The sequence below is a fragment of the Arthrobacter sp. PM3 genome (assembly GCF_003352915.1).
Taxonomy (GTDB): domain Bacteria; phylum Actinomycetota; class Actinomycetes; order Actinomycetales; family Micrococcaceae; genus Arthrobacter.
The window spans coordinates 1,754,633-1,867,370 of sequence record NZ_CP022314.1; the positions used below are offsets into that span (position 1 = coordinate 1,754,633).

General features: G+C 69.2%; 106 protein-coding genes, 4 tRNA genes and 1 pseudogene (1 of these 111 only partly in view). 65 read left to right on the top strand and 46 right to left on the bottom strand.

What is annotated here, in order from left to right; all coding sequences use genetic code 11:
- Positions 1–533: the 5' portion of an aromatic acid exporter family protein gene (locus tag CFN17_RS08150; RefSeq protein ID WP_208750910.1), read on the bottom strand. It extends 595 nt beyond the left edge of the window; 533 of the gene's 1,128 nt are visible here — the first part of the coding sequence; the start codon lies at positions 531–533; the stop codon falls past the left edge of the window.
- A gap of 247 nt (positions 534–780) precedes the next feature.
- Here CFN17_RS08150 and pstS point away from each other — a divergent pair, with 247 nt between their 5' ends.
- The 4 genes from pstS to pstB all read left to right on the top strand — a co-directional run bounded on the left by pstS (position 781) and on the right by pstB (position 4,968).
- Positions 781–1,902, top strand: coding sequence for a phosphate ABC transporter substrate-binding protein PstS (pstS, locus tag CFN17_RS08155; protein ID WP_208750911.1), 1,122 nt, complete (start codon positions 781–783; stop codon positions 1,900–1,902).
- Between the two features lie 195 nt (positions 1,903–2,097).
- Positions 2,098–3,030, top strand: a complete 933-nt coding sequence (pstC, locus tag CFN17_RS08160; protein ID WP_208750912.1) for a phosphate ABC transporter permease subunit PstC — start codon at positions 2,098–2,100, stop codon at positions 3,028–3,030.
- Positions 3,031–4,140, top strand: coding sequence for a phosphate ABC transporter permease PstA (gene pstA, locus CFN17_RS08165; protein ID WP_208750913.1), 1,110 nt, complete (start codon positions 3,031–3,033; stop codon positions 4,138–4,140). It begins immediately after the preceding gene.
- A gap of 48 nt (positions 4,141–4,188) precedes the next feature.
- On the top strand, positions 4,189–4,968 hold the full coding sequence (gene pstB, locus CFN17_RS08170) for a phosphate ABC transporter ATP-binding protein PstB (RefSeq protein ID WP_208750914.1): 780 nt from the start codon (positions 4,189–4,191) through the stop codon (positions 4,966–4,968).
- Between the two features lie 8 nt (positions 4,969–4,976).
- On the opposite strand, the gene CFN17_RS08175 is transcribed toward pstB, so the two are convergent.
- The 3 genes from CFN17_RS08175 to CFN17_RS08185 form a co-directional block, all read right to left on the bottom strand.
- Positions 4,977–5,993: an inorganic phosphate transporter gene (locus CFN17_RS08175; protein WP_208750915.1), complete on the bottom strand. Its 1,017-nt coding sequence runs from the start codon at positions 5,991–5,993 to the stop codon at positions 4,977–4,979.
- Between the two features lies 1 nt (position 5,994).
- Complete coding sequence (locus CFN17_RS08180) at positions 5,995–6,612, bottom strand: DUF47 domain-containing protein (RefSeq protein ID WP_208750916.1); 618 nt, start codon at positions 6,610–6,612, stop codon at positions 5,995–5,997.
- Between the two features lie 398 nt (positions 6,613–7,010).
- On the bottom strand, positions 7,011–7,664 hold the full coding sequence (locus tag CFN17_RS08185) for a hypothetical protein (protein ID WP_208750917.1): 654 nt from the start codon (positions 7,662–7,664) through the stop codon (positions 7,011–7,013).
- Between the two features lie 205 nt (positions 7,665–7,869).
- Here CFN17_RS08185 and CFN17_RS08190 point away from each other — a divergent pair.
- From CFN17_RS08190 to CFN17_RS08200, 4 genes are all read left to right on the top strand, one after another.
- Positions 7,870–7,942 (top strand) — tRNA-Lys (locus CFN17_RS08190).
- A 167-nt stretch (positions 7,943–8,109) separates the two neighbouring features.
- Positions 8,110–8,613, top strand: coding sequence for a MarR family winged helix-turn-helix transcriptional regulator (locus tag CFN17_RS08195; RefSeq protein ID WP_208750918.1), 504 nt, complete (start codon positions 8,110–8,112; stop codon positions 8,611–8,613).
- Between the two features lie 120 nt (positions 8,614–8,733).
- Positions 8,734–9,072: a hypothetical protein gene (locus CFN17_RS19925; protein ID WP_261792415.1), complete on the top strand. Its 339-nt coding sequence runs from the start codon at positions 8,734–8,736 to the stop codon at positions 9,070–9,072.
- Positions 9,069–10,028 (top strand): serine/threonine-protein kinase, encoded by a 960-nt coding sequence (locus CFN17_RS08200; protein WP_261792416.1) that lies wholly within the window; start codon positions 9,069–9,071, stop codon positions 10,026–10,028. Before CFN17_RS19925 ends, CFN17_RS08200 begins: the two co-directional genes overlap by 4 nt.
- Here CFN17_RS08200 and CFN17_RS08205 read toward each other — a convergent pair.
- Complete coding sequence (locus CFN17_RS08205; RefSeq protein WP_208750920.1) at positions 10,012–11,091, bottom strand: beta-propeller fold lactonase family protein; 1,080 nt, start codon at positions 11,089–11,091, stop codon at positions 10,012–10,014. The two genes, CFN17_RS08200 and CFN17_RS08205, sit on opposite strands and share 17 nt — an antisense overlap.
- A 246-nt stretch (positions 11,092–11,337) precedes the next feature.
- Between CFN17_RS08205 and CFN17_RS08210 the strand changes: the two genes are divergently transcribed.
- The gene (locus tag CFN17_RS08210; RefSeq protein WP_208750921.1) at positions 11,338–12,222 is read left to right on the top strand and encodes a methyltransferase; all 885 of its coding nucleotides are present in this window, start codon (positions 11,338–11,340) and stop codon (positions 12,220–12,222) included.
- A 63-nt stretch (positions 12,223–12,285) separates the two neighbouring features.
- On the opposite strand, the gene CFN17_RS08215 is transcribed toward CFN17_RS08210, so the two are convergent.
- The 6 genes from CFN17_RS08215 to CFN17_RS08240 form a co-directional block, all read right to left on the bottom strand.
- Positions 12,286–14,163 (bottom strand): HNH endonuclease signature motif containing protein, encoded by a 1,878-nt coding sequence (locus tag CFN17_RS08215; protein WP_208750922.1) that lies wholly within the window; start codon positions 14,161–14,163, stop codon positions 12,286–12,288.
- Between the two features lie 429 nt (positions 14,164–14,592).
- A complete protein-coding gene (locus tag CFN17_RS08220) occupies positions 14,593–15,012 on the bottom strand; it encodes a hypothetical protein (RefSeq protein WP_208750923.1) in 420 nt (139 codons plus the stop codon).
- Positions 15,013–15,168: 156 nt separating this feature from the next.
- Positions 15,169–15,432: a GlsB/YeaQ/YmgE family stress response membrane protein gene (locus CFN17_RS08225; protein ID WP_208750924.1), complete on the bottom strand. Its 264-nt coding sequence runs from the start codon at positions 15,430–15,432 to the stop codon at positions 15,169–15,171.
- Positions 15,433–15,647: 215 nt separating this feature from the next.
- Positions 15,648–16,619: an aldo/keto reductase gene (locus CFN17_RS08230; RefSeq protein WP_208750925.1), complete on the bottom strand. Its 972-nt coding sequence runs from the start codon at positions 16,617–16,619 to the stop codon at positions 15,648–15,650.
- 100 nt (positions 16,620–16,719) lie between these two features.
- Entirely contained in the window at positions 16,720–16,929 is a 210-nt protein-coding gene (locus CFN17_RS08235; RefSeq protein WP_208750926.1) for a dodecin, read from the bottom strand.
- A 52-nt stretch (positions 16,930–16,981) separates the two neighbouring features.
- Positions 16,982–17,911, bottom strand: coding sequence for an SGNH/GDSL hydrolase family protein (locus tag CFN17_RS08240; protein ID WP_208750927.1), 930 nt, complete (start codon positions 17,909–17,911; stop codon positions 16,982–16,984).
- 155 nt (positions 17,912–18,066) lie between these two features.
- Here CFN17_RS08240 and CFN17_RS08245 point away from each other — a divergent pair, with 155 nt between their 5' ends.
- Positions 18,067–18,324, top strand: coding sequence for a metal-sensitive transcriptional regulator (locus CFN17_RS08245; RefSeq protein ID WP_018774886.1), 258 nt, complete (start codon positions 18,067–18,069; stop codon positions 18,322–18,324).
- Between the two features lie 57 nt (positions 18,325–18,381).
- Here the strand turns inward: CFN17_RS08245 and CFN17_RS08250 are convergent, their stop codons facing one another.
- Entirely contained in the window at positions 18,382–19,092 is a 711-nt protein-coding gene (locus CFN17_RS08250) for a FadR/GntR family transcriptional regulator (protein ID WP_208750928.1), read from the bottom strand.
- A gap of 183 nt (positions 19,093–19,275) precedes the next feature.
- Here CFN17_RS08250 and CFN17_RS08255 point away from each other — a divergent pair, with 183 nt between their 5' ends.
- From CFN17_RS08255 to CFN17_RS08295, 9 genes and pseudogenes are all read left to right on the top strand, one after another.
- Entirely contained in the window at positions 19,276–20,805 is a 1,530-nt protein-coding gene (locus CFN17_RS08255; RefSeq protein WP_208750929.1) for a four-carbon acid sugar kinase family protein, read from the top strand.
- A gap of 92 nt (positions 20,806–20,897) precedes the next feature.
- Positions 20,898–21,656 (top strand): annotated as a pseudogene (locus CFN17_RS08260) (NAD(P)-dependent oxidoreductase); the annotation flags it as partial.
- Positions 21,657–21,859: 203 nt separating this feature from the next.
- A complete protein-coding gene (locus CFN17_RS08265) occupies positions 21,860–23,326 on the top strand; it encodes a GntP family transporter (RefSeq protein ID WP_208750931.1) in 1,467 nt (488 codons plus the stop codon).
- Positions 23,326–24,210 carry a class II fructose-bisphosphate aldolase gene (locus CFN17_RS08270; protein WP_208750932.1) on the top strand — a complete coding sequence of 295 codons (885 nt, stop codon included), beginning with the start codon at positions 23,326–23,328 and terminating at the stop codon, positions 24,208–24,210. The genes CFN17_RS08265 and CFN17_RS08270 overlap by 1 nt, the downstream gene beginning before the upstream one ends.
- Positions 24,211–24,239: 29 nt before the next feature.
- Positions 24,240–24,632 carry a DUF1304 domain-containing protein gene (locus CFN17_RS08275; protein WP_208750933.1) on the top strand — a complete coding sequence of 131 codons (393 nt, stop codon included), beginning with the start codon at positions 24,240–24,242 and terminating at the stop codon, positions 24,630–24,632.
- Positions 24,633–24,758: 126 nt separating this feature from the next.
- Entirely contained in the window at positions 24,759–26,099 is a 1,341-nt protein-coding gene (locus CFN17_RS08280; RefSeq protein WP_208750934.1) for an acyltransferase, read from the top strand.
- The gene (locus tag CFN17_RS08285; protein WP_208750935.1) at positions 26,096–26,440 is read left to right on the top strand and encodes a GNAT family N-acetyltransferase; all 345 of its coding nucleotides are present in this window, start codon (positions 26,096–26,098) and stop codon (positions 26,438–26,440) included. Before CFN17_RS08280 ends, CFN17_RS08285 begins: the two co-directional genes overlap by 4 nt.
- Positions 26,441–26,535: 95 nt before the next feature.
- On the top strand, positions 26,536–27,300 hold the full coding sequence (locus CFN17_RS08290; protein WP_208750936.1) for a hypothetical protein: 765 nt from the start codon (positions 26,536–26,538) through the stop codon (positions 27,298–27,300).
- A gap of 25 nt (positions 27,301–27,325) precedes the next feature.
- Entirely contained in the window at positions 27,326–28,108 is a 783-nt protein-coding gene (locus CFN17_RS08295) for an SDR family oxidoreductase (RefSeq protein ID WP_208750937.1), read from the top strand.
- Between the two features lie 12 nt (positions 28,109–28,120).
- Here the strand turns inward: CFN17_RS08295 and CFN17_RS08300 are convergent, their stop codons facing one another.
- Positions 28,121–29,176, bottom strand: a complete 1,056-nt coding sequence (locus tag CFN17_RS08300; protein WP_208750938.1) for an FUSC family protein — start codon at positions 29,174–29,176, stop codon at positions 28,121–28,123.
- Positions 29,177–29,347: 171 nt separating this feature from the next.
- Complete coding sequence (locus tag CFN17_RS08305; RefSeq protein WP_208750939.1) at positions 29,348–30,949, bottom strand: MFS transporter; 1,602 nt, start codon at positions 30,947–30,949, stop codon at positions 29,348–29,350.
- 408 nt (positions 30,950–31,357) lie between these two features.
- Here CFN17_RS08305 and CFN17_RS08310 point away from each other — a divergent pair, with 408 nt between their 5' ends.
- Positions 31,358–31,612, top strand: a complete 255-nt coding sequence (locus tag CFN17_RS08310; protein ID WP_208750940.1) for a hypothetical protein — start codon at positions 31,358–31,360, stop codon at positions 31,610–31,612.
- On the opposite strand, the gene CFN17_RS08315 is transcribed toward CFN17_RS08310, so the two are convergent.
- The gene (locus tag CFN17_RS08315) at positions 31,609–34,059 is read right to left on the bottom strand and encodes an ATP-dependent DNA ligase (protein WP_395926874.1); all 2,451 of its coding nucleotides are present in this window, start codon (positions 34,057–34,059) and stop codon (positions 31,609–31,611) included. The genes CFN17_RS08310 and CFN17_RS08315 overlap by 4 nt on opposite strands.
- Positions 34,060–34,228: 169 nt before the next feature.
- Here CFN17_RS08315 and CFN17_RS08320 point away from each other — a divergent pair, with 169 nt between their 5' ends.
- Positions 34,229–35,314 carry a Ku protein gene (locus CFN17_RS08320; RefSeq protein ID WP_208750942.1) on the top strand — a complete coding sequence of 362 codons (1,086 nt, stop codon included), beginning with the start codon at positions 34,229–34,231 and terminating at the stop codon, positions 35,312–35,314.
- Between the two features lie 32 nt (positions 35,315–35,346).
- Here CFN17_RS08320 and CFN17_RS08325 read toward each other — a convergent pair whose 3' ends face one another.
- The 6 genes from CFN17_RS08325 to CFN17_RS08350 all read right to left on the bottom strand — a co-directional run bounded on the left by CFN17_RS08325 (position 35,347) and on the right by CFN17_RS08350 (position 41,626).
- Positions 35,347–35,634 carry a Rho termination factor N-terminal domain-containing protein gene (locus CFN17_RS08325; RefSeq protein ID WP_208750943.1) on the bottom strand — a complete coding sequence of 96 codons (288 nt, stop codon included), beginning with the start codon at positions 35,632–35,634 and terminating at the stop codon, positions 35,347–35,349.
- Positions 35,635–35,895: 261 nt separating this feature from the next.
- Complete coding sequence (locus tag CFN17_RS08330) at positions 35,896–36,177, bottom strand: HPr family phosphocarrier protein (protein ID WP_208750944.1); 282 nt, start codon at positions 36,175–36,177, stop codon at positions 35,896–35,898.
- Positions 36,178–36,243: 66 nt separating this feature from the next.
- Positions 36,244–38,331: a fructose-specific PTS transporter subunit EIIC gene (locus CFN17_RS08335; protein ID WP_208750945.1), complete on the bottom strand. Its 2,088-nt coding sequence runs from the start codon at positions 38,329–38,331 to the stop codon at positions 36,244–36,246.
- Positions 38,332–38,333: 2 nt separating this feature from the next.
- Positions 38,334–39,320, bottom strand: a complete 987-nt coding sequence (locus tag CFN17_RS08340; protein WP_208750946.1) for a 1-phosphofructokinase family hexose kinase — start codon at positions 39,318–39,320, stop codon at positions 38,334–38,336.
- Positions 39,317–40,129 carry a DeoR/GlpR family DNA-binding transcription regulator gene (locus CFN17_RS08345; protein WP_208750947.1) on the bottom strand — a complete coding sequence of 271 codons (813 nt, stop codon included), beginning with the start codon at positions 40,127–40,129 and terminating at the stop codon, positions 39,317–39,319. Before CFN17_RS08345 ends, CFN17_RS08340 begins: the two co-directional genes overlap by 4 nt.
- 1,233 nt (positions 40,130–41,362) lie before the next feature.
- Positions 41,363–41,626: a DUF6458 family protein gene (locus CFN17_RS08350; RefSeq protein ID WP_208750948.1), complete on the bottom strand. Its 264-nt coding sequence runs from the start codon at positions 41,624–41,626 to the stop codon at positions 41,363–41,365.
- 240 nt (positions 41,627–41,866) lie between these two features.
- On the opposite strand from CFN17_RS08350, the gene CFN17_RS08355 reads away from it, so the two are divergent.
- The 4 genes from CFN17_RS08355 to CFN17_RS08370 all read left to right on the top strand — a co-directional run bounded on the left by CFN17_RS08355 (position 41,867) and on the right by CFN17_RS08370 (position 47,029).
- On the top strand, positions 41,867–42,484 hold the full coding sequence (locus tag CFN17_RS08355) for an alpha/beta hydrolase (RefSeq protein ID WP_208750949.1): 618 nt from the start codon (positions 41,867–41,869) through the stop codon (positions 42,482–42,484).
- Positions 42,485–42,645: 161 nt separating this feature from the next.
- Positions 42,646–43,695, top strand: coding sequence for a LacI family DNA-binding transcriptional regulator (locus tag CFN17_RS08360; protein ID WP_208750950.1), 1,050 nt, complete (start codon positions 42,646–42,648; stop codon positions 43,693–43,695).
- 198 nt (positions 43,696–43,893) lie between these two features.
- Complete coding sequence (locus CFN17_RS08365; protein ID WP_208750951.1) at positions 43,894–44,637, top strand: HAD family phosphatase; 744 nt, start codon at positions 43,894–43,896, stop codon at positions 44,635–44,637.
- Positions 44,638–44,698: 61 nt separating this feature from the next.
- A complete protein-coding gene (locus CFN17_RS08370; protein ID WP_208750952.1) occupies positions 44,699–47,029 on the top strand; it encodes a glycoside hydrolase family 65 protein in 2,331 nt (776 codons plus the stop codon).
- A gap of 7 nt (positions 47,030–47,036) precedes the next feature.
- On the opposite strand, the gene CFN17_RS08375 is transcribed toward CFN17_RS08370, so the two are convergent.
- Positions 47,037–48,377 (bottom strand): MFS transporter, encoded by a 1,341-nt coding sequence (locus tag CFN17_RS08375; protein WP_208750953.1) that lies wholly within the window; start codon positions 48,375–48,377, stop codon positions 47,037–47,039.
- Positions 48,378–48,515: 138 nt separating this feature from the next.
- On the opposite strand from CFN17_RS08375, the gene CFN17_RS08380 reads away from it, so the two are divergent.
- A complete protein-coding gene (locus CFN17_RS08380; protein ID WP_261792417.1) occupies positions 48,516–49,421 on the top strand; it encodes a hypothetical protein in 906 nt (301 codons plus the stop codon).
- Positions 49,412–50,161, top strand: coding sequence for a 5-oxoprolinase subunit PxpA (locus CFN17_RS08385; protein ID WP_208750954.1), 750 nt, complete (start codon positions 49,412–49,414; stop codon positions 50,159–50,161). The genes CFN17_RS08380 and CFN17_RS08385 overlap by 10 nt, the downstream gene beginning before the upstream one ends.
- A 10-nt stretch (positions 50,162–50,171) precedes the next feature.
- Here CFN17_RS08385 and CFN17_RS08390 read toward each other — a convergent pair whose 3' ends face one another.
- Positions 50,172–51,500: a DUF445 domain-containing protein gene (locus CFN17_RS08390; protein WP_208750955.1), complete on the bottom strand. Its 1,329-nt coding sequence runs from the start codon at positions 51,498–51,500 to the stop codon at positions 50,172–50,174.
- 50 nt (positions 51,501–51,550) lie between these two features.
- Between CFN17_RS08390 and CFN17_RS08395 the strand changes: the two genes are divergently transcribed.
- The 6 genes from CFN17_RS08395 (at position 51,551) to CFN17_RS08420 (ending at position 55,023) form a co-directional block, all read left to right on the top strand.
- Entirely contained in the window at positions 51,551–52,450 is a 900-nt protein-coding gene (locus CFN17_RS08395) for a glycerophosphodiester phosphodiesterase family protein (RefSeq protein WP_208750956.1), read from the top strand.
- 48 nt (positions 52,451–52,498) lie between these two features.
- Positions 52,499–52,807: a hypothetical protein gene (locus CFN17_RS08400; protein ID WP_395926641.1), complete on the top strand. Its 309-nt coding sequence runs from the start codon at positions 52,499–52,501 to the stop codon at positions 52,805–52,807.
- Positions 52,804–53,577 carry an AzlC family ABC transporter permease gene (locus CFN17_RS08405; RefSeq protein ID WP_208750957.1) on the top strand — a complete coding sequence of 258 codons (774 nt, stop codon included), beginning with the start codon at positions 52,804–52,806 and terminating at the stop codon, positions 53,575–53,577. Before CFN17_RS08400 ends, CFN17_RS08405 begins: the two co-directional genes overlap by 4 nt.
- Complete coding sequence (locus tag CFN17_RS08410; protein WP_208750958.1) at positions 53,574–53,885, top strand: AzlD domain-containing protein; 312 nt, start codon at positions 53,574–53,576, stop codon at positions 53,883–53,885. Before CFN17_RS08405 ends, CFN17_RS08410 begins: the two co-directional genes overlap by 4 nt.
- Positions 53,886–54,010: 125 nt before the next feature.
- Complete coding sequence (locus CFN17_RS08415; protein ID WP_208751617.1) at positions 54,011–54,250, top strand: hypothetical protein; 240 nt, start codon at positions 54,011–54,013, stop codon at positions 54,248–54,250.
- Positions 54,250–55,023 carry an ANTAR domain-containing protein gene (locus CFN17_RS08420; RefSeq protein ID WP_208750959.1) on the top strand — a complete coding sequence of 258 codons (774 nt, stop codon included), beginning with the start codon at positions 54,250–54,252 and terminating at the stop codon, positions 55,021–55,023. Before CFN17_RS08415 ends, CFN17_RS08420 begins: the two co-directional genes overlap by 1 nt.
- Before the next feature lie 18 nt (positions 55,024–55,041).
- On the opposite strand, the gene CFN17_RS08425 is transcribed toward CFN17_RS08420, so the two are convergent.
- From CFN17_RS08425 to CFN17_RS08440, 4 genes are all read right to left on the bottom strand, one after another.
- Positions 55,042–55,968, bottom strand: coding sequence for an NADP-dependent oxidoreductase (locus tag CFN17_RS08425; protein WP_208750960.1), 927 nt, complete (start codon positions 55,966–55,968; stop codon positions 55,042–55,044).
- Between the two features lie 72 nt (positions 55,969–56,040).
- A complete protein-coding gene (locus CFN17_RS08430; protein WP_208750961.1) occupies positions 56,041–56,457 on the bottom strand; it encodes a YkvA family protein in 417 nt (138 codons plus the stop codon).
- Between the two features lie 17 nt (positions 56,458–56,474).
- Complete coding sequence (locus tag CFN17_RS08435; protein WP_208750962.1) at positions 56,475–57,107, bottom strand: TetR/AcrR family transcriptional regulator; 633 nt, start codon at positions 57,105–57,107, stop codon at positions 56,475–56,477.
- A gap of 110 nt (positions 57,108–57,217) precedes the next feature.
- On the bottom strand, positions 57,218–57,922 hold the full coding sequence (locus CFN17_RS08440) for a class I SAM-dependent methyltransferase (protein WP_208750963.1): 705 nt from the start codon (positions 57,920–57,922) through the stop codon (positions 57,218–57,220).
- A 136-nt stretch (positions 57,923–58,058) separates the two neighbouring features.
- On the opposite strand from CFN17_RS08440, the gene CFN17_RS08445 reads away from it, so the two are divergent.
- From CFN17_RS08445 to ppsA, 8 genes are all read left to right on the top strand, one after another.
- Positions 58,059–58,385, top strand: a complete 327-nt coding sequence (locus tag CFN17_RS08445; RefSeq protein WP_208750964.1) for a thiamine-binding protein — start codon at positions 58,059–58,061, stop codon at positions 58,383–58,385.
- A gap of 72 nt (positions 58,386–58,457) precedes the next feature.
- Positions 58,458–59,135 carry an O-methyltransferase gene (locus tag CFN17_RS08450; protein ID WP_208750965.1) on the top strand — a complete coding sequence of 226 codons (678 nt, stop codon included), beginning with the start codon at positions 58,458–58,460 and terminating at the stop codon, positions 59,133–59,135.
- A 523-nt stretch (positions 59,136–59,658) separates the two neighbouring features.
- The gene (locus CFN17_RS08455) at positions 59,659–60,780 is read left to right on the top strand and encodes an acyl-CoA dehydrogenase family protein (protein ID WP_208750966.1); all 1,122 of its coding nucleotides are present in this window, start codon (positions 59,659–59,661) and stop codon (positions 60,778–60,780) included.
- Complete coding sequence (locus CFN17_RS08460) at positions 60,774–62,342, top strand: bifunctional PIG-L family deacetylase/class I SAM-dependent methyltransferase (protein WP_208750967.1); 1,569 nt, start codon at positions 60,774–60,776, stop codon at positions 62,340–62,342. The genes CFN17_RS08455 and CFN17_RS08460 overlap by 7 nt, the downstream gene beginning before the upstream one ends.
- A 5-nt stretch (positions 62,343–62,347) precedes the next feature.
- Positions 62,348–63,175 carry a glycosyltransferase family 2 protein gene (locus CFN17_RS08465; RefSeq protein ID WP_208751403.1) on the top strand — a complete coding sequence of 276 codons (828 nt, stop codon included), beginning with the start codon at positions 62,348–62,350 and terminating at the stop codon, positions 63,173–63,175.
- An 83-nt stretch (positions 63,176–63,258) separates the two neighbouring features.
- On the top strand, positions 63,259–63,447 hold the full coding sequence (locus CFN17_RS08470; RefSeq protein WP_208750968.1) for a three-helix bundle dimerization domain-containing protein: 189 nt from the start codon (positions 63,259–63,261) through the stop codon (positions 63,445–63,447).
- A gap of 220 nt (positions 63,448–63,667) precedes the next feature.
- On the top strand, positions 63,668–66,352 hold the full coding sequence (locus tag CFN17_RS08475) for a cation-transporting P-type ATPase (protein WP_208750969.1): 2,685 nt from the start codon (positions 63,668–63,670) through the stop codon (positions 66,350–66,352).
- 58 nt (positions 66,353–66,410) lie between these two features.
- Positions 66,411–68,858: a phosphoenolpyruvate synthase gene (gene ppsA / locus CFN17_RS08480; RefSeq protein WP_208750970.1), complete on the top strand. Its 2,448-nt coding sequence runs from the start codon at positions 66,411–66,413 to the stop codon at positions 68,856–68,858.
- On the opposite strand, the gene CFN17_RS08485 is transcribed toward ppsA, so the two are convergent.
- Complete coding sequence (locus CFN17_RS08485) at positions 68,847–70,793, bottom strand: heavy metal translocating P-type ATPase (RefSeq protein WP_208750971.1); 1,947 nt, start codon at positions 70,791–70,793, stop codon at positions 68,847–68,849. The two genes, ppsA and CFN17_RS08485, sit on opposite strands and share 12 nt — an antisense overlap.
- A gap of 141 nt (positions 70,794–70,934) precedes the next feature.
- Here CFN17_RS08485 and CFN17_RS08490 point away from each other — a divergent pair, with 141 nt between their 5' ends.
- On the top strand, positions 70,935–74,201 hold the full coding sequence (locus tag CFN17_RS08490) for an HAD family hydrolase (RefSeq protein WP_208750972.1): 3,267 nt from the start codon (positions 70,935–70,937) through the stop codon (positions 74,199–74,201).
- On the opposite strand, the gene CFN17_RS08495 is transcribed toward CFN17_RS08490, so the two are convergent.
- The 6 genes from CFN17_RS08495 to CFN17_RS08520 form a co-directional block, all read right to left on the bottom strand.
- Positions 74,152–75,171, bottom strand: a complete 1,020-nt coding sequence (locus tag CFN17_RS08495) for a zinc-dependent alcohol dehydrogenase family protein (RefSeq protein ID WP_208750973.1) — start codon at positions 75,169–75,171, stop codon at positions 74,152–74,154. The two genes, CFN17_RS08490 and CFN17_RS08495, sit on opposite strands and share 50 nt — an antisense overlap.
- 58 nt (positions 75,172–75,229) lie before the next feature.
- On the bottom strand, positions 75,230–76,180 hold the full coding sequence (locus CFN17_RS08500; RefSeq protein WP_208750974.1) for a universal stress protein: 951 nt from the start codon (positions 76,178–76,180) through the stop codon (positions 75,230–75,232).
- A 79-nt stretch (positions 76,181–76,259) separates the two neighbouring features.
- Positions 76,260–77,375 carry a YihY/virulence factor BrkB family protein gene (locus tag CFN17_RS08505; RefSeq protein WP_208750975.1) on the bottom strand — a complete coding sequence of 372 codons (1,116 nt, stop codon included), beginning with the start codon at positions 77,373–77,375 and terminating at the stop codon, positions 76,260–76,262.
- A gap of 85 nt (positions 77,376–77,460) precedes the next feature.
- Positions 77,461–78,048 carry a DUF3618 domain-containing protein gene (locus CFN17_RS08510; RefSeq protein ID WP_208750976.1) on the bottom strand — a complete coding sequence of 196 codons (588 nt, stop codon included), beginning with the start codon at positions 78,046–78,048 and terminating at the stop codon, positions 77,461–77,463.
- 18 nt (positions 78,049–78,066) lie between these two features.
- Entirely contained in the window at positions 78,067–78,477 is a 411-nt protein-coding gene (locus tag CFN17_RS08515; RefSeq protein ID WP_208750977.1) for a phage holin family protein, read from the bottom strand.
- Complete coding sequence (locus CFN17_RS08520) at positions 78,474–79,337, bottom strand: hypothetical protein (RefSeq protein ID WP_208750978.1); 864 nt, start codon at positions 79,335–79,337, stop codon at positions 78,474–78,476. Before CFN17_RS08520 ends, CFN17_RS08515 begins: the two co-directional genes overlap by 4 nt.
- A 176-nt stretch (positions 79,338–79,513) precedes the next feature.
- Between CFN17_RS08520 and CFN17_RS08525 the strand changes: the two genes are divergently transcribed.
- The gene (locus CFN17_RS08525) at positions 79,514–80,482 is read left to right on the top strand and encodes a spermidine synthase (RefSeq protein WP_208750979.1); all 969 of its coding nucleotides are present in this window, start codon (positions 79,514–79,516) and stop codon (positions 80,480–80,482) included.
- 65 nt (positions 80,483–80,547) lie between these two features.
- On the opposite strand, the gene CFN17_RS08530 is transcribed toward CFN17_RS08525, so the two are convergent.
- Positions 80,548–81,468, bottom strand: coding sequence for a LysR family transcriptional regulator (locus CFN17_RS08530; protein ID WP_208750980.1), 921 nt, complete (start codon positions 81,466–81,468; stop codon positions 80,548–80,550).
- Positions 81,469–81,599: 131 nt separating this feature from the next.
- Between CFN17_RS08530 and CFN17_RS08535 the strand changes: the two genes are divergently transcribed.
- On the top strand, positions 81,600–82,982 hold the full coding sequence (locus CFN17_RS08535) for an MFS transporter (RefSeq protein ID WP_208750981.1): 1,383 nt from the start codon (positions 81,600–81,602) through the stop codon (positions 82,980–82,982).
- Between the two features lie 105 nt (positions 82,983–83,087).
- Positions 83,088–83,837, top strand: coding sequence for a 3-hydroxybutyrate dehydrogenase (locus tag CFN17_RS08540; protein WP_208750982.1), 750 nt, complete (start codon positions 83,088–83,090; stop codon positions 83,835–83,837).
- Between the two features lie 99 nt (positions 83,838–83,936).
- Here the strand turns inward: CFN17_RS08540 and CFN17_RS08545 are convergent, their stop codons facing one another.
- The 3 genes from CFN17_RS08545 to CFN17_RS08555 form a co-directional block, all read right to left on the bottom strand.
- On the bottom strand, positions 83,937–84,575 hold the full coding sequence (locus CFN17_RS08545; protein ID WP_208750983.1) for a LysE family translocator: 639 nt from the start codon (positions 84,573–84,575) through the stop codon (positions 83,937–83,939).
- 87 nt (positions 84,576–84,662) lie between these two features.
- On the bottom strand, positions 84,663–86,159 hold the full coding sequence (locus CFN17_RS08550) for an amino acid permease (protein WP_208750984.1): 1,497 nt from the start codon (positions 86,157–86,159) through the stop codon (positions 84,663–84,665).
- Positions 86,160–86,273: 114 nt separating this feature from the next.
- A complete protein-coding gene (locus CFN17_RS08555; RefSeq protein WP_208750985.1) occupies positions 86,274–86,741 on the bottom strand; it encodes a protein-tyrosine phosphatase family protein in 468 nt (155 codons plus the stop codon).
- A gap of 157 nt (positions 86,742–86,898) precedes the next feature.
- Between CFN17_RS08555 and CFN17_RS08560 the strand changes: the two genes are divergently transcribed.
- From CFN17_RS08560 to CFN17_RS08575, 4 genes are all read left to right on the top strand, one after another.
- On the top strand, positions 86,899–87,804 hold the full coding sequence (locus CFN17_RS08560; protein ID WP_261792418.1) for an IclR family transcriptional regulator: 906 nt from the start codon (positions 86,899–86,901) through the stop codon (positions 87,802–87,804).
- A gap of 181 nt (positions 87,805–87,985) precedes the next feature.
- Positions 87,986–89,683 carry a urocanate hydratase gene (locus tag CFN17_RS08565; RefSeq protein WP_208750986.1) on the top strand — a complete coding sequence of 566 codons (1,698 nt, stop codon included), beginning with the start codon at positions 87,986–87,988 and terminating at the stop codon, positions 89,681–89,683.
- A gap of 9 nt (positions 89,684–89,692) precedes the next feature.
- Positions 89,693–91,285, top strand: a complete 1,593-nt coding sequence (hutH, locus tag CFN17_RS08570; RefSeq protein ID WP_208750987.1) for a histidine ammonia-lyase — start codon at positions 89,693–89,695, stop codon at positions 91,283–91,285.
- A gap of 152 nt (positions 91,286–91,437) precedes the next feature.
- A complete protein-coding gene (locus CFN17_RS08575) occupies positions 91,438–91,674 on the top strand; it encodes a hypothetical protein (RefSeq protein WP_208750988.1) in 237 nt (78 codons plus the stop codon).
- A gap of 92 nt (positions 91,675–91,766) precedes the next feature.
- Here the strand turns inward: CFN17_RS08575 and hutG are convergent, their stop codons facing one another.
- Both hutG and CFN17_RS08585 read right to left on the bottom strand, forming a co-directional pair.
- A complete protein-coding gene (gene hutG / locus CFN17_RS08580) occupies positions 91,767–92,729 on the bottom strand; it encodes a formimidoylglutamase (RefSeq protein ID WP_208750989.1) in 963 nt (320 codons plus the stop codon).
- Positions 92,730–92,802: 73 nt separating this feature from the next.
- Complete coding sequence (locus tag CFN17_RS08585; protein ID WP_208750990.1) at positions 92,803–94,245, bottom strand: NCS2 family permease; 1,443 nt, start codon at positions 94,243–94,245, stop codon at positions 92,803–92,805.
- 117 nt (positions 94,246–94,362) lie between these two features.
- On the opposite strand from CFN17_RS08585, the gene CFN17_RS08590 reads away from it, so the two are divergent.
- Positions 94,363–94,974: a copper resistance CopC family protein gene (locus CFN17_RS08590; protein WP_208750991.1), complete on the top strand. Its 612-nt coding sequence runs from the start codon at positions 94,363–94,365 to the stop codon at positions 94,972–94,974.
- Here CFN17_RS08590 and CFN17_RS08595 read toward each other — a convergent pair.
- Positions 94,971–95,597: an FAD-binding protein gene (locus tag CFN17_RS08595; protein ID WP_208751405.1), complete on the bottom strand. Its 627-nt coding sequence runs from the start codon at positions 95,595–95,597 to the stop codon at positions 94,971–94,973. The two genes, CFN17_RS08590 and CFN17_RS08595, sit on opposite strands and share 4 nt — an antisense overlap.
- A gap of 479 nt (positions 95,598–96,076) precedes the next feature.
- Here CFN17_RS08595 and CFN17_RS08600 point away from each other — a divergent pair, with 479 nt between their 5' ends.
- From CFN17_RS08600 to CFN17_RS08625, 6 genes are all read left to right on the top strand, one after another.
- Positions 96,077–97,114: a universal stress protein gene (locus CFN17_RS08600; RefSeq protein WP_208750992.1), complete on the top strand. Its 1,038-nt coding sequence runs from the start codon at positions 96,077–96,079 to the stop codon at positions 97,112–97,114.
- A gap of 54 nt (positions 97,115–97,168) precedes the next feature.
- On the top strand, positions 97,169–99,865 hold the full coding sequence (locus CFN17_RS08605; RefSeq protein ID WP_208750993.1) for a PEP/pyruvate-binding domain-containing protein: 2,697 nt from the start codon (positions 97,169–97,171) through the stop codon (positions 99,863–99,865).
- The gene (locus CFN17_RS08610) at positions 99,862–100,626 is read left to right on the top strand and encodes a hypothetical protein (protein ID WP_261792419.1); all 765 of its coding nucleotides are present in this window, start codon (positions 99,862–99,864) and stop codon (positions 100,624–100,626) included. The genes CFN17_RS08605 and CFN17_RS08610 overlap by 4 nt, the downstream gene beginning before the upstream one ends.
- 126 nt (positions 100,627–100,752) lie before the next feature.
- Positions 100,753–101,853: a hypothetical protein gene (locus CFN17_RS08615; protein WP_208750994.1), complete on the top strand. Its 1,101-nt coding sequence runs from the start codon at positions 100,753–100,755 to the stop codon at positions 101,851–101,853.
- Positions 101,850–102,890 (top strand): ABC transporter ATP-binding protein, encoded by a 1,041-nt coding sequence (locus tag CFN17_RS08620; protein ID WP_208750995.1) that lies wholly within the window; start codon positions 101,850–101,852, stop codon positions 102,888–102,890. The genes CFN17_RS08615 and CFN17_RS08620 overlap by 4 nt, the downstream gene beginning before the upstream one ends.
- The gene (locus CFN17_RS08625) at positions 102,877–103,815 is read left to right on the top strand and encodes an ABC transporter permease (protein WP_208750996.1); all 939 of its coding nucleotides are present in this window, start codon (positions 102,877–102,879) and stop codon (positions 103,813–103,815) included. Before CFN17_RS08620 ends, CFN17_RS08625 begins: the two co-directional genes overlap by 14 nt.
- Positions 103,816–103,844: 29 nt before the next feature.
- Here the strand turns inward: CFN17_RS08625 and CFN17_RS08630 are convergent, their stop codons facing one another.
- The 5 genes from CFN17_RS08630 to CFN17_RS08650 all read right to left on the bottom strand — a co-directional run bounded on the left by CFN17_RS08630 (position 103,845) and on the right by CFN17_RS08650 (position 108,872).
- Positions 103,845–105,326: a C40 family peptidase gene (locus CFN17_RS08630; RefSeq protein ID WP_208750997.1), complete on the bottom strand. Its 1,482-nt coding sequence runs from the start codon at positions 105,324–105,326 to the stop codon at positions 103,845–103,847.
- 210 nt (positions 105,327–105,536) lie between these two features.
- Positions 105,537–106,457, bottom strand: coding sequence for a cation diffusion facilitator family transporter (locus tag CFN17_RS08635; RefSeq protein WP_208750998.1), 921 nt, complete (start codon positions 106,455–106,457; stop codon positions 105,537–105,539).
- 10 nt (positions 106,458–106,467) lie between these two features.
- A complete protein-coding gene (locus CFN17_RS08640; protein ID WP_208750999.1) occupies positions 106,468–106,914 on the bottom strand; it encodes a metallopeptidase family protein in 447 nt (148 codons plus the stop codon).
- Positions 106,915–106,923: 9 nt separating this feature from the next.
- The gene (locus CFN17_RS08645) at positions 106,924–107,904 is read right to left on the bottom strand and encodes a DMT family transporter (protein ID WP_208751000.1); all 981 of its coding nucleotides are present in this window, start codon (positions 107,902–107,904) and stop codon (positions 106,924–106,926) included.
- Positions 107,905–107,990: 86 nt separating this feature from the next.
- On the bottom strand, positions 107,991–108,872 hold the full coding sequence (locus tag CFN17_RS08650) for an ArgP/LysG family DNA-binding transcriptional regulator (protein ID WP_208751001.1): 882 nt from the start codon (positions 108,870–108,872) through the stop codon (positions 107,991–107,993).
- A gap of 68 nt (positions 108,873–108,940) precedes the next feature.
- Here CFN17_RS08650 and CFN17_RS08655 point away from each other — a divergent pair, with 68 nt between their 5' ends.
- The 9 genes from CFN17_RS08655 to CFN17_RS08695 all read left to right on the top strand — a co-directional run bounded on the left by CFN17_RS08655 (position 108,941) and on the right by CFN17_RS08695 (position 112,729).
- Positions 108,941–109,543 (top strand): LysE/ArgO family amino acid transporter, encoded by a 603-nt coding sequence (locus CFN17_RS08655; RefSeq protein WP_208751002.1) that lies wholly within the window; start codon positions 108,941–108,943, stop codon positions 109,541–109,543.
- A 158-nt stretch (positions 109,544–109,701) separates the two neighbouring features.
- Positions 109,702–109,774: transfer RNA gene (locus CFN17_RS08660), tRNA-Glu, on the top strand.
- Positions 109,775–109,878: 104 nt separating this feature from the next.
- A tRNA-Asp gene (locus tag CFN17_RS08665) sits at positions 109,879–109,952 on the top strand.
- Positions 109,953–110,000: 48 nt separating this feature from the next.
- Positions 110,001–110,076: transfer RNA gene (locus tag CFN17_RS08670), tRNA-Phe, on the top strand.
- Between the two features lie 332 nt (positions 110,077–110,408).
- Positions 110,409–110,864, top strand: a complete 456-nt coding sequence (locus CFN17_RS08675; protein WP_208751003.1) for a hypothetical protein — start codon at positions 110,409–110,411, stop codon at positions 110,862–110,864.
- 79 nt (positions 110,865–110,943) lie between these two features.
- Positions 110,944–111,510, top strand: a complete 567-nt coding sequence (locus tag CFN17_RS08680; RefSeq protein ID WP_208751004.1) for a hypothetical protein — start codon at positions 110,944–110,946, stop codon at positions 111,508–111,510.
- A 96-nt stretch (positions 111,511–111,606) separates the two neighbouring features.
- Positions 111,607–112,161 (top strand): Asp23/Gls24 family envelope stress response protein, encoded by a 555-nt coding sequence (locus tag CFN17_RS08685; protein ID WP_208751005.1) that lies wholly within the window; start codon positions 111,607–111,609, stop codon positions 112,159–112,161.
- The gene (locus CFN17_RS08690; protein WP_208751006.1) at positions 112,158–112,349 is read left to right on the top strand and encodes a hypothetical protein; all 192 of its coding nucleotides are present in this window, start codon (positions 112,158–112,160) and stop codon (positions 112,347–112,349) included. The genes CFN17_RS08685 and CFN17_RS08690 overlap by 4 nt, the downstream gene beginning before the upstream one ends.
- Positions 112,346–112,729, top strand: coding sequence for a hypothetical protein (locus tag CFN17_RS08695; RefSeq protein WP_208751007.1), 384 nt, complete (start codon positions 112,346–112,348; stop codon positions 112,727–112,729). The genes CFN17_RS08690 and CFN17_RS08695 overlap by 4 nt, the downstream gene beginning before the upstream one ends.
- Positions 112,730–112,738: the final 9 nt, after the last annotated feature.

Sequence of the window (112,738 nt, forward strand, 5' to 3'; positions counted from 1 at the left end):
TCGTCGCGCGGCTCACGCCGGGGGTCTTTGGGCACCAGGATGGTCATCAGCAGGGCGAACACCCCGCCCACCACGGCGTCGATGCTGCGGGTGAACGGACCGCCGGGCGGCACCGGCAGGAGCACCACAAGTACCGACTGCAGGCCCAGTTGAGTGGTGAAGATTGTCCCGCTGTCCAGGAACCGGGCCAAGAGGATGGAAAAGAACAACACGATGGCCGCCTGCCAGATTCCGGAGCCAAGCCAGTGCAGCAGCAGGTCTCCGACCACGATCCCGAGCGTGCAGCCCAGGCCCACCTCGATCACGCGGCGCAGCCGGGGCTCCCGGGAAAAGCCGAGGGCGATCAGGGAGGACGTGGCCGCGAACAGCGGGCCGCTGTGGCCCAGGACGTATTCGGCGAACGCGTAGGCGCCGACGGCGCAGGCGGTCATCTGGACAGCGGGGACCAGGGAGTTCCGGCTGCGGACCATCCCCGTGCGGACCCGGCCGCGCAGGAATCGTGCGCTTGCGGAGAGTCCAGTCTCGGAGGCCATGCCCACCAGTCTATTTGCCGCGGAGGGGCGCCGGGTCACGGCGTGAGCGATACGACTGTGACGCACGGAACACAATGGCTTCCCGGCAGATGTAAGCCAATAGTCCGGCGTCGTTAACCGGCCGTTCACTTTGGACAGCAATTCTCTTCACCTGGGGCACTTACCTTCGGTAAAGGTACAAACCGTACGCATCCCTGCCCGGCCTTCTCCGGCCCGGCACGCAAAGCCCTGGAAGGGGTACATCTAAGTGAAGGCACTCCGCTTCGGCCGCAACGCGGCTATCGCTGTTATCGCCGCCGGCGCACTCGCGCTGACCGCTTGCGGTTCGGACAACGCAACCAACACGGCACAGTCCGCCGCGCCGACCGCCTCGGGCCCCGCAGTCACCGGCACCCTGACCGGCATCGGTTCTTCCGCCCAGGGCGCTGCCATGGATGTCTGGAAGACCAACTTCGCTTCCGCTAACCCGGGTGCAAACGTGCAGTACTCCCCGGACGGCTCCGGCGCCGGGCGCAAGGCCATCCTCGACGGCTCGGCCCAGTTCGCCGGTTCCGACGCCTACCTCAAGGACGAAGAGCTCGCCAGCTCCAAGGACAAGTGTGGCCCCGACGGTGCCATCGACATCCCGGTCTACATTTCCCCGATCGCCGTGGCGTTCAACCTGCCCGGCATTACGGACCTGAAGCTGGACGCGGCTACCGTTGCCAAGATCTTCCGCGGCCAGGTCGCCAAGTGGAACGACCCGGCGATCGCCGCCCTGAACCCGGGCGTCCAGCTGCCGGACCTCAAGGTGACCCCGGTCAACCGCTCGGATGACTCCGGCACCACCACCAACTTCACCGACTACCTGGCCGCCGTTGCCCCCGAGGTCTGGACTGACAAGGCTGCCGGCGTCTGGCCCGCCAGCCTGCAGGGCGAGAACGCCAAGGGCACCTCCGGCGTCGTCAAGACCGTCACCGACACCCCGGGCGCCGTGACCTACGCCGATGACTCCGCCGTCAGCGGCAAGCTCGGTACCGCGCAGATCAAGGTCGGCGACGCCTTCACGAAGATCTCCGCCGACGCCGCTGCCAAGGCCGTCGACGCCAGCAAGCCGGTCGAGGGACGCAGCGCCAACGACCTCGCCATCAAGATCGACCGCACCACCACGGCCGCCGGCGCCTACCCGATCGTCCTGGTGTCCTACCACATCGTCTGCACCAGCTATGACACCAAGGCCACCGCTGACCTGGTCAAGGCGTTCGTGAGCTACGCGGCTTCCGACGCCGGCCAGAAGGCCGCCGCCGAGTCCGCCAAGTCTGCACCGCTGCCGGCAGCCCTGCAGGACAAGGTCAAGACCGCGCTCGAGTCCGTCAAGGGCAAGGCCTAGGGATTACGTTGCGCTGCAAGGCATAGTGGAAACACCAGCCTGACGAAGGTTCCCTGTTCCGGAACGACCGCCACCGGCGGCCGCCACGGGGCAGGGAACCGACGCGTTTGTTCCAAACATCAAGATTTACCGGGGGCCGGCGGCGCAGGCCGCCGCCGGCCCCGCGGATCTATACCCCAACTGAAGGACCGTGAAGTGACCACCACCTCCCTGACCTCGTCCCGGAGCGCAGACCGCGCCGGCGACAAAGTCTTCTCCGCAGCCACTGTGGCCGCCGGGTGCCTGATCCTTGCCGTGCTCTTCGGTGTGGCAGTGTTCCTGATCGTCCAGTCCCTCCCGGCCCTCACGGCGGCACCGGACAAGATCCAGGGCGGAGAGGGCTTCCTCTCCTACATCTGGCCGATCGTGATCGGTACCCTCATCGCCGCGGCGATCGCCATCGTCATCGCCACCCCGGTGGCCATCGGCGTCGCCCTGTTCATCTCGCACTACGCCCCGCGGAAGCTCGCCTCCGGATTGGGCTACGTCGTGGACCTGCTGGCCGCCATCCCCTCCGTTGTCTACGGCGCCTGGGGTGCGGCCGTCCTTGCCCGGGAAATCTCCCCGGCCTATGCCTGGCTGGCCGGCAACCTGGGCTGGCTGCCGATCTTCCAGGGACCGGCCTCGGCCACCGGCAAGACCATCCTCACCGCAGGGATCGTGCTCTCGGTCATGATCCTGCCGATCGTCACGTCCCTGAGCCGCGAAATCTTCCTGCAGACCCCCAAGCTGCACGAGGAAGCCGCGCTGGCCCTTGGCGCCACCCGCTGGGAAATGATCCGTACAGCGGTGCTGCCGTTCGGCCGTCCGGGCGTCATCAGCGCCGTGATGCTGGGCCTGGGCCGCGCACTCGGTGAGACCATGGCCGTCGCGCTGGTGCTGTCCTCCGGCGCCCTCACGGCGAGCCTCATCCAGTCCGGCAACCAGACCATCGCCGCCGAAATCGCGCTGAACTTCCCCGAGGCCAGCGGCCTGAAGGTCAGCACGCTCATCGCCGCCGGCCTGGTCCTGTTCGTCATCACCCTGGGCGTGAACATGATCGCCCGCTGGGTCATCACCCGGCACAAAGAATTCTCGGGAGCCAACTAAATGACCTCCACCCTGACGCCGGTCCGGAAGCGATCGGCCCTCACCAAAGGCCAGTTGCCCAAGGCCGCGCCTTACATCGTCCTGGCTGTTGCCCTCGTCCTCGGTGCTGCTGTCATGGCGCTGATCGGCTTCAACCCGCTGGGCTGGGGCATAGTGTCCGCCATTTTCTTCAGCGCCGGCCTGACAATGTGGAGCGCCGCCGTCGAAGGGTCCCGGCGTGCGAAGGACAAGCTCGTCACCTGCCTCGTGGTCGGGGCGTTCCTGATCGCCCTGCTGCCCCTCGTCTCGGTGATCTGGACCGTCCTGGTGAAGGGTCTTCCGGGCCTGATGGATCCCGGCTTCCTCTCCACCTCGATGAACGGCGTCACCGGGGCCTTTGACAACAAGGCCGTCGAGCAGGGCGCTCCCGTGGTTGGAGGCATCTACCACGCCCTGATCGGCACGGTCCTGATGACCATCCTTGCCACGCTGATTTCGGTACCAGTCGGCCTGCTGACCGCCATCTACCTGGTTGAGTACGGCGCGGACCGTCCCCTGGCGCGTGCCATCACGTTCTTCGTGGACGTCATGACCGGCATTCCCTCGATCGTTGCCGGCCTGTTCGCCGCCGCGTTCTTCTTCGCGGTCATCGGGCCCGGCACCAAGACCGCCGGCGTCGCCGCCGTCGCCCTGTCCGTGCTGATGATCCCGGTGGTGGTCCGCTCCAGCGAGGAAATGCTGAAGATCGTCCCCAACGAACTCCGCGAGGCCGCCTACGCCCTCGGCGTCCGCAAGTGGCGCACCATCGTCAAGGTGGTCATCCCGACGGCGATCTCCGGCATCGCGTCCGGCATCACCCTGGCGATTGCCCGCGTGATCGGTGAGACGGCGCCGATCCTGGTCACCGCCGGGTTCGCGACCTCGATCAACTACAACGTGTTCAGCGGCTGGATGGCTTCGCTGCCCACGTTCATCTACACCCAGATCCTCAACCCGACGTCGCCGTCCAACCCGGACCCGTCGAACCAGCGCGCGTGGGGTGCCGCGCTGGTCCTGATCATCCTGGTGATGCTGCTGAACCTCGTGGCCCGCCTGATCGCCCGCATCTTCGCCCCCAAGACCGGCCGCTAGGCCCCCGCCGCGCCTGCCGCCCATACCTCCAGCAAGTGAAGGAACACCATGTCTAAGCGCATCGACGTCAAAGACCTGAACGTCTACTACAGCAAATTCCTGGCCGTCGAAGACGTCAACATCAACATCGACGCCAAGTCGGTCACCGCCTTCATCGGCCCCTCGGGCTGCGGCAAGTCCACGTTCCTGCGCACCCTGAACCGCATGCACGAGGTCATTCCCGGCGCCCGGGTCGAAGGTGAAGTGCTGCTGGACGGCGACAACCTGTACGGTCCCGGCGTCGACCCGGTGACGGTCCGCTCGCAGATCGGCATGGTCTTCCAGCGCCCCAACCCGTTCCCCACCATGTCCATCCGGGACAACGTCCTGGCCGGCGTGAAGCTGAACAACAAGAAAATCTCCAAGGGCGAGGCGGACGTCCTGGTGGAGCGCTCCCTGCAGGGCGCCAACCTGTGGAACGAGGTCAAGGACCGTCTGGGCAAGCCGGGATCGGGCCTGTCCGGCGGCCAGCAGCAGCGTCTTTGCATTGCGCGCGCGATCGCCGTGGAACCGCAGGTGATCCTCATGGATGAGCCCTGCTCAGCGCTCGACCCGATCTCGACGCTGGCCATTGAGGACCTCATTAATGAGCTCAAGGACCAGTACACGGTGGTGATCGTGACCCACAACATGCAGCAGGCAGCCCGCGTGTCCGACAAGACGGCGTTCTTCAACATCGCCGGAACGGGCAAGCCGGGAAAGCTGATCGAGTTCGGCGACACCCCGACGATCTTCAGCAACCCGACCCAGAAGGCCACTGAGGACTACGTGTCCGGCCGCTTCGGATAAATCCGGCTTTAGAACCCGGCAGCCGGCGAGAGCGCCAACTGCAGGACGAACGCCGCGGCGGCGGTGGCAAGGGGCGTCAGGACCCAGAACGCCAGAATGCGGATCACCCACCGGCGGTTGGTGCCCGGGAAACTCTGGTTGGCGCCGGCGCCAAGGGCTGCGGACGTCACCATGTGGGTCGTGGAAACAGGCCAGTGCAGTCCGACGGCGCCCACGAGCAGCATCACGGCGCTGTAGATCTGGGCGACGAAACCGCGCAGGGGGTCGATCCGGACCAGCCGGTAGCCGATGGTGTACGAAATCCGCCAGCCGCCCGCCAGGGTTCCCGCGGACAGCATCATGGCCGTCAGCAGCGCCACCCACGCCGGCACCGAGCCGCCGTCGGAGAACCCGGCAGCCAGCAGCGCAAGGATCACCACGGCGCTGGTGCGCTGGCCGTCCTGCAGCCCGTGCCCGAAGGCGACCGCCGCAGCGGCGATGGCCTGGGCCCGCCGCGACCGGCTGTTGACGACGTTGGGCGGCGTGTAGCGTTCGGCCCACGTGGCGGGCCAGACGAGCAGGTATGCCCCGATATAGGCGATCACCGGGGAGGCCAGCAGCGGGAGCACCACCTGGGACACCAGGGAGGCATTAACGCCGGTGACCGGGTAACCGCCGACGGCGACGCTCGCGACACCCGCCCCGGCGAGCCCGCCGACCAGGGCATGCGTGGAGGACGCCGGGATCCCGCGCCACCACATGTAGAGGCCCCAGAGAATGGCGCTCAGCAGCCCTGCCAGAAGGATGGTGAGGCCGTTGGTGCCGGCCGGCAGCGACAGCCAGGTCTGGCTGATGGCCAGCACGAGGGTGGCGCTCAACCAGGCGCCGATGAAGTTGAACAGGCTGGCCAGCAGCACCGCCACGGTGGGGGTCAGGGCGCGCGTCCGTACCGCGAGGGCCACCGAAGCCGACGCATCCCGGAAGCCGTTGAGGAACGCGAATGCCCCGGCGCACACCAGCACCAGGGCAAGGAAGAAGTTTGTCACCTCAGGATTCCTTGACGATGATGCTGCCCACCTGGGTCGCGATCCGGCGCATGTCCTTCGTGACCTCCACGAGCTGGTTCGCGATGTCGCGGTTGCGCGCGTACTGCGCCGACTTCATCTCGTGGAGCATGTCGGCGACCCAGATCCGGTGGGTGCGTTCGGCACGTTTGGCCAGGCGCAGGATTTCGATCCAGTAGTCTTCGAGTTCGTCCAGGTTGTCCAACTGCCGCATGGCATCGACAGTGAGCTCGGCCTGCCGGCTGATGATTTCCAGCTGGTCCGCGGCGCGCCTGGGCAGCCGGTCGAGCTTGTAGAGGGACACGAGTTCGGCTGCCGCATCCAGTTTCTCGATGGCCTCATTGAGGTACCGGGACAGGGCGTACATGTCCTCGCGGGGGATCGGGTTCACGAAGCTGGTCCGCATGTGGGTCAGGAGGGCGAAGTGCAGCTCCGCTGATTTGGCCTCGTGGTTGTGCATGTCCTCCACGAGCCGGACATGCTCACTGGCTGGGGCGCCCAGAATTTCGGAAAGCGTTCCGGTTGCCAGCACGATCTGGCGGGCCATTTGGGAGAGCAGGTTCAGCCCGGCGGCCTCCTGCGGAAACAGCCGCAGCTTCACGTTGCGTCACCGGTCTTCCGGGGAGAGTTTCGCGGGTCGGGGCGGCAGGCCGTGTGACTTGACGGAGACCAGCGCATACGCATTACTCTACCGTCCGCGCAGGGCGGCTACCGGCCGGACGCGGCATATGACGGCGCAGGCTCCGGTGCACGCGAATTGGGCACAAAAATGGTGCCGAACCGGATACGCCTCTCGGCGGTAGGCCGCTCTAGGCGGCTAAATGTTGAAGCCCGGGGGTTTCGCGGTTCGGCACCGCTTTTAGTTTTCTACGTAGGTTCATTCAAGTCAACATTGACAGCCGGCCGCCGCCATGCGTGCCCCCGGGGTGCCAGGGCCGGTTCGTCCGGGGCGGGTTGTCCAGTCCCGTGCGGCAAGTCCGGTCCGGCTACTCCGCTCAACTAGTCCAGTTCGCCGAGTCGCCACGCGTTGGCAGCGTGCTCGAGGTCCTCCGCCGTCTTGACCAAGAGGTGGGAGTTGCGGGTGAGCTTGCTGGCGTGGTTAGCGTTGCTGTGTTCGGCGCCGTCGGCAAGAGTTGCCTGGCCCAGGGCCACCACACGGCAGAATGCGGCGGAACGTTCCAGCGCGACGTCGAAGTCGCCGTCGAACGCCCCCGAAAGGATGGCGTCCGCCATGGATTTCATCTCGTCCGCACCAGGCGGTTCGGCGGCCCCGGCCACAACATGCGAAACCTGGGCCGTGTCCTTTCCCGCTTTGAAGTAGACGGAGATCCGCTCAGGATCCTGGATGGTGGCCGCGCGTAAGGCGTACAGGCGCCACAGGGCGCCGGGAAGGGACCGGGCGGGGCTTTCGGCCCACATCTCGGCGATCGCCTCCAGTCCTTGCTCGTCGGCAAGCTTCACCAGCCGCCTGGTGACCTTTGGATCGTCACTGTCGCGGCCGCGGCGCACCAGTGCCTGGGCTGCCAAGTGGGCGGCTTCCGAGACGCGGGCGGGATCGGCTCCGCCGGCGAACGGCTCAAAATCGATCGGCGCGAAGGGTTTCGGCTTGTGGTGCCGCGGGGCGGGGGCGCTGGATCCTGCTTGCTCGCTCATGCCACCACGCTACTCCAGTGCTGCCGGGGAATCGAGGATCGGTCGGCGCTGCCGCCAGTAAGTGCGGCTGCTGCCCGACGCCGGTCCGGGCAACGTGAAAAAGCGGCCCGGGTCTTGGGGTACAGTATTAATCGTCCAGAAATGGATTGGGCTGAAATGCGCCACAGCCACGGGTTCTCCGGTGGCTTCGGCAGCTTTTTGGTTGGGGCCTTTAGCTCAGTTGGTAGAGCATCGGACTTTTAATCCGTGGGTCGTGGGTTCGATCCCCACAGGGCCCACTCTTTCCCGTGAAGAGTGGAAACCCCGGCTTCCTGGCAACAGGAGGCCGGGGATTTTTTGTGTCCCGCGGATGTTGGCGCAGTGCTGGTCAACTGCTTCCGGACAGCAGCAGCGGGTGTCCGGAATTGTACGGCAGGCTAGTAACCAGTTCCGCTAGGATTGCCGGATGGACTCCCACTCCGCCCCGTCCTCCGGATACTGGTACGGTCCCGACGACAGGCTTGACCCGCCCGCGGCAATCCTGCATGCCCTTCGCGACTACAGGGCCGCGGAGGTGGCGATCCGGCGGTCCACCCGGGATTCGATGGGGATGGGTGAGACCGATCTGTTGGCGCTGCGCTACCTGCTCCGCGCGGCGTCAACCGGCGAACGCGTGGGCCCCAAGGATCTCAGTCGCATCCTGGGGATCACCACGGCGTCCACCACCTCCCTGATCGACCGGCTGGTTGCCAGCGGCCATGTTCGGCGCGAACCCCATCCGACGGACCGGCGCTCGCTGGTGATTGTGCCGACGGTGGCGACGGACTCCGAGGTCCGCGCCACCCTGGGCCGCATGCATCGCCGGATGATGGAAGTGGCCGAGTCCCTGAGCGCCGAAGACGCCCGCGTGGTCATTACGTTCCTGCGCCGGATGGGCGCGGCCATCAGCGAGGACCCGCACGAGCCCTAGTATCCGGGTCTCGGGAAACGAGGCCGGAAATCAGAGATAACTAGCTCGATTAACTAGCTAGTCCGACTAGTTATATGTATGCTTACTACTTGGTTCCACCATCAAACGAGAGTAGGCGTCGTGACTGAATCCGCAACCCTAAACGGGGGCCCCGGCGTCGGCTCCTTGGCGGTAGGCCGCGCCACGCTGGCAGACGGCGATGCAACTCTTCCGGCCATGTCAGCGCCGGCCATGACGGCGCCGGGATTGACAGTGCCGGACAGCCACGCGCCGCGGCACTGCGGTGCACCGATGGAATGGCGTGCCCCGGAGACGAACGTCATGGCCTCCTATTCGTTCGAGCCCGCAGGCCATTCCGCTGTCCTCCCGGCATTGTGGCGCTGCCGCTGCGGTTTCCAATTGGACGACGTCGACCACGAAACCACGGGCCTTGTCGCGGCCTACTGGCAAAGCCGGTGACTGCCCAGGCGCCAGCCCGGCCGGTGTTCTCGGGCAGCGTGCTTCAGGCGCGCCGGCCCACGGGCGAGTGGGGATCCTTCCGGATCCAGGAACGCCTGGGTAGGGGCGCCACCGCCACCGTCTTTCGCGGAACGGACCTGGAGAACGAGCGGCCGGTGGCCGTCAAAGTGGCCGAAGGTCCCGACGGCAGGCACTCCCAGAGAATCCACGACGAAGTCCGCGTGCTGTCATTGCTGGCCGATCCAGCGGTGGTCGCACTTGTCGGCGAGGGCCGCGTCCCGGAAGGCGGTCCCTGGGCGGGCAGGTCCTTCCTGGTCGAGGAGTTTGCCTATGGCGGGGACCTGGCCGAACGGATCCGCACAGGCCCAGGCGACCCGCGGGAGGTGGCCGGCTGGGCCGCAGCGGCCCTGGCCGGGCTCGGCCACGTCCACGGCCGCGGACTCGTCCACCAGGACATCAAGCCGGCAAACATACTCCTTAGTTCCCTGCGCAGGTCTCCCGTGCGGATTGCGGACTTCGGCATCGCGGTTCCAACCGGGACCGCCCTTGAGCCGGGAACGTCGTCGGGAACGGTGCATTACATGAGTCCGCAGCAGGCCAGCGGAGAACCTGCCGATCCGGCGACGGACATCTACGCTCTGGGCCTGGTTCTTTTGGAGTGCCTGACCGCGGTCAAAGCGTTTCCCGGTACGCACGTGGAGTCGCTGGTGGCGCGGACCCTAAGAGGGCCGGAAATCCCCCGCGGGCTGGGCGCCCGGTGGGTATCGCTGCTGTCAGCCATGACGGCGATGGCGGCCGCCGACCGGCCGACGGCCGCGGAGGCCGCCGCCGAAGCCGCCGCGATGCTACGCAGGCCTTCGCCATCCCTGTGGGGCATGGCGGCCGGCCTTCGAGCCGGAGGCTGGAAGGCGTCACCTCCGGCTCTTCGCCACCAGCCGCTCAACCCCGTGGTGTAAATCCCTTCAGTGCCGGCACCAAGGCGGTAGGCGAGGCTACCTGCAGCCGGCCCGCAGGGCTGCCTGGTAGTCCGGAGTCCGGGTCCAGCGGGAATGACACGACGTCGCCGGAGCGTTCATGGGCCACATGCAGCCATCCGTTGCGGACCAGATGATGCCGGGGCCAGTCGCCGCCGCTGGACACGTCGGCTACAGGCCGCAACGCCGCACTGCCGGGCTCCACCTCCAGCACGCTGACCCGGTTCGAGCCGCGAACGCCCACGTAGGCATGCCGGCCGTCGGCCGCCAGGGCGATTTCGGCCGCTGAATCTCCCGGGAGCGCCCCGCCGGCCGTGGCCGGTCCGGTAAAGCTGAGGCTGAAGTCCCCTGAGCCGGGCGACTTCCCGGCCACGGCCACCTCAATTGAATACTCGGTCACCACAAAGACGGTCCCATCCGGGTGCTGGACCAAGTGCCGGGGGCCGCTGCCCTGCGGCAGGACCACCTCGTGATCCGGGACCAGCCGGGGCGCCGGGCTCCGGCGGACGTTCCAGATCCGCAGGAGGTCGTGACCGAGATCGGTGGTCATCACCCGTCCGTCGGCAAGTATGAGAGCGGCATGTGCGCGGCTGGGCCGCACTTCCGCGCCGGCAACGTCACCGTAAGGGTCGCGGGACGGGACCGTGGGCGAGCGGTCCAGGATCCCGCCTTCGGCGTCGAGCTCGTAGAACAGCACCTGGCCGTCGCCCCAGCAACAGACCACCAGAAACCGGCCTGAAGGCTCGACGGCGACATGGCAGGCCGCGTCGCCGGCCGGCCAGGCAGGCCCGGCAGGCTCCAGGCCAAACGCGCCGGCGCGGCGGTAGGCGCGGACCGTCCGTGCGTGCTCGGCCACGGGGTAGACGATGGGGAGTGCCGGATGGATGGCAAGGAAAGAAGGCGAGTCGGCCGCCACCGCCTCGCCCAGCCAGCGCAGCGTACCGTCCGTCGCCGGGGCGACGGCACCGATCCCCGTGCCGCTGCCCCCGGCGTCTGCCGTGTAGGAGCCGGTCCAGAGGAGGTCGCGTGGGGACAATGATTCCATGGAGCCATCCTGCCAGCCCTGTCCGCAAAGGTGTGGTTATGCGCCGTCGCAAACCGCCGCTGCAACTTGGCGAGGACTCTTCGCCGCCTGCGGGTCGGCCATGGGTAGCATAAAGAGCCGCAAGCAACTCCAGCAGAAGGAGGTGGGTCCCGTTCACGCTATGCCAAGAAGGGCGCCCTTCCTGCGCCGCCGGCCTGCGGCCAGCTGGCGGTGAGGGTGTCTGAGACCAGACCGAAAGGCGCCCCTGTGCCAGCAGCTGCCCAGCAATCCGCGCACCAGACCCTTACTGCGAGGCTTCGCGCAGCCGGCTGCGTATTCGCCGAAGACGAAGCCCGCCTCCTGATCGATGCCGCCCAGACCCCCGAGGCGCTGGAAGCGATGGCCCGCAGCAGAATTTCCGGCCTGCCGCTTGAACACATACTGGGTTGGGCCGAGTTCTGCGGGCTCCGCATTGCCGTCACGTCCGGGGTCTTCGTGCCGCGCCGCCGAACGGAATTCCTCGTCCGGCAGGCGGCTGCGGTTCTGGACGCCTGGCGCATGGCGATCCTCCACCAGGACAACGGCCACACGGGCAGTCCCCGCCCTCACGGCCAGGGCGGGGATCCTGCGGCTGATACCACCCCGGTTGTGGTCGATCTCTGCTGCGGATCCGGTGCCGTCGGGGCCGCGCTGGCTGCCCTTTCCGGTCCGGTCGAACTTCATGCCGCCGACATCGACCCGCTGGCCGCGGCGTGTGCACGGCGCAATGTCGAGCCGCTGGGCGGTGCTGTCCACGAAGGCGATCTTTACACTCCACTCCCGGGAAGGCTCCGCGGCCGTGTCCGGGTGCTGGCTGTGAACGCTCCCTATGTGCCCTCGGCCGATATCGGCACAATGCCGCCGGAGGCGCGCCTGCATGAACCGCGCGCCTGCCTTGACGGTGGTGCCGACGGACTCGAGGTCCAGCGCAGGGTGGCCGCCGGGGCGCTGCAGTGGCTGGCGCCGGGCGGTGAGTTGCTGATTGAAACCAGCCGCCGCCAGGCCTCGCGGACGGCAGGGATTCTCCGCTCTCACGGCCTGGCGGTGAGGATTCTGAAATCGGAGGAGCTGGGGGCCACTGTCGTGGCCGGGACGAGGGCGTTTTCCGGCTGAGAACATCTGGAGCCAGCAGGTACGGAATGCGGGCTGCCGGGACTGGCCGGGGCATGCCGTCAACTATTCGAGTCGGAAGTAGTTGTTGCGTCGGGGTGTTTGGGCGGGGTCGATGTGGGGTGGCGGGATGAACCAGGGGATGCCGGCGCGGACGCGGATGGTCCAGTGTTCTTTGTGGATCAGGTGGTGGTGGTGGGAGCAGAGCAGGGTGCCGTTTTCGGTGCCGGTGCTGCCGCCGCGGGACCAGTAGTCAATGTGGTGGGCCTCGCACCAGGAGGCGGGGATGGTGCAGCCGGGGAATGCGCAGCCCTGGTCCCGGGCGATCAGGGCCTTGCGGATGTGGGGCGGGAAGATCCGGGAGGCGCGGCCGATGTCCAGGACCCGTCCTGCGGTGCCGAGCAGGACCGGGATGATCTCGGCGTCGCAGGCGATCTTCCGGATGGTCGAGGCGGTGACCGGGCCGGTGAACAGCAGCGAACCGGTCCCCGGCAGAGCCCCATCTGGGCTGTCTGTGCCGCCCCGGCCGTCCGTGCCGGTGGTGCCGGGGGCGCCGGTGCCCGGGCCCTTGCCCGCGCCGGTGGTGGTGAGGCCGGTGGGGGTGAGCTGGTCCAGGAGGTCGCGGTAGTTGATGGTGGCCATGATCTGCGGGCGGAGCCCTCCGGCCGCGGGCAGGGTTCCGGCGGCCAGGCCGGCCTTGCAGGCCCCGACCAGGCCGTCCAGGAGCCGCTGCGGGCGGGTGCGGGGATCCAGCCTGGCCGCGACCGGGTCCGGCCCGTCCCCGCCGCAGTCTGAAGTGCCGTCCGTGCCCGGTCCGCTGCCTGATGCCCCGGCGGCACCGTCCGTGCCCGGACCGCTGTCCGGGGTGCCGGCGGTTTCGGTGTCGCCGGGGCCGGGGAGGCGGGGGTTGGTGGCGAGGTTCATGACGGTGGCGAGGTGTTCGTACTGGTCCGCGGTGGCGAAGATTTCCACGTGGTGGAGCCCGTGCCGGGGCTGGCGGATGAAGGCGCCCTGGCGCCGGCGCAGCAGTTCCTCGGACGGTTCGGGCCCGTCCTGGTCCAGGGCATCGAGCCAGCGCCGCGCGACCCGGGCCAGGAAATCGGCGTCGTTTTCCACCGCGGTGCGGGTCAGGGCGTGTTCCATCCGGTCCACCGCGGCCGGCGGCGCCACATGCCCGGCCCGTTCCAGGGACAGCGAGATGATCGTCGCGGTGCGCGACGCGACGATCCCGGCGGCGACCGCGGCGGCGAGTTCGGGCCGGGCCGGCGGCAGGGCCTGGCCCGTCATTCCGGCCCGGGGCAGGACCCCGGCCGCGAGCGTGAGCCGGCGCCTGGCCTCCGGGGCGCTGATCCGCAGCCGGCCGCGGAGGAACTCCGCCGTGTTCCGGTACCCGTCATCGGCCACCGCACACACGGCGGCCGCAGACACGCCAGCGCCGGCGCCGGCGGCCGGTGCGGGCGCCGTGCGATCCCACGCCCCGGCCCCGGCGGCGCCGTTACCGCTGGCGCCGCCGTCGTCGGTCCCGCCGCGGGTGCTGCCGGGTTCCTCGGTCCAGCCGGTCAGCCAGCCCGCAGGCCACCCGTCCCCGGTCGGTGTTCCGGCCCCGGTCGCTGTTCCGGTGCCGGTGTCGGGTTCGGTTCCCCAGCCGTTCGGGGTCTTGTGGGCCGCGGCCGCCTCGCGGCGGGTCCGGTCCACCGCGGCCGCGGCGATGATTTGCAGATGCTCGGCCGTGCACGCCAGGCCCTCGACCAGCTCGGCGAAATCGGCCGCCGCAAAAAAATCAAACAGCGCCGCATCCGCATGTGCGTCCCCGGCGGCCGTGCGCAGCAACGCCACAGCCCGGCCCACCACAGCCGCGACCCCCGACCCGGAAGCCGCCCCGGAAACCATCACGGACCCCGGTCCAGCGGCCCGATCCGGGAAGAAATCTCCGACGGCTTCCATAACCCCACCCTGCCAAAGGGGTCCGACAAAATGATCGCCGGCCGCTCCGGGACGCATGGTCGGCCTCGCGGACGCAGACACGGTAGCAGCCGCGGAGCCCATCACGGCCCCCGGCCCGGCGGCCCGGCCCGGGAGAAACTCTCCAGTGGCTTCCATGACTCCACCTTGCCAAAGGGGTACGACAAAATGGTCACCGGCCGGATCGGGACGCAAGACAGGCCTCCCGGAAGCCGCGACGGAAGCAGCCACAGACCCCGCCCCGGAGCCCATCACGGCCCCCGGCCCGGCGGCCCGGCCCGGGAGGAACTCTCCAGTGGCTTCCATGACTCCACCTTGCCAAAGGGGTACGACAAAGACGGTGGAGCGCGGGAAACTGCGGGTAGGGACGCCCTGTCAGCCGAACCCTGTCAGCCGAACCAGCAGGAGTGGCTAAGTGAGCTTGTCCGCGTTGACGCTGGTGGCGGGTCCGGCCGGGGTGGCGCCGCCCTCGTCAGACCAGTCCTGTCCTTCCCGGTCGGTGAGGGCGGGGTCTGAATGGACGTCGGGGGCTACGGGCACGGTTGTCGCCGCTGCGGATGCGTCGGGCGTGTTTGCGTGGCGCGGATCGCGGTGGACGGCGGAGCCGAGGACGGTTCCGGCGCGGCGGGCGGCTTCGCTGAGCTGTCCTGAAACCTCGGGTGCCTTGTCCTTGACGGCTCCGGCCGCCGCCGCTACTTTGTCCTGGACCGGCTTGCTGTTCCAAAATTCCGCGGTCCGGGCCTTGAGCTTCTCGTAGGCGGCACGGCCGGACCGGGAGCCCAAAACGTAGCCTGCGGCAATGCCGGCGCCGAAAATAAGCTTGTTCTTCATTCTGTGCTCCTGTTCCTTGATGATCTATGTGAAAACGTGGATGTTCCAGAAAACGGCCGCAAGGCCAAGGGGTACGGGCCTCCAAACGACCGGCGCATGATGCGAAAAAACCGGCCCCGGGAAATCCCGGGACCGGTTTTCCGGTCAGGCTCCGCTTTAGCGGACTGAACGCTTGGCGATCATGCCGTAAACGAGCAGGACGATGATCGCACCGCCGATGGCCAGAAGCCAGGTCGACAGCGAGAAGAACTCGTTGATGCCAACACCGAAGAGCGCACTGCCAATGAATCCGCCCAGAAGGGCGCCGACGACGCCCAGCACCAGGGTGATCAAGATGCCACCGCCCTGACGTCCCGGGAGGATTGCCTTAGCAATGGCTCCAGCGATAAGGCCCAGAATCAGAAATGCGAAAAAACCCATTATCGTTTCCTTCTTCATTGAGGAGGCACCCGGATCATCGGGTACGCTTCATCCTTCTGGCTCAATACTAATCATGCTTAGTATCAAAGAGCCACCCGGCTCTCTGCGTGTTTCGCCGGCGGGGGTGAAACACGGGGATGTGGCCGGGAAATTTCGCGCACAGTTCATACGGCGGACATCGAAGCGTCGCTAGGGCGCGCGACGTCGGCCGCGGCTTACCAGGCATAGTCTTCGGGGGCTGTACGGTGGCCCGGAAAGATCTCGTCAAGCCGCTTGAGTGCCTCGGCGTCGAGCTTCAGTTTGTGGGCCGCGATGGCGGACTGGAGCTGCTCCAGTGTGCGGGGGCCGATGATCGGAGCGGTGACCGCGGGCTGATGGAGCAGCCACGCCAGCGCCACGTTGGCAGGTTCCTGGCCCAACTCCTCGGCAAAGTCCTCATACCGCCGGATCTGTTTCTGGTGCGCCTTCAGCGCTTCGAGGGCGCGCCCGGCGGTGCGGCGGACGCCGTCGCGCTCTTTCTTCAGCACCCCGGCGAGCAGTCCGCCGTGCAGGGGTGACCACGGAAGGAGTCCCAGTCCGTATTGCTGGGCGGCGGGGACAACTTCAAGTTCCACGTCCCGGGTCAGCAGGTTGTAGATGGACTGCTCGCTGACCAGGCCGTTGTAGTTGCGGCGGGCAGCCATCTCCTGGGCCCGCGCAATGTGCCAGCCCGCGAAGTTGCTGCTGCCGGTGTACAGGATCTTTCCTTGCTGGACGGCCACCTCGATGGCCTGCCAGATCTCCTCCCACGGGGTGTTCCGGTCCACGTGGTGGAACTGGTAGAGATCGATGTAATCCGTCTGCAGCCGCTTNAGGCTCGCATCCAGCGCCCGGCGGATGTGCAGCGCCGAGAGTTTGGACTCATTGGGCCGGTCCGTCATGGTGCCGAACAGCTTGGTGGCCAGCACCGTGCGCTCACGGCGCTCGCCGCCTTGGGCAAACCAGCGCCCGAGTATTTCCTCGGTCCAGCCGCGGTGGCTCGAGCCGCCGTACACGTTGGCGGTATCGACGAAGTTGATGCCGGCGGCCTGCGCGGTGTCCAAAATGGCGAAGGCATCCGCCTCCTCGGTCTGCTGGCCAAAGTTCATCGTGCCCAGGCACAGCCGCGAGACCGTCAGGCCGGAGCGGCCCAAATGCGTATAGCGCACGAAGCGCTCCTCTCCGCCCTGACCTCCTCTGCCCTGACGTGTAGCGGGTTCCCCTCCGAAGCCGGTCCGGCACGCGCCGGACCGGCTAGGGAAGCTGGTATCAGCGCTCCAGGCGGAACCCGAGCTTGATGGTGACCTGCCAGTCGGCGACCTGGCCGTTTTCGAGGTGGCCGCGGATTTCCTTCACCTCGAACCAGTCGAGGTTCCGCAGGGTCTTGGCGGCCTCTGCAATGCCGTTCCGGACGGCGGCATCGATGCCCTCGCTCGAGGTCCCGACAATTTCAGAAATGCTGTAAGTGTGATTAGACAACTTCGCTCCTCGTGATCGCCATCGATGCCCGGCTGCGGGCCGTTCCTGCAGACTAGCCGACGGAACCCGGCCGGACTAGGGGTGTGGAAGCGGGAAGCCCGGGGAGCGGGCCCGGCAGCGGACGTTTGGCCTGCCGGGGCGCGGGTTCGGCGCGCGGCCGGATCCGGCTCACCATCCAAGGCAACATGTAGTGCGCCACCCATGCCAGGTCGCCGGCCCGGTTTTCCCGCCAGTTGCCGGGCGGCATCGGCCGCGGCTCAAGCGGCAAAAGCCGGTGGGGCACGCTAAGGGTGTCCAGGACCATGGTGGCGATTGTGTGGTGCCCCAGGGGCGAAAAATGGAGACGGTCCGGATCCCACATCCGGGGATCGCTCAGCTGCCGCAGGGCCCACAGATCGGCGATGACACTGTTGTGCCGCCCGGCGATGACGCGGATATGTTCATTGAACACCGCGACCTTGCCCCGCATGTGCCCAAAGACGGGGGTTTCGCCCCAGTCCGGTCCCGTAAACAAGACCACAGTGGCCCCGGTAGCCGAGAGCGCAGCCACGGCATCGTCCAGGGTGGCGGCCATCCGGTCGGGATCGCCGCGGTGGAACACGATATCGTTGCCGCCGGCCGAGAGGGTGACGAGGTCCGGTTTGAGGCTCAGTGCCGGCCCGAGCTGCTGGTCGAAGATGTCGCGCATGACCAGTCCGCTGATGGCCAGATTGGCGTAGCCGAACCCGCCGTGCCCATCGCCGAGTTCTTCGGCCACGCGGTCCGCCCAGCCCCGCATGCCGCCCGGGCTCAGGGGCTCCGGGTCTCCGACGCCGGCTGTGAAGGAATCTCCCAGGGCGACGTAGCGGCTCCATGCTTGTGCATTCCGGCCGTCTGATTGCCCACGTGCGGCCCCCTGGCTCCGCACGTCCCGCGCCCCCGGGGCGGGGTTGGTGGAGCCGGTATGGCCGGCGTCCGGCTCGAGGAACCTAGCGGCGTTCACATCACCAGCAATACGCCGATAATCTATGCCTCGCTAGGTACTAAGGCCCCTAGCGAGGGGCCCTGGGGTCCGCCTCCGGCCAGACACGCCGCGCCCTAATTCGGATACTCAGGGGGGTATACTGGTATCCTGACGCGCCGATCCCGGAGGAACCAATGGAACTCGATCCCACAGACATGAAGCCTGTCATCAACCGGCTTCGCCGCGCCCAGGGCCAGCTCGCGGCGGTCACCCGGATGATCGAGGAAGGCCGCGACTGCAAGAGCGTCGTGACCCAGCTGGCGGCCGTTTCGAGCGCCCTGGACAAGGCCGGCTTCTCCATCATCGCCACCGGCCTGCAGCAGTGCATGCAGCAGGAAGACCCCAGCCTGGACCGGGCCGAGCTGGAGAAGCTCTTCCTCTCCCTCGCCTGAGCCGCGCAAGGTTACGGGCCGGCGCATGGCCAGCCCGCGCAGGTTTCCGGACCCCCGTCAGGCGGTAGCTTCGCCCAGGACGTAGGTCTTCAGGTCATCAAGGGTCTGCTGCATATGTGCGTCCATGGCGTCCCTGGCCCGGTGCGGGTCCCTTGAGGCCAGGGCGTCCACGATGTTCTGGTGGTGCCTGATGGCATGTTCCTGGATGTCCGGCACCTTGGAGGTTTCCGTCCGCCGCTTTTCCAGGATGCGGTGCAGCGGCTCGAACAAGACGGCGACGAACACGTTCTCCGAAGCCTGCAGGATGAGGTCGTGGAAGGCGAGGTCCGCCTCGACGAAGGCCGCGAGGTCGCTTTCCTTGTGCGCCGCCCGCATCTTTTCGACGTCCGCGCGGAGGGCCCGGATGTCCGGATCCGCCATCCGCGTCGCGGCCAGTTCGCAGGCGCCGGTTTCCAGCATCCGGCGAAGCTCGATGAGCTGAATGGCGGCGGCGGCATCGTCCGTGCCTTCCGAGGCCGCCCGCAGCACGGCGTCCAGCGAGCCCCAGCGGCTGACGGGGTTGACGAACGTTCCGCGGCCGCGCTCCACGCTCAGGATCCGCTGGGCCTCAAGGGTCTTCATGGCCTCGCGCACGGTCATCCGGCTGACCTCGTGCCGGGAGCTCAGTTCCAGTTCGCCAGGGACGCTCGCGCCGGGCGGGAATTCGCCGGCAATGATCCGGTCCAGCAGTTCGTCGGCCACTACGCCGACCAGCGATTTCCTAGCCAATTCTCCCCGTCCAGCGACCTGCTTTGCCTGATGCTCTTCCCTGTTGGCCAAGTCTACTTGCGCGTCGTTGTGCCATATGCCACACTAGCATTCAGATGCAAGATGTCTGACATCTTACATTTTGGCCGCGGCTCCGGCAGAGCCGCAGCTCTTCACCGATACATCCACACAACGGAGTGCATAGTGACCCTCGAAGCAGACGTGCTGGCCGCCTTCCCCGCGGAAGTACAGATCCCCGCCCGGCTAGTGGCAGACAGCGTGGCGGCCTCGTCCGAGGCGTCTCCCCGCGTCCTGGTTGTGCTCGACGACGATCCCACCGGCACCCAGTCCGTGGCGGATCTCGCGGTCCTCACCCGCTGGGACGTCGCGGATTTCACCTGGGCTTTCACCCACATCCGCGAGAACCAGACCAAGCCGGCGGTCTACGTGCTCACCAACACCCGCAGCCTGGACCCGGCTGAAGCCGCGGCCCGCAACGAGGAAATCGTGCGCAACGCGCTGGCCGCCGCAGCAGGCAACGTGCGGTTGGGCTTCGTCAGCCGCAGCGACTCCACCCTTCGCGGCCACTACCCGCTGGAACCTGACGTCATCGCCGCCACCGTGGCCGCCGAAACCGGCGAGGCCACCGACGGCGTCGTGATCGTTCCGGCCTTCCCGGACGCCGGGCGGGTCACCATCGGCGGCGTCCACTACATGCGCGGCACCGGGGACGACGCCGGCAGGCTCACCCCCGTGGCAGAGACCGAATTCGCCAAGGACGCAAGCTTCGGCTTCGCCAACTCCGAGATGGCCAAGTACGTGGAGGAGAAGTCGCAGGGCCGGTTCCCCGCCGGCGACGTGATCGTCCTGGACCTGAACATCATCCGCGCCGGCGCCTCCGCCCAGGACCCGGCCATCTCCGCCAAGGCCATCGCCGACGCCATCGAGTCCGCCACCAACTCCACCCCGATCGTGGCGGACATCGTGACCGAGAACGACTTCCGCGCCCTGGCGCTCGGCCTCGAGGAAGCAGAACGCCGCGGCAAGAAGCTGCTCTACCGCGTGGGGCCGCCGTTTGTCCGCGGCCGCATCGGCCAGGAAATCCGGACGGCCCTCACCTCCGAGGAAGCCTACGAAGGCAACACGCCCTCCACGGCCGGCGGCCTGATCGTGGTCGGCTCGCACGTGGGCCTCACCACCCGCCAACTCAACGTCCTCACGGCGGAGCACAGCTCGGCGCGCATCATCGAGATCGATGTCGAGAAACTTGTTGCCGAAACCCACACAGCCGAAAACCACACAGCCGCCGGGACCGACACCGAAGCTGACGCCTACATCGGAACCGTTGTGTCCGACGTCGTCGAGGCCCTTCACGGCGGCGACGTGATCGTCCACACGAGCCGCCTGCTCATCAAGACCGACGACGCCGCCGAAAGCCTGCGGATCGCCCGCACCGTCTCCGCCGCCGTCGTCGCTGTTGTGAACCGGACGCTGAAGACCTTCCCGCCCCGCTTCGTGATCGCTAAGGGCGGCATCACGTCCTCGGACGTCGCCGCGCACGGCCTGGAAATCCGCCACGCGATCGTCCGCGGACCCATGCTGCCGGGCATCGTCAGCCTGTGGGAGCCGGTGGACGGCCCGGCGAAGGGCATCCCGTACATCGTGTTCGCCGGCAACGTCGGCGATGACGAGTCCCTCGCCCAGGTCACCCGCAAGCTCAGCAACACCTTCTAAGCCTCCCGCCCCACCTTTCGATTTCACTGGAGAACACCATGACCACCGATTACCAAGTCACCGTTCTGGGCCTGGGCGCCATGGGACTGCCCATGGCGGCGCGCCTCGCCACCCGGCTGACCGTCCACGGCTTCGACATCGCCGAGGCGCGGCTGGCGCTCGCCGCGGACGCCGGCGTCCGCACTTTCGGCTCCGCCCGTGAGGCCGCCGAAGGCGCCGACGCACTGCTGCTGGCAGTGCGCAACGGCGAGCAGCTGGACGACGTGCTCTTCGGCGAAAACGGCGTGGCCTCCGTGCTGAAGCCCGGCGCCGTCGTGATCCTCGGCAGCACTGTGGGCACCGACGCCATTCCGGCCACCGTTGCCCGTCTCGCCGAATACGGCGTTGCCCTGGTGGACGCACCCCTGTCCGGCGGCCCCAAGCGCGCCGGTGAAGGCGACCTCCTGATCGTTGTGGGCGCCGAGCCGGTGGCCCTCAAGACCGCCCGCCCCGTCCTGGAGCTCCTGGCCTCCACCCTGACGATCGTGGGGGACAAGCCCGGCGACGGCCAGGCCCTCAAGACCGTCAACCAGCTGCTCTGCGGCGTCCACATCGCCGCCGCCGCCGAGGCCATGGCGCTGGCCGACGCCCTCGGCCTGGACCAGGCCAAGACCCTCGCGGCCCTCGAGGCCGGCGCAGCGGGCTCCTTCATGCTCTCCAACCGCGGCCCGCGCATCCTCGAGGCCTACACTGAAAACGGGGCCGAAGTCCTCAGCCGCCTGGACATCTTCGTCAAGGACATGGGGATCGTCGGCAAGGCGACCCGCGCGGCCGGCCTGGCCGCCCCCGTCGCCGCCGCAGCAGAGCAGCTCTACCTCCTCGGCCAGGCCCAGGGCCTCGCCGCCGCTGATGACTCCGCCGTCATCAAGGTTGTCGCACCGACCAAGCGCACCGCCTGACCCTTAGCCCCCCGACGCCGTCGACGGCGGTCCCCCCTCCGCCGTCGACGGACTCCTCGCCCCCTCTCGACGCCTGACTCGTCGAACGACCTTCCTGTCAAAGGAGACAAGCCTTCATGACCCCCCTGCTCAACCCCCTGATGGTGCGCGCCGCCGACGCGCCCGTCATCAAGCCCGCCGTGGAGCTGGGAACTCCGCTGCTGCTGACTATCGCGGTTGCCGGCGTCGCCCTGCTGCTGCTCATGATCATCCGCTTCAAGATCCAGGCCTTCGTGGCCCTGCTGACCGTCAGCATCCTGGTGGCCGTGGCGGCGCAGATCCCGCTCAAGGACGTTTTCACCGTGGTGGCCAACGGAGTGGGCAGCACCATGGGCAAGGTGGCCCTCCTGATCGCCCTCGGCGCCATCCTGGGCCGCATGATCGAAGTCTCCGGCGGCGTGCAGTCGCTCGCTGACCACTTCACCGCCAAGCTTGGTGCGACGCGGGTGGCCGTGGCCCTCACCGCCGTCGGCTTCCTTGTCGCGATTCCCGTCTTCTTCGAAGTCGGCATCATCGTCCTCGTGCCGATCGTCTACGCCTTCGCCAAGATCGCAAAAGTCCACCCGGTCAAGTTCGGCCTCCCCATGGCCGGCATCATGCTGGCCATCCACGTGGCCGTGCCGCCGCACCCGGGCATCGTGGCCGGCGCCGGTGTACTCGGCGCCGACATCGGACTGATCGCCCTGATCTCGCTGACGATCTGCGTGCCGCTGGGCTTCCTGTCCTACTGGGTCGCGTCCATCATGAACCGCAAGGACTACGACCTGCTGCCCTCCGTCAAGGCCCAGGTGGACGAGTTCGGCTCCAAGTCCCTGGTCCGCGTGGGCCATGAGGGCCCCGGCAGCAAGGCCATGGCCCCGCCCCGGCCCGGACTGATCATCTTCCTCATCGCCACCCCGATCGTGCTGATCCTCCTCGGCACCGTTGGCACCCTCGTGATCGACAAGAACAACTTCTGGTACGGCGTCGCCGCCTTCGTCGGCAACCCCGTCTTCGCGCTCCTCGTCGCCGTGGCGCTCTGCTTCTTCCTGCTGGCCGTCCGCCGCGGGTGGTCGCTGACGGACACCGGCGAAATCTTCGAAGGCGCCCTGCCTCCGATCGCTTCCATCCTCATGGTTGTTGCCGCCGGCGGCGTCTTCGGCAGCGTTCTGCAGGTCAGCGGAATCGGCAAGGCACTCTCCGAGTCCCTCGACACGCTCGGCGTGCCGCTGCTGCTGCTCGGCTTCATCATCTCGCTGGCCCTCCGCGCCGCCCAGGGCTCGGCCACCGTCGCGATTGTCACCACGGCCGGCCTGCTGTCCTCCGCTGTCGCCGGCGGCGGTTACACCCCGGCCCAGATTGCCGTGATCGTGATCGCGATCGGCTTCGGCGCGCTGGGGCTTTCGCACGTGACGGACGCCGGCTTCTGGGTCGTGGTGCGCTACTACGGCCTGACGGTCGCCGACGGCCTGCGCACCTGGACGGTACTCACCACGGTCCTCGGGCTCGCCGGTTTCGCCCTGACGTTCGCGGCCTGGATCCTGGTGGGAGGCCTGAGCGCCTGATGCGTGCCCGACTCGACACCCTGGTCAGTGCCGCCCTGCAGCAGGGCTCGGCGGTGCCCGCGTTCACCTGCTACGACTTCACCACCGCACTCGCCGTGGTGGCGGCGGCCGAGGAATCCGGGCGGGGCGCCATCCTGCTTGTCGCGCCCAAGACGGCGGCCACGCCGAACGGGCTGCGGCTGATCGCCGCCCTCCGCGGACTTGCCGATGCCGCCGCCGTGCCCGTCGCGGTGCAACTGGACCATGCCGCCGACCCGAAGGTGATCGCCGACGCCGTCAGCGCCGGGGCCGACTCGGTGCTGGTCGACGGCTCCGCGCTGCCGTACGAGGACAACATTGCCCTGGTCCGGAGCGTCCGTGAAGACCTGGCGGCACAGGGGCACGACGTGGTGATCGAGGCCGAACTCGGCGGACTCGCCGGGGACGAGGACCGGGCCTTCGAGGCCGACGGCGCCGGCCACGCCCCGGGCAGTTTGGAGCCGGACGCGGCAGCCGGCCTCACGGACTCCGGCCAGGTGGAGGACTTCGTGGCCCGCACCGGTGCTCAGTTGCTGGCCGTGGCCGTGGGCAATGTCCATGGAAAGTACAAGGGCGAGCCCCGGCTGCGCTGGGACGTGCTGCAGGACATCGCCGTGCGGACCCGGATCCCGCTGGTCCTGCACGGCGCCTCCGGCATTCCGGCGGAGGAACTGGTCAAGGCCGCCGCGATGAACGTCGGCAAGGTCAACTTCAACACCGAACTGCGCACCGGCGTCCTGACGGTCCTCGAGGAGCAGACCGCCGCCCACCGGGCCGACGGCGAGAACCTGCAGGCGCTCCTGGGCCTGTGGGACGGCTCCGCCCGGACGTTCGCGGCCACCGCCCTGGCGACGCTCTCGCGCTAAGCGCCCACACGGGAGGCTAGGATCAGACCATGATCCTGGCCTCCCTCGGGTTCGCCCTCGCGGCGGCCCTGCTGCACGTCTACATCTTCACGATGGAGGCCATCACCTGGACACGGCCCGCCACGTGGAAGCGGTTCGGCATCGCGTCGCAGGCAGATGCCGATACCACGCGTCCGCTGGCCTACAACCAGGGCTTCTACAATCTGTTCCTCGCCGCTGGCGCCCTGGCCGGCACCGGGGCCGTTGCGCTGGGCCACCCTGCCGTGGGCTGGACGCTGGTCTTCTACGCCTGCGGCTCCATGCTCCTGGCCTCGATCGTCCTCGCCCTGAGCGGCGGGAAGTACCTCCGTGCCGCGGCCACGCAGGGCACGACGCCGCTGCTCGCCGTCGTCCTCGGAACACTGGGGCTGCTCACCGCCTGACTGCCGCGTCCCGCCCCGGACCGCCCCGGCGTCCCGCGGCGGAGACCCGGGCCGTAGTACCCCTCGCCGTCGGCCGCCCGAAGGCCGACAATGGAGGCAACACAGCAGGCCTTCCCAGGGGGCGCCATGGTTCCACAGCAGCGGACAGCCGGCGGGCCGGCCCCGACGCCGGACCGCGACCCGGTGATCGACCTTGCCCGGTTCTTCTGCCTGACCCTGGTGGTGGTCGGGCATATCCTGATGGTCAGCCCGGTCCTGCACCCCGACGGGACCGTGACCAGCGAAAACACCCTGGGCAACCAGCATTGGTTTGAGCCCGTCGTCTGGGTCCTCCAGATCATGCCGCTGTTCTTCGTGGCCGGCGGGATCACCGGCCTGCAGTCCTGGCGGCGGCTCCGCGCCCGCGGCGGCACCGCCTCGGACTTCATGCAGATCCGGCTGCTTCGCCTGATCCGCCCGGCCGCGGTCCTGCTGGCCGTGATGTTCACCGGCCTGTCCCTGGCCCTGCTCAGAGGCGTTGACCCGCAGGTGATCCAGCTGCTCACCAGCGGTGCGGGGATGCCGCTGTGGTTCCTGGCCGCGTACCTCGCAGCGCAGCTGAACCTTCCGTGGCTGGCGGCGTTGCACGGGCGCGCTCCCTGGCTGACCCTGGCCGGCCTGATCTCCCTCGTGGTGGCCGTCGACTGCCTGCGGGGGATTCTCCCGGAACTGGCTTACCTGAATATGGTGTTCGTCTGGTGCGCCGTGCAGCAGCTCGGATTCATCGTGGCCGACAACCCGGCGTTCAGGCCCGGCCGCCCCGCGCTGCTTGGCATCGTCGTGGCCAGCAACATGCTGTTGGGCTTGCTCGTCCTGCTGGGGCTCTATTCCGGCAACATGCTGGTAAACCTCAATCCGCCCAATCTGACGCTGGTGCTCCTGGGCATCTCGCAGGCCGCGGCCCTCCAGTTCCTGCGTCCCTGGCTGTCCAGGATCGCATCCCTGGCCCGGGTGCGCCGGTTTGTGGGCGTGGCCGGGCGGCGGTCCATGACCGTCTATCTGTGGCACTTGCCCCTGCTGGCGGCGATGTCGGGAGTGCTGCTGCTGACGGACTTTCCCCAGCCTGCCGGAGGCACGGCGGGCTGGTGGTGGGGGCGACCCCTGGTGCTGCTGGCCGTCATCGCGCTGCTGATGCCGATAGTGGCACTGTTCGGCCGGCTGGAAGACCGGCCGACGGCGCCCGGCCCGGCCCCTGGCCGCCCGGCGGCCGCGGTGCTGCTGGCCGCCGTCGCCGTCTTCGTCCCGGCGGTCAATGCGGCGCTCAACGGTCTCACGTTGGGGTTGCTGGGCGGCGGCGCTGCCTGCTTCGCCCTCGCGGTCGTGCTGCTGGGCCGCGTGCCTGCCCGGCTCACGACCCCGGCCGGCCGGACCGGCGGATCAGAACCGCCATTGCCACACCCGCCATTAAGTGCCAATGTCGAACCATGACGGAGAACTCGGCAGCCACGGAAGACACCTTCAGCCCGGACGTCGCCACCACCCGCAACGACGAGCTGCACCGCTATGAACTCCACGCCGGCGGCAAGCTCGCCGTCCAGGTGCGCTTCATTGACAGGCCGGGCCATATCGACTTCATCCACACGGACACGGCCCCGCAGTTCCAGGGCCAGGGGCTCGCCAAGGTGCTGGCGCACTTCGCCCTCGACGACGTCGTCGCCTCCGGCAAGCGGATCATCCCGAATTGCCCGTTCATGTACCGCTACCTGCGCCGGCACGAGGCGTACCACCAGTACGTGGACTGGCCGGAAAGGGTACCCGAGGGAGCTTAGCCGCCTGCCCCGGCTTGTGAGCAGGGCAACAACCTCGTAAGGTTTGAGCAGAGTTATGCAGCTGGCTCTTGGACAGGCCCCTTTGGAGAACCCCCATGAACCATAAACTGCGTGTGCTTGTCCGTGTGGACGTCGATCCCGGACATGTAACTCTCGAAATCAGCGGCTGCGTGACCCCGTCGGATTCCGCTGCCCTCCTGCATATTGTGCGCCGCGCCTGCCGGCTCGGTGCGGGGGTCGAGGTGGTGATCGACCTCCACGGTGCGTCCCACCTTGACCCGGAAATCCTGCTGGAGCTGCGCCGGTTGGTGGCCGCCGGACCCGTGCCCGCAGTCGGGGAGACCGGCACCGGCGAACCCGGCACCGGGGAATCCGCTCCGGCAGTGCCGCTCCGCCTCACCCTCGACGAGCCGGCCGATCTGCCGATCTGCCTCCTGCACGTGGGTGCCGAAGCCGAAGTCCTCGCCGGACTCGAAACCGGGTTCCCCGCGGCACCCCTCGGCGACGGCGGGACCGGCGGCGCACTGCTCGATCTTGGCCCCGACGCCGGGCTGGCAGATGCCAACAGCCCGCTGCCCGCGGAAACCGGCAGCGTCAACGACCTTGACCTTGTCAATGGGCTGGCGCTCTCGGAGTACTTCGAGGGCACACTGGATCCGGGCGCCACGGTCAAGGCCCTGTCCGACACGGCGCTTTGCCAGCTCGCGGACGCCCTGTACCGGCACCTGGACACCAGCAACCCGTCCTTCGGGGCGCACACCTGGTACGAGCTCGCAGCCGAAGAGCTGCAGTACCGCCACCTGACGGAGGAAACCGGTCCGGACGAGGACCAGATTGCGCCGGACACGGCCCTGGCCTGAGCGCGAGCGGGGCTAGGCTGTCGCTATGAACCCACAGACAGCCTCCCCGGCGGGCAGCACCGCCCTCGTCACCGGCGCAACAGCCGGCCTCGGCGCCGAGTTCGCCCGCCAGCTGGCAGAACAGGGCCACCGCGTCGTGCTCGTGGCGCGCGACGCCGGCCGCCTCGCGGCCACCGCGGCGGAACTGGAAAACCGTTACGGGGCCGCGGCAGAGACGATCGCCGCGGACCTGACCGACGACGCCGGGGTAGCCGCCGTCGTCGCGCGCCTCTCGGATCCTGCGCGGCCCGTGGAAATCCTGGTCAACAACGCGGGAATCGGGCTGCTGCGGTCCTTCGAGGACAACGGCATCGCCGACGAGAAGAAGCACCTGAAGCTCCACGTTGAGACGGCCATGGAACTCAGCCATGCCGCCCTGCAGGGCATGCTCGCGCGGAAGTCCGGCAGGATCATCAACGTCGCCAGCGTGGCGGCGTTCCTGCCCCGCGGAACCTATTCGGCCGCGAAAGCCTGGCTGCTGAGCTTCTCGCGCTGGGCCAACATGGCCTACGCGGCGCGCGGGGTGCAGGTGACGGCCGTCTGCCCGGGCTTCACGCACACCGAGTTCCACGACCGAATGGGCATGGACAAAACCGTGGCGCCGCGCTGGATGTGGCTCGATGCCCGTCAGGTGGTCAGCGAGGGACTGGCTGACAACGCCAAAGGCAAGGCCGTCTCGGTCCCGAGCAGGCGCTACAAGATCCTGACCTCGGTGTCCCGGGTACTCCCGCCGCGGCTCGTCGCCGGCCCGCCGCGGCGGGCCAAGTAGGCGCCGGGTACATCAGGGGACGGTTGGGCGCCTGCGCCTGATGAGCGCCACCACGAGGATGCCGACGGCGGCGCCCACCAGGGTCTCGACGGCGCGTTCGGTGACCAGCACGCCGGGGTCGGCCGGCGCGGCGAGTTGCCCGATCAGCAGGATCACGGGCGTGAAGGAGACCATAGCGAGGCCGTAGTGCCGGGTCATGAACAGCTCCGTGCTGAACTGCAGGACGATTACCAGGCAGGAAAGGACCGCAGCCTGGTGTCCGGGGAAGGCCTGCAGCGGGGACCCCGGCCAGGGGAACAAGACGGCGGCAACCACCACGAGCCCCAGGAGCGTGCCGACAATCCGGTGGATGCCGCGGTACACGCTGCTGGGCAGGTCCGCCCCGGCCAGCGGAACCGCCGCCGCGGCCATGGCCCAATGCGGGTGTCCGCTGCCGCTGAGCACGCCGATGGTTCCCGCAACCCCGACGGCGGCCATGTAGCGGACCGCATGAAGCCACGCCGCCCGGCGGCGTGCGCCCCGCAAGACCGGAGTCTCCCGGCGCCGGCCGCGGTGCCAGGTGCGGCCACGGAACCAGCCGCCAAACCCGACCATGATCGAAAACGCCGCCGATCCGGCGGCGATCAGGATGGCCGCATGCCAGGGAACAGCGGCGGGAACGGACGCGCACGCGCCCAGCGCGAGGATCCCGAAGAAGGGCCCGGCAGGTTTCAGGGTGGCCTTGTCCGCGAACAGCGACCCCGCACCGGCGAACAGGACCTCTGTGATCACCAGCGCCCACGAGTGGATGTGCTGGACGGCAAGGAAGACGCCGATTCCGACGCCGGCGAGCAGCAGGAGCGCTGCCTGGCCCTGGTGACGGAGCCGGAGCTGGTGCGGCTCGGTGCGGCCGTACATGCCCGTCAGGGCGCCGAAGACCGCATAGCCGATCAGCTCCGGCCGCCCGGCCGCCAGCAGCACCAGAGACGGCACGGCCACGCCGATCGCCACCCGCCACGCAGAGACGTGGTCCTTGTTCGCCGGCGCCAGGCTGTGCAGCGAACGGACGTGGCGCAGCAGGGTGGTCACAACTGTCTCTCGGCTTTCTCCGGATTACCCGGCGGCTGAGGGTGGCGCGGGCACGCTTAAGGCCTGCCCCGTATGCATCCCCCAATGGGTAAGCATACGGAACAGGCCTCACAGGGCGGGGCTGGGGGCTACGAAGTGTGAACTACCGTTGCCTGGCCGGAACGGGCAGGATCAGGCCCCGGCCGGAACTTTCCCGGCGTCCCCGCGGTGTGCGGTGGCGTCCCCCGGCGCCGCGACCATCGGCATGTCCATGTGCTCGAGGTCGATCAGCGGGTTCTCGTCCTGGGTCTTGACCAGTTCGCGGGCCTCGGCCTCGGTGTCCACGCTCGGCATGGAGCCAGGCAGCGGCATCTGGGCGGATTCCTTGAGGAAGTAGATCGCCACTGCACCGATCGCCGAGGTGGCCATCAGGTAGTACGCCGGCATCATGTCATTGCCGGTGGCCGAGATGAGGGCCGCGACGATGAACGGAGTGGTGCCGCCGAAGATGGCCACGGAGAAGTTGTATGCGATGCCCATGGCGCCGTAACGGCTGGCGGTCGGGAACTGGGCCGGCAGGGCCGAGGCCAGGTTGGCCACGTAGAACGTCACCGGGAAAGCGATCAGGGCAAGGCCGGCCAGCGTGGACCAGATTTCGCCGATACCGATCAGCAGGAACGCGGGCGTGGCCAGGACCACCGTGCTGATGGCACCGATCCACAGCACGGGGCGGCGGCCGATCCGGTCCGAGAGCTTGCCGGTCAGCGGGATGCACAGGCTCATGATGACCAGCACGGGGATGGTCAGCAGGGTGCCGTGCAGTTCGTCGTAGCCCTTGGATTCGGTCAGGTACGTGGGCATGTAGGAGGTCAGTGCGTAGCCGGCGGTGTTGGCTGCGGCGACCAGGATCATGGCGACGATGATGGAGCGCCAGTAGGCCTTCACGATGCCCACCGGGCCCTTGGAAGCGGCGGCGTCCGAGGCGGTTGCCTCCTTGGCGAGGTTCTCCTGGGCGTCCAGGGTGGCCTGGAACTGCGGGGACTCCTCGATCTTGCTCCTGAAGTACACGGCGATCAGGCCGAGCGGGCCGGCGATGAGGAACGGAATCCTCCAGCCCCACTGCTCCATCGAGTCCTGGCCGAGGGTCAGCTGCAGTACCGAAACGAGGGCTGCGCCCAGGGCGAAGCCGAGGTAGCTGCCCATATCCAGGAAGCTGGCGAAGAATCCGCGCCGCTTGTCCGGGGCGTACTCGCTCACGAAGGTCGTGGCACCGGCATACTCGCCGCCGGTGGAGAAGCCCTGGATGACTTTGAACAAGACCAGCAGGACGGCGGCCCAGATGCCGATCTGTGCGTAACCGGGCAGGAGGCCGACGGCGAACGTGCTGGCGGCCATGATCATCAGGGTTGCGGCGAGCACCTTCTGCCTGCCGACCTTGTCGCCGAGCCAGCCGAACACGACGCCGCCGAGGGGGCGGGCGATGAAGGTGGCGGCGAAGGTGCCGAGCAGGAAGAGGGTCTGGACGGACTTGTCCGCCTCGGGCAGGAACACCGGTCCCATGGTGGTGATCAGGTAGCCGAACACGCCGACGTCGTACCACTCCATGGTGTTACCCACGATGGTGCCGCCGAGCGCCTTCTTGAGCATGGGCTGGTCGACAACGTTGACGTCGGACTCGCGCAGCCGACGGCGGCGCAGCTTTGGTTTCTTCGCACCCTTGGATGCGACTTGGTTAGTTCCGCTGGCGTTCAAAACGCCTGCTGAAGAGTCGGTCGTGCTTCGGTCTGTGGGCATTTGGGCAACTCCTGTGGAGGTCATTTGCTTGCGACTTGTAGCTGCCCCGCTCCGGGCAGGCTATCAATTTTACGGGATTTCTCTGGCGTTTCCGAGTTCGGTGCCGTATGATCCCGCATTTCCGGCGTGATTTCGGCGCAATTCACCCAATTCTTTTGCCCCGTTTTCCCGCGCTATTACTGGGAAGCGCCGCTGTGCGGGGCAGGGCCGCCAAATTTTTTCTCCAGCGACCCGTTCCTGCGGGCGTTTCGGGCAGGATCCGGGCTGAGTTGAGGGTCCGAACGAAGGCCCGAATGAAGGTCCGAAGGCGCGTCCGCCGACGGTCGCTACAGACATCTCAACCCGGCAGTCCTACGATTGATGAACACTTCATTTCACAGCGGTAATTCTCAGCGGAAAGGAAGAGCAATGCCGGATCATCAGTTCGGAGAAGAAATCGAGCCCGAGGTCGCGAGCCATTTGGCGCAGTCCATGACGGAAGCGCCGGGCCCGGAAGGGCTGGACCGTGTGCCGCCTCCGGCGCAGGGGCAGCAATGGCCAGACGGCAGCGGAAAACACCGTCATCCCAAGGACCGCGATACTGCCCGCGGGCGGCAGGGCCAGCAGGTGGCTGCAGCGGCGATCCACCGGCAGAGCCGCCCGCAGATGCCGCACCACGATTAGGGGCCGGCGGCAGGGCCGCCAGCGGATTCGACCACCACGTCGGCTGGCGTCTTATCCAGACGCCAGCCGCGCCACACCGGGTGCCTGAGCTTCCCGCCGCCCGTCCAGTCCCCGTAAGTGACCTCGCCGACGAGTTTCGCCCGCACCCAGTGGGCGTCTGCGGCGTCAGCGTCCGGCACGTCCTGGAACGGTGAGGTCTTCCGCGACAGGGCATCGAGCTGTTGCCGCAGTTCCTTCAGTTCGCGGGCGCTGAAGCCGCTTCCCACGCGCCCCACGTACCGGAGTTTTGAGCCGTCCGGGATTCCCAGGAGCAGCGAGCCGACGGTGTCCCGGCGCTCGCCTTTGCCCGGGCGCCAACCGCCGACCACCACCTCCTGGGTCCGCTCGACCTTGAGCTTGAGCCAGGACTTGCTGCGCTGGCCCACATAGCGGCCGTCCGTGCGCTTGGCCAGGACTCCCTCCAGCCCGAGTTCCGCGGCGCTTTCGAGCACGTACGCGATGTCGGTGCTTTGCGTGAGGCCTGCGACCACTCCCGACAGTTCCACCGGGGCGCCGGTCGGGCGGAAGAACTGCTCGAGCCGCAGCCGGCGCTCGCACAGCGGCAGCGGCCGCAGGTCCTGGCGCGCGTCGAGGAGGAGATCGAAGAGCATCAGCCGCACCGGCGTCGCCGCCTGCGCCTTCGCGACGTCGGCAGGCTTGGTCAGTTTCATCCGGCCCTGCAGCAGGCCGAAATCCGGTCGGCCGGAGGGTCCGACGGCGATGATCTCACCGTCGGCGACAAAGTCCTGGCCCGGCCACAGTGCCCGGTCCGTCAGTTCCGGGTAGCTTGCGGACATGTCGATTCCGTTGCGGCTGATGAGCCGGATTCTTGCTGCATCGCCGATGACCAGTGCCCGGATGCCGTCCCACTTGAGTTCGATCTGCCAGTCCTTGTCCGCGAGGTCCGCGGCGGTCCCGGCGCTGGCCAGCATCGGGCTGAACCCGGAGGGATCGGGCGGAGGGCCCGGTGAAGGACCTGGTGCCGGGTCCGGGGCAGCCGCGGCGGCGCTGGAGGGGCCCCCGGAAGCCGCCTGGCCGGCGTCGTGGTCGCCTCCTGCCGCCCGGTGCCCGCTGCCCGCGCCCGCCGGGTCCATGAGGTGGATGAGCCACTGGTCATCGGCCTTCCCGGTGTGGATAAGGGCGAACCGGCGGCTGCCGCCGAGGCCGCCGCCTTCGGCGCCGGTCAGCGTGGCGATGATCTCCTTGCCGGCAATCCACTTCTCGCATTCGTAGTAACCGTGGTCCCAGATGCTGACCGTCCCGGCTCCGTACTGGCCCTGGGGAATGACGCCCTCGAAAGTGCCGTAGTCCAGCGGGTGGTCCTCGGTCTGCACTGCGAGGTGGTTCGTGGACTTGCTGGTCGGGACGCCCTTGGGCAGCGCCCAGGACACCAGCACGCCGTCGCGCTCCAGCCGGAAATCGAAGTGCAGCCGCCGGGCGTGGTGTTCCTGGATGACGAAGGACTCGCGGAGCGTTCCGTTACCGGTGTCTGTGTCGGCGCCGCTGCGCCCCGCCGTGAACGGCTCCGGGGTGGCGGCGGCATCCCGCTTGTCACGGTAGGAATCCAGCCGCGGATCGGTGTCGGCCCGGCCGCCGGAGACCGTGGCGAACGGGTCCTTGCCGGACTGCACCCGTTTCATGACCTCGTGGAAATCCAGCTGGCGAAGGGACGGGGAGCTGAGCTCGCGCCAGGTCCGAGGAGCGGCGACGGTGGGCCGCGGCCGGCCGCGCAGCGAGTAGGGCGCGATGGTGGTCTTCGCGGCGCTGTTCTGGCTCCAGTCGACCAGGACCTTTCCGGTGCGCAGGGTTTTCTTCATGTCGCTGACCACCAGTTCCGGGTGGTCAGCCTCCAGGGCCCGGGCCAGTTCGTGGGCGAAGTCGGAGATCTGCTCCGAGGTGCGGGTCCCGTCCAGTGCGGCGTACAGGTGGATGCCCTTGCTCCCGCTGGTCACCGGCACGGGATCCAGGCCCACGTCCTGCAGGATGGTGCGGGCCAGTCCCGCCACCGCGACGCACTCCGCGAGCCCGGCCCCGTCGCCGGGATCGAGGTCCAGGACCATCCGGTCCGGCGGCAGGGCGTTGCCGTGCGAATCCACCCGCCACTGGGGGACATGGATTTCCAGGGCGGCGATCTGCGCGAGCCAGGCGAGGGTGGCAGCGTCATTGACCAGCGGGTACTGGTTGGTGTGCTCCTTGTGCCTGATGGCCGCCCGGGCAATCCAACCGGGCGCCGATTCGTCCAGGTTCTTCTGGAAGAAGACCTGCCCGGGCGCCTCGGCCGTGCCCACACCGTGGACCCAGCGCTTCCTCGTGGCGGGCCGGTTCCGGACGGCCGGGATGAGCACGGGCGCCACGGCGGCGTAATAGGCCAGGACATCAGCCTTGGTGGTGCCGGTTTCCGGGTACATGACCTTATCCAGGTTGGTCACGACGAGTTCGCGGCCCCCGACCCGGACCCGCTGCCTGCCGCTGGCAGGGTCTGAGCTGTCCGGCCCGGTGCCCGGCGGGGTGTCCCGTGGGGGCCTTTGTTCAGCCAACGGTCTTCACCTCCGATCCGCTCTGGTGTTCACTTGTCCCATGAGAGCCATCTGGAAGGGCGCGATCGCATTCGGGCTGGTCAACGTGCCAGTGAAGGTCTACAGCGCCACCGAGGACCACGACATCAGCCTGCATCAGGTCCACAACGCCGACGGCGGACGGATCCGCTACCAGCGCCGCTGCGAGGTCTGCAGCAAGATCATCGACTACGAGGACATCGAGAAGGCGTACGAGGACGACGGCCGCACCGTGATGCTGACCCGGGAGGAACTGAAGTCGATCCCGGCAGAAAACAGCCACGAGATCGACGTCGTGCAGTTCGTGCCCGCGGACCAGCTGGATCCCATCATGTTCGAGAAGAGCTACTACCTGGAACCGGACTCCAAGTCGCCCAAGGCCTACATGCTGCTGCGCCGGGCCCTGGAAGATACGGACCGTGTGGCGATCGTCCAGTTCGCGCTGCGTGAGAAGACCAGGCTGGGCGCGCTGCGGATCCGCGGTGACATCCTGATGCTCCAGTCCCTGCTGTGGGCCGACGAGGTCCGCGAAGCCAGCTTCCCGGCCCTGGAAACCACGATCCGTATCTCGGCCCAGGAGCGCGAAATGTCCGCCGCCCTGGTGGATTCGATGGCCGCGGATTTCGAACCCGAACAGTTCACCGATGACTACCAGGTCCAGTTGCGCCAGCTTATCGACGCGAAGCTGGAGAAGGGCGAGTCCCTGGACACCGAAGAGACCTTCGGTGCCGCCGCGGCCGAGGCCGGCACCGGTGAAGTGATCGACCTGATGGAGGCCCTCAAGCGGAGCCTCGAAAAGAAGCGCGGGGCCGGGGCGGCCGAGGGTGACGGGGCGAAGGCCGGGGCCGCCAAGCCGGCTGCCAAGGCGCCTACCCGGAAGACAGCCGCCACCAAGGCTGCCGGGGCCGATGCGGCCGATGACGCGCCCGGAGCAGGCGGCGCCGAAGGGGATAGCGCCGGTGAGGGGAAAGCCGCCGCGGGTAAGGCGGCGCGGTCCGGGAAGGCAGCCCCCAAAACCGCAGCCGCCAAGTCCACTGCCTCCAAAACTGCCGCGGCCAAACCCGTTGCGTCTAAGACGACGGCGGCGCGGGCGCGCAAGGGCGCCTGAGGCCGGGGGCAGGGACGCCTCGGCCATCGGGGTCAGGAGTTCCGCAATGCGGAGATGAGCTCGCTCTTCTTCTTGGCCGAGTAGCCCTTGAGGCCGATCTCTTTGGCGCGTGCCTTCAGCTGCGGAACCGTCCAGTCCTCGTAGTCTCCGGCTTTCCCGCCCTTGTGGCCCACGGCCGAGCGGCCGCGCTTGGCGGCTGCATTGGAGATCCGGGCGGCCTTCTGCTTCGAGGCGCCGTCGTCGAGCAGCTTCTCGTAAAGTTCGGGATCCTTGATGCTGGGGCTTTCGGAGCCGCGGGGTTCATCCTTTTTCGTAGGCAATGCTGTCTCCTTTGACCGGAATCCAGGCCGGCGACCCGCGGACGGGCCGCCGCGGATTCCAAACTAGCGGCCCCGTGAGACCCTGACAAGCATTTACTAAGCTCCCTTACAAAGGTGCCGGACCCCGGACCTCCCGCGCTCGGCGGCGGACATGACGCCCGGAAAACCGAAGGCCCGGCCGCCCCACGTCTGAACTGCTCAGTCGGGGGCGGCCGGGCCGTCGCGCTTCCGGTGCTTCCGGCTCAGCGCCGGAAGGCGGGACTATTCGGCGTCGTGGTCCGTCTCAAGAATCTGCACGAGGCGGTCCAGGGCGGCGTCGGCGCCTTCACCGTCGGCACGCAACACCACAACTTCGCCGTGCGATGCGCCCAGGCTCATCAAAGACAGGATGCTGGCGGCGTCCATGGCCTCGTCCTCCGGCTCGCCCAGGCGGGCGATCGTGATCTCGAGGTGGTCGAATTCGCCGGCAGCCTCGGCGAAGATGGCGGCCGGACGGGCGTGCAGCCCCACGCGGCTGGCAATGGTGGCGTTACGTTCGGTCATTTCTGCTCCTTGAAGTCAGCTTGGGTGTTTATCAGCTGTGAATATCTGCTTGGAAAGTCGTCTGGCTCAGGCGGCTACGGGAACCGATTCCACCGTATCAACCGGCTTCTTGACTGCCCAGCGCTTGAGTCCGATCACGGTGAAGGCGCTCACGACCGTGCCGGCCGCGATCGCGACGACGAACATCAGGAAGTTATCGATCGCGAAGAAGACGAAGATTCCGCCGTGCGGGGCCTTCGATCCCACTCCCGCTGCCATCGAGATGGCACCGGTCACGGCACCGCCGAGCATGGAGGCGGGGATGACGCGGAACGGGTCGGCGGCGGCGAACGGGATGGCGCCTTCTGAGATGAACGAGGCTCCCAGCAGCCAGGCGGCCTTGCCGTTTTCAAATTCCGCGAGGCTGAAGAGCTTCCTGTTCAGGACGGTCGCGGCCAGGGCCATGGCCAGCGGCGGGACCATTCCGGAGGCCATGACGGCGGCCATGATCTGGTAGGGCGCCTGGTTGGTCAGGGATGCGGCGCCCAGGCCGGCGACGGCGAAGGAGTAGGCAACCTTGTTGACCGGACCGCCGAGGTCGAAGCACATCATTAGGCCCAGGATGACGCCCAGGGCGATGGCGCTGGCGCCGGTCAGTCCGGACAGGAAGTTGTTCAGCCCGGTGGTGACCGCCGCGACGTAGCGGCCCAGGAACAAGAAGAGCAGGCCGGACGCGGCGATTGACGCGACGAGCGGGATGATGACCACCGGCATCAGGCCGCGCAGCCAGCGGGCCACGTGGAGCCTGCCGATCGCATGCGCCACATAACCCGCGATCAGGCCGCCCACGATGCCGCCAAGGAAGCCGGCGCCCATGAAAACGGCAACGGCGCCCGAAACGAAGCCCGGGGCGATGCCCGGCCGGTCAGCGATGCCGTAGGCGATGTAGCCGGCCAGGGCAGGCACGAGGAAGCCCAGTGACAAGGCGCCGATCTTGAAGAACACAGCACCGAGGAACGCGCCCAGCGGTCCCCATGCCAGTTCCGGATACACGGTGGGCAGGTTGAAGAGGCTGTTGTCCGCCAGGATCTTGTCCGCGTAGGCGGTGATGTTGTAGCCGCCTAGCAGGAAGCCGAGGGCGATCAGCAGACCGCCGCCTGCCACGAACGGGATCATGTAGCTGACGCCCGTGAGCAGCGCCTTCTTCAGTTTCGTGCCGAGGTGTTCGCTCTTCTCCTCGGCCGCCAGTTCGGCCTGCTCCTCGCCGAAGTGGGGGACACGGTGGGCGTTCGGGTTGTCTGCGGCGGCGAGTGCCTCTGCGACCATCTTGTCCGGCTCGTCGATGCCGCGCTTAACCGGAGCATTGATCACCGGTTTGCCGGCGAAGCGCTCCTTGCCGCGCACATCCACGTCGACGGCGAAGATGACGGCATCGGCGGCGGCGATCACGGCGGGGTCGAGCGCCTTGGCGCCCGAGGACCCCTGGGTTTCAACCTGCAGGTCCACGCCGACTTCCTTGGCCGCGGCGACGAGGGAGTCGGCGGCCATGTAGGTGTGCGCGATGCCGGTGGGGCACGCGGTGACGGCGACGAGGCGCTTGGGCCCCTTGGCCTTCGCGGCGGCGCCTTCCCCGGCGTCGGCGGCTGCGCTTGTGCCCGCAACGGCGCCTGCGCCTGCGCCTGCTGCGGCGGCGGCCGGCGCGGCAGCAGCGTGGGGTGACGGCTTGTCCGCGAGGGCGGCCTCAACGAGCTCGACGATCTCCGCCTGGGAGGTCGCGGCGCGCAGGCTGGCCGTGAAGTCCTTCTTGATCAGGGACCGGGCCAGCTTCGACAGCAGCTTCAGGTGGTCCTGGTCTGCACCCTCAGGGGCGGCGATGAAGAAGATCAGGTCAGCGGGGCCGTCCTTGGCGCCGAAGTCCACCGGCTGGGACAGCCGTGCCATGGCCAGCGTCGGTTCCGTCACCGCCGTCGAACGGCAGTGCGGGATCGCGATGCCGCCCGGCACACCGGTGGCGGTCTTGGACTCGCGGGCGAAGGCGTCGGCGAAGAGGCCTTCAACCTCGGTGGCGCGGCCGTTGGCGGCAACCCTGCCTGCCAGATGCCGGATCACGTCCTCGGGCGTGCTGCCCAGATTCTGGTCGAGCTCGACCAGTTCGTTAGTAATGAGCTGTGTCACTGTCAATCCTTCTTCAGGGCCGTGATGGTTACGGCATCAGGGGTGGTTTGGTTGACTGCCGGGACAGTGGAGCCAGGCAGGGAAGCGGCGGCGGCACCATGGGCCACCGCCTGACGGAGGCAATCAACCGGGGCGGCGCCCTGGCTGGAGGCGAGCAGATAGCCGGCCAGCGAGGAATCGCCGGCGCCGACAGTGCTGACCGCGGTGACCGGCGGATGCGTGGCCAGCCACGCGCCGTCGGCCGTCACAAGAACGGCGCCCTTGGACCCCAAGGTGGCCAGTACGGCACCCACTCCGGAGCGCACGACGGCGGAGGCTGCTGCTGCTGCTGCCTCCGGGTCCGCTTCGAGCTCCTCGGCGGTTTTGTTCGTGGTGAAGCCGGCTGCCGCAGCCAGTTCCGCCAGTTCCTCGGCGTTGGGTTTCAGGAGGTCCGGCTTTCCCGAGGCGTCGCCGGAGACCGCTGCGGCGAGGGGTTCGCCGGAGGAGTCGACGGCGACGCGGGGTGCGGCCTCGCCGTCGAACATTGAACGCAGCCGCCGGGTGACGGTCGCGTAGAAGTCGGCCGGAACTCCGGGTGGGAGAGAGCCGGCCAGGACCACCCAGGCGGCACCGCGGGCGCGGTCCAGGAGCAGGCTGATCAGGGCCTCCTGCTGGTCCGCGCTCAGGACCGGTCCGGGTTCGTTGATTTTGGTGGTGACGCCGCCGGGCTCGGTGAGGGCCACGTTGCTGCGCAGCGGCTCGCCGATCGGAAGGGCCGCGAAGGGAACGTCCGTGTCCCGCAGCCCGGTGAGGACGGGGTCGGCCTCGGCGCCCGGGAGGACCGCGACGGTCTTCAGTCCCGAAGCGACGAGGGCGCGGGAAACGTTGACGCCCTTGCCGCCGGATTCCTGGCGGACGGAGACAGCCCGCTGGACTTCCCCGCGGAGGAGGGGGCCCGGCAGGGCCACGGTGCGGTCCAGGCTGGGGTTGGCGGTGAGGGTGACAATCACGCGACCACCACCTCGACTCCGGCTTCCGCAAGGGCGTCGGCGAGTTCCCGGCTAGGTTGCTTGTCTGTGATCACGGTGTCCAGATCTTTCAACGAGGCGAACTGGACCAGCGTCTCCGCGTCCAGCTTGGAGGAATCAGCCAGCACCACGATGCGGCGCGCTGATTGGACGAAGGCCGCTTTGACGGCGGCTTCTTCAGGATCGGGCGTGCTCAGCCCGAAGGCTGCATGGATGCCGTTGGTGCCGATGAAGGCGATGTCCGGACGGATCCGGCGTGCGGCCTCCACAGTGGACTGGCCGACTGCGGCCTGGGTCAGCCCGCGGACTTTGCCGCCGAGCAGATGCAGGGCGATGCCGGGTTCGCCGGACAGCCGGGAGGCGATGGGCAGGGAATGGGTGATGACGACGAGTTCGGCGTCGGAGGCCGGGAGGTTTCCCGTCGCTGCGGCTCCGGCGGCCCGGGCAGACAGGAGTTCGGCCAGGGCTTCGGTGGTGGAGCCGGCGTCGATCAGGATGCTGCCGGTGAGGGCCTGGGGGATGAGGGCCAGGGCGGCTTCGGCGATCCGGGTCTTCTCGGGCTGCCGCTGGACGGTCCGCTCCAGGATGCTTTCTTCCGTGGTGCTGATCCGGTCCGGGGAGACCGCCCCGCCGTGCACCCGGCGGACGCTGCCGGCGGCTTCCAGGGCGGCGAGATCCCGGCGGATGGTTTCGGTAGTGATGCTGAAACGCTCGGCCAGGTCCGTGACACTGGCCCGCCCGCTGGCGTAGATGAGCCCCACGATCAGCTGCTGGCGTTCTTCGGCGAACACTTACCCTCCATTGCGTACTGCGTCTGTCCTGGTCCTGTGCCTTCCGAGACTCCCGTGACTCCCATCACATGAAGTGGAATTGTTTGACTTTATCTTTGTTCATGTTGGTTTGTCAATGAAAACCAACATGAACGCAGAAGGGGTGTGGAGGGGGGGCCAGGGGGCGGTGGTGGCGGGTGGGGGGATGGGGATGCCCGGGTGCGGGTGCGGGTGAGGTTGGTGTTGGGGAGATGGGGGTGTCCGGGTGCGGGTGGGGTTGGTGTTGGGGAGATGGGGATGTCCGGGTGCGGGTGGGGTTGGTGCTGGAGAGGCGCGGATACCCGGGTGGAGTTGGAGCCGGGGAGATAGGGCGGACGGGTGCCTGGGTGGTGGGTGCCGGGATCGTTGATGCGGGTAGGGGTGGGCTCGGGCGTCACGGCGGGCAGTGGCTCTGGAGGGGTGCGAATGCCGGCCTGGGGAACATGCTCATTTTTGGAGCCGTTCCCCGTGGGGCATGCTCAGTCTTCGGCGCGAGGGGTGGGCATATAGGGAATATGTCCGCTGGTTGGCGGCGCGGCTGAGCATGCCCAGTCGCGGAATGGGGTCAAAAGGGGCATGTCCAGTCTTTGAGCGAGGCGAAGGGGGCATGTCCAGTCTTTGAGCGAGGCGAAGGGGACATGTCCAGCCTCCGGGTGGGTCAAGGAGAAGTCTGGGGCGTGTTCCGTCCTCGGGCTGAGGTCAGGAAGGAGCATGTCCGGTCCTTGGGCGGGTTGAGGGGATGTCCGGTATTTCGCCGGGGTGCCCGTGTCGCATCGGGGAATTGGAAATCCCGGGTCCTTGGATGGCCGGGGTTGGGGCATGCTCATTTTTAGAGCCGTTCCCCGTGGGGCATGCTCAATCTTTGACTCGAGGAGTGGGCATATTGGGAATATGTCCGTTGGTTGGATGTGGGGTTGAGCATGCCCAGCCCCGGAGTGGGGCCGAAAGGAGCATGTCCCTGGCCTGTGGATGGCGTGGGGCATGTCCAGGCTCCGGGCGGGTCAAGGAGAAGTCTGGGGCGTGTTCCGTCCTCGGGGGAGGAGTATCAGTGGGACATGTCCAGTCCTTGGCGACGGCGCAGGAGGCGCTCGTGGGGCATGTCCATTGGCGGCGCGGGTCGGGGCCGGGCGGGATGGCGGAAGCCGGGCCAGGCCTCGGGGTCCGGCCCGGCTTCCGGGTCATTGGGTTCCGCGCCGCGAAGGGCGTGCGCGGTGATCAGATGCCGGCGTCGCGGCTTTCATTGCGGGTGATGGTCTCGCCCGTGTTCGGGTCCACAACCGTGCGGCTTTCGCTCACCCGGCGGGTGCGGCCGCGTCCGGGGGCGGCGAGGACCAGGGAGGCGATCAGCCCGATAACGCCCACCACCATCAGGATGTAGCCGATCATCGTCAGGTCGACATTGGGGATCAGGCCAGGGGTGACGGCCCAGGCGAGGATGGCGCCGATGGCGATGAGGAGGATTGCGGAACCGATTCTCATAACGTGCTCCTTGAGGTCCTTGGGGCTGCTCAATGATGCTAAGCATGCTGTCTAGCGTCACGCTACAGCCCCTCACCTGCGGTTTCAATGAATCACCGTTCGCCCCGCCGGGAAATTTTCTGCGCCCGTACCTTCAGGTCGGCCGCGGCGAAAAGCTGAAGGCCCGGCGCGGGTGCCGGCGACTCCGGCGCTCGTGCAGGGAGTCGACGGTACGGGGCGGGCGCTGGATAGGCTGGCCCCATGGAGACGGTTGTCTGGTCAAAACCCGAACAAGAGCGCCCCGGCACGCCGCTGCTGGTGATGCTGCACGGCTACGGCACGGACGAGACGCGCATGTCCAAGCTGTTCGGTTCCCTGCCGCCGGAGTTCAGCTGCGCCGCGTTGCGCGGGCCCAAAGACATCGGAGACCACTACGGATGGTTCCTGCTGGATTACTTCCTCACCCATGACTTTGCCGACGTTATTGCCTCCACGAACGCGGTGTTCACCTGGATCGAGTCGGTCAAGGCCAAACACAGCAGCGTCAGCCTCCTCGGGTTTTCGCAGGGAATGGCCATGGCCAGCACACTCCTTCGGCTCCGGCCCGAGCAGTTCCGCGCGGTGGTCGGGCTCTCCGGGTTCGTGCTGGAGAACGAGCTGCTCGCCATGAGCGAATCCTTCACCTTCCCGCCGCCGTTCTTCTGGGGCCGAGACCGGGACGACGTGGTCATCAACGACGCCGCCACCGAACACACCGAGGAATGGCTGCACCGGAACACCCAGCTCACGGCCCGGACCTACCCGGGGATGGGCCACTCGATATCGAAAGCCGAACTCGCGGACGTCAGCGTCTTCCTGCGCCACTACGTCCTGCGTTGACACTTGGCCGGCGCGCCGCCAACGGTGCCGCGGGCCACACCGCGGACCCACCCCGGGCACGCCGGATCTTCCACTTGCATGCCAAATTTGTAAGCGTTTACAATCGACCTCGGCCATCTATACCGGGCCCACTACTTCAGGGGGAAGAAAGGGCTGAGCCCGTGCCGCAGGCCAAGATCACGCGCGTGACCATCCAGGACGTCGCCGCGCTCTCCGGACTCTCCATCTGCACTGTGTCCCGCGCCCTCCGCCAGCTGCCCAACGTCTCGGAACAAGCCCAGGCCCGGGTCAACGACGCGGCGGCCAAGCTCGGCTACAAAGCCTCGTCCGCGGCCTCCCGCCTTGCCGGCGGCAGCACCGGCTCAGTCGCCATCATCGCCCCCACCGCCACGGCGTGGTTCTTCGCCCAGGCGGTGGAGGCGGCCGAGGAAGTGTTCGCCGACGCCGGCTACGACACGGTCCTGATCAGCCTCCGCAACCGGCAGAGCGTGCACCGGAAGCTCTTTGACGACCTCGAGGGACTGTCGCAGCGCGTGGACGGGGTACTCCTGCTCAACGTCGCCCTCAGCGAGACCGAAATGGCCGGGCTCGCCGCATCCGGACTGGCCGTGGCAAGTGTCGGCATGCACGGGGTGCCGTGGGACAACGTAGGCATCGACAACGAGGCGGCAGCGCGCGCGGCAACGAACCACCTGCTGGAACTGGGCCACTGGGACCTCGCCATCCTCGCCGGGAACGAGACCGGGACCCCGTCCCTCGTAACCGCGGCCGAGCGGCGCCGGGGCTTCGAACTCGCCCTGGCGGAGCACGATCTCACCGTCGACCCGGACCTGGTGCTCGACGCCGGCTCCAGCATCGAAGGCGGCCGGCTGGCCATGATGGAGCTGGCAGAAAACCGCAGAATGCCCTCCGCAATCTTCGCCGGCTGCGACGAAACAGCCTTCGGAGCGCTCATGGCCCTGCGGGAGCTCGGTTTGTCAGCACCGAAAAACGTGTCCATCATAGGAATAGACGATCATCAGATGAGCTGGTTCCTGGGGCTGACCACCATCGCCCAGCCTGTGGCCGACCAAGGCGCCTTCGCCGCCAACCTGCTGATTGAAAGACTCCACCGCTCCGGCCTGCCGAACCCGCCGTTCGCGGGTCCGCCGTCGGACCATGTGCTGGACACGAAACTCGTGGAGCGCAAGAGCACGCGCCGGCGCCGGTGAGACAGGCGGCACCACGCGCCCGTGCCCGGCGGCGCAGCGCAACAGGAGCAGCGCACCTATACCAGCGCAGCCCCGACATAAACAGCACACACCCCGGCCGCCGTCGTGCGCCTGTACACCGGTTGAACCGGCTGAGCCGGCCGACCCAACCCCGCCCCGAACCTAACCGACCTGCCCCGCCTGAAAGGACTTTGACCCGTGATTGCAGTTCCTGACACCTCCGGCCTCGCCGGCGCGCTCTCCGGCGCCTCCGCCATCCTCTTCGACCTCGACGGCGTGCTGACGCCCACCGCCGTGGTGCACGAGCGCGCTTGGCAGGAACTCTTCGACGGCTTCCTGTCCACCGTCCCCGGCGCCGCGCCCTACCGTGAGAGCGACTACTTCGACCACATCGACGGCAAGCCGCGGTTCGACGGCGTCCGGGACTTCCTCGCCTCACGCGGCATTGTGCTGGAGGAAGGGCCGCTGGACGATGACCCCGCCCACAACACCGTCCACGGCCTCGGCAACCGCAAGAACAAGGTGTTCAACGACATCGTCGAGGCCGGCGGCGTCCAGCCGTACGAAGGCTCGCTCCGCCTTGTTGAAACTGCGCTGGCCCGCGGGCTCAAGCTCGCGGTGGTCTCGTCCTCCCGCAATGCTCCGGCGGTGCTCAAGGCCGCCGGGCTGTCGGACTACTTCCCGGTGGTGGTCGACGGCGTCGTCGCCGTCACTGAGGGCCTGCCCGGCAAACCCAGCCCGGCCACGTACGAATACGCGGCAAGCCTCCTGGGCGTGCCCAGCCAGGACTGCGTGGTGGTCGAAGACGCCGTCTCCGGCGTCCAGGCCGGTAATGCGGGGTCCTTCCGGTCCGTGATCGGCGTTGACCGCGGAGCGGGCCGGCAGACGCTGCTGGAGGCCGGCGCCACGGTAGTGGTCAACGACCTCGCCGAGCTGCTCTAGCCAGCGCCCAACCCGCCCCGCAATCCAGCCCGTTCACGCCCTTCGAAGGAACCCATAGACCATGGCCCTCATCACCTCCGACCGCGCCCGGTTCCCCAACGACCCCTGGCAGCTGGTCGAGACCGTCCACCTTCCCGGCAACGCCGGAACCCTGGAGACCCTGTTCAGCCTCGGCAACGGGCACTTGGGGATCCGCGGCGCGCACTGGGCCGCCGCTGACGCCGAACTTCCCGGCAGCTTCATCAACGGGTTCCACGAGACCTGGGACATCAAACACGCGGAGAACGCCTACGGCTTCGCCCGCACGGGACAGCGGATCCTCTACGTCCCCGACGCCAACAACTTCACCGTGATCATCGACGGCGAACCGCTGACGCTCGAGGAATCGACCGTGCTGGACTACCGCCGCTCGGTGGACTTCGCCACGGGTGTCTACGAGTGCCGGATCACGTGGCAGTGCCGCTCCGGCGCCACCGTGACAACCACCGAACGCCGGGCGGTCGGCTACGAATCCCGCGGCGCGCTCGGCATTTCCCTGGAAGTCGCGGCGGACCGCGACGTCTACGCGGACGTCACCTCCTCCGTCATCAACCGCCAGGACCAACCGGTGGAGGACCACTCCGCCCACGATCCCCGGCGCGCGGGCCGGCACGCCGGGCGAGTGCTGCTGCCGGTGAGGCTCGACGGCGGCGACGGCTCCCTGCGCCTGTCCTGGGAGGCCGCCGAATCCAAGCAGCGGCTCGGGATGGCGGTGGACCATTGGACCTCGGCCGGGGTGCAGCCGTTCGACACCCACGTGGACCAGGACGACAGCAGCGTCCGCTACGTGCTCGCCGTCAGCGCCGGCCAGCCGTTCGTGCTCGAAAAAAGCGTCAGCTACGCCGTGGGCCAGGCCGCCGAGGACCTCGCAGACAGCGCCGAAGCCGGCCTCAAGCCGGTCGCCGAGATCTTCGCGCAGAGCGAAGCCCACTACAGCGCGTACTGGAAGACCAGCGACATCGTCGTGTCCGGCCAGCCCGAACTGCAGCAGGGCATCCGCTGGAACCTGTTCCAGCTGGCGCAGGCCACGGCCTGCGCCGATGTGGCCGGAATCCCTGCCAAGGGGGTGTCCGGCTCCGGCTATGACGGCCACTACTTCTGGGACCAGGAGGTGTACCTGCTGCCGTACCTGACCTACACGAGCCCGGGCAACGCCCGCCAGGTCCTGGAGTTCCGCCACGACCTCCTGCCCGAGGCCAAGATCCGGGCCAAGGAGCTCAGCGTCGACGGCGCCCTGTTCCCGTGGCGGACCATCAACGGGCTGGAGGCCAGTGCCTACTACGCGGCCGGCACGGCCCAGTTCCACATCGCCGCCGCGATCGCGTTCGCCACGAACCGGTACATCTGGGCCAGCGGGGACGCCGAATTCCAGGACACGCTCGGCGCCGACCTGCTGATTGAGACGGCCCGGATGTGGGTGTCTCTGGGCTTCTTCGGCAAGGACGGGCTCTTCCACATCCACGGTGTCACCGGCCCGGACGAGTACACCGCAGTGGTCAACGACAACCTCTACACCAATGTCATGGCCCGGTTTAACCTCCGTGCCGCCGCCGGCCTGAACCACCCCGCCGTGGGCGAGGCGGAACGCCAGCTCTGGGAGCAGGCCGCGAACCGCATGCACATGCCCTACGACGAGGACCTCCAGGTCCACTCGCAGGACAACGACTTCATGACCCTGGAACCCTGGGACTGGACCACGCCCCGGTCCAAGTACCCGCTGCTGCTGAACTTCCACCCGCTCGTGATCTACCGGCACCAGGTCCTGAAGCAGGCCGACACGGTGCTGGCCATGTTCCTGCAGTGGCAGGACTTCACGCCCGAGGAAAAGCGCCGCGCCTTTGACTTCTACGACCCCATCACCACCGGCGACTCCACCCTGTCCGCCTGCGTCCAGGGCATCATGGCCGCCGAGGTCGGCTACGGCCAGGCCGCGCTGGACCACTTCACGCACGCCCTGTTCATCGACCTCGACGACACCCACGGCAACACGATCGACGGCGTGCACATCGCCTCCACCGGCGGGGTGTGGAGCTCGCTGGTCAGCGGCTTCGCCGGGCTGCGGGACCAGGGCGCCGTGCCGTACTTCGACCCGCGCCTGCCGGCCGGATGGGACGGGCTCGACTTCCACCTGAAAATCCAAGGCCGGCTCCTGCACGTCGGGCTGGAACAGGGATCCATCAGCCTGACCGTCCGCGAAGGCGCCCCGCTGGAGGTCGACGTGCGCGGGGAACTGCTGACGGTCGACGCCGGTCCGGTGCGGGTTCCGCTGGCCCCGGTGGCAACACCGGAGCCCACCATCTTCCCCAGCGGACTCCCGACGGCGTCGATCCCGGTGGTGCGCCCGGGCATCTGAACCGCTGCTATGTTCCGACGAGGCCGTCGCTGAACGGCTCCTCCGCGCCGCCGGCGAGGGGATGGGCGAGCTCGTCGGCCGGCATCCGGGCGGCGATCATCGCGACGACCGCCATCACCGGGCACACGGTCCCGGCCACGAGGAAGATCAGCCACAGCGGCAGCACCTCGGCGGCCGGGCCGGCCAGGGCCATGGAGACCGGCATGAGGGCGAGCGACACAAAGAAGTCCAGGCTGGAGACGCGGCCAAGCAGGTGCGGCGGCACGCGGCGCTGCAGCAGGGTCCCCCAGATCACCATGCCCACCCCGCCGGTGGCGCCGAAGACGAACAATGCTGCCGCCACGGCCCAGAAGCTGTCCATGAAGCCGACGGCGGCGAGCGGCACGCTGCCGGCGCCCCAGCACACCATCATGACGGTCAGGTACCGGCGCGGGAGCGGAAACGACGCCGTCGCCAGTGAGGCCGCGGCGCCGCCGGCGCCCATGATGGCCAGCAGGAAGCCGAACATGCGTGCGTCCCCGCCCAGCTGGTCCCGGACCACGAACGGGACCAGGACCTCGATAGGGCCAATCAGGAACAGCACGGAAATGCACGCCCACAACAGGGTCCAGAGCAGCCAGGGCGTGCGGACCGTGTAGCCGACGCCTTCCCGGAGATCGTGCAGCACGGAGGTCCCGGCGCGCGCCGGGGTGGAGGAGTTGTCCCCGGCACTCCCGGCAGCAGCAGCGGCCGCCGCGCCGTCCGATGAAACGGGCACGGGCTGGCGGCGGAGGAAGTTCAGGATGCAGAAGGCCAACAGGTGGCAGGCCGCAACGCCGGTGACGGCGTACGCGGGGGATAGGGACGCGACCAGGACACCCGCGACGGCGGGACCGGCGGCCTGCTGCAGCAGCGGCCGCATGGTCCCCTCCAGCCCGTTGGCCGCCAGGAGGTCCTCGGCCGGCAGGATCCGCGGCAGGATGGCGGAGTAGGCGGGAAAGAAGAACGCGGCCCCGACGCCCAGCACGAACGCCCCGACGGCAAGGTGCCAAAGCTGCAGCAACCCCGTCACCGCCAGTCCGCTGATCGTGGCAATGACGGCGAGGTTGGCGCCCTCAACCGCGATGATCAGGAGCCGCTGGGGGACACGGTCCGCGGCTATGCCGCCGACCAGCAGGAAAACCACCAGCCCGACGCTGCCGGCCGCGGCCACAAGCGAGAGCTCCAGCGGTCCGCCGCCAAGGTGGATCACTTCGTAGACCATGGCCACGGCCCACATCCCGGAGCCGAAAATGGAGATGGCCAGCGCCGCGATCAGCACGCGGTACTCCCGGTGCGCGAAGGGGCGGAGGGCTCGCAGGGCGGGCATGCGCCCAGTCTAATGGCCGGTCCGGTGGCGGCCCCCGGGCGGGACGGCGCCCGGCCGGCTGCGGTGCGCACTGAGCATGTCCGGGCCGTGCCCTAGTGTTAAGTGAACTTACTTTCCCGGTTCCGACGAGAGGCGATCATGCCCAAGCGCAGCAACCCGGCCATCAAAATTGCGCAGGAAACAGCCCACGGCGCGATGTTCGACGCCGCCGGCCGGCCCCGGCCAGGCCTCCACAACGTGCTCCTGCGCGCCGTCGAAGTCCAGCGGCCGCTTGTCCTGGCCAACATCCGCAGGCTCCAGCGACGGCACCCGGATGCCAGCGCGGCCCAGCTGGCCGCCATCATGGAACGCGACTACCTGCTGGCCGTCACCGGCGGCGGCGCGCTGGTGGGCGGGGCGGCCGTCATCCCCGGCGTCGGAACGGCAGCGGCACTCGGACTCTCAGCCGCCGCGGCCGTCGGGTTCCTCGAAGCCACCGCACTGTATTCAACGTCGCTGGCCGAACTGCACGGCGTGCGGATGGTGGATCCGGACCGGGCCAGCACCCTGGTCATGGCGATCATGCTCGGCGAGGAAGGCACCGAGCTGCTGAGCTCGCTGAGCGGACAGATCGCCGGCCGGGGCAAGGGCCCCACCCAGGCCTGGACCGCGGTCTTCACCCGCAGGGTCCCCCTTGCCGGGTTCGGCGCGGTGCGGGCGAAGATCCAGACAATGTTCCTGCGCTCCCTCATGAAGAAGCAGGGCACGGCCTGGCTGGGCCGTGCCCTGCCCCTGGGCATCGGCGCCGTCGTCGGCGGCGTCGGAAACCAGCTGATGGGCCGCGCCGTGATCGCTAACGCCAAGGAAGCCTTCGGGCCGCTGCCGGACACGATTCCCGGCGAGCTGCAGGCTCTCGCGGACACCACCGGGCCGGCCGCGCTCTACGGCACCGCGCCGGTTGATGTTCCTGGGCCGGATGATGCCCGCGGTACGCCGCCGGACGGCGGCGCCCCGAAAGCACAAGGTAAAGGCAAAGCGAAGGACGGTGGCACGTTTTGGATCTGAACGCTGACCTGGGGGACTCCTTCGGGACCTGGACCATGGGCGACGACGCCGCCATGTTCCCGCTCGTCACAAGCGCCAGCGTGGCCTGCGGGCTGCACGCCGGCGACCCGGTGACCATGCTGGACACCTGCCGGGCCGCCTACGAACTCGACGTCCGGGTGGGGGCGCACATCGGTTATCCGGACCTGGCCGGGTTCGGCCTTCGCGGGCTGGACATGACCTTCGACGACCTTTTCGGCGCGGTGCTCTATCAGCTCGGCGCACTCGACGGCGTCGCCCACGCGGTCGGCGCCTCGGTGGACTACGTCAAGATGCACGGGGCGCTCTACGACCGCACCGTGCGCGACGCCGAACAGTCGTCCGCCGTGATCGCCGCCATCCAGGCCTACGATCCCGGTCTGCCCGTCCTCGGCTTCCCGGGCTCGGCCCTGCTGGGCATCGCCAAGGAGGCCGGCCACCCCGTGTTCTCAGAAGCCTTTGCCGACCGCGCGTACCTGCCGGACGGCACGCTCGTGCCGCGCTCGCAGGACGGTGCCGTGCTGCACGACGCCGGCGAGGTCGCCCGCCGGGCGGTGCGCCTGGCGACGGCGGGTGAAGTCGAGGCGGTCGACGGCACCGTGCTCCGGGTCCAGCCGCAGTCGCTGTGCCTGCGCGGGGACACCCCCGAAGCCGTTGCCACGGCCGCCGCGGTGCGCGCGGCCTTGGCGGACGCCGGCGTCGAACTGGAGAGTTTCGCCTGATCCGCGGGTGCTAGCCGAACAGCAGGTTCGCCACGGTGAAAATGGCCAGCCCGGCCAGGGCGCCCACCACGGTGCCGTTGATCCGGATGAACTGCAGGTCCTTGCCCACCTGCAGCTCGATCTTCTGCGAGGTTTCCTCGGCGTCCCAGCGGGCCACGGTGTCGGTGATGACCCCGGCGATGTCCGAGCGGTAGGTCCTGACGAGGTAGCCCGCGGCGTCCCCGATCCAGGCGTTCACCTTGCCGGCGAGTTCCGGATCGACTACGAGCCGGGTGCCGAAGTCATGCACGGCCGCCTTGAACTTCACGCTCAGCTCGCTGTGGGGATCGTCGACGGCGGTGAGCAGCGCCGACTTGATGGTGCCCCAGGTCCGGGAGGCGAGCTCCCGGACCTCCGGGTCGCCGAGGACCTGCGCCTTGATGCCCTCGGCCCGGGCGATCATGACGGGATCGTGCTGCAGGTCCTGCGCCAGGTCCTTGAGGTACTTATCGATCGACACACGGACCTGGTGGTGCTGATCGGACTGCACCGCGCGGGTGAACTTCAGGATCTCCACGTACACCTTGTCGCCCACGAGCCCGTCCACGAACGAGGGCACCCAGGTCGGGGAGCGGTCGGTGACCAGCCGGTTGACGGTCGCCTGGTTGTCCCGTACCCAGTCCACGGCGCGGTCAACGAGCATGTCCACCAGGGCGTGGTGGTGTCCGTCGTCGAAGATCCGCTCAGCGATCCGGCCCACCGGCGGTCCCCACGGCGGCGTGAGCAGGTGCTTGCGGACCATGGACTCGATCACGGCCTGGACGTCGTCGTCGTTGAGGACCTTGAACGCGCCGCGGATGACGGCGGCGCCCTCCTTGGCGACGCGGTCCGGGCCGCCGGGGCTGGACAGCCAGGTGCCGGCCTTGCGGGCGATGTCCGCGGACGCCAGCTTCTCCTGGACCACCTGTTCGGAGAGGAAGTTGGTCTCCACGAATTCACCCAGCGAGGCGCCAATCTGGTCCTTGCGGCGCGGGATGATCGCAGTGTGCGGGATTTTGATTCCCATGGGGTACTTGAACAGGGCCGTGACGGCGAACCAGTCGGCGAGGGCACCCACCATGCCGCCTTCGGCCGCGGCACGGACGTATTCGAACCACGGGTACTGCTTTTGCAGGGCGAACGCGACGATGAAGATCACGGCCATGACGATCAGCAGCGACAACGACAGCAGCTTCATCCGGCGCAGGGCGAGGGCCTTGTCGGCATCGCTGGACGCCGCCTGCGCGCGGCCGTCCGGCCGGCCGCCGCCGGGACGAGTTGCGGCACCGGTCAGGGAAGTTGGCTCAGTGTTCACCTGCATGAGCCAAGCCTAGTCCCGCCGGGGGACCGGCCGTGGTCTAACGTGGCACCATGACCACTGTCGAGACCGCCGCCGCCCGCCCCCTGGTCTACGCCCACCGGGGTTCCAGCGAGGCGTTCGCCGAGCACACCCGGGCCGCGTACCTGCAGGCAATCGCCGACGGCGCCGACGGCGTGGAGTGCGATGTCCACCTGACCCGGGACCAGCACGTGGTCCTGCTGCACGATGCCACCTTGGACCGGACCTCGGACGGCACCGGGCAGGTCGCGGACCGGACCCTGGACGAGCTCCGGCGCCTGGATTTCTCCGCCTGGAAGGGCGCCCGGATCCCGGATGCCTACGGTGCCGGGTCCGAGCAGTTCCTGACCCTGCCGGACCTGCTGGACATCCTCCGTGCGGCGGGCCGCGGGATTGGCCTGGCGATTGAGCTCAAGCACCCCAGCCCGTTCCAGCTCGGGCTCGAGGACCGGGTCCTGGAGGTCCTGCGCAATGAGGGCTGGGACCCGCGCACCTCCATGCTGGACAACATCCGGGTGTCCTTCATGAGCTTCAGCCCCGACTCCGTAAGGCACCTGCTCGGATCGGTGCCGGGGGAGGCCGTCTGCCAGCTGGTCGACGACGTCAACGTGGCGGGTATCCGTGAGGAACTGGGCCTGGGGGCACTGACCGGAGGTGCCCTGGCCAACGTCATGAAAGCCGCCCTGGCTGAGGGCGAGCGGATCCTGGACGCGGGCGAGGCGGGCATGGCCGGCCCCGGCATCGGGTACGTCCGCGCGCATGCCGACACCGTGCAGCGCTGGCTCGGCTCGGGACGGAAGTTCCGGGTGTGGACTGTCGACGCCGACGAGGATGTCAGGCTGTGCCGGGACCTGGGGATCCACGAGATCACCACGAACGTTCCCGCCCGGGTGCTGTCCCAGCTCATGGCTGACAGCCAATCCTTGCGGTAGGCGTCCGGCGGTTTACGGCCTGCAGGGCCGCTGTGGTTGAGTGGTTGCATGCCATTTCGCTGGTCCGGCCGGGCCTCCCAGACGCTGTCCGCGGCGGCGATGAGCGCGCTGTTGTTCGCCAGCGCCGCCAAGCACTTCCGCGAGCCCGAGTATTTCCACCCGGTGGTGCCCGACATCCTCTGCCGTGACGATACCGGCGAACGGCCGAACGGCCCGCTGGCCGTCCTGTCCCGGGAGGAATGGGTGGCGGCCAGCGGCCTCCTGGAAGCAGCCGCCGCCGTCGGGCTCCTGATCCCGGCCGCCCGGCACCTCATCGCGTCGGGCCGAGCCCTGACGCGGCGGGACAGGCGGCTGTGAAACTCCTGCAGTCACCCGCGGTGCGGATCGGCCTGTCGATCAGCATTGCCACCGGGTTGTACGGCGTCTCCTTCGGCGCGCTGTCCGTGACCTCCGGCCTTGATTTCTGGCAGACCATGGCCCTGAGCCTGCTGCTGTTCAGCGGCGGCTCGCAGTTCGCCTTCATCGGCGTGGTGGCCGGCGGCGGATCCGGTGTCGCCGCGATGGGTGCCGCCACGCTGCTGGGCATGCGCAACGGGATCTACGGCATGCAGATCAACGCCCTGCTGCAGCCGCGTGGGTGGCACAGGTTCGCCGCCGCGCAGCTGACCATCGACGAGTCGACCGCCACCAGCACAGGGCAGACGGATCCCGCCGAGCAGCGGCGCGGCTTTTGGACCACCGGCATCGGCGTGTTCGTCCTCTGGAACTTGTTCACGGCCCTCGGCGCCCTGGCGGGAGGGGCGCTCGGGGACCCGAAACAGTGGGGGCTTGACGGCGCCGCCGTCGCAGCATTCCTTGGCCTGCTGTGGCCGCGGCTGAAAGGAAGGGAACCGATGGCCATCGCGGCGGTCTGCGCGCTCGCCACCGTGCTGGCCGTGCCGTATGTGCCGCCGGGAGTGCCGATCCTCGTCGCCGCCGTCGTGGCCGCCGGAATCGGCTGGTTCAGCCACGGGCGCAGCGACGAGGGCCTGGAACCCGACGTCGATCCGTACGCGGAGCATCACGCGCACGGCCGCCGCGACCACCCGGAGGAGAACCCCGGCGACCGCACCGGAGGGACCGCATGAACCTGTGGATGTGGCTGCTGCTCTCCTGCCTGCTGGCGTATGCCTGGAAGCTGCTCGGCTACCTGGTGCCCTCCAGCCTGCTCCGCAACCCGCGGATGTCCAGGATCGCCGGGACCATGACGATCGGCCTGCTGGCCTCCCTGACGGTGGTGAACGCCGTCGCCTCGGGCCAGTCGCTGGTGCTGGATGCCCGGCTGGGCGCGTTGGCCGCGGCGGGGGTCGCCCTCTGGTTCCGGGCGCCGTTCCTGGTGGTGGTGATCGCGGGAGCCGCCGCGGCCGCCGGGCTGCGGCTGCTGGGCTGGAATTGAGCCGCGGGCGGAACCTGGCCCGTGCCGACGGCACATGGGCCACCGCCCGGCTAGTTCACAGCGGCCGCGGTGGGAACGGTCTTTAGTCCCTACTTGCCGCACGGATCGCATGGGAGCATTCGAACATGACTGATCACGACGATCTGGGCGCCGAGGAGTCACGCAAGGAGCACCGCACCAAGCCGCACGAGTCGCTTGCATCCTCCGGGGCTGAGTCCACGAGGGAACTGCGCGATGTGGCCCGCCGCCGTCGTGAAGCCGAGGAGAAGCTGCAGCACCACCTTCTCGAAGCCAAGGAAAAGCCGGTCGAGGAACACCACCATCCTGCCGCCCCGGAAACCGAAGAGAAACCGGTCGGGGACTAGTGCCCGGCGCCCGGCTGTCGGAGCACCTTCAGGACCTGGTGCTGGAAAACGCCAGCGTCGACGAGTTCCTGCAGGAGCTGTCCGGCGCAATCGCAGAGTTCGGGGCCGCCGCGGCAGGCTGCGCGATGCACAGTTCGGTGCGCCTGATCCGCAACCGGCAGCCGGCCGTCCTGGCGGGCAGCGACCCCGCGGCGCTGGCGCTGGAGCAGTTCCAGGACCGCGCGGGCGGTCCCGCGTTGGCCGCCCTGGCCACCGGCCGGGCAGCCCTGCTGGGCAGCGGCACCGCGGTGGGCACCGGCGTGACGGCGGTCGGCGCCACGGGTGGCAGCCCCGAGCCGCGGCTGGACCGCTACCGGCGAACCGCCGCCCGCTGGGGCATCCGGAGCGCGCTGAGCGTGCCCGTCGCCCTGGATCAGGGCGCCGAGGCAGCCCTGACATATCTTGCCGCCGACCCGGACGCGTTCGACGGCGGCGTGGCCGCCAGTTGCGAGGCGTTTGCCGCCACGGCCGGAAAATCCATGCGCCTGGCCGTGCGCCTGGGCTCGGTCCAGGAGCTCAACGAAGACCTGCTCCAAGCCATGAAGTCGCGGACCACCATCAACCTTGCGTCCGGCATCCTCATGGCCCAGAGCCGGTGCTCGCAGGCCGAGGCGTTCGCGCTGCTCAGCAAGGTTTCGAACAACCGCAACATCAAGCTGCGGCTCGTGGCCGAGGAAATCCTGCACAAGTTCGAGTCCGGGCCCTACACCACCGACTTCGGCACCCGGGCCTGACGGCCGACCGCCGGACGGTCAGCCGGCGTCGACCCTCACAATGATCTTCCCGCGGGTATGACCCTCCATGTTCAGCCGGAAGGCGCCGGCCGCGTCCGCCAGCGGAAACGTCCGCGCCACTTCGACCTTGAGCCCGTGCTCGTCCACCAAACGCGCCAGGCGATCGAGGTCGGCCGCGACAGGGTTCACCCACATCCACGTGCCGCCGTGTTCCTCCACCGAACTGTCCGCGATGGACGCGTGCCGGCCGCCCTCCGCGAGGACCGCCAATGTGGTGTCAAGGTTGCCGCCCACGAAGTCCGCCACGACGTCCGCACCGGCGGGGGCCACGGCCCTGACCCGTTCCGCCAGGCCCTCCCCGTAGCTGACCGGCTCGGCCCCGAGTGCCCGGAGGAAATCGTGGTTCTTCTCCGAGGCGGTGGCAATCACGCGGGCGCCGAACGCCACGGCGAGCTGGATCCCGAGGGAACCCACGCCGCCGGCGCCGCCGTGGATCAGTACTGTGTCTGACGCCTTGATGCCCAGCCGGGTGAGGACCTGGTACGCGGTGAGCCCGGCGAGCGGAAGCCCGGCGGAGCCGTCCCAGTCCAGGGTTGCCGGCTTCCGGGCCAGGAGCCGTTCTGGCAGGGCGATGTACTCGGCGAAGCTTCCGCCGTGGACGAAGTCCTTCCGGCCGTAGGCAATGACTTCATCGCCGGGCCGGAAGTTCGGGGCGTCGATTCCCGCCGACTCCACGACGCCGGCGACATCCCAGCCCGGGATGACGGGGAATTGAAGATCCATCATGGAATCGAGGTAGCCGGCCATGATCTTCCAGTCCACCGGGTTCACGGACGCCGCCTTGACCTTCACCAGGACCATGCCGGGCCCGACTTTCGGCAGGGGCTGCTCCGTCAGTTCGAGGACATCAGGACTTCCATACTGGCTGTAGCTGATCGCTTTCATGCCTTAGGGCAACCCCCGGGCTCCCGGCCGTATTCCGGCGGTGACTTCTTTTTGGCGGTCGTATTCCGGCGGTCAGGCGGGCGTTCCGAGGCCGGCGAGCTTCAGGATGACGGCCAGGCCTTCCGCGGTGCCGGGCCAGTGGCGCCGGACGGCGTCGGCGCCGGCGCTGGCGACCACCGAGCGCAGCACGAGCGCCACGATCACAACGTCATCGGCGTAGCCGATCACCGGAATGAAGTCCGGAACGAGGTCGATCGGTGAGGCGAGATAGACCAGGAGCAGCACCAGCAGGACCCGGACCCCGACCGCCACGGTCTTGTCAGCCAGCAGGTGGCGGATGAGCCGCAACAGGTCCGGGAGCAGCCGCAGGGCGTCCTTCATGGTGACGGTATCGGGGTGCCGGCGGGCATAGGCCCACAGCAGGACCAGCAGGATCGCGTAGACCACCAGCAGGCCGCCGATGACCCCGGCGAGGGTTTCCCATCCCATGGGCCCGAATTTACCCGCTACCCCAATACGGCGTCGAACGCGGTGCCCGGCAGCGGAGCCTGCGGCGGCAGTGCCCGGTCCGGGCGTTCCGTGCGGATGGCGTCTTCGACCAGCGCCACGGGGCGACGCCAGGCATCGGAGCCCGGTTCCATGGTGTCCACGACGCCGATCAGCATGGCCAGGAGGCGGATCATGTCCGTCATCGAGATGTCGCTGCGCAGCGTGCCCTGGCCCTGCCCGCGGCCCAGCAGGACGGCGATGGATTCAATCAGGCCGCCGGTGATTCCGGTCAGCAGCCCCCGCCGGCCCGCGACCGCACCCAGGAGGTTCGCTTCCTCGCTGGCGACGCGCATGGTGGCATCGATGACCCGGAAAAGGCCGGTGGCGGCGTCGGGGTCGGCCAGGGCCTGGTCGATGGCCGGGTCCACCTGGAGCCGGAGCTGCCGGTTCAGGGCGGCGAGCACCAGGTCTTCCTTGTCGGCGAAGTTCCGGAAGAGGGTGGCCGGCCCCACCCCGGCGGTGAGCGCGATGGTCTGCAGCGGCACTTCGGGGCCGTGCTCGCGGAAGCATTCGCGGGCCGCGGAGATGATCTTGTCCACGTTGCGCGCGGCGTCTGCACGGAGCGGCCTGCGGTCTACTGCCCGGTTCATTTGCCTAGGTTAGCAACGCGCGGGCCCGGCGCAGCTGTTACCGCCGGGTAGTCCTTTATGTGACGATTCCGGGCGCCCATTCCGGTGCCGGAGGGTGCGGAGGCCTGCCCTCAACCGGCTTCCAGGACGAAGAAGATGAAGGACAGGAACGCTGTCCGTTCGCCGCTGAGGATGCGCGGCGGAAGGAGTTCGTGCGGTGTGTCCGGAGCCGGTTCCGGTTCGCTCACGGCGGCCACTCGGTAACCTGCCGACGTGAAGGCGCTGATCATCGCGTGAAGGGGCCGGTGCCAGAAGGTCAGCACCGCAGGCTCACCGTCGAATTCATAATCCTCCGAGTACTGCCGGACGGCGAAGTAGTCCTCGGTTGGCTGGGTGACCACGCTGACCGTGGGGTGGTTGACCGACAGAATCAGGCGCCCGCCGGGCTTCAGCACGCGCCGCAGTTCGGCAAGCGGCGCTGACCAGTCCTGCAGATAGTGCAGGACCAGGGACGAGACGACGTCGTCGAAGGAGCCATCGGCGAAGGGCAGCGGCTTGCTCAGGTCTGCCACGTGCAGGTCCGCGGCCGGGCCCAAGCGCTGCCGTGCCAATTCGAGCATCGCGGGACTGGCATCGAAGCCCGTCATGATCGCGCCTTTAGCGCTCAAGGCCGCGGACAGCGGCCCGGAGCCGCACCCTGCGTCCAGGACCCGGCGGCCGTCGACGTCGCCGGCGAGGCCAATCATCGCCGGGCGCTCGTAGTAGGCGTTGAGGAGGCTGGACTCGTTCTCCGCCGAGTAGCTCTCGGCGAAACTGTCATAGTGGTCAGGCTTCACGGAACCTCGCTCACGGTTGGGACGGCCACGGCTGGAACTGTCAGCTCGAGCCTAACAACGCCGCCCGTGAAAGACTGGTGCGGGACGGCCCGACAATTCCGACTGCCGGTCCGGACCCAGTGAAAGGAACCAGCACATGCTCGTCGCATTCTCCGTAGCACCCTCCGGCGATCCCGCCAACGGCCAGGCGCCCGGCGACGCTTCGGTCCATGACGCCGTCGCGGCTGCCGTGCGGATCGTCCGGGAGTCCGGGCTGCCCAACCGGACGAGTTCCATGTTCACCGAGATTGAGGGCGAGTGGGACGAAGTCATGGACGTCGTCAAGCGGGCCACCGACGCGGTGGGCGCCTACGGTTCCCGCGTCTCACTGGTCCTCAAAGCGGACATCCGCCCCGGGTACAGCGGCGAGCTCACGGGCAAGGTGGAGCGGCTGGAAAACGCGCTCGGCGGACAGGAACAGTAGGGCACCAGGCCCTGGGCTGGCACCGGCTCCGGGAGTCTACCGCCGGGCCCGGACGGCTGGAACACTGGGGGCATGATCGAGCATCAGCCCGCTCCCGGCTGGGTGGCCGTGGAGAACTTCCTGTCCGACGTCGTGGTCCGTCCGGGCCCTGAACTCCAACGCGCGGTGACCACCGCCCTTGAGGCGGGCATGCCGCCCATCGAGGTGGCTCCCAACGCCGGCAAGCTCCTGAAACTTCTGGTCCAGCTCTCCGGCGCCCGCCGGGTTCTGGAGATCGGCACCCTGGCCGGCTTCAGCACCATTTGGATGGCCCAGGGACTGCCCGACGACGGCCGCCTCGTCACGTGCGAGTACCTGCCCCGGCACGCCCGCGTGGCGCGCGCCAACATTGACGACGCCGGTCTGGGCCACAAGGTCGACATCAGGGTGGGCGCGGCACTGGACACCCTGCGCGAGCTGGAACGCGAGCCGGGGCCGCCCTTCGATTTCGTGTTCATCGACGCCGACAAGGAAAACAACCCCCACTACCTGGACTGGGCCATCCGGCTGGGCCGGCCGGGCACAGCGATCGTGATGGACAACGTCGTCTGGGAGGGGGCCGTACTGGACGCGACCATGGACACCGTGAACGCGCCCGGCATCATCAGCGCGCTACGGATGCTCGGCGACCACCCCCGGCTCGACGGCACCGTCATGCAGACCGTGGGCTCGAAAGGCTGGGACGGCTTCGCCCTGGCGATCGTCCGCTAGCGCGGGAGCGGCCGGCCCGGTGCGACCGGCCGGGTGCGACCGGCCCGGTGCCACCGGCCCGCCCAGTGGGCATGTCCCCCGCCGACCGGCTGGCCCGCGGAGCATGCCCATTTTTCAAGCCGCGGATTGGGCATAGTGGCACCATGCCCAGTGCCCGCGTCACCGGGAGGGCATGTCCAGTGGCGTCGGTTCGTGCGACTGGGCATGTCCGGTGCCCGCGGCACGGAGAGAGCATGTCCGGTGGTCGCAGGTCATGCGGGTGGGTATGTCCAATGGCTGGGGCCTCGGGAGGGCATGTCCAGTGGTCGCGACACCGGGAGGGCATGCTCAGTGGCCGCGGTTCGTGCGACTGGGCATGTCCGGTGGCCGCGGCACGGGGAGGGCATGTCCAGTGGTCGCGGTTCGTGAGACTGGGCGTGCCCACCGGAGTGCTAAGTATGCTTAGATTGCTAGGCAGCGGCGCCGCCCGCCGCCGGATCCGCCCAGCAGAACCGCCGAACCCAAAGGAACACAGGCAGCCGAAATGAACGGGACCCCCGCCTCCCACCACGTCATCCCTGCCAGGATCAGCCCTGTGAGAATCAGCTCATCGGCCGCCGAGCTCGACGCCATCAGGCCTCTGCTGTCCGAGGCGCAGGCTGCTATCGGCGATGTCCCGGCCCTGCTTGACCTCGCCAAAACAGTGGCGGCGACGGCGCCGAAACCGGGGGAGGGGCGGACCGCTTTCCTCTGGGAGATTCTGGCCTCCGTGGCCGCCGTCGACGTCGCTGCCGGCCGGGTGCTGGAGCCGCACCTGGACGCCGCCGCGATCCTGGCGCAGGCGGCGGGCCTGGCCGCGGACGAGGGCCGGGACTGCCCGGACTTTGCCGGGATCCACTTTGACGGCGCCTGGGGCGTCTTCGCCGCGGAGGCACCCGGCCTGCGGCTTGAGGCGAAGGAAACGGGGGGATGCTTCGAGCTCCGCGGCGCCAAACCCTGGTGCTCGCTGGCCGCGCATCTGGACCATGCGGTGCTGACCGCCCACGTCGGGGACAGCGGCCGCGCCGCGTTCGCCGTCGACCTCCACGCCGACGGCGTGAGCTTTTCGGACCCGGCGTGGACCAGCCGCGGCCTGCGCGAAATCCCCAGCGGCACGGTGCACTTCGACGGAGTCCAGGCGGTGCCGCTGGGCGGCTCCGGCTGGTACTTCCAGCGTCCGGGCTTCGCGTGGGGCGGCATGGGCGTGGCCGCCTGCTGGCTGGGCGGCGGCGTCGCGGTGGCGCGCAGCTTTGCCGCATCGCTGCAGAAGGCCGCCGACGGCGGACGTGAGCCGGACCAGATCGCGCTGGCCCACCTCGGCGAAATCGACCGCACCCTGACGGCCCTGACCGGGTATCTCGCGCGGACCGCCGCACGGATAGACGCGGGGGAGCTGTCCGACGGCGGCGCATGGCGCGAGGCGCTGCGCGTCCGCGGCGGCGTGGCCACGGCCGTTGAACGCATCCAGGCGCTCGTGAGCCAGAACCTGGGTCCGGCCCCGCTGGCCTTCGATGAGGCCTACGGGAAACGCATGGCTGACCTCGCCCTGTATATCCGCCAGCATCACGCCATGCGCGACGACGCACAACTGGGCACCCTGCTACTGGCAGGAAACACCCCATGGTGAGCTTCACCCACCACGACGCCGGAACCAGCGAGGCCGCATGGGCCGCCGGCGGTGTGGCCGAGCTGCCGGAACTCCCGCTGGACGACGCCGGGCTCGCCGGCCGGGCGTTCATTGTCCTGGCCGCCCACCCCGACGACGAATCGCTCGGCGCCGGCGGGCTGCTTGCCCGGCTGCATGCCGTCGGCGCCGTCGTCCGGGTGCTGTTATGCACGGCGGGGGAGGCCTCGCACCCCTTCTCGCCAACAACCACGCCGGACCGGCTCGCCGCTGTCCGGGTCCGGGAATTCGGCAGCGCCATGGCGCACCTGTCCGGAGGCGGGGGCGCGGCCGGGAACGGGGCGCGGACGACGAGCAGAGACGTCGAGTGGCGGTGCCTGGGCCTGCCCGACGGGCAGCTCGCCGACCACCGGGACCAGATCCGCGCCGCAGTCCGCGAGGCCGCCGCCGGGTGTGGCCGCGCGCCCGGGGAAGTCGTTCTTGTGGCGCCGTACCGCTCGGACGGGCACTCCGACCACGACGTCCTCGGTGCCGTTGCCGCCGAGCTCAGCGCCGCGGCAGGCCACGCCCTCCTCGAATACCCCATCTGGTACTGGCTGTGGGCCGCGCCGGACGAGCCGGCTGACCCTGCCGGGGCCCCTTGGCGCGGCTGGTTCCGGCTGCCGCTGCGCCCCGCCGAGCAACAGGCCAAGGCTGCGGCCATGGCGGCACATGTATCCCAGGTGCAGCCGCTGTCCGGCCAGCCGGGCGACGAAGTGCTCCTGCCGCCGGACTTCCTGGCGCACTTCACGCGGCCGTGGGAGACGTTCGCCTGGCACCCGACCCCCGCCCCGGAGAGGAAATCCCCGGAGAGGAAATCTCTGGACGGGGATGCCCCAGAAACCGATGCGCCGGAAACGGATGCCCCGGACCCCGTACCGGCAACCTCCTCCACACACCCCTATGCTGCCAGCGACGCCGAGCGTCTCTTCAACGCCGTACACGCCCGGGACGAGGATCCCTGGCAGTACACCTCCAGCTGGTACGAGCACCGCAAGCGATCCCTTACGCTGGCCGCGCTGCCCCGCAGCAGCTACACGTCCGGACTGGAGATCGGCTGCTCGATCGGAACGCTGAGTGCGGAGCTTGCGCCGCGGTGCGGACGCTTCCTGGCCGTCGATGCCAGCGGCACGGCCCTGGACCGCGCCGCCCGGCGGCTCGCCGGCCTGTCCGGGGCGCAGACACGCCACCTGACCGTCCCGGACGAGTGGCCGGACGGGACATTCGACCTGATCGTGGTCTCGGAAGTGGGCTACTACCTCTCGCCGGCAGAACTCGCCCGGCTGCTCGGCCGGATCAAGGCAGCGCTCGTGCCCGGCGGAACCCTCCTGCTGTGCCACTGGCGGCACCCCGTTTCCGGCTGGGAACTCGACGGCGACGCGGTGCACGCCGCCGCCCGGCAGCAGCTGGGCTGGACCAGCCGCGGGGTCTACCAGGAAACCGACTTTGTCCTCGAGGTGCTTCTTGCCCCGGACCCCGCGCCGGAGCCCGCGCCGGAGCCTGGCGCCCGCGAACGGAGGCGGTGAGCGGGATGGCGGCGCTGCCGCTGCCACGCGGGCACCGCATCGAGAGGGTCGCCGTCGTCGTGCCCGCCCACAACGAGGAAGCCCACCTTGAACAGGCGCTGCGGGCCGTGCAGCGGGCCGCGGATGCCCTGGACCCGGCCCGTTCCGGCGTCGACGTCCGGGTAACCGTGGTGCTGGACAGCTGCACGGACGGCTCCGCGGTCATTGCGGCCCGCTACGCCGCGGTGGACCCGCGGTTCAGCGTCCTGGAAGTCGCCTACCGCAGCGCCGGCGCCAGCCGGGCCGCCGGTGTCCGGGCCGCGGGCATCGGTATGCCCCGGCGGCGGCCGCCAGGGCAGCGGAGGACTCCGGCCCCCTGGGAAGGCCGGACCTGGCTGGCCAACACCGACGCCGATTCCCGGGTCCCGGAAAACTGGCTGGTCCGCCAGCTTGAGTTCGCCGAGGCCGGGGCCGACGCGGTGCTGGGATCCGTGGAACCGGACCCGGCCGGCATGGACCCCGAGCTGCTGCGGCGCTGGCGCGAACGGCACCCGTTCCACGAAGACCACCCCCACATCTACGGCGCGAATTTCGGGGTCCGGGCCTCCGCCTACCTGGCCGCCGGAGGGTTCGAGCGGATCACGTCCGAAGAGGACCGGGCCCTCGTCCACAACCTCCGGAGCCGCGCTTTCACGGTCACGGCCACGGACAGCACCCGGGTCGTGACCTCCGGCCGGACCCACGCGCGGGCGCCGCACGGCTTCGGCACCTACCTGCGAAGCCTGGGCAGGCTGGCGCGGCCGGCCGACAGTTCATTGACGCCCGGACCCGGCCGCTCCACACTGATGGAGTGACCGACGCTGCGAATGAACACCGCATTGATGGAAACCGCATTGATGAACCCGGCATCAATGAAGGCCGCATTGATGAAAGCGGCATGGATCAAGTCGTTGACCGCCTCTCGACCCGCTTCCCGCACGTTCCCCGGATCCACATCGCCGGGATTGTCGGAGAGGAATTCGAGGCCCTGAACGCGGGCCGGATCCGGACGTTTATCCCCACCCTGGTTGAGCGCGGCGCCCGGGTGCGGCTCCAGGGGGAGTTCGGCGTCCGGGCCGCCGAGTAGGGCCGGACCCCGGCGGCCGCGAATTCGCCGGAATGCGTCCAGTTCGCCAGGAAGCTTCCGGCGATCCGGGGCCTTTCCGGCGAGTTCGACGGCGGATCCCGATCCGGGGGCAGTGGACCTTTGGCCCTTACCGGCCCCGTCGGCCGGCAGCATGCTCGATTCATGAGGTCCCTGAGCAGGGCCGGCGGCCGGCAGTGCCCGTGAGGGGCGGTGCGGGGGCGTGACTCCGGCCGCGGGGCAGGACTCGCTGTCAGCCGTTGCCGGCCTCAGCGCCGAGGAAGCTGCCCGGCGGCTGAAGGAAGTCGGCGCCAACAAACTCCCTGAACCCCGCCCGGTCCCGGGCTGGCGGCGGCTCCTGGCCGAGCTGACTCACTTCTTCGCGATCATGCTGTGGGTCGCGGCCGGATTGGCCTTCGTCGCCGGAATGCCGCAGCTGGCGATCGCCATCATGGTGGTGATCGTGGTCAACGGGGTCTTCGCCTACATCCAGCAGGCGCGGGCCCAGCACGCCGCCGCCAAGCTCCGCGAACTGCTCCCCGCCCTGGTCTCGGTGCGCCGGGACGGCCGCGTCATCAAGGTCCACTCCTCCGAACTCGTGCCGGACGACGTCGTGGTCCTGGTAGCCGGCGACCGCGTCCCGGCGGATGTCCGCCTGGCCCTTGCCACCAGCTGCGAGGTGGACGAGTCGATGCTCACGGGCGAGAGCGAGGCGGTCGCCAAGACCCCGGGGGACACGGCTTTTGGCGGGACGTTCCTGGTCAACGGCCATGCCGAGGGAGTGGTCTCGGTGACCGGGGACCGGACCAGGCTCGCCGAGATCGCCGCCCTGACCGGCAAGGTCGAACCCCCGCCCAGCCCGCTGGCGCAGGAACTGCAAAGAATCGTCCGCATCACCGCCACCATGGCCCTGGGCATCGGCGCCCTGTTCTTCGTGCTCTCTCTCCTTGTCGGCATCTCCTGGCGCGATGCCTTCCTGTTCGCGATCGGCGTGGCCGTCGCGCTGGTCCCGGAGGGCCTGCTGCCCACGGTCACGCTCTCCCTGGCCGTCGGCGCGCAGCGGATGGCCAAACGCAACGCCCTGGTGCGCAACCTCCAGGCCGTGGAAACCCTCGGCTCCACGACCTTCATCTGCACGGACAAGACCGGCACCCTCACACAGAACCGGATGAACGTCGTCGAAGTCTGGACCCCGGCCGGGCTCCTGGCCATCGACGGGCAGGGCTACAACCCCGAGGCCGTCATCACGGGCAGCGGCATGGCGGAGGCCGGCCGGCTCAGCCTGGCGGCACGTGCCGCCTCGGTGGGGCGCGCCGTCCTCCACGAGGGCCGCTGGATAGCCGAAGGCGACCCAATGGAGGCTGCCATCGACGCGCTCGCCAGCCGCCTCGCCGCCGGAACCGGCGGGGCCGATCCCCGGGAACAGCCGACGCCGTCGCACCGGTTCGCGTTCGACCCCCGCCGGTTGCGGGAGTCGGCCATCGTCGGCACCACCCTGTACATGAAAGGTGCCCCGGAGTCGGTGATCCCCCTGTGCGCGGGAACCGGCAACGGCGCCGGCACCGGACGGGGCGCGGGGCCGGGCGCGGGGCCGGGCACGGAGCAGGCGCTGGCCATGGTCGATGAGATGGCCTCGCACGGCCTGCGGGTACTCGCCGTCGCCCGGCGCAGCCTGCCGGGACCGCCGGGCACCGCGTTCAAGCTGGAGGAGGCGGAGACCGGGCTGACGCTGCTGGGCCTGATGGGCCTGCACGATCCTCCGCGGGCCGAGGTGAAGGTGGCGCTCGCGGCCGCCCGTGACGCCGGGATCAAGGTGGCCATGGTGACCGGCGACCACGCCTTCACGGCCGCCGCCATCGCCCGGGAGACCGGGCTGCTCGGCGCCACGGAAACCGTGCTGCAAGGACCCGACCTGCCCGCGGACGACGCCGTCCTGACGGCCCTGCTGGACCGTGACGGGGTGGTGGTCAGCCGGGTGACGCCGGAACAGAAACTGCGGGTGGCCCGGCTGCTGCAGGCGCGCGGGCATGTCTTGGCCATGACGGGCGACGGCGTCAATGACGGCCCGGCGCTGCAGCAAGCCGATATCGGGGTTGCGATGGGCCTGAGCGGCACCGACGTCGCCCGTGAGGCCGCGGACCTCGTGCTGCTCGACGACGACTTCGCCACCATCATTGCCGCCGTGGAGCAGGGCCGCGCCACCTACGCGAACATCCGCCGCTTCCTGACTTACCACCTGACCGACAACGTCGCCGAACTCACGCCCTTCGTCATCTGGGCCCTGTCCGGCGGCCACTTCCCGCTGGCGCTGGGCGTGCTGCAGATCCTGGCCCTGGACATCGGCACCGACCTGCTGCCCGCCCTGGCCCTGGGCAGCGAGGCGCCCAGCAAGGGCACGCTCAAGCGGCCGCCCGAGCGCCGGCACCTGATGGACCGCGCCCTGATGTTCCGGGTGTTCGGGCTGCTGGGACCGGTGGAAGCCGTGATGGAAATGACCGCGTACACGGTGGTCCTACTCGGTGCGGGGTGGCGGCCCGGCGCGGAACTGCCGGTCGCAGATGTGCTCATGGCGGCCTCCGGCGCCGCCTTCACCACCGTTGTCCTGGCCCAGCTGGCAAACGCGTTCGCCTGCCGCAGCGCCACCGTGCCGCCCTGGCGGCTGGGCTGGTTCACCAACAGGCTGCTGGTGTGGGCCGTGCTGGCCGAGCTCGGGCTGCTGTGCGTGTTCCTGTTCGTCGGGCCGGTGGCGGCGCTGCTGGGTCACGCCCCGCCGACGCCGGGCGGGCTGGCGGTGGCGATGGCCGCGGTCCCCGCCGTCCTGCTCGCCGACTGGCTGTACAAGATCGTCCGGCACCGCCGGACCGGGTCCCCCGCCGGCAGCGGTGCCACGCGGGTCCAAAGCCCCTGACCGCGGGAGGCGCGTCCCGCGCACGATGGGTCCATCAACAACACACAGGAGCCCCGACATGCCTGAATCCCCCGTGATGCGGTTTGACGAGATCGGCATGGGCGACGTCCCTGCGGTCGGCGGAAAGAACGCCTCGCTCGGCGAGCTCATCCGCGCCCTGCAGACCGAGGGGGTCCGGGTCCCCGACGGGTTCGCCACCACAGCCGCCGCGTACCGGACCTTCATCGCCGCCAACGGGATCGAGGCCGCCATGCGCTCGCGCATTGCGGCCTACCGGTCCGGGGGCGCCACGCTGCGGGCCACCGGGGAGGCCGTCCGGGAACTGTTCCTGGCCAGCGAGTTCCCCGACGACATCGCCGCGTCCATCCGCACGCACTACCGGGAGCTGGGGGAGCGGGCGGGCGTGGACCGGCTCTCGGTCGCCGTCCGCAGCAGCGCCACCGCCGAGGACCTGCCGGACGCCAGCTTTGCCGGCCAGCAGGAGACGTTCCTGAACATCGCCGGCGAGCGGGAACTCCTGGACGCCTGCCGCCGCTGCTACGCCTCCCTGTTCACAGACCGGGCCATCAGCTACCGCGAGGTCAAAGGATTCGACCACATGGACGTCGCCCTCTCGATCGGTGTCCAGCGGATGGTGCGCTCCGACGTCGGCGCCTCCGGGGTGATGTTCTCCATCGACACCGATTCGGGCTTCCCCCGGGCCGCCGTGATCAGTGCGGCCTGGGGCCTCGGCGAAACCGTGGTCCAGGGCACCATCAACCCGGACAAATACCTGGTCTTCAAGCCGCTCCTCACCGAATCCGCGGCCGCGCAGGGCATCGCCCCGATCATCGAGAAAGCCCTCGGCTCCAAGGCCCGCAAGATGGTCTACAGCCGCGGCGGGAGCGCCCGCACCCGGATGGTGGACACCTCGGAGGCCGAACGCCGGGCGTTCGTGCTGGACGACGCCGAGATCCTGGCCCTCGCCCGCTGGGCCGTCAGCGTCGAAAACCACTACGGCCGGCCCATGGACATGGAATGGGCCCGCGACGGCGAAACCGGGGAGCTCTTCATGGTCCAGGCCCGGCCCGAGACCGTCCAGTCACGCCGGACCGGCCCGCACTTCACCATCCACCACCTCCTGGAACAGGGGACGGTGCTGGCCGCCGGCGCGGCGGTCGGGGACTCGATCGCGCACGGCACGGTGTGCGTCATCCGGACCACGGCGGACATCGCGGCGTTCCGCGACGGCGCCATCCTGGTGACCGAAATGACCGACCCCGACTGGGTGCCCATCATGAAACGGGCCGCCGGGATCGTCACCGACCACGGCGGCCCGACCAGCCACGCGGCGATCGTCAGCCGCGAACTGGGCGTGCCCGCCGTCGTCGGAACCGGCAACGCCACGGCCGTCCTGGCCGAGGGCCGAGCCGTGACGATCTCCTGCGCCGAGGGCGACGCGGGCCGCGTCTACGACGGCACCCTGGCCTTCGAAACCGAGGACGTGGACCTCGGCGGGCTGCCCGAAACACGCACCGCCGTCATGGTCAACATCGCCAGCCCGGCCGCTGCCTTCCAGTGGTGGCGGCTGCCGGCCGACGGCGTCGGGCTCGCCCGGATGGAATTCATCATCAGCAGCCTGATCCGCGTCCACCCCATGGCCCTGGTCCACCCGGAACGGGTCACCGACCCGGCCGAGGCGCGGCAGATCCGGGAGCTGGCGCAGGGGTACGCGGACCCCACAGGCTACTTCGTGGACGCGCTGTCGCTGGGCATCGCCAAGATCGCCGCGCCGTACTATCCCCGCCCGGTCATTGTCCGGCTCAGCGACTTCAAGACCAACGAGTACGCCCACCTGCTCGGCGGGCCCGCGTTTGAGGAGCCGGAGGAGAACCCCATGCTGGGCTTCCGCGGCGCCTCGCGCTACTACGACGACCGCTACCGCGAGGGATTCGCGCTCGAATGCGCCGCGCTCCGGCGCGTCCGCGAAAAGCTCGGGTTCACGAACGTCATTGTGATGGTGCCGTTTTGCCGCACGCCCCGGGAAGCGGACAAGGTCCTTGCCGTCATGGCTGAGCACGGCCTGGTCCGCGGCAGGAACGGGCTGCAGGTCTACATGATGTGTGAAATCCCGTCCAACGTGGTCCTGGCCGAGAAGTTCGCCACGCGCTTCGACGGTTTCTCGATCGGCTCCAACGACCTCACCCAGCTGGTCCTGGGCGTGGACCGTGACTCCGGTACGCTCGCGGCGCTCTTCGACGAGCGGGACGAGGCAGTGATGGCCATGATCAGCGAGGCCATCCGGAAGGCGCACGCCGGCGGCATCAAGATCGGCATTTGCGGGCAGGGCCCCAGCAACCATCCGGAGTTCGCGGCGTTCCTGGTCCGGGAAGGGATCGACTCGATCTCCCTGAACCCGGACAGCTACCTCAAGACCGTGCCGCGGATCGCGGAAGCGGAACAGTCAGTGGCCGCCACGGAAGCGTCAGCCGGATCAGGTGCGGCGAAGCCGGCGTCAGCCCGGTAGCGGCGCCCGCCGGGCACCTTCCCGGGCCGGTGCCGCGCGGCCTGCGCCGTGGCGCCCGGGGCCAAGGGCCCGCAGGGCGTTGAGGATGGTGGCGAGGTCCACGAGCTCCTGGGTCAGGGCGCCGGCGATGGCCGGCACGTAGCCTGCGGCGGCGGCGATCATGAGGACCACGCTGAGCGTGATGCCGATCCAGATGCTCTGCAGGGCCACCTGCACCGTGCGTTGCCCGATCCGCACGGCCGATGCCACCTTGGAGAGGTCATCGAGGATGATCACGACGTCGGCCGACTCGCCGGCCGCCGTCGAGCCGCGGGCCCCCATCGCGATGCCGACGTCGGCGACCGCCAGGACGGGGGCGTCATTGACGCCGTCGCCGACCATCATGACCGGGCGGTCCGGCAGCGACCGGACGGCCTCGACCTTATCCGGCGGGAGGCACTCGGCACGGACATCGGTCAGCCCGGCCTCGTCCGCGATGTGCCGGGCGGTGGCAAGGGCGTCGCCGGTCAGCATGATCGTCTGGCCCACGCCCAGCTCTTTGAGCTCGCCGAGGGTGCGGCGGGTCTCCTGGCGGATGGGGTCGCTCATCACGAGGGAGCCGACGAATTCGCCGCCCGCGCCGACATAGATGGCGAGCTCGCCGCTGGTCAGGTCCGTCTCGGCCACACCGGAGGCCCACTCCGCCACGAACGCGGGCTTGCCCACCACCACGTCCTGGCCGTCGAACCGGGCGCGCACCCCATGGGTGGCGAATTCGGTGGCCTCGGTGGCGGCCGCAAACGGCAGGGCGCGGGAGCGGGCGGCATCCATGACCGAGGCCGCCAGGACATGGGAGGAATACTGTTCGGCGGAGGCGGCCAGCTGCAACACCTGGTCCTCCGAGAGCTGCCCGGCGGCCCGGATGCCCACCAGGGCAGGCCGGCCGTAGGTCAGGGTTCCGGTCTTGTCGAACGCCACAGTCTTGATCCGGCCCAGCTGCTCCAGCACCCCGGCGTACTTGACGATGATGCCCGAACGCGCGGCCCGGCTCATGCCGCCCAGGAACGCCACCGGCGCAGCGATCAGCAGCGGGCACGGCGTGGCCACCACCAGGACCTCGGCGAAGCGTGCCGGGTTGCCGCTGATGATCCAGCCCACCGCGCCGAGAATGTAAGCGAGGGCGGTGAACGGGACGGCGTAGCGGTCGGCCAGCCGGACCATGGGCGCCTTGCTGTCCGCCGCTTCCTTCACGAGGGCGACGATCCGACTGTACTGCGAGTCCTCCATACGTGCCGTGACCCGCATCCGGATCGCGGCCTCACCGTTCAGCGACCCGCTCATGAGGCCGTCCCCGGCGGTCCGTTCCACCGGCAGGCTTTCGCCGGTGAGGGAGGATTCGTCGAACGACCCCGACTCGGAGAGCAGGACGCCGTCCAGCGGGACCACCTCGCCGGGGCGGACCAGCAGGATGTCTCCGATTTCGACGTCGGTGGCCGCGATGTCCTCGTGCTGGCCGTCGGTTTGAGCGCCGCCGTTGGCGGCGGCTGTGTCGGTTCCGGCGGTGTCAGCTCCGGGGCCGGGGGTGCCGTTCCGCTCCCGGTGGGCGATCTGCGGGACGCGTTCCAGCAGGGCCGTCAGCTCGCCCTTGGCCCGGCCGGCAGCGTAGTCCTCGAGGGCCGTGCCGCCGGCGAGCATCAGCACGATGATCATGGAGGCGATGTACTCACCCACGAGCACGGTACTGATGATCGCGGTGACGGCGAGGATGTCGATGCCCCATTGCCCACCGGCCAGCCGGCGCACCATCCCGACAGCGAGGTAGGCTGCCACGGCCAGGGCATAGACGCTCGCGGCGACCTGGGCGATGCCTTCCTGGCCCGCGGCCAGGAGGGCCAGCACCGCCAGGAGGGCAACGAGGGTCCCGGCCACGAGTGGATACCGGAGCACGAATTTCACGCAAGTCCCGCTTTCGGCGTCGTGTCATCGACTACTTGAATCCTACTGCGCTGCTCCCGCGGCCCCGGGGCCTGGAGGCCGACGCTTTGCCCGGGCCGAACGCCACTGTCGCCGCCCGCGGATGGCTGGTAGGACAGGGCCATGACGGAGTCGCCCACAGTTGCCGCCGCGCTGGCGCCCGTCGACGCCGTGATCTTCGAACTCGACGGCGTCGTGACCGACACCGCCGAGCTGCGCGCAGCAGCCTGGAAGCAGCTCCTCGACGACGTCTTGCAGGACCCCCGGCTTCCCGCCGACGCCCTGCGCGCACCCGTCACGGACGACGAACTCGCCCGGTGCGTCGAGGGCCGGACCGGGGAGGACGGCGTGGCCACGTTCCTGGCCTCCCGCGGCGCCGCCATTGCCCGCGGCCTGCCCGCGGACAGTCCGTCGGAGTGGACGGCGTCCGGGCTCGCGCGCCGCCAGGACGCCATGTTCGAAGCCATGCTCGCCGGCGGCCCGGTCCCGGTCTTCCCCGGCACCGTCGCGCTCCTTGAACGGCTCCGGGCGGGCCGGATCCCGGTGGTCCTGGCCACCTCCAGCCGCAACGCCGCCGCCGTCCTGGCTGCGGCCGCACTCGGGGATGTCTTTGACCACGTCGTCGACGGGCAGACGGCCCTGGACCGTGACGTCGCCGGAATGCCGGCACCTGCCCTGGCCCTCGAGGCCGTCCGCCGGCTGGAGATCACCCCGGCCCGCGCCATGGTGATTGCCGCCGCGGCGTCCGGCGTCGAAGCCGGGCGGCGGGGCGGGTTCGGTCTCGTGGTGGGCCTCGACCGGGTCGGACGGCGGGCCGAGCTGGAAGCCGCGGGCGCCGACGTCGTGGTTGAAGACGTCAGCGAACTGGACATCGGGCTGGTCATCACGCACCCCTGGCTGCTGGTCTACGAGGGATTCGACCCGGCCCACGAAGGACACCGGGAGGCACTGACCACGCTCGGGAACGGTTACCTCGCCACCCGCGGCGCCGCACCCGAACACCGGGCAGGGGAGGTCCACTATCCGGGCACCTACCTGGCGGGCATTTACAGCACCCTCGCCAGCGTCGTCCAGGGCGAGGAGACGGTGGACGAGCACATGGTCAACATCCCGGACTGGCTGCCGCTGGACGTCAGGGTGGGCGGCGCCGCGTGGTGGTCCGGCGGCGGCCTGACGCTCCGGAGCGAGCGCCGCACCCTGGATCTCAAACGCGCCCTGTTGAGCCGGGAAGCGCTGCTGGAGGACGACGCCGGGCGGCAACTGCAGGTGCTCCAGCGCAGAATCGTCTCCATGGCCGAACCCCACCTGGCGGCGATGGAGACCACCCTGACCGCGCTCGGGTGGAGCGGGAACATCAGCGTCCGCAGCGGCTGCGACACGGCCGTCACCAACTCCAACGTGCCCGAGGACGCCCAGCTGGCCAACCGGCACCTGACAGCGGTGGCGGTGTCCGCCTCAGAGGACGGCCCGGGCACTGCGGAACTGACGGTCCAGGTACGGACGCGCGGAAGCAGGATCGGGATCGCCCTGGCGCTGCGGACCCGGATTTCCGGCGGGGCGGAGCAAACCGGACCCCGCGGGGTCCACGAACCTGGCGGCGGGATGCACGGCCACCGCTTCGAGCTGGCCGTTACGGACGGCGTCCCCGTCACGGTGACCAAGACGGCAGCCGTCGCCACCTCCCGGGACCACGCCATCGCCTCGCCTGTCTCTGCGGCGCTCGCCGTGCTGGCGCGGACACCCCGGGACTTCGGCACCTTGCTGGCCGAACATGAGGCGGCGTGGAGCCTCCTGCTCGCGCCGTTCATCATCGACTCCGACGCCCCGTCCCAAGCCCAGCTGATCCTCAACCTGCACGTCTTCCACCTGCTGCAGACCCTCACCACCCACACGGCCGAGCTCGACGCCGGCGTCCCTGCCCGCGGGCTCCACGGCGAAGGCTACCGGGGGCACATCTTCTGGGATGAGCTGTTCGTCCTGCCCGTCCTGAACTCCCGGCTGCCCGCCGTCGCCCGCGAACTCATTGACTACCGCTGGCGGCGGCTGGGGACAGCGCGCGACGCCGCCCGCAAGGCCGGGCTGAGCGGCGCCCTCTTTCCCTGGCAGAGCGGCAGCGACGGCACCGAACAGACACCCAAATTCCTGTTCAACAGGCTCTCCGGGCACTGGGTGCCGGACTACTCCCACCTGCAGCGGCATGTGGGCCTCGCCGTGGCCTACAACGCCTGGCAGTACTTCGAAGCGACCCAGGACAGGGGATGGCTGACCCGGCACGGGGCCGAGATCGTGGTGGATGTCGCCCGGCTGTTCGCCTCCCTCGCGGAGCACGACGCCGCCGAGGACCGGTTCCACATCCGGGGCGTCATGGGCCCCGACGAGTACCACACCGGCCCCCCTGGCAACCCCGGCGGAGGACTGGACGACAACGCCTACACCAACATCATGGCAGCCTGGGTATTCGACCAGGCGGTCTGGATCATGCATTCCGTCCGGGGCTTCGACATGGACGAGCTGCGCTCGCGGCTGGGCATCACGGCCGGGGAGGTCGCCGCCTGGGCCCACCTGAGCCGGCGCATGTTCGTGCCTTTCCACGACGGCGGCATCATCAGCCAGTTCGACGGCTATGGCGCGCTCCGGGAACTGGACTGGAAGCATTACCGCCGCGCGTACCGCAACATCGAACGGCTGGACCTGATCCTGGAAGCGGAGGGGGACAGCACCAACCATTACCGGCTCGCGAAACAGGCGGATGTCCTCATGCTCCTGTACGTCCTGGGCGAGGACCAGCTCCTGGGGTTCCTGCGCCGGATGGGGTACGCCGTCGACCGGGCGCAGATCGCGGCCACCGTGGACTACTACCTGGCCCGGACCGCGCACGGCTCCACCCTCAGCAGGGTGGCCCACGCCTCGGTGCTGGCACAGCGGGACCCGGAGCAGGCGTGGGCCACGTTCCGGGAAGCCCTGGACACGGACCTGGACGACACCCAGGGCGGCACCACGAGTTCGGGCATCCACCTGGGCGCCATGGCCGGGTCGATCGACGTCGTCCAGCGCAGCTTCGCCGGGCTGCGGATCACCCGGGACGCCCTGGACTTCACCCCGCGGCTGCCGGCGGAGCTGTCCCGGGTGGAGTTCCAGGTCCGCTACCGGGACCAGCTGCTGGCCGTGCACCTCGGCACGGACAGGCTGCGCGTGTCCGCCGCTCCGGGGGACGCCGCCCCCGTACTGGTGCGGGTCGGAGCGGAAAAGGTGCTGCTGCGGGCCGGCAAAGAGTATGAGTTCCTCTTCGGTCCCCGCCCGGCCGCTGACGGGCGACCGGCTGACGGGCGGCAGGTTGCGGCTACGTCGCTGGCGTGCCCCGATCCATGTGCAGCACCGCCGCGCCCGTGATCCGGTCCCCGGCCAGGTCCCGCAGGGCCTGGTCCGCCGCCTCGAACGGGTACGCCACCGTGGTGGGGCGCAACGGGATCTCGGCGGCGATGCGGAAGAATTCCTCGCCGTCGGCCCTGGTATTGGCCGTGACACTGCGCAGTTGGCGCTCCTGGAAGAGGTCGTCGCTGTAGCGCAGGGGCGGGATGTCGCTGAGGTGGATGCCCGCGACGGCGAGCGTCCCACCGCGGTCCAGGGCCCGGAGCGCCACCGGCACCAGGGTGCCGGCGGGCGCAAACAGGATCGCGGCGTCCAGCGGGTCCGGCGGCTGGTCCTCGGCGCCGCCGGCGAACGTCGCGCCCAGCTCCATGGCCAGCCCGCGGGCCTCCGCGGACCGGGTCATGACGTACACCCGGGCACCGCGGTAAAGGGCGATCTGGGCCGCCAGATGCGCGGAGCCGCCGAAGCCGTAGATGCCCAGCCGGCCGCCGATCGGCAGCTCGGCCCGGCTCAGCGCCCGGTAGCCGATGATTCCTGCGCACAAAAGCGGCGCCACCTGTTCGTCGCTGAAGACCTCCGGGAGCCGGTAGGCGAAGTTCTCGGCCACGGTGATGAGCTCGGCGTATCCGCCGTCGCGGTCCCAGCCGGTGAATGTGGGGGACAGACACAGGTTCTCCTGTCCGCGCAGGCAGAAGCGGCAGCTCCCGCAGGTGCCGCCCAGCCAGGCCACCCCCACCCGCTCGCCGAGGCCGAACCTGGCGGCCCCCGGGCCGAGCCCGATCACCTCGCCGACCACTTCGTGACCCGGGATGGTCCCGGGGTGCCGCGGTTCAAGGTCGCCCTCGGCCAGGTGCAGGTCCGTGCGGCACACGCCGCAGACCCTGACCTTAAGCAGGATCTCTCCGCGCGCGGGCACGGGATCCGGGCAGTCGGCGGCCACGAGGGGCCCGCCGGACATGGGTCCGGGAACGCCTACCCGCCAGGCACGCACTGCGGCCTCCTTCTCCTGGTAACTCCCTGGTTCGTCCGGTCCTGCTTCTCCGGCGCGGCTAACGGCTGACCAGCACGTTGCAGCGGGCCTTATGGAGCACGGCGGAGACCGTGTTGCCGGGCCCGGCCGCCGGGTTGTGGGTCCCAAGCACCAGCACATCGGCGTCCGCTGCGGCGGCGAGAAGCTCCCGGGCGGCCGCATGGCCCTCGCACAGCACACCGGAAACCTCCAGCCCTGAAGCCAGCCCGCGGGCCTCGTCAACGGCACGGTCCAGAAGTTCCTGACCGTGGAGCGCCCCGTGGCGGCCGTGGTCGTCCCGCGCCCCGCCATGCGGGTCCACGTGGACGAGCCGCAGCGGGCCGCCGAGGACGCCGGCCAGCCGGACGGCCCCGGCCAGGACTGCGGGGCTGCGGGGCGAGGCATCCACTCCCGCCACGACGGGGCCGCCGGGGATGCGCGGCCGGCGGATGATCATCACGGGGCAGTGCGCGGAGCCGGCGAGGTCAAGGCACACCGAACCCGCCACCGGGCCCAGGACGGCGCCGAGCCCCCGGCTGCCGACCACCAGCAGTTGCGCGTCCAGGGCGGCCTCGCGCAGTACCGGCGCGGCCAGCCCGGCCTCGATGACGCCGTCGACCTCCGGGATGACGGGGACGGTGGGTTCGGGGTGTTCGGCGGGTTCCGGTTCGAGACCGGGCTCGACGCCGGGCACGGGTTTGGTGGTGGATGCGGGTCCGGTGCCGGCTGTTTCCAGGACGGCGCTGCGCGCCAGTTCGATACCTTCGGCAAGGATGGCTTCGGCAGAATGCCGGAGCCCGCTGCCGGCCACTCCCTTAACCGGGCCGAGATTCTTGGTGAAGACCGGCCACACCCAGGCGTGCACTACGCGCAGGTTGAGTCCGGTTGCAGCCGCATAACCGGCGGCCCAGCGAACGGCGAGCTGCGCGGCTTCAGACCCGCCGTAGCCCACCGCCACGATGCCGCGTTGATGGCCTGCGGGTGCCGGCATGATTCCTCCCGGATCTGCGGACGCACCCCTTCGCCCGGCTATACGTGCAGCCCAGTAGACCGCTCCGGTCAGGCAATGGCTAGGGGCTTTGGTCCCGCGGGGCGGCCTGCTGCTCCCGCAGTTCGCGTCCGCGCCGGATGTCCTCTTCCTCCCGGGCCTGTTGCTTGTCGCTCTGTTTGGTGTCGCGGGGCGGCAGCTGGATGGTCTCTTCGGCCTCAATTCCGGCCTGCAGCTGGCGTCCGCGCTCTGTCTCGGCGTCGAACTCCGCACCGAACAGCAGCGACATGTTCAGGATCCACAGCCACAGCAGCGAGATGATGACACCGCCAATGGCGCCGTACGTCTTGTTGTAGCTGGCGAAGTTGGCCACATAGAACGCAAAGGCCGCGGAAGCCAGCAGGAAGATGACCAGGGCGATTGCGGAACCCAGGCTCATCCAGCGGAACTTGGGCTGCTTCACGTTGGGGGTGGCGTAGTAGAGGATGGCGATCGCGAGCACGACGAGGAGCAGGATCACGGGCCACTTGAGAATATTCCACGCCGTCAGGACGGCCCCGCCCAGGCCGATCGCATTGCCGACCGACTCGGCGACTGGCCCGCTCAGGACGAGCATGGCAGCCAGCACGAGGACGATCAGCATGGTAGCCAGGGTGACTGCGAGCATCGTGCCCCGCAGCTTGATAAACGGCCGGCCCTCGTCGGTTTCGTAGATCCTGTTCATGGCCCGGCCAAACGCACCGACATACCCTGAAGCGGACCAGAGGGCGGTGAGGATGCCGATCACCAGCGTGAGGCCGGCTGCCGAGGAGTGGCTGAGCTGCTCGATCGGCTGGCGGACGGCGTCCACTGTTTCAGCCGGCGCGAAGCCTTGGACGATCTCCAGAAGCGCGGAGGTGGTCTTCTGGGCTTGGCCAAAAATGCCCAGCAGGGATACGAGAGCCAACAGCGCCGGGAAAATTGAGAGGACCGAGTAATAGGTCAGGGCCGCGGCGAGGTCGGGGCACTGGTCCTTGGTGAACTCCCTCAGGGTCTTCTTTGCAATGTATTTCCAGGACGGTTTCGTGACGTCGGCAGGGCTGTCCGGCTTCCGGGAATCGTCCGGAGCGGGCGCCATCCGGGCTTTGGCGGTGCTGCTCTCCGGTGTCTCGGCGTCGTTCTTCATGTCGTTTTCTGTCTGGGCCGGGTTTTGGGACATGGGATTTCTTCCTTCGTCGGGTTAAGCGCACCGGCCGGCCGCCCAAACGCGACTGCGCAGGACGGCCGGCCGGCTTCAAGCGGGACTACACCTGCCGGACGTTGTCCCTGGCTTCGAGGGTGCGGTCCTTGACGTCCGCAACGGCGTCCTGACCCTCCGCCTTGACGTGCTCGGTAGCGTCTGCAGCCGTGGCCTTGACCTGTTCCACTGCCGCCTGGGCGGGTTCCTTGAGGCCCTCGGCCACGTGCTTCGCCGCCTCTGTCAGCTCCGTCGTAAGCGGTTCGGCCGCAGTCTTCAGTGCGTCCGCGGCTTCGCGTTCCTTCTCACTGGCCGGGAACAGGGAGGAGACCAGCAATCCGGCCCCAAAAGCGATGAGGCCTGCCGCGAGCGGGTTGCCCTGCGTCCTGGCCTTCACCTCAGCGGGCGCATGCCCGATCGCAGAGCCGGCGTCACCAACGTGCGCGCCGGCGCTGCCCGTGGCGTGGTCCGCTGCCCCCATGACCTTCTCTTTCGCGCCAAAGACGGCGTCCTTGACGTTTTCTTTGATTCTGTCAGTTTGCCGCTGGACGACGTGCGATGGGGTGACCTTGTCCGCCACGGCGTCCACATTGGTGCCGAGCCGCGCGCGGGTTGCTTCGATATCTGCTCGGATGACATCCGGGTTTTCACTCATCGTATTTCCTCGCTGGGTCTAGGGGGTGGGCTTGAGCGTGGGCGGGATTTCCTGAAGGGTCGCGGCGGTCTGGGGCAGGCCCTTGACCGCTTTGAGTTCCCTGCGGCCGATCGAGGCCAGGACGGCGGCAGTGATGCCCCAGATCAGGGCGACGACGACGCCGGACCAGCCCAGTCCCATCAGGGTGCCGAGCGCCCACCAGAGCGCCAGGGACAGGAACAGGAGCGCGAAGTTGCCCGCGACACCTGCTCCGGCAAGCATTCCGCTGCCCTTGCCGGCCCGGGCGGCCGACTGCTTCAGTTCGACCTTGGCAAGCTCGACCTCCTGCCGCATCAGGGTGGACATGTCCCGGGTGACCTCGCCCAGGAGGTCGCCGAGGGAGGACGTTTCAGCCTTCGCTTGAGCGGTGGTCGGAGGGATTTCGCTCATCGGGGGCCGCCGTCGTAGGGGTCTTCACGCAGGGGATTGGGCGGATATGTGTCCGCGAAGCCCGCCGTCGTCGTTTCCGGAGCCGGCATCTGCACCGGTGGCGGCGGAACCGCATTCCCGGTGTCCGGCACCCGGCTGATCGGCGCCGACGGCATCCCGGCGGTCGGCGGAGCACCGGCCGGGGCGCCGGGGGTGGCCGTCGCGGCGCCCGGTTCGGGGGCTCCTGCGCTGAGGCTGCGGCTGAGCCGGCCGGCCAGGATGCCCGCTCCCGCAGCGAGCAGGAGGAAGGTCCCGGGCTTCTGCCGGGCGAAGGACTTCACCTCGCTCAGGAGCGAACCCGGATCCCGGCCGTCAAGCCATGTGGCTACGGCGGAGGACCGCTCAGCCGCCTGTCGCACGAGGTCGGTGGCGACCCCGGGCTGCTCGGAGGCCGCGGCCATGGAGTGCAGTTCGGCCGAGACGGAGCGCAGGCCCTCGGCCACCTTCTGCTGCTGCACGCCGGCCTGTTCAGTGAGGTCGGATTGTGCCTGGTGCAGGAGGTCCCGGGCGTTTGCCTTGGCCTCGGCGACCACGTGGGTGGCTTCGGCCTTGGCGGTCTCGGCCACGGTGTGGGCGGAGTCCCCCGCCTGCCGGGAGACCGCTGCTGCCTCGTCTTTGGCGGTGTCGGCCGTTGAGCCGTTTGTTGTCGGCGGCTGCAGCCCGGTCGCCGGGGCGCCCGTTATCGGCGCCTGCGACGGGGTCGCGCTGTAGATTTCCCCGCCTGCATCGGGAGGAAACGTCGATTCCTGGCGGAGGGGAGCCTGCCGGGCAGCGGCCGGGCTGCCGTAGCTTCCATCCTGGGGCCACTCGTGCTCTGTCATCTTCGCTCTCTTTCCAAGAAGATCTGCTGCTGATCAGACGCCAGCATTGCTGGAGTTAAATACTAAGCATGATTACTAATAAATAGTAAGCACACTTGCTTATTGAATTTGGTGCGGGCATGGGTTATTCGGCCGGTGAACTAGGGTTGAAACATGGAGAATGCGGGGGAGATCTGATGGCGAAGCGGGGCAGGGGCCGCACTGCAGGGGGCGGTGCAGCAGCAACCAAAGCCGACGCGCCAGGGGTGGTGGAGCTCTCCAAGGGTTCCCGCCCGGCCGGTCCTGTGGCCGGGGTGTACTACATCGACACCGGCGACTGCGAACTGATCCCCGACCAGGACAACTCCGCCGGCTGGCTGCTGCGCATCAACGGCGTCATGAGCTCGCACATCGACCTCGACGACCCCTTGTTCCTCGACTTCGAGTACATGCGCTGGATCGCCGCCCTGGTCGAGTCGCGCTGGCCGCGCGAATTAAAGCCGAAGCTGCGCGCCCTGCACCTTGGCGGCGGGGCATGCTCGCTGGCCCGCTACTTCCACGCCGCGTACCCGGACGCCCGGCAGGTTGTGGTCGAGCTCGACGGCAAGCTGGCCGAGTATGTACGCGGCTGGTTTGACCTGCCCAAGGCCCCGCTGCTGCGCCTGCGGGTGGGGGAGGCCCGCGAAGTCACCGAGAGCCTGACCCCGCAGACCCGGGATCTGATCATCCGCGACGTCTTCGCCGGCTCCCTGACCCCGCGGCCGCTCACCACGCGGGAGTTCGCAGACCATGCCCGGCGTGTCCTCGCGCCGGGCGGGGTCTACGTGGTCAACTCCGGTGATGCTCCGGACCTCAGGAATGCCCGCGAAGACGCCGCCACCATCGCGGACGCGTTTGCGCACACCGTGATCATCGCGGACCCGGCCATGCTCAAGGGCCGGCGCTACGGCAACATGATCATCGCCGGCAGCGACAGCCCGTTCGACGACGATCCCGGACTCGCGCGCCGCCTCCTGGGCGGGGCGGTCCCCGCCCATATCTGGAACGACGGGAAGGTGCGGGCCTTCGCGGCCGGCGCCGCCGTCCGCCACGACCCGAAGCGGCCGGAACTGAAGACCCCGGACCTCCCCAACCCGGACCTCCCAACCCCGTCGACTGCTCCGTAACTGCCCTTTTGGCGCCCCAAAACGGCCGTTACGGAGCAATCGATGCGGTCACATGAGGTCCTGCCCTACGAAGTCCGGCCGGGCGGGGCGTAGCCGCGGCCCAGAAGGGCATCGCGGTGCGCCGCGGTCTCTTCGCGCAGGGCTTGCACCAGGGCCGCGACAGCAGGCCGGCGCATCGAATCCGGCCGCAGCACCATCCAGTAGGGGAGCAGCTCGGCGAAGTCCTCGGGCAGTAGCCGGACGAGGTCCGGATGCCGGTCCGCCGTGAAGCAGGGCAGGAAGCCGATACCGGCGCCGGCGCGGGTTGCCTCCACGTGGACAAAGACATTGGTGGAACTCAGTCCGTCCCGCATCGCCGGCACCAGCCGCCGCGGGGCGTCCAGATCGTCCACTTGCAGCATCGAATCGACGAAATACACGAGGGAATGCGCCGTGAGTTCCTCCACGCTGGCCGGGGTCCCGTACTCGTCCAGATAGCTGCGGGAGGCGTACATGCCCAGCATGTATTCGCCCAGCTGAGCCGCCTCGGCCCGGTGCACCTGCGGCTCGCCGACCACCACCTCGATGTCCAGTCCCGAACGCTGCTGCAGTGCCCGCCGCGTCACGGTGATGATCTCCACGCTCAGGCCGGGGTGGTCGCGGCGGAGCCGGGCCACGGCCGGCGCGGCGATGTAGGCGCTGAACCCGTCAGTGGCGGTCATCCGGACCACTCCGGTGATGGGGTCCGGCGTGTGCCCGGGCTGGTCCAGGGTGCGCACGGCGCCTTCCACCTGTTCCGCCACCCGCACGGCCTCGGCGCCAAGGTCGGTGAGCTCCCAGCCGCCCGCCGCGCGCGAGAGGACCCGGCCGCCCAGCGCCTTCTCCAGGGCGGCGATCCGCCGCGAGACAGTGGTGTGGTTCAGCCCGAGGGCCTGGGCCGCCGTCGTAAATTTCCCCGAACGGGAGACGGCGAGCAGGACCAGAAGGTCGTCGGGATTGGCATTCATATCTGCAATTTTGCACACACTTGGTGCCGGTTTGGCCATTGAAACGCCGACTTTGTGCGGCAATACTCAATGGAGCCATTTCAGTGCTGTGCGTCACAGCGCGTGTCACCGTGGACACTAAGGAGAACCAGATGAGCGTAAACGAACGCTCTGCAACATCGCCCGCCGTACCCGCATCCAAGGGTTCCGGGCTCAAGAAGATCGTCGCAGCATCGATGGTGGGAACCGTCGTCGAATGGTACGAATTCTTCCTCTACGCCACCGCCGCCACCTTGGTGTTCGGCAAGTACTTCTTCCCCGCCACCGGCAACGACCTGGACGGCATCATCCAGGCGTTCCTGACCTACGCCGTTGGCTTTGTGGCCCGCCCGCTCGGCGGAGTGGTCTTCGGCCAGATCGGCGACAAGCTGGGCCGCAAGCCCACGCTGCAGCTGACCATCATCATCATTGGTGTCTCCACCTTCCTGATGGGCTGCCTCCCGGGCTTCGCGTCGATCGGCTACCTGGCGCCGGCACTGCTGGTCATCCTGCGCTTCATCCAGGGCTTCGCGCTGGGCGGCGAATGGGGCGGCGCCGTGCTGCTGGTCGCCGAGCACAGCCCCAACAAGTCTCGCGGGTTCTGGTCCAGCTGGCCCCAGGCCGCCGTTCCGGTGGGCAACCTGCTGGCCACCCTGGTCCTGTTCATCATGTCCAACGCCCTCAGCGCGGCCGACTTCCTCGGCTGGGGCTGGCGTGTGGCGTTCTGGCTCTCGGCCGTGATCGTGTTCGTCGGCTACTACATCCGAACCCACGTCTCCGAGGCCCCGATCTTCCTCGAGGCGAAAGCGCAGATGGAAGCCGAGCAGGCTGTCAGCTACGGCGTGCGCGAAGTCGTCCGCAAGTACCCCAAGGGCATTCTGCAGGCCATGGGGCTGCGGTTCGCCGAAAACATCATGTACTACCTCGTGGTGAGCTTCTCAATCGTTTACCTCAAGAGCGTCCACAAGTACGACACTTCGTCGTTGCTGCTCGCCCTGCTGATCGCCCATCTGGTTCACTTCCTGATCATCCCGCAGATCGGCCGCCTCGTGGACAGCTGGGGCCGCAAGCCGGTCTACCTGGTCGGCGCCATCAGCGGCGCCACGTGGCCGTTCTTCGCCTTCCCGATGTTCGACACCAAGAGCCCGGTGATCATCGTCTTGGCCGTCACGATCGGCCTGTGCCTGCACGGCTTCATGTATGCCGGCCAGCCGGCCCTGATGTCGGAGCTGTTCCCCACCCGGATGCGGTACGCCGGCGTTTCGCTGGGCTCGCAGGTCACCTCGATCTTTGCCGGTTCGCTGGCGCCGCTCTTGGCGACCGCGTGGCTCAAGGACACCGGCTCCTGGCTGCCGACCGCAATCTACCTCGTGGTCGCCTGTGCCGTCACCACTGTGGCGGTGCTGAGCCTGAAGGAAACCAAGGGCATTGCCCTGGAAGACGTGGACCGGGCCGACGCCGAACGCGAAGGCCTGGCTGCAGCAGCCGCACGCTGAGCTGCTTGAGCCCTGCTCCCGGAAGCAGGGCAGCCTGAGTTTGGGCCGGCTCCAGCCACGCTGGAGCCGGCCGCCTCACCTGAAACTTCAATGGAAGGCCGAGACATGGAAAACACGCTGAACGGACGCAAGGCACTGGTTACCGGCGGTGCCAGCGGGATCGGCGCGGCCAGCGCCCGCGCCCTGGCCGCCCGCGGGGCCAAAGTGGTCATCGCGGACGTGGACGAGTCCGCCGCCGCGGCCCTCGCCGACGAGATCGGCGGCACCTCGTGGGCCGTCAACCTGCTCGACGTCGACTCCCTCCAGACGCTCAGCCTGGACTGCGACATCCTGGTGAACAACGCCGGCATCCAGCGCATCAGCCCCATCGAGGAGTTCGCTCTGGACGATTTCCGCCGCCTTATCACGCTCATGCTCGAGGCGCCGTTCCTGCTGATCCGGGCCGCGCTGCCGCATATGTACGCCAACAACTTCGGCCGGATCATCAACCTGTCGTCCGTCCACGGGATTCGGGCCTCGCCGTTCAAGAGTGCCTACGTCTCGGCCAAGCACGGCTTGGAGGGCCTGAGCAAGGTCACCGCGCTCGAGGGCGGCGCCCACGGCGTCACCTCCAACTGCATCAACCCCGGCTACGTCCGCACACCCCTGGTCGAGTCGCAGATCGCGGACCAGGCCAAGGTGCACGGCATTGAAGAGTCGGAGGTCCTCGCCAAGATCATGCTGACCGAATCCGCGGTCAAGCGGCTGGTGGAGCCCGAGGAAGTCGCGTCCCTGGTGGCGTGGCTGGCCTCCGACGACGCCGGTATGGTCACCGGCGCCAGCTACACGATGGACGGCGGCTGGTCGGCCCGCTGACCGGAACCCGCCGCCAAACACCAACGCGGGGTCAGGCAGCGCCCATCCGCAGGGCATTTATGGGCGCTGTCTGACCCCGCGTTGTGCTGCGAGAGCCGTTCACTGGTTCTTCGCGCCCGTCAGGGCCAGCGTGCCGCCGAGGCCGATCATCATGACGCCGCCGGTGGTGCTGAGTGCGGCGATCCGCCGGGGTGAACGGGCAAACCAGTGCCGGGCCGTGCCCGCCGCCAACGCCCAGGCGCTGTCGGACGCCAGCGCGATCAGCAGGAAGGCCGCGCCCAGGATGCCGAGCTGGACCGGGATCGCGCCGGCGGGATAGTCCACAAACTGCGGGAGCACGGCCACGAAGAACACGATCGACTTCGGATTCGTGGCCCCCACAATGAATCCCTCCCGGAGCACCCGGGCAGTCGAGGCCGGGTCCGAGGGGCCGGCCGCCGTCGTCCGGCCGCCGCGGTGACGGATCGCCTGGATCCCGAGGTAGACGAGGTAGGCGGCGCCGGCGAACTTCACCACGCTGAACAGCACGAGGGACTGGGCCAGGACCACCCCGACGCCCAGGGCCACCGCGGCGATCTGCACCGCCTCGCCGGCGGCATTGCCCAGCACGCTCAGCAGTCCGCCCTTGCGGCCCAAGGCCAGGGTCCGTCCGATCACGAACAGGACGCTGGGCCCCGGGACGGCGATGAGCACGAGCGCGGCAAGGGCAAAGGCCAGGAGGTTGGTGGTGGGAACCATGCCTGATCTTAACCCCGCAGGGCCGCCCCGGGGAGGGCTCCGGAGCGGCAGGAACTTCAGCGGGGCGGCAGGGTTTCAGGGCAGGGTTCAGCGGCCGGCGGGCACCTGCGGCAGCTGGGCCGTTTCATCGGTGAGCTCCGCCCGGGCGCGGCCGTGCCCGCGGACCCATAGCCGGTAGGCCACCACCAGCAGGCCGAGCCAGACGGCGCCCACGTACAGTGCCACGCGGGTGTCCTCGAAGGCGCCCAGGATCACGATCACCAGGGCCATGAAGGCGATGGTCAGCACGGAGGCGGCGGGCCACCACGGGGACGGGAACTCCGAGGCCGGCAGTCCCTTGCGCGCGATCTCGCGCTTCATCGCCACATGGGAGGCCAGAATCATTGCCCAGACCCACACGGTGGCGAAGGTCGCGATCGAGGCGATGATCAGGAACACGTCCTCCGGGATGACGGCGTTCAGGACCACGCCCACCAGCAGGATGCCCGTCATCATCACCACGGTCATCCACGGCACCCCATGGCGGGAGACTTTACCGAAGCTGGCCGGGGCGTGGCCCTGCCGGGCCAGGCCGAAGAGGATCCGGCCCGCGCCGAAGATGTCGCTGTTGACGGCCGAGAGCGCCGCCGTGATCACCACGGCGTTGAGGATGTGCGGCGCGGCGGGAATGCCCAGGCTGCTGAAGATCTGCACGAACGGGCTGCCGTTGCTGCCGATCTCGTCCCACGGGAACAGGCTCATCAGCACGCCCAGGGTCAGCACGTAGAACAGCAGGACGCGGACGGGAACGGTGTTGACGGCCTTGGGGATGACCTTTTTGGGATCGGCGGCCTCACCTGCGGTGATGCCGAGGGTCTCCACCCCGCCGAAAGCGAACATGACCACCGCGAACGAGGCCAGGAGCCCTTCAAACCCGTTGGGGAACAGGCCCCCGTGATCTACGAGATTGCCCACCCCGGGTGCCACGGTGGCGCCGCCGGTCTGGAAGCCGAAAACGATGATCGCGGCACCGCCGGCGATCATGGCGATGATGGCCGCCACCTTGACCAGGGAGAACCAGAATTCGAGCTCGCCGAAGACCTTGACGCTCAGCAGGTTCAGGGCGGCGAGGAAGAAGATAATGGCCAGGACCCAGACCCAGCGCTCCACCCCGGGGAACCAGAAACCCATGTAGATGCTGAAGGCCGTGACGTCGGCGATCGCTACGATGGCCATCTCGAAGACATAGGTCCAGCCGGTCACGAAGCCGGCCAGCGGGCCCAGGTAGCGGCTCGCATACTGGCCGAACGAGCCCGACACCGGGTGCCGCACCGCCATTTCGCCCAGGGCACGCATCACCATGAACACGGCGGCGCCGCCGATCATGTAGGCGAACAGGACGGCGGGCCCGGCCTTCTGGATCGCGGAGGCGGAGCCGTAGAAGAGCCCCGTGCCGATCGCCGACCCCAGTGCCATGAAGCGGATGTGGCGTACGTTCAGTCCCCGGCTGAGTACGGAATCGACGGCTGCGCCGACGGCGGTGGCGGCACTGCCGCTGCCGGGCTCGGCGGGCGCCGGCCTCGTGGCTGTTTTGGCTTGTTGCATGCGAATACCTTCTCGTCATTGGGAGGGGGATCGCTATCCAGCAGACCATGTCCGGCGCCCCTGTGATGAGTCTCACGGGAGCTTGGTGTCTTTCATTTCAGACTATTCGGCGGCTCAGGCGGCCGGTCCGGGCTGGCCGTCCGGCCGGGCGGGGGCCCGGAAGCGGGCGACGTACAGCCGCTGCCACGGAGTTTCCACTGTCCGCCGGTGGTACAGGCGGCGGACGTACGCGACCGCCTGGCGGGGCGGAACGCCGTCCAGGATGGCGATGCAGGCCAGTGCCGTGCCGGTCCGGCCGATGCCGCGCCAGCAGGCCACCTCCACCCGTTCGGTTTCGGACCGGCGCCAGGCCTCGCGGAAGGCATCGAGCGCGTCCGGCTGGTCCACGGGAAGCCGCAGGTCGGGCCAGCGCAGCCAGCGGGACTCCCAGTCGACGCGGGGCGGCTGTTTGCCCAGCAGGTAGAGGCCGAACTCGGGAAGCGGGCCGTCGGGGACGGGGTAGTGCAGACCGCGGCCGCGGATGGTCCGGCCGGACGGAAGGACCAGGACGCCGTCCTGGGATGGCTCCCACGTCTGCTTCATGTTCCAGATCGTAGTCCTTCCACGGCGCGGCCGGGGACAGGGGAATTGTCCGGCATTCCAGACAGAGGGTGCACCCGACGGTCTGGCGGAGGGGTCCGGCCGGGCGCATGCTTAAGTACGGGATACCGGACACCGCCTGCTTTTTCGAAGAGGATCCATGCCAGCCACCAGCTCCACCGTGAACCACCTGCCGGCCGCGACCGCCGACACCTCGGCGTCCGCAACTGGGCCCGCGGCCGTGCCCAAGACTGCGCCCGCACCTGCCCGCAAAACCGCCGGCACCAAGGTGGCGTCGAAAGTGCCGGCGGCGGAAAATACCCTGCGCATCCTCAAACTGCTGGCCTCCCGGCGCGGGCCGATGGCGGCGTCGAACATTGCCACCGCGCTGGGCCTGCCGCGCTCGAGCGTCTACCACCTGCTCGGCGTGATGGAGGCCAATGGCTTTGTGCTGCACCTGCACGAGGAGCAGCGGTACGGCCTGGGGATCAGCGCCTTCGAGCTCAGTTCGGCCTACTCCCGGCAGGAGCCGCTCTCGCGGCTGGGCCGGCCCATGCTCGCTGCGCTCGTGGACGTGATCGGCGAGAGCGCGCACCTGGCGGTCCTGCACGGCCGCGACGTGCTCTACATCGTGGAGGAGCGGGCCAAGAACCGGCCGTCCCTCGTGACCGACGTCGGAGTCCGGCTGCCCAGCCACCTCACCGCGAGCGGCCGCGCGATTCTGGCCGCCCTGCCGAAGTCCCAGGTGCGGGCGCTGTATCCGAATGCAGCCGCGTTCACATCCCGGCATGAAACCGAGTCGCCCATCATGAAGTACTCCGCGCTGTCCTCGCACCTGGACCAGGTCCGGCAGCGCGGCTACGCCACCGAGCACGGCGAGGTGACGCCCGGTTTCGGCTCGATCGCGGCCGCCGTGACCGACCACGTCGGGTGGCCCACGGCCGCCGTCGCCGTCACGTTCCTGGAGGACAAGTTGCCCGCGGACCAGTGGCCGGCCCTGGCCGCGCGCGTGCAGAAGGTCGCGGACGACCTCTCGGTCCGCATCCACGGCCGCCCCTCGGCCTGACCCCCGGTCCCCGCCGGTGGCGGGAAACGGCGGCCGGACGGCGTCGGACAAGGGGGCGCCGGGGGTGTCTGGAATCCCGGACAGCACCCGTCCGAAGCCCCTGTTGACCCGGCCGCCGACAGGCTTTAGTAGATACAGAACTTCTTTCCCCACAAACACCCCAAGCAAGAAGGAGCCCCTCATGGCACCCGCCGATTTCACCACCGGTGCCCGCCCGGTCAAAGCAGCCCGCGGCACCGAGCTCACCGCCAAGAGCTGGCAGACGGAAGCCCCGCTGCGCATGCTCATGAACAACCTCGACCCCGAGGTCGCCGAGCGGCCCGATGACCTCGTGGTCTACGGCGGCACCGGCCGTGCCGTCCGGTCCTGGTCCGCGTTCGACGCCATCACCCGCACCCTGGAAACGATGGAGAAGGACGAGACCTTGCTGGTCCAGTCCGGCAAGCCCGTGGGCGTCTTCCGCACCAACGAATGGGCCCCCCGCGTCCTGCTGGCCAACTCGAACCTCGTCGGCGACTGGGCCACCTGGCCGGAATTCCGCCGGCTCGAGGCCGAGGGCCTGACGATGTACGGCCAGATGACCGCCGGGTCCTGGATCTACATCGGCACCCAGGGCATCCTGCAGGGCACCTTCGAGACCTTCGCCGCCATCGCCCGCAAGCTCACCGGCGACGAGAACGGCACCCTCGCCGGCACCCTGACCCTAACCGGCGGCTGCGGCGGCATGGGCGGGGCCCAGCCGCTCGCCGTCACCCTCAACGACGGCGCCTGCCTGATTGTCGACGTGGACGAGACCCGCCTGCGCCGCCGCGCCGGCAAGCGCTACCTCGACGAGGTCGAGACCGACCTCGACGCCGCAATCGCCAAGGTCCTCAAGGCCAAGGAAGAGCGCCGCGGCTGGTCCGTAGGCTACGTCGGCAACGCCGCCACGGTCTTCCCGGAGATCCTTCGCCGCCACAACGCCGGCGAACTCACCGTGGACATCGTCACGGACCAGACCTCCGCGCACGATCCCCTGAGCTACCTGCCCGAGGGCATCACGGTCGAGGAATGGCACCGCGAGGCCGCCGCGGACCCGGAAGGCTTCACCAAGAAGGCCCAGGCCTCCATGGCCAAGCACGTCCAGGCCATGGTCGAGTTCCAGGACGCCGGCGCCGAGGTCTTCGACTACGGCAACTCCATCCGCGACGAGGCACGCAAGGGCGGCTACGAGCGCGCCTTCGAATTCCCCGGCTTCGTCCCGGCCTACATCCGCCCGCTGTTCTGCGAGGGCCTCGGCCCGTTCCGCTGGGTGGCCCTTTCCGGTGATCCCGAGGACATCGCGGTCACGGACAAGGCCATCAAGGAGCTGTTCCCCGAGAACAAGCACCTGCACAAGTGGATCGACGCAGCGCAGGAGCGCGTCGAATTCGAAGGGCTGCCGGCCCGCATCTGCTGGCTCGGCTACGGCGAACGCGCCAAGGCCGGCCTGCTGTTCAACCAGCTCGTCAAGGAAGGCAAGGTCAAGGCCCCGATCGTCATCGGCCGCGACCACCTCGACTCCGGCTCCGTCGCATCCCCGTACCGCGAAACCGAAGCCATGAAGGACGGCTCCGACGCGATCGCCGACTGGCCGCTGCTCAACGCCCTGACCGCCGCCTCTTCCGGCGCCACCTGGGTCTCCATCCACCACGGCGGCGGCGTGGGCATCGGCCGCTCCATCCACACCGGCCAGGTCTCCGTGGCCGACGGCACCGAGCTCGCGGCCCAGAAGCTTGAGCGCCTGCTCACCAACGACCCCGGCATGGGCGTCATCCGCCACGCCGACGCCGGCTACGACCGCGCCCTCGAGGTCGCCAAGGAACGCGGCGTCCGCATCCCCATGAACGAAAGCAAGTAGGACTTCACCATGACTCTCACCACCCACGAACCGCTGACCGTCACCCTCGGCTCCAGCGGCGTCACGCCCGAGGACGTCGTCGCCGTCGCCCGCCACGACGCCAAGGTGACCATCGCCCAGGAAGCCCTCGACACGGTCGCCAAGGTCCGCGCCCACATCGATGACCTCGCGCACAGCGAGGTCCCGGCCTACGGCATCTCCACCGGCTTCGGCGCCCTGGCCAACCGGCACATCCCGAACGAGCTGCGCACCCAGCTGCAGAAGTCGCTGATCCGCAGCCACGCCGCCGGCATGGGCCCGGCCGTGGAACGCGAAGTGATCCGCGGCATCATGTTCCTGCGCGCCAAGACCCTCGCCTCCGGCCGCACCGGCGTCCGCCCCGTGGTCCTGCAGACCATGGTGGACGTGCTCAACGCAGGCATCACCCCGGTGGTGCGCGAATTCGGTTCGCTGGGCTGCTCCGGCGACCTCGCGCCGCTGTCCCACTGCGCCCTCGTGCTCATGGGCGAAGGCGAAGCCACCGGACCCGATGGCGAGCTCTACGGCGCCAAGGGCGGCCGCCCCGTCGCCGAGCTCCTCGCGGCGCACGGCATTGAACCCGTCACCCTGGCCGAGAAGGAAGGCCTGGCCCTCGTCAACGGCACCGAAGGCATGCTGGGCATGCTGCTGATGGCCATCGCGGACATCCGCCAGCTGCTGACGACGGCGGACATCACCGCCGCGCTCAGCGTCGAGGCGTTGCTCGGCACCGACCAGGTGTTCCTGCCCGAGCTGCACGCCGCACTGCGGCCGCACCCGGGCCAGGCCGCCTCCGCGGACAACATGCTCCGGGTCCTCGCCAACTCCCCGATCGTGGCCTCGCACCGGGTCAACGACACCAAGGTCCAGGACGCCTATTCGCTGCGCTGCGCACCCCAGGTGGCCGGCGCCGTCCGCGACACCGTGGACCACGCCGCCCTGGTGGCCTCCCGCGAGCTCGCCGCCGCGATCGACAACCCGGTGGTGCTGCCGGACGGCCGGGTGAGCTCCAACGGCAACTTCCACGGCGCCCCGGTGGCCTACGTGCTGGACTTCCTGGCCATCGCCGTCGCGGACCTGAGCTCCATCGCCGAGCGCCGCACGGACAGGATGCTGGACCCGGCCCGCTCGCACGGGCTGCCCGCCTTCCTGGCCTCGGACCCGGGCGTTGATTCGGGCCTGATGATCGCCCAGTACACCCAGGCCGGCCTGGTCTCGGACAACAAACGGCTGGCCGTGCCGGCGTCGGTGGACTCGATCCCGAGCTCCGCCATGCAGGAGGACCACGTGTCGATGGGCTGGCACGCGGCCCGCAAGCTGCGCCGCGCGGTGGAGAACCTGCGCCGCGTCCTGGCCGTCGAGCTCGTGACCTCGGCCCGGGCGCTGGACATCCGCACCCAGGCCTCCGGCGGCGAGCTGACCCCGGGTCCCGCAGGTGCGGCCGTGATCGCCGCGCTGCGCGAAGTGGTGGACGGCCCCGGCACGGACAGGTTCCTCTCGCCGGAGCTCGAAGCCGCGGACGCCCTGGTGGCGGCGGGCGGGGTCAAGGCGGCGGCCGAATCCGCTGTCGGAAATCTCGCCTGACAGGAAACAAAATGCACCGCAGCTGAACAATTCCCGGCGCCCCCGAAATCTTTGACGACACGCACGTCGGGGGCCCGGGAACTGTAGTACAAATGGAAAGTCCACACCAACGACGTTGTGGCAAAGAACACATACAAAGGGGTAGAAGTTCAATGAAAGCACGCGGCACGGTTCTGTCCAGGCGCCTTGCAACGGCAGCGACGGTTTCGGACTGGAGCGGCCTCCGGGTCGGCGAACGGGTCGAGATCGTCAAGCACGCACAGGTCATTGCGGCCGGTGAGGTCGAAGAAGTCTCACTGAGCGGCAATGTGCTTTGGCTGGTCCCGGGAGGGCCGTCCGAGACGCAGCTTTTCCTTCAGTCCGACGGCGTGCAGGTACGCCGCGCATAGCACGCAATAAAAAGTCCCCCTCTTTCCCCGGCCCGCATCAGGCGGAACCGGAGAAGGAGGGGGACTTTTGCGTTGGGTGAGTTGTTCGGCGCCTACCCCAGCAGTGTGTTGACCAGCCGGGCGGCGACCCTGGCGGTGCGGGCGTCGATGTCGAACTCCGGGTTGAGCTCGGCCACATCCAGGTGCAGGAGCTTGCCGCTCGCGGCCACCTGCCGGCACACGGCGCTGATCACCGGCAGCGGCACCCCGTACGCGGCCGGGGCGCTCACGCCGGGGGCCACAGACGCCGGCAGGACGTCGAGGTCGATCGTCAGGTACAGCGCGTCCACCCGGGCCAGGAACGCCGCCACGAACTCCTGCGCGGCCTCCGCGGAGCAGTCCTCGTCCAGCAGGTAGTCCACGCCGAGCTTCTCCGCGGTCCGGAAGAGCGTGGGGGTGTTGTTCGGTTCGGAGATCCCGACGACGGCGTAGCTCAGTTCGCGGCCGGCGGCCGCTTCGGCGCGGGCCATCTGCAGGAACGGCGTCCCGGAGCTGGGCACCGGTTCGTCGCGGAGGTCGAAGTGGGCGTCGAGGTTCAGCACGCCCACCTTCAGCCCGTCGCGCACGGCTGCCGAGCCGGCGACGCCGAGGTAGCTGGCGAACGCCGTTTCGTGGCCGCCGCCCAGGACCACCGGAAGCTGCCCGGCGTCGATGATCCGGGAGATGGCGTGCCCGGCGCGTTCCTGTCCGGCCTCGAGGGAATCGTCGCGCACGGTGACGTCGCCGGCGTCGTGCACGTCCCGGTCAAGATGGTAGGCGAGCGGCCCCAGGGCGGCCCGGATGGCGGCGGGCGCGGCAGCGGCCCCGACCCGGCCCTTGTTGCGGCGCACGCCTTCATCGCTGCCGAAGCCGAGGATGACGGCGGGCCGGGCGCCGGAGAGGGACGCGGCCCGGCCGGCGGGCGGGGCGTAGGGGGTCACCGCCTGCCACCAGCGCCGGTGTTCGGCGCCTTCGCCGTCGAACCTCCCGGTCCAGGGCTGCGGCGGGACATCAACGGTCAGAGCAGGAGATTCCATGGTCCTAGCTCACCGCAGCCGGCCCCCGAAAACCAGCCGCTCCGCCGTCGTGCTGTCCGAAATCCCGGAAACCCTAGTGGATGCCGAGGGCCGCTTCGATCGGGCCGATGGCGAAGAACAGCGTGAACGCGGCCGCCACCACCCACATGAGCGGGTGCACCTCGCGGGCGCGGCCCTGGAACAGGCGGATCAGCACGAAGCTGATGAAACCGGCGCCCAGGCCGTTGGCGATCGAGTACGTGAACGGCATGAGGGTGAAGGTCAGGAAGGCCGGGATCGCGATGCCCCAGTCCTGCCAGTCGATCTTGCCGACCTGCGAGACCATCATGAAACCGACGATCACCAGTGCCGGGGCCACGGCCTCGAACGGGACAAGGTTGATCAGCGGGGTGAAGAACATGGCCACGAGGAACAGCAGGCCGGTGACGATCGAAGCCAGGCCGGTGCGGGCGCCTTCGCCGATGCCCGCGCCGGACTCGACGTAGATCTGGTTCGAGGACACGGACGCGCCGCCGCCGATGATCGCGCCCAGGGCGTCCACCTGCAGCACCCGGTCAACGTTGGGGATGTTGCCGTCCTTGTCGATGGTCCCGGCCTCGGTGGCCAGGCCGACCATGGTGCCCATGGCGTCGAAGAAGATGCTGAGCAGGATCACGAAGGCCAGGAGGGTGGCGGCGACAAAGCCGAGGTGCTCGAAGGCGCCGAACGGGTTGGCCTTGCCGATCAGGGACAGGTCGGGGGCGGCCCACTCGGAGAACTTGGGTGCGACCAGGGACCAGCCCTGCGGGTTGTGGGTCTTGCCGTCGAAGCTGGGGCCGATGTGCAGGGTGGATTCCAGGATCACGGACAGGATGGTCGAGGCCACGATGCCGATCAGGATCGCGCCCTTGACCTTGCGGACCACGAGGGCGATGGTCAGGATCAGGCCGAAGACGAACACGAACGTGGGCCAGCCCAGCAGCTTGCCGTCGAAGCCCAGGCCCACGGGAACGGTGGTGCCGGCGACGTCCGGGATGCGGCGCACGAAGCCGGCGTTGACGAGGCCGATCAGGGCGATGAAGAGGCCGATGCCGACCACGATCGCGGTCTTGAGGCCCTCAGGGACGGCCTTGAACACGGCCGTCCGGAAACCGGTGAGGACCAGGATCAGCATGGTGATGCCCGAGAGCATCACCAGGCCCATCATGTCCGGCCAGGACAGCCCCGGGTTCGTGGCGACGGTGACGGCGACGAACGCGTTGACGCCGAGCCCGGTGGCCAGGGCGAAGGGGTGCTTGGCCCACGCGCCCATGAGGATGGTGAGGATGCCGGCGACGAAGGCGGTGACCGCGGCGACGGCGGCGAAGCCGAGCGTCGTGCCGGTCGAATCGGGTCCGGAGAGGATCAGGGGATTGAGCACCACGATGTAGCTCATGGCGAAGAACGTGGCGAACCCGCCGCGGATCTCGCGCGAGAAGTTCGACCCCCGTTCGGATATCTTGAAGTACCGGTCGAGTGCAGAGCCCTGCTTGAGCATTAGTCCTTAGTCCTCCGGACGGTCATGGGTGTTGCCTAAATCCTATGGGGCGCCCTGCGGCCGACCCCCCGTTTTCGCCTAGTCTGTAAGGAAGACAACACTAGGAGTAGCCTGCCCATGCGCCTGACCCGTCAGTTTTTGAGTGCCCTGATGGGCGCCTTCGTCCTCGCGGCCGTCCTGCTCGGAGCCGTGGGTCCGGCGTCCGCGCACGATACCGCCGAATCCACCAGCCCGGCCGCCGGGGCAACGGTCGCGACGCCGCCGGAGAAGGTCTCGGTCACCTTCGACCACAATCCGCTGGCCCTGGGTTCGCAGATCCTGGTCAACGACGCCGCGGGTACCAACTGGGCGGACGGTCCGGTGGAGATCGTGGACAACGTCGCGGCACAGAAGCTGAAGGCCGGCGCCCCCGCGGGCCTGTACACGGTGCAGTGGCGGGTGGCCAGTTCCGACGGCCACCCGATCGAGGGCACGTTCACCTTCACCGCCACGGCGGGTTCGACGGGGGGCGCGACGGCGGCTCCCGCGGTCCCCACGGCCGGCACCGCCCAGCCGGGCACCACCCAAGCGCCTGCGCCGGCGCCGGAGGAGACACCGTCGATTCCCTGGAGCGTCATGATCTTCGTTGCCGTGGCCGTCGGCATCCTGGTGGCCCTGGGTTTGATGGCCAAGCGCCGCCTCACCCCTGGGCCTGACAGCAGCGACAAGAGCGACCGCGGCGACACCTAGGCTGGAGCCAGGGCGAAGCCGCCGGGCAGCAGAGCCGGGAGGCCATCCGGGTACACCTTGGCGGAGATGGCCTGCCCCACCACCTTGGCCTGGCGGAGCACTTCCTTGGGCGTGGGCGTGATGAGCTCTCCGACCCCCACCAGGTACATGCCGAGGGCGTGCATGGCCGCCATGAGGTTTTGCCCGGCCGCCATGCCCAGCTGCGAGAGCATGCGGCGCAGCTGGCTGTGGGCGCAGCGGGTCAGGACCAGGTGATCGGCCAGCAGGACGCCGCCCGGGGTCTGGACGGCCCACTGCCCGGCGCGGGAGCCGTCGGTGCCCGCGTCCCGGAGGTCCAGCTGAAGGGCGCGGGTGTTGTTCCGGATGTCGAGTTTGTGGCTGGCGGCGTAGTTGCGCAGATGCCGCAGGATTTCGTTGCGCTCCTTCAGGCTGGCGGCATCCGCCGCGTCGCAGCGCTGGAGCGAGGAAGTGTTGGCCGGCTGGCCGGCTCCCAGGAGGTCCAGGCCGTCCACGATGATGGACGACACGCCGCGGCGCTGGAGCTCGCTGGCCACGGCAAGGCCGGAGAGCCCGGTCCCGATGACTACGGCCGTGGTCCGCTCAATCCCGCCGTACAAAGGCATGCTCGACACTGCAGGGTTCCTCCTCGAAATGGCGCCAGTCCGGGGTGAAACCCCGGACGCTGACCTCGGCCTGGTTTCGCGGCAGCCACCCCCGCGGCTGCGTTCTGAAATACCAGTCTCGGTTCAGCAACGCCTCGAAGAATACCTAAGAATCCCGTCCGTGGATAGAGGAGGTAGGACATTCGCTGAAGTCCCGGATTTCCGCGGATTCCCCGCATCGCATCAGGCCGGACCCGGCCCGAATGCCCGGAAAACCGGGTCCTCAAACAGCGTGTTAACTCTGCGTAAATCCTTCCGCCGGGAGCCTTCTGCGGCGTCCCCGGCGTCGTCTTGTATGTTCGCGGACAACCGAGAATAGTGGGGAAAAACAGGGGTTCCTGCGCCCGGTTTCCGGGTCGCCTCGCCGGTGAACGCCGGGCGCCGGTACTTCTGGCAGAATAGCCGGAACATCAGGCAAGAATGGCGAGGAGGCGGACCCCATGGGCCGTGAACAGGTGCATCCGGACCCGGCATGGGAGACCGGCGGCGACGTGCCGCCTCCGCGCGGCGTCGTGGTCGGCGTCGACGGCTCGGACCACAGCCACTGCGCCCTCGTCTGGGCGGCGCGGGAGGCCGAACGCCGTCGCCGTCCCCTGCACATCGTGACCGCCTACTCGGTGCCGATTTTCGCCGCGTCCGGGCTCGACGGCGGCTACGCGACGGTGGATGACTCGGTGATCCGCGAGGGCGCCGAAGCCATTCTCAAGAACGCCCTGGACAAGGTGGCCGGCTACAACATCGACGTCGACGCCTCCGTTGAAAACGGCGACGCCTCCGGCGTGCTGCTGGAACTGAGCGAGACCGCCGAGCTGCTGGTCTTCGGAAGCCGCGGGAGGGGCGGCTTTGTCGGCCGCCTCCTCGGTTCCGTCAGCAGCGCCCTTCCGGCGCATGCGAAATGCCCCACGGTCACCGTCCCGCTGATCTGCGCGGACCGCTTGGGCGAGACCACGGACGACAAACACGTCCTGGCCGAGCGGGCGAAGTCCGGGCACCAGCCGGTCGAGAATGTCGTGGTGGCCGGCGTTGACGGCTCCGAGCAGGCCCGCGTCGCGGTGCTGGAGGCCGCGGCCCAGGCCGAGCGGCTCTCCGCCCGGCTGCGGCTGGTGTGCGCAGTGCCGCAGTACACCGGCTCGCTGGCGTGGGTCCCCACCCCGATGGACCGGGACGCCCTCTTCGCCGATATCAAGGTCCAGCTCGACGCCGGTGTGGCCTGGCTGCGGAGCCACTTCCCGGGCCTTCAGGTCGAGACGCAGCTCGTGGACGGCTCTCCGGTCGACATCCTCGTTGAGGCCAGCCGGCACGTGGAACTCGTGGTGGTGGGCACCCGCGGCCGCGGCGGCTTCACCGGCATGCTGCTGGGCTCCACGTCCGACGGCGTCCTGCACCACGCCAAAGGACCCGTCATGGTGGTGCCGGACCGCGACGACCCCCGGCTGGCGGACCGGGCCAGCTTCGGCCCCATGCTCGGCGACTCCTAACGTTCCGACATCGTACTGAGGCTCGGGGCTCGACGTCGGAAGGACGGTCCGCTGATGGAGCAAGGGGCGGCACTTGTCGGGGCGGTCCTGGCCCTGGAGAGACTGGGCCCGGACATGCTGCCCGAGGTCGGCGGCAAAGCGGCCAACCTGGGCGGCCTGGCGCGGGCGGGCCTGCCGGTGCCGGCCGGGTTCTGCCTGACCACCCGGGCCTATCTGGACGCCACAGCCAGTCCGGCGCTGTCCGACGTCCACCGGGCCCTCGCCGCGACCGCCCCCGACGACCTGGCCGCGCTGGCTACGCTCGCGGCGGAAGCCCGTGCGCTGGTACTCGAGGCCGACGTCCCCGCCGGCATCGACGCGGCCGTGCGGGCGGCCTACGCGGCGCTCGGCCCGGACGCGGCGGTCGCCGTGCGGTCCTCCGCAACCGCCGAAGACCTGCCGTTTGCCAGTTTCGCCGGCCAGCAGGACACGTTCCTGAACGTGGTCGGCGCGGACGCCGTGCTGGCGGCGGTCCGGGAATGCTGGGCCTCGCTTTGGACGGACCGCGCCGTGACGTACCGGGCGGTGCAGGGGATCGGTCCGTCCACTGTGTCCCTCGCCGTGGTGGTCCAGCGCATGGTGGATGCCGCCGTGGCCGGGGTGCTGTTCACGGCCAACCCGGTCACCGGACGCCGCCACGAGGCTGTCATCGACGCCAGCCCGGGGCTGGGCGAGGCCGTGGTATCCGGCGCCGTTAACCCGGACCACTTCGTGCTCGACGGCGCCACCGGAAAGATCCTGGAGCGGAAAATCGGGGACAAGGCCCTGATGATCCGTTCCCTGCCCGGCGGCGGAACCGAACGGGTGGCGCAGCCCGGCGCCGCGTCCGCGCCAAGCCTGACCGATGCCCAACTGGCTGCGCTGGAACTCCTGGGCCGCCGCGCGGAGGTGCACTTCGGCGCCCCGCAGGACCTCGAATGGGCGATCGGGCACGACGGCGCCGTGTGGCTGACACAATCCCGGCCCATCACCACGCTCTATCCGATGCCGGACAGGCCGCCGTCCGGGCCGGGCCCGCGCGTCTACCTGTGCTTCAGCCTGGCCCAGGGGCTGACCCGGCCGCTGACGCCGATGGGCCTCGCCGGCATCCGGCTGATCGCGTCTTCCGTGGCGGGGGCCGCGCATTTTCCGGTGCCGGCACCGCGGGACGGGCCCGCGCCGTATGCGGAAGCCGGACAGCGCATCTTCTTTGATCTCACCCCCGTGGTCCGGAGCAAGCCCGGACGCGCGATCATCCCCCGGGTGTTCGACATCATGGAGGCGCGCTCGGCCGCCGTCCTGCGCCTGCTCTTTGCCGATCCCGGGTTCTCGGTCGTCATTGCCTCGCCGTGGCGTCTCCTGCGCCATGTCGGCCCGGTAGCGGCACGGGCCAGGGTCCCGGAGACCCTCATCCGCGCCCTGTTCCGGCCCGAGGCCGCGCTGCGCCGGGCCGGGCACGTGGGCGAGCAGCTCAGGGCCGCACTCCCGGTGCCCGCCGGCGCAACTGCGGCGCAGCGCCTGGAGCATGTGGAGCGGATCCTCGGGCACAACATCTTCCCGGTGGTCCCGGCCCTCCTGCCGCTGCCTGCCCTGGGGTTTGCCCTGCTGGCCGCCGCCGGGAAACTCGCCGGCAGCCCGGGGAACGGGGCGCTGCAGGACGTCCTGCGGGGCCTGCCGAACAACGTGACCACCGAAATGGACCTGGACCTGTGGTCACTGGCCGCCGCCATCCGGAACCACCCGGCCTCGGCAGCGGTGGTCGGGGATACCGCGCCGCCCGAACTGGCACGGCGCTACCGTGCCGGGGAACTTCCCGGCGTCGTGCAGTCCGGCGTGTCCGGATTCCTGAGCCGGTACGGCCACCGGGCCGTGGCGGAGATCGATCTCGGCATGCCCCGCTGGTCCGATGACCCGACCCACATCTTCGGAGTCCTGGCCAACTATCTGCGCGTGGATGACCCTGCGCTCGCCCCGGACCGGCAGTTCGCCAAGGCGGCGCGGGAAGCGGACGCCCAGGTGGAGCGGCTCGTCGCGGCCGCGACCCGGCGCAGCCGCCTGCACGGCACGCTGGCACGTGCCGCGCTGCGGCGGACCCGGATGTTCGCCGGCCTCCGGGAACTGCCCAAGTACCACCTCGTCGAGGCACTCGCCGCCGTCCGGCAGCAGCTGGCCGCGGTCGGAACCGAACTCGCCGCCGCCGGGGCAATCGACACCGCGGACGACATCTTCTTCCTTGACCTTGCCGAGGCGCACGCCGGCCTGGGCGGCGCTCCGCTACAGAGCATCGTCCAGGAGCGCCGGGAAGCATACGAGGCCGAACTGGGCCGCCGGCACATTCCCCGGGTGCTGCTCTCCGACGGCACCGAACCCGAAGCAGTGCAAAACGCCGGGCCGGCCGGCGCCGGCGTCGCGGCGGGGGTGCTCTCCGGGACACCGGCCTCGGCCGGCAACGTCAGCGCCCGGGCCCGCGTGATCCTGGACCCGCAAGGGGCGCACCTGGAACCGGGCGAAATCCTCGTGGCGCCGTCCACCGATCCCGGCTGGACCCCGCTGTTCCTGACGGCCGGCGGCCTCGTGATGGAAATGGGCGGCCCCAACTCCCACGGCGCCGTCGTCGCCCGGGAATACGGTATTCCCGCGGTAGTGGGCGTGCCCGATGCGACGTCGCGGATCGCCACGGGCCAAACCATCACGGTCGACGGCGCCGCCGGCACCGTGACACGGGCACCGTGACCCAGGAACCGCAGACGCCCGCGGCCGGGGAGCCCGACGTCTGCGGAGACCCGGCACCGGCAGCTCCGGCGCCCGCGCCCGCTGCCGCGCGTGAGGTTGGACGCGCCCCGGCACAGGACCGGGATGCGCGGCTGCCGGCATGGCTCGTGGAGCATCCGCTGACGGCAGGCTGGGCCTGGGCCGGGTTTTGGGCGGCACTGATCGTGGCCGACGAGTTCCTGGACCTCGCCGGCTGGTCCTGGTACGTGCTGGTGGGGATGGCGGCGCTGCCGACGCTGCTGGCAAGCATCGCCCTGCTGCACGCCACCCCGCGCCGGTACCTGAAACCGCGCCGGGACTCGGTCCTGGGGCACTTCTTTGTCCGCTTCCTCGCCCTGATCGCCGCGTTCCTCGTCTGGGGCGTCTCCGTGGTCATGAGCGCCTCGATCTCAACAACCGTGCAGTCGCTCGTCGGCGAATCCGAGCGCGAAGTCACCGCGGTGGGCTTCAACCTCCTGCTGGCCGGGATCCCGCTGGTCGTCTCCGTGCTGTGGCTGGCCTTCATCATCCGGTGCGCCTGGTTCCTGCGGCGGCTCCGGGGCTGGAGACAGGTGCCGAAATCCGGAACTGTCCCGAAGAAGTTCCTGCGCGGCAGTCCGCGGCTCAAGCGCGTGGTGGTCGGCCTGGCCCACCCCGGGCTGCTGCTCGTGGCCGGCCTTGGCACGTCAGTGCTCGCGTTCCTCCTCGGCTCGGTGGAGCTCACCCTGAATGTCCTGAAGTGACCCGCCGGGCGCCCGGGTCCAGGCGTACTGTTGACATATGAGCTGCAAAGCCGGAGCACGTATTCTTCAGGCGCCACACCGTGGACCCGCCATGAGCGGGGCACCTTGCAGGGGAGCGCGGTCACGATGACCCGCAAGTGGCTGCGCTGGCTGCCCGCCCTGGCCGTTCCTGCCGTCGTCGCCGCCGGTGCTCTGGCAGGATCGCTGCCTGCCAGCGCCGGGGATCCGCTGCCGCCCAAGACCCCCGAACAGGTGCTGCAACTCATGGCCCGGCACAGCGTGCCGGCCTTCTCCGGAACCCTGGAACAGTCCTCCGAGCTCGGCCTTCCCGAACTCCCCAAGACCGGGCCCGGCGCGGACTCCGCCACCTGGCTCGAACTGCTGACAGGACCGCACACCGCGCGCGTCTACCGCGACGGCCCGGATAAAGCCCGCATCCAGATCCTGGACCGGCTGGCTGAACGCGACGCCATCCGCAACGGCAGCGATCTGTGGCTGTACAACTCCAAGGACAACACTGCGGCCCACGCCCAGCTCCCGGCCGACGCCGCCGGCCGCGCCGGGCGCCACGGCGGCACAGATGCCACGGCCACCCCGGACCAGTTCGCCGGAAAGCTCCTGGCCAAGATTGACGCCAGCACGGCCGTGACGGTGGGCGCCGACGTCGAGGTCGCCGGCCGGGCCGCCTACAACCTGATGGTCACGCCGAAGTCCGACACGACGCTCGTCTCGTCCATCGCGGTGGCCGTCGACGGCGAGACCGGGCTGCCGCTGGGCGTTGAGGTCAAGGCCCGCGGACAGGCGGATCCCGCCTTCCGCGTCGCCTACACGAGCCTGACACTCGCAGCCCCCGATCCGTCCGTCTTCACGTTCAGCCCGCCGCCGGGCGCCACCGTGAAGGAGATTCCCGTCGCGGAGCATAAAGACGGCACAGGGTATAAAGACGGGCACAGGGACGGCACAGGGCAGGCCACGCCGCCGGCCACGGACGGCAGCCACAAGCCTGCCGTCACCGGCACCGGCTGGGATGCGGTCGTCGCCTTCCCGGCGGGTACGGCAAACCAGGCCTCGGACGCGGCCGACCTGCTCCAGCAGGCCACCGTTCCGGTCCAGGGCGGCCGGCTCCTGTCCACCGCGCTGGTCAACGTTCTGGTGCTCGACGACGGACGGGTCCTCGCCGGTTCCGTGCCACTGGAGCGGCTCCAGGCCGCTGCCGCGCAGAAGTGAGCGCCGCCCGGCCGCAGGCCGAGCTGAGTATCGAGACCGCGGGCCTGACCAAGCGGTTCGGTCACCAGCTCGCCGTCGACGGCGTCGACCTGGCCGTGCCGAAAGGCGCCGTGTTCGGCTTCCTGGGCCCCAACGGCTCCGGGAAGACCACCACCATCCGGCTCCTGCTTGGCCTGGCCTCGCCCACCGGCGGCACCGTGCGGATCCTGGGCGAGGAGATGCCGCGCAACTTGAACGACGTGCTGCCCCGGGTCGGCGCCCTGGTGGAGGGCCCTGCGTTCTACCCCTTCCTCTCCGGCGCCGCCAATCTGCACCGGATGGACGCCGCGTCACCCCACGGCCGGGCCGCCACGCGGCGGGCCCGGGTCGCGTCGGCCCTGGAGCGGGTGGGCCTGACGCACGCCAAAGACAAGAAGGTCCGGGCCTATTCGCTGGGCATGAAGCAGCGGCTGGGCATCGCAAATGCCTTACTGGCTCCGCGGGATCTCCTGGTGCTGGACGAGCCCACCAACGGCCTGGACCCGCAGGGCACCCGCGAAGTGCGGAGCCTGGTGCGCTCGCTCGCGGCCGATGGCGCCACGGTGTTCGTCTCCAGCCACCTGCTCGCCGAAGTGGAGCAGATCTGCACGCACGCTGCCATCATGAGCGCGGGACGCCTGGTGGCGCAGGGAACCCTGGCCGAGCTGCGGCGGGCGGGCCAGGCCAGGATCCGCGTTCTGACGCCGGACCCCGGCACCGCGGCGCGCGTGCTGGCCGGCCTGGGCCTGACTGCCGGCGTGACTCCCGACGGCGGCGGGCCCGCCGGTGCCGCGTCCGGCGGGAGGGACGCGGTCCTCTTTGCGCCGTTGCCGGCGCCCGCACCGGCGGGGTCGCCGCGGGGGACCGACGCAGTGGAAGCCGGCGCAGTGCAGCCCGAAGCCGTGGTGGCGGCCCTCGTGGCTGCGGGAGTCCGCGTCCGCGGTTTCGCGACCGAACAGGTCAGCCTCGAGGACCGCTTCGTGGCGCTCACGGGGGAGGGGTTCGATGTTGTCCAGTGACAGCCCGGTGTCCAACAACGGTTCCGCGGTGGGCGCGCCGCCGGCAGTCCCGCCGGCAGTCCCGCCGGCCGTCCCGCCGGCCGGAACGCCGGTCGGGGACCGGCGCCGGTTCCTGACCGGCGGGCTCGTCGCGTCCGAGGTCGGGGTGCTGTTCAGGCGGCGCAGGACCTGGGCCATGCTGTGCGCGCTGGCAGCCATCCCGGTCCTGATCGCCGTAGCGGTGAGGGTCTCCTCCGCCGTCCCGCCCGGCCGCGGCCCGGCGTTCCTGGACCGGATCTCCCAGAACGGCCTGTTTGTGGGCGTCACCTCCCTGGTGGTCGCGGTTCCGCTGTTCCTACCGCTGACGGTCGGTGTGGTGGCAGGCGACACGATCGCAGGCGAGGCCGGGCAGGGCACCCTGCGCTACCTGCTCGTGGCTCCCGCGGGGAGGATCCGGCTGCTGTTCGTCAAATACGCCGGCGCGGCGGTGTTCGTGGTCGCCGCCCCGCTGATGGTGGCCCTGACCGGAGCCGGAATCGGTGCGGTGCTCTTCCCGGTCGGGCCCGTGCCCCTGCTATCCGGCGGCACGATCGGCGCCGGGGAGGCCCTGGTCCGGCTCCTGCTGATCGCCGCCTATTTATCGCTTTCCCTGCTTGGGTTGTCGGCGATCGGCCTCTTTGTTTCGACCCTGACCGATGTTCCGGTCGGGGCGATGGCGGCCACCGTGGTGCTCTCCGTGGTTGCGCAGGTCCTGGACGCGCTGCCGCAGCTCGAGTGGCTGCATCCCTGGCTGTTCAGCCACTACTGGCTGGACTTTGGCGATCTCCTCCGCCAGCCGGTCTCGTGGGACTCCTTCGCCGCCAACGCGATCCTGCAGTGCGGCTACGTCGCCGTATTCGGGGCGCTGGCCTACGGCAGGTTCGTCACCAAGGACGTGCTCTCGTAGCACGGGGGACTGGCACGGGGGCCGGCCGCCTAGTAGCGGGCGGCGTAGCCATACAGCTGCATCCCGGACATCGCAGCCAGGCTGGTCACAGTGATGCCGGCATCGGGGTTGAGGGCCTGGACCACGCGGCCGCCGCCAAGGTAGATGGCCACGTGGTAGAAGCCGGGCGCGGAACCCCAGAAGAGCAGATCCCCGGGACGCGCCTGGGACAGCGGGATGTGGGCGGGAGCCTGCGCAAACTGCTGGGAGGCCGTGCGGGGCAGGAACTTCCCGGCGGCCGCAAACGCGTTCTGCACCAGGCCCGAGCAGTCAAACCCGAGAGCGCCGGTGCCGCCGTACTGGTAGAAGTGCGGCGAGCCGGTCTTGCCCAGCGCGACCGAAATGGCCGTCTGGTTTGACCCGCCCGGCACTGGAACCGGGGCCGGCACGGGGACTGGAACAGGCACAGGGACCGGCGCAGGGACCGGAACCGGCGCCGGCGCGGGTTCGGGAGCCGGTGCGGGGGCGGGTTCCGGCGCGGGCGCCGGAGCCGGTTGTGCTTCGGCGGGGGCAGGATCCTGGCGTTGGGGCTGCTGGGCGGCCGGTTCTGATGCAGGCGCACCGCCACCTGCCGGCGCGTCCGCGGCGGGCCGTGAACCGGAGGCAGGCTGCGGACCGGCAGCAGGTTGCGGGGCGGTCCCTGCGGCCGCGGTCAGGGCCGCGAGCCGTTCCTCCTGGCGCTGCCGGTCCAGGGCGTCCACCCGGGCCGATTCCAGTGCCGCCGTGGTGTTCCTGAGGCTTGCCAGCTGGTCCACCAGCGCGGTCCGCTGGGCCTTGGCGTCAGCCACCACCTGGCGCTGGGCCGCTGCGGCCCGGTCGGCATCGTTCTTGCGGGCTTCGGCCGTCGCGGCCGCCTCGTCGGCGGCACGGGTGGCCTCGGCCGCGGCATCGGTCAGCGACTTCGCGGCGGCGGCCGCGGTTTCCGCCGACTGGAACGCCCGGGCACGTCCGGCCGTAACGGCCTCCAGGGTGGCGGCGTCTTCGAGCGGCTGTCCGGTGCCGCTGACAAAACTGCTGAGGGCGGGATTGAGGCCGCCGTTGCGGTACAGATCCCCGGCGAGCTGGCCCAGCTGCTTGCGGGTCTTGGCCTTCTCCGCCGCAGCGGCGGCGGCCTTGGCAGCCGCCACGGCCGCCGCGTCGCGCCGCGTGCCGAGTTCCACCAGGGCCTCGCCGTACGCATTGTTTGCCTGCAGCGACGCGCCAAGGCTGGCTTCCTGTGCCGCCGACGCATCGGCCAGGAGGCCGTCAATCCTGGTGACCTCTGCCGCCGTCGCGCTTTCGCTGGACTTGGCGGCGGCGATCTCCTCCGGCGAGGGGATCTCCGGCGACGCCGGGACCCGGACGGCGGGCGCTTGGGCGCCGCGTTGGGCGGGGGAGGGCGGCGCGGCCTGCGCCGGGAAGGCGAGTGTTCCCAGGAGGACGACGGCGGTGCACAGCACAGCCGCCTTGCGACCGGATCCGGTCCAGCTCATGGGCAACCTCGCTGAAGTCTCAGGCTGGAATGAGCGAGGTCGGATGTTGGCGCGTTAAGTAGAGCCCCTCTGCGGATCACCCAGCAGGCATGAGGCTACGTGCCAAAGACCACTTTGGCAACACGAGTCACACCAATAACATAAACAACATTGGTGTCATTTGGGCGCGCCAGAGCCAGGTGTGTCGGAAGGATGTCCCGGGGGCGCTGCTCAGGCGTGCTGGTGGGCTTCGTGCTCCGAATGCGTGGCCGGCTCCAGCTGGAACGTGCAGTGTTCGGTGTCGAAGTGGGAGCCCAGGCATGTGGTGAGCTTGTCCAGGACCCGGTCGGCGCCGCGGGCGCTGAGCGCCGCATCCTGCACCACCACGTGCGCGGAGAACACCGGGACGCCGGAGGTGATGGTCCAGATGTGGATGTCGTGCACGGACACCACGCCCTCCACCGCCAGGATGTGTTCGCGGATCATCTGGACATCCACGCCCTTGGGCGTCGCCTCAAGGAGCACGTCCACCACGTCGCGCAGCAGGTGCCAGGCCCGGGGCAGGATCATGACGGCGATGAGGATCGACGCGATCGTGTCCGCCGCCTGGAACCCGGTGACCATGATGACCACGGCGGCCGCGATGACGGCGAAGGACCCCAGCAGGTCGCCCAGGACCTCGAGGTAGGCGCCGCGGACGTTGAGGCTTTCCTTTTGGGCGCCGCGCAGTATCAGCAGGGAGACGAGGTTGGCCAGGGCGCCAAGGACGGCGGCAAAAAGCATGACGTCCGTGTGGACCTCCGGGGCTGTGCCGAGCCGGCGGATCGCTTCCGTGAAGATGAACACCGAGATGACCATCAGGACCAGGGCATTGGCCAGCGCCGCCAGGACCTCCGCGCGCTGGTATCCGTAAGTGCGCTGGTCGCTGGCCGGCCGGGCGGCGATCCAGGCGGCCAGCAGGGCGATGAAGACGCCGGCGGCGTCCGAGAGCATGTGCCCGGCGTCGGCGAGCAGTGCCAGGGACCCGGAGACCAGGGCGCCAACCGTCTGCACGAGCACCACGGAGAGGGTGATGGCCAGGACGGCGATCAGGCGCTTGCGGTGCTTGGCGGTGGCGGTGATCCCGTGCGTGTGGCTGTGGTCGTGACCCATGCCTCTAAGGCTAGCCCCAGCCAAGCTCGTGGAGGCGGTCGTCGCTGATGCCGAAGTGGTGGGCGATCTCATGCACCACAGTCACGGAGACTTCCTCGATCACATCCTCGCGCGACGCGCAGATGTCCAGGATGGGCTGGCGGTAGATCGTGATCCGGTCCGGCAGGGAACCGGCATCCCACCAGGAGTCCCGCTCGGTCAGCGGAACCCCTTCATAGAGTCCCAGCAGGACCGTGTCCGGGTCCTCCCCGGGCTGCGGAATGTAGTCGTCTTCGATGAAGATCGCGACATTGCTCATGGTGTTGGCCAGTTCCGGCGGGATCCGGTCGAGGGCGTCGCTGACGGCGGCCTCGAAGTCGGCCTCCGACATCGGAAACGGTCCGGAGCCGCCCTGATGGTCCGCGTCGTCCCCGCCGTCGGGAACGATCGGCAGGCCGGGCGGAAGAGACTCAGGCATAGGGAAACTCTAGCGGGACCGGCGCCGCGTCAGCCCTACGCCCACCAGGCAGATGACGCCGCCCACCAGCCCCCAGACGGTCGGAATCTCGCCCAGCACCAGCCACGAGATCAGGATCGTGGTGCCCGGGACCAGATACGTGGTCGCGGCGAGCCGCCCGGCGTCAATGAGGGAAAGCGCGTAGGCCCACGTGGTGAAGGCGATCGCCGTGGGGAAGACGCCCAGGTACACCAGCCCCAGGGTCGCCGGCAGGGGAGCGGCCTGCAGCTCGGTGGCCAGCTGGCCGGTGAACGGCAGGCAGCAGAGCGCGCCCACCATGATGCCGAACCAGGTGGCCTGCGCCGCCGGGAACTTCCGCAGCACCGGTTTCTGCACGATCACGCTTACCGCGGCCAGCGCGGCCGCCAGCAGGCAAAGCAGCACGCCGGCCACGTCCGCCGTCGACCTTTGGCCGGAGCCAAGGGCGATCATGGCAACTCCGGCGAACGCAATCAGGCTGCCGATGATCAGCCAGCGCGGGAAGCCCTCCTTGAGGATGATCCCGGCCATCACGGCGACCAGGATGGGGTTGACGTTGATCAGCAGGGCGGCGGTGCCGGCGTCGAGCATGTGTTCGGCCGCGTTCAGGGCCACGTTGTAGCCGCCGAACCACATGACGCCGTAGGCCAGGATGGGCCACCACTCACGGCCGCGGGGCAGCCCCCGCAGTTTCGGGAGCACCAGGATGCCCAGCGCGACGGCGGCGACCGCCAGCCGGCCGAGCGTCAGGGCACCGGGGGAGAAGCTCGGACCCACGGCCCGGATGCCGACGAACGCGGACGCCCAGAGCACCACGGTGACGACGACGGCGGCGATGCCGGCTTTGCTGATGCCGGACGGCTGTCCGGGGACGGCCGGTGCGGGTTGCGGGGCGGATGCGGGGGCGGCGTGCGGAGACCCTTCGTGGGGGCCTGCGGACGGGGTGGGGCCGGATGCGGCGGTGGTAGCCATGCTGTCAATCTAACCCTTGCCGCGACCTCCCGGCTGGCGGGAATCGGTCACGTCTAGTCGAGATCCTGCCAACATTCCGAACCTGCTCAGCGCAGGACGCGTGCCGCCGCCTGGATGGCAGCCGCAATGTCCGTCAGCGCCGCCGAGCCACGCCGCCATTGCTGCCAGTACAGCGCGACGTCCACATGGGCGCCCGGCGCCAGCGTCTCGAGCATCCCGCCGTCAAGATCGTCCCCGAGCTCGATCTCCGGCATCATGCCCCAGCCCATGCCGTGCCGGATCGCATCGCCGAATTCCTGGGCGGCCGGCACGTAGTGACGTGGTGCCTGCGCCAGGACGCGGCCGAAGCGGCGCAGCCAGCGGTCCTGCAGGTCGTCCTTGCGGTCGTAGACGATCACCGGCGCGCTGGCCAGGGCTGCCGCGCTCACGCCGGACTCAAACCAGCGGCGGGCAAAGCCGGGCGCGCACACGGGCAGGTAGCGCATGGTGCCCAGCTTGCGGGACGAACAGCCGGGCACGGGCGCCGCCGTCGCTGTGATCGCGGCCGCCGCGGCGCCGGCGCGCAGGAGCTCCAGCGAGTGCTCCTGGTCCTCGCGCAGGATCTCCAGCTGGACGGTGTCGCTGGCGGCCGCCAGCCCGTCCAGTGCCCAGGTGTGCAACGAATCGCTGTTGATCACCAGAGTCAGGCGCGGCCGCCCGGCGGGTTCCTCCGGGCGGAGCTCGTCGGCGAGGTCTGCGGAGAGCAGCTCCAACTGCCGGGCGAACCGCACCACGGCCTGGCCCGCCTCCGTGAGCTCAACCGGCCGGCCCCTGGTCAGGACCGGCCTGCCGACGGCGGTCTCCAGGGCGCGGATCCGCTGGCTGATGGCCGAGGGAGTGACGGACAGGTGCGCGGCCGCGGCGTCAAAGCTCCCGTGCGTGACGATGGCGGCCAGTGTCCGGGCCTGTTCGGGCTGAATGTCGATCATTAGTTCATTTTATGTATCCGCAAATTCTTTAACTGGTTTCATGTGGCGGGGAATCCTACCGTGGAAGGGTGATCCTTCCCCTGTTCTCCGGCCTCTCCGCCGGCCTGTCGCTCATCGTCGCCATCGGCGCGCAGAACGCCTTTGTCCTCCGCCAGGGCATCCGGCGCTCGCACGTCGCCATGGTGGTGGCGGTCTGTGCGGCGTCGGACCTCGTGCTGATCCTGCTCGGCGTCGCCGGCGTCGGCATCCTCATCGACCGCGCGCCCGCCGCCCTCGTCGTCATCCGCTGGGCCGGCGCCGCCTTCCTGCTCGCTTACGGCATGCTTGCGGGCTGGCGTGCGGTGCGGGGGGAGCAGATGGACCATCCGGGCGAGCAGCCGGCGGTTGGCCGGGCCGCCGTGCTGGCGACATGCCTTGCTTTCACCTGGCTGAACCCCCACGTCTACCTCGACACGGTCCTGCTGCTCGGCTCGCTCGCCGCCGCCCAGGGCGAAACCGGCCGCTGGTGGTTTGCCGCCGGGGCCGGGCTGGGGAGTGTCGCCTGGTTCACCGCCCTCGGAGTCGGGGCGCGTTTCCTCACGTCCCTGTTCCGGCGGAAAACGGCCTGGCGGGTGCTCGACGCCGGCATCGCCGTCGTCATGGTCGCCCTGGCCGTGCTCCTTCTGACGTGATCGGGAGCGGTATTCCGGGCCCTCCGGGCCGATTTTGGAATATCCGGAGGTAGGCCCTATAGTTTTATAGGTCCAGTTCGGAGGAACCCGAAAGGGCAAAGACGAAAGGCTTCGGCCCTTAATTTTTGTCCGGAAGAGTTCAGTCGGATTGCGTTCTGGCCCCCATCGTCTAGCGGCCTAGGACACCGCCCTTTCACGGCGGCGGCACGGGTTCGAATCCCGTTGGGGGTACGCAAGGAAGTGGTCAAACCGGCTGGAAAAGTCTGGTAGGCTAAAAGCCTTGAAAAACCGCGGTAGCGATACCGCGAACAGCAAGAAACATGCAGTACACGCAAGGCCCTGTAGCGCAGTTGGTTAGCGCGCCGCCCTGTCACGGCGGAGGTCGCGGGTTCAAGTCCCGTCAGGGTCGCTCTGATTGCCAGAAGAAATTCCGGCTGTCATGGTGACACGTCACCTAGGCTCTGTAGCTCAGTTGGTAGAGCGTTCGACTGAAAATCGAAAGGTCACCGGATCGACGCCGGTCGGAGCCACCACTGGGAAGCATCAGTTCGAACGCGAACTGGTGCTTTTCTCCTTTAACTTTCAACCCGGGCCCGGGGCATCGTCCCGTGGATGCGGTCCGGGGGCACTTTGACACGGACACGCCGAGAAAATTGGCTCCAAGGGGCCGGTTTGGCGTTCAAAGACGCCCCGTTCGGCGAGCGGCGGCGATCGGGTTGGAGCAACCGACGCCGGCGGGGTTCCCGGGTTGGGGCCCGACGCGCGGGCCGGGCTAGACTCGCAGGCTGGGGAAAGAACGCCAAGGCCGCCGGCAGCCCCCTCCGGGCGGGCGGCGCAATCTCAACCGAAAAGTGATTCTGCAGACGTGACTTCAAAGAATATTGCCCGAGCCCTGACCGCGACCGCCCTCTTCACCTCCCTGGCCCTCGCCGGGTGCTCGGCACCGCAGGCCGCAAGCGCGCCGTCGTCCGCGGCCGCCCCAGCGGAAGCCTCCGCCGCCACCCCAAGCCCCAGCGAAACCTCCGGGCCGTTCGGCGGCTTCGACAGCGCCGCCGAGGCCTGCAGCACCATCAGGGAGCAGGCCACCGGCGCCACCCTGCTGCCGATGTCGGCTGCCCAGGGCAAGACGGCGGAACTGGAACAGGCCAAAGCCGACCTCGCGGCGACCGCGGACCGCGCCCCGGACAGCCTGAAGGCCGACTTCGCCCACCTTAAGGACGTGGCGATCGCAGGCATCACCGACCAGACGGTCTTCTCCAGCGGCAAGCTCCAGGCCGCCATGGCGCCGGTCACGAATTGGCTCGCCACCAACTGCAAATAGCCCTCCCGGCCCTATCCGGCCGAGGGGTTCCGGCAGTACCCTGTGCCTGCCGGAACACCTCGGATCCCGGAGGGCAGCCATGCGAGAGAAGACACGCCAGCATCGTGGCGCCGCCCGGGCAGCCGTCCGGCCGCCCGTGGCCAGGGCAACCGCGGCCCCGGCCCTGATCCTGCTGCTGGGCCTCATTCCGGCCCTGACCGGCTGCTCCGGGTCTGCCGGGCCGGCGCCGTCCTCCATTTCGCCGTTCTCAACGTCACCGTCATCCCCGGCGGCCGCCGCACCCACTCAGGCCACCCCGTCCGCAAGCTACTCCGGCACAGCCTCCGCCGGGCCCGACGCGTCGGCCGGAGGCGGGCTGGGCGGGTTCGGCAGTGTCGTTGAGGCCTGTGCCGCTGTGAGTGCCACCGTGTTGTCCGTGATGGCGCTGCCGATCGCGGCGGCCGCCGGGCAGGACGCGGCCGTGGCGGAAAGGGCGCGGTCCGCCCTGGAGCAGCTGCAGGACAAGGTGCCGCCCGAGCTCAAGGACCCCATCGACAAGCTGAAATCCATCGCCGAAGCCGCCGGGCCGGACTACACAAAGTTCAACGCCGAAGAGTTTGACCAAGCGATCGCCCCCATCGACGCCTGGCTGCAGTCCCACTGCTGACCCGACTTCACGGGCCAGGGTGGCCCGTATGGTCCCGAACGGGCGCGTTGCGGGGGCAGGGACTAGGGTTGTGTCAAAGAGAAGGGGGAGCGCTTCATGGAATACCAGAATTCTCAACCCGCTGCGGGTCCCGCGGCCGGCCCGGGGCCCGGACCTGGACCCGGCCTTGTGACCGGTCCCGCGGCGAGTCCCGTGGCCCGTCCCGCGGACGGGCTGCACGCCCACGTGGCCGCACCACCCGCAACCGCCCCGGCCGGCAGCGGCCGCACGGTCATTTCCGAAGCCGCCATCGCCAAGGTAGCGGGCATCGCCGCCCGCTCGGTACCGGGCGTCTACTCGCTGGGAACCGGCCCCTCGCGGGCGCTGGGGGCCATCCGCGACGCCGTCGGCAGCGTCGATCACGCGGCCGGAGTCCACGTGGAGGTCGGCGAAACGCAGGTCGCCGTGGATATCGACCTCGTCGCGGTCTACGGCACCGCCTTGCACGCCCTCGCGGAGCAGATCCGCGCCGCGGTCTATGCCGCCGTCGAGGAACTCGTCGGACTTGAAGTGATCGAGGTAAACATCGAGATCAACGACGTCTACGTGCCCGGCCCCGCCAAAACCGCCACACCCGGCGACGGGCGGCCCGCAAAGGAGGCAATCCAATGAACCTGACGGTAGTGGGAATCGCAGCTGGCGCCTTCGTGGCGTTCATGTCCTTCCAGTTCGGTGCCTGGGGCTTCCTCGGCGCCCTGTTCTTCATGGGCATCGGTGCGCTCCTGGGCCGGGCCGCGGAGGGGAAACTGGACCTGCGCAGCGTGTTTGACGCCCTCACCGGCCGGCGTTCCTCCTCATGAGCGTCACGGCCGGGGTTCCGGTCCGCCGTGACGCGATGGCCGGGCACACCCGCATCAGCACGCAGGCCCTGACAAGCGTGGCGCGGGCTGCCGCGGGCGAGGCACTCGGCGTGCCAGCGCAGGACGTGCGCGCGCAGTGGTCTGACGACGCCGGCCTGCTGGCCCTCTCGCTGGTCACCCCCGTCGCCATCCCGCCCCTCACGGAAGTTCTCCGGGACCCGGCACGGGTGGCGGGTTTCGGCGGGTCCATCTGGGACCGTGCCGTCACGGCCAAGGCCGAGATCCTGCACCGGGTCACCGATCTGACCGGGGCACAGCTGAGCCGCGTGGATGTCCGGATCAGCGGGGCCATCGTCCACGGCGGAGGTCGGGTACGGTGAGCCAGGATA

What these genes read in the sequence shown, in the direction of transcription:
- pstA (WP_208750913.1), top strand. Translation starts at nt 3,031, where the DNA reads ATGACCTCCACCCTGACGCCGGTCCGGAAGCGATCGGCCCTCACCAAA.
- pstB (WP_208750914.1), top strand. Translation starts at nt 4,189, where the DNA reads ATGTCTAAGCGCATCGACGTCAAAGACCTGAACGTCTACTACAGCAAA.
- CFN17_RS08185 (WP_208750917.1), bottom strand. Translation starts at nt 7,664, where the DNA reads ATGAGCGAGCAAGCAGGATCCAGCGCCCCCGCCCCGCGGCACCACAAG.
- CFN17_RS08195 (WP_208750918.1), top strand. Translation starts at nt 8,110, where the DNA reads ATGGACTCCCACTCCGCCCCGTCCTCCGGATACTGGTACGGTCCCGAC.
- CFN17_RS08205 (WP_208750920.1), bottom strand. Translation starts at nt 11,091, where the DNA reads ATGGAATCATTGTCCCCACGCGACCTCCTCTGGACCGGCTCCTACACG.
- CFN17_RS08215 (WP_208750922.1), bottom strand. Translation starts at nt 14,163, where the DNA reads ATGGAAGCCGTCGGAGATTTCTTCCCGGATCGGGCCGCTGGACCGGGG.
- CFN17_RS08220 (WP_208750923.1), bottom strand. Translation starts at nt 15,012, where the DNA reads ATGAAGAACAAGCTTATTTTCGGCGCCGGCATTGCCGCAGGCTACGTT.
- CFN17_RS08225 (WP_208750924.1), bottom strand. Translation starts at nt 15,432, where the DNA reads ATGGGTTTTTTCGCATTTCTGATTCTGGGCCTTATCGCTGGAGCCATT.
- CFN17_RS08245 (WP_018774886.1), top strand. Translation starts at nt 18,067, where the DNA reads ATGGAACTCGATCCCACAGACATGAAGCCTGTCATCAACCGGCTTCGC.
- CFN17_RS08265 (WP_208750931.1), top strand. Translation starts at nt 21,860, where the DNA reads ATGACCCCCCTGCTCAACCCCCTGATGGTGCGCGCCGCCGACGCGCCC.
- CFN17_RS08270 (WP_208750932.1), top strand. Translation starts at nt 23,326, where the DNA reads ATGCGTGCCCGACTCGACACCCTGGTCAGTGCCGCCCTGCAGCAGGGC.
- CFN17_RS08275 (WP_208750933.1), top strand. Translation starts at nt 24,240, where the DNA reads ATGATCCTGGCCTCCCTCGGGTTCGCCCTCGCGGCGGCCCTGCTGCAC.
- CFN17_RS08280 (WP_208750934.1), top strand. Translation starts at nt 24,759, where the DNA reads ATGGTTCCACAGCAGCGGACAGCCGGCGGGCCGGCCCCGACGCCGGAC.
- CFN17_RS08285 (WP_208750935.1), top strand. Translation starts at nt 26,096, where the DNA reads ATGACGGAGAACTCGGCAGCCACGGAAGACACCTTCAGCCCGGACGTC.
- CFN17_RS08290 (WP_208750936.1), top strand. Translation starts at nt 26,536, where the DNA reads ATGAACCATAAACTGCGTGTGCTTGTCCGTGTGGACGTCGATCCCGGA.
- CFN17_RS08295 (WP_208750937.1), top strand. Translation starts at nt 27,326, where the DNA reads ATGAACCCACAGACAGCCTCCCCGGCGGGCAGCACCGCCCTCGTCACC.
- CFN17_RS08305 (WP_208750939.1), bottom strand. Translation starts at nt 30,949, where the DNA reads ATGCCCACAGACCGAAGCACGACCGACTCTTCAGCAGGCGTTTTGAAC.
- CFN17_RS08310 (WP_208750940.1), top strand. Translation starts at nt 31,358, where the DNA reads ATGCCGGATCATCAGTTCGGAGAAGAAATCGAGCCCGAGGTCGCGAGC.
- CFN17_RS08315 (WP_395926874.1), bottom strand. Translation starts at nt 34,059, where the DNA reads ATGTACCCGGAAACCGGCACCACCAAGGCTGATGTCCTGGCCTATTAC.
- CFN17_RS08320 (WP_208750942.1), top strand. Translation starts at nt 34,229, where the DNA reads ATGAGAGCCATCTGGAAGGGCGCGATCGCATTCGGGCTGGTCAACGTG.
- CFN17_RS08330 (WP_208750944.1), bottom strand. Translation starts at nt 36,177, where the DNA reads ATGACCGAACGTAACGCCACCATTGCCAGCCGCGTGGGGCTGCACGCC.
- CFN17_RS08350 (WP_208750948.1), bottom strand. Translation starts at nt 41,626, where the DNA reads ATGAGAATCGGTTCCGCAATCCTCCTCATCGCCATCGGCGCCATCCTC.
- CFN17_RS08355 (WP_208750949.1), top strand. Translation starts at nt 41,867, where the DNA reads ATGGAGACGGTTGTCTGGTCAAAACCCGAACAAGAGCGCCCCGGCACG.
- CFN17_RS08370 (WP_208750952.1), top strand. Translation starts at nt 44,699, where the DNA reads ATGGCCCTCATCACCTCCGACCGCGCCCGGTTCCCCAACGACCCCTGG.
- CFN17_RS08375 (WP_208750953.1), bottom strand. Translation starts at nt 48,377, where the DNA reads ATGCCCGCCCTGCGAGCCCTCCGCCCCTTCGCGCACCGGGAGTACCGC.
- CFN17_RS08380 (WP_261792417.1), top strand. Translation starts at nt 48,516, where the DNA reads ATGCCCAAGCGCAGCAACCCGGCCATCAAAATTGCGCAGGAAACAGCC.
- CFN17_RS08390 (WP_208750955.1), bottom strand. Translation starts at nt 51,500, where the DNA reads ATGCAGGTGAACACTGAGCCAACTTCCCTGACCGGTGCCGCAACTCGT.
- CFN17_RS08395 (WP_208750956.1), top strand. Translation starts at nt 51,551, where the DNA reads ATGACCACTGTCGAGACCGCCGCCGCCCGCCCCCTGGTCTACGCCCAC.
- CFN17_RS08400 (WP_395926641.1), top strand. Translation starts at nt 52,499, where the DNA reads ATGCCATTTCGCTGGTCCGGCCGGGCCTCCCAGACGCTGTCCGCGGCG.
- CFN17_RS08410 (WP_208750958.1), top strand. Translation starts at nt 53,574, where the DNA reads ATGAACCTGTGGATGTGGCTGCTGCTCTCCTGCCTGCTGGCGTATGCC.
- CFN17_RS08415 (WP_208751617.1), top strand. Translation starts at nt 54,011, where the DNA reads ATGACTGATCACGACGATCTGGGCGCCGAGGAGTCACGCAAGGAGCAC.
- CFN17_RS08425 (WP_208750960.1), bottom strand. Translation starts at nt 55,968, where the DNA reads ATGAAAGCGATCAGCTACAGCCAGTATGGAAGTCCTGATGTCCTCGAA.
- CFN17_RS08430 (WP_208750961.1), bottom strand. Translation starts at nt 56,457, where the DNA reads ATGGGATGGGAAACCCTCGCCGGGGTCATCGGCGGCCTGCTGGTGGTC.
- CFN17_RS08435 (WP_208750962.1), bottom strand. Translation starts at nt 57,107, where the DNA reads ATGAACCGGGCAGTAGACCGCAGGCCGCTCCGTGCAGACGCCGCGCGC.
- CFN17_RS08445 (WP_208750964.1), top strand. Translation starts at nt 58,059, where the DNA reads ATGCTCGTCGCATTCTCCGTAGCACCCTCCGGCGATCCCGCCAACGGC.
- CFN17_RS08450 (WP_208750965.1), top strand. Translation starts at nt 58,458, where the DNA reads ATGATCGAGCATCAGCCCGCTCCCGGCTGGGTGGCCGTGGAGAACTTC.
- CFN17_RS08455 (WP_208750966.1), top strand. Translation starts at nt 59,659, where the DNA reads ATGAACGGGACCCCCGCCTCCCACCACGTCATCCCTGCCAGGATCAGC.
- CFN17_RS08460 (WP_208750967.1), top strand. Translation starts at nt 60,774, where the DNA reads ATGGTGAGCTTCACCCACCACGACGCCGGAACCAGCGAGGCCGCATGG.
- CFN17_RS08465 (WP_208751403.1), top strand. Translation starts at nt 62,348, where the DNA reads ATGGCGGCGCTGCCGCTGCCACGCGGGCACCGCATCGAGAGGGTCGCC.
- CFN17_RS08470 (WP_208750968.1), top strand. Translation starts at nt 63,259, where the DNA reads ATGGATCAAGTCGTTGACCGCCTCTCGACCCGCTTCCCGCACGTTCCC.
- ppsA (WP_208750970.1), top strand. Translation starts at nt 66,411, where the DNA reads ATGCCTGAATCCCCCGTGATGCGGTTTGACGAGATCGGCATGGGCGAC.
- CFN17_RS08490 (WP_208750972.1), top strand. Translation starts at nt 70,935, where the DNA reads ATGACGGAGTCGCCCACAGTTGCCGCCGCGCTGGCGCCCGTCGACGCC.
- CFN17_RS08500 (WP_208750974.1), bottom strand. Translation starts at nt 76,180, where the DNA reads ATGCCGGCACCCGCAGGCCATCAACGCGGCATCGTGGCGGTGGGCTAC.
- CFN17_RS08505 (WP_208750975.1), bottom strand. Translation starts at nt 77,375, where the DNA reads ATGTCCCAAAACCCGGCCCAGACAGAAAACGACATGAAGAACGACGCC.
- CFN17_RS08510 (WP_208750976.1), bottom strand. Translation starts at nt 78,048, where the DNA reads ATGAGTGAAAACCCGGATGTCATCCGAGCAGATATCGAAGCAACCCGC.
- CFN17_RS08515 (WP_208750977.1), bottom strand. Translation starts at nt 78,477, where the DNA reads ATGAGCGAAATCCCTCCGACCACCGCTCAAGCGAAGGCTGAAACGTCC.
- CFN17_RS08520 (WP_208750978.1), bottom strand. Translation starts at nt 79,337, where the DNA reads ATGACAGAGCACGAGTGGCCCCAGGATGGAAGCTACGGCAGCCCGGCC.
- CFN17_RS08525 (WP_208750979.1), top strand. Translation starts at nt 79,514, where the DNA reads ATGGCGAAGCGGGGCAGGGGCCGCACTGCAGGGGGCGGTGCAGCAGCA.
- CFN17_RS08530 (WP_208750980.1), bottom strand. Translation starts at nt 81,468, where the DNA reads ATGAATGCCAATCCCGACGACCTTCTGGTCCTGCTCGCCGTCTCCCGT.
- CFN17_RS08535 (WP_208750981.1), top strand. Translation starts at nt 81,600, where the DNA reads ATGAGCGTAAACGAACGCTCTGCAACATCGCCCGCCGTACCCGCATCC.
- CFN17_RS08540 (WP_208750982.1), top strand. Translation starts at nt 83,088, where the DNA reads ATGGAAAACACGCTGAACGGACGCAAGGCACTGGTTACCGGCGGTGCC.
- CFN17_RS08545 (WP_208750983.1), bottom strand. Translation starts at nt 84,575, where the DNA reads ATGGTTCCCACCACCAACCTCCTGGCCTTTGCCCTTGCCGCGCTCGTG.
- CFN17_RS08550 (WP_208750984.1), bottom strand. Translation starts at nt 86,159, where the DNA reads ATGCAACAAGCCAAAACAGCCACGAGGCCGGCGCCCGCCGAGCCCGGC.
- CFN17_RS08555 (WP_208750985.1), bottom strand. Translation starts at nt 86,741, where the DNA reads ATGAAGCAGACGTGGGAGCCATCCCAGGACGGCGTCCTGGTCCTTCCG.
- CFN17_RS08560 (WP_261792418.1), top strand. Translation starts at nt 86,899, where the DNA reads ATGCCAGCCACCAGCTCCACCGTGAACCACCTGCCGGCCGCGACCGCC.
- CFN17_RS08565 (WP_208750986.1), top strand. Translation starts at nt 87,986, where the DNA reads ATGGCACCCGCCGATTTCACCACCGGTGCCCGCCCGGTCAAAGCAGCC.
- hutH (WP_208750987.1), top strand. Translation starts at nt 89,693, where the DNA reads ATGACTCTCACCACCCACGAACCGCTGACCGTCACCCTCGGCTCCAGC.
- CFN17_RS08575 (WP_208750988.1), top strand. Translation starts at nt 91,438, where the DNA reads ATGAAAGCACGCGGCACGGTTCTGTCCAGGCGCCTTGCAACGGCAGCG.
- hutG (WP_208750989.1), bottom strand. Translation starts at nt 92,729, where the DNA reads ATGGAATCTCCTGCTCTGACCGTTGATGTCCCGCCGCAGCCCTGGACC.
- CFN17_RS08585 (WP_208750990.1), bottom strand. Translation starts at nt 94,245, where the DNA reads ATGCTCAAGCAGGGCTCTGCACTCGACCGGTACTTCAAGATATCCGAA.
- CFN17_RS08590 (WP_208750991.1), top strand. Translation starts at nt 94,363, where the DNA reads ATGCGCCTGACCCGTCAGTTTTTGAGTGCCCTGATGGGCGCCTTCGTC.
- CFN17_RS08595 (WP_208751405.1), bottom strand. Translation starts at nt 95,597, where the DNA reads ATGCCTTTGTACGGCGGGATTGAGCGGACCACGGCCGTAGTCATCGGG.
- CFN17_RS08600 (WP_208750992.1), top strand. Translation starts at nt 96,077, where the DNA reads ATGGGCCGTGAACAGGTGCATCCGGACCCGGCATGGGAGACCGGCGGC.
- CFN17_RS08605 (WP_208750993.1), top strand. Translation starts at nt 97,169, where the DNA reads ATGGAGCAAGGGGCGGCACTTGTCGGGGCGGTCCTGGCCCTGGAGAGA.
- CFN17_RS08615 (WP_208750994.1), top strand. Translation starts at nt 100,753, where the DNA reads ATGACCCGCAAGTGGCTGCGCTGGCTGCCCGCCCTGGCCGTTCCTGCC.
- CFN17_RS08625 (WP_208750996.1), top strand. Translation starts at nt 102,877, where the DNA reads ATGTTGTCCAGTGACAGCCCGGTGTCCAACAACGGTTCCGCGGTGGGC.
- CFN17_RS08630 (WP_208750997.1), bottom strand. Translation starts at nt 105,326, where the DNA reads ATGAGCTGGACCGGATCCGGTCGCAAGGCGGCTGTGCTGTGCACCGCC.
- CFN17_RS08635 (WP_208750998.1), bottom strand. Translation starts at nt 106,457, where the DNA reads ATGGGTCACGACCACAGCCACACGCACGGGATCACCGCCACCGCCAAG.
- CFN17_RS08640 (WP_208750999.1), bottom strand. Translation starts at nt 106,914, where the DNA reads ATGCCTGAGTCTCTTCCGCCCGGCCTGCCGATCGTTCCCGACGGCGGG.
- CFN17_RS08645 (WP_208751000.1), bottom strand. Translation starts at nt 107,904, where the DNA reads ATGGCTACCACCGCCGCATCCGGCCCCACCCCGTCCGCAGGCCCCCAC.
- CFN17_RS08650 (WP_208751001.1), bottom strand. Translation starts at nt 108,872, where the DNA reads ATGATCGACATTCAGCCCGAACAGGCCCGGACACTGGCCGCCATCGTC.
- CFN17_RS08680 (WP_208751004.1), top strand. Translation starts at nt 110,944, where the DNA reads ATGCGAGAGAAGACACGCCAGCATCGTGGCGCCGCCCGGGCAGCCGTC.
- CFN17_RS08685 (WP_208751005.1), top strand. Translation starts at nt 111,607, where the DNA reads ATGGAATACCAGAATTCTCAACCCGCTGCGGGTCCCGCGGCCGGCCCG.
- CFN17_RS08690 (WP_208751006.1), top strand. Translation starts at nt 112,158, where the DNA reads ATGAACCTGACGGTAGTGGGAATCGCAGCTGGCGCCTTCGTGGCGTTC.
- CFN17_RS08695 (WP_208751007.1), top strand. Translation starts at nt 112,346, where the DNA reads ATGAGCGTCACGGCCGGGGTTCCGGTCCGCCGTGACGCGATGGCCGGG.